Source organism: Streptomyces sp. NPDC021115 (genome assembly GCF_044333065.1).
Lineage (GTDB): Bacteria > Actinomycetota > Actinomycetes > Streptomycetales > Streptomycetaceae > Streptomyces.
This window is the reverse complement of record NZ_JBIRQF010000006.1, coordinates 454004-559345: the sequence shown is the minus strand read 5'-3', so window position 1 is coordinate 559345 and position 105342 is coordinate 454004. Positions and strand designations below refer to the sequence as shown.

Sequence of the window (105342 nt, the reverse complement as noted above, 5' to 3'; positions counted from 1 at the left end):
CGCTACGAGAAGACCGCGACCATCTACCTGGCCGGACTCCACATCGCGGGCATCTTCCTTTGGTCAGCACGCTGATCCAAACGAAACTGCCTAGCTCCGGAAAGGCACGGCTGCTAGGGCGGCCCGCATCCATCCTCACGGGCTTGTAGTTCAGCCATGACCATGCATCGATCACGAGTTGGCGCAGGCTCACGTCCACTCCAGGAAGCTCAGCCCCCACGCCACCGCTCAGCGTAGCTCCCAGCCGAACGAGAATGCCCGACGCCCGCACCCGCTTCACAGCAGGCCGAACGACAAGCGAATTCTGTAACTCCCCGGTCAACATGCGGACCTTGGAGTACCATGACCGGCATGTCCGGCGAGCCCGCTCCGACACGATTGGTTAGCCTCTGCGCCGATCGTAGAGTGACCATGGCCATCTCGGGTGAGCGATACGCATACTCAGAGCGGCTCCTCCTGGACTCCCCCCTCGACATCAAGATCAACGTGAGAGTCGGCGGCGAATTTCAGGTCTTCCCCACCTCAGCGGGCTTGAGCACCGCTGAGGATATCGAAGGCTTCCACGTGACCGCGGCCACCGGATTGGGGAAGACACAGGCCGCTGGCCACGTGGTTCGACAACTGCTTTACACCAGCCGAAAGCTCAGCTGGATCGCGGCCCAGATCGAGATGGAGCGAGTCCGCAGAGCAGTTCTGGGCAAGATCGCTGAGCGTTTGCTGGCCAGCCGTAAGAAGGACTCAGGGCCACCCGATGTCGCTTCCGTCCTCAAGGCTCTTCGACCAGCAGCCAATGCGGATCACTGCATCAAGCTACGGCTGCTGCGTGCACGGGAAGCCGCCTTCAGCAGGAAGATCGTCCGTCTACGCGATCTGCTGAACGTGATCCTGGGCACGGTCCACTACGAGTTCACCGACATCATCCCCCGCGTAGAGACATCACCATGCGGAGTGATCCGCCTCGCGGCCCCGCGGGTTCCTCGTGCCCCCACAGCGGCCAACGATCTTCTGGCCCCACTCCGCATGCGTGCGTCTGCTGCCTGACCTCACCGAGCAAAAGGCGGCAGCGCCGCCCATCACTCGACGAGGTAACCAAGAAGTGCATTTGCCGCTTCCCCCGCATTGGCTTCTCCTGCTAGCGATCTTGCTGGGCATCGTGGTGCTCATCCCGATCGCCGACTGGTACAGAAGGCGCTACGTCCGCAAGATGCGGATCGTACGGCGAGCCCTGAAACGGCGCGTACGCGTGCACCTCCACCGCACCCTGCATCACCTGATGCGCGACCCTGACGACCCCACCTCCGTCTGAGCCGCAATGCTGGGGCCCGACACCTCCGGGTCGGGCCCCAGATGACGGACGCCCCGCCAGACCACCACCCAGACACCAATTCCACCAGCAGCGGGTCGCGCGCTCGGCAAACCACCACACCCGCTACCTCAAACCCCACAATCAGCCCATGCACCCATTGATCAGCGGCATCCTCCTCCCGGCCGCCACAACCCTGTTCGTCGGCCTCGTCATCACCCCTCGCCTCGAAGCCCGCAACCGGCGGATCAGCGCCGTCCACCAAGCGCGAGACGAGTTCAGCCGTCGCGTCCTGCGCATCCTTTCCGCCTGCGCCCGCCTCCGCGACACCCCGGTCCCCCACACCCTCACCGAGGAGCGGCCCGTCCTCTCGCAGAGGCTGACCGCCGAGCGCCAACGGTGGATAGACCAGCTCGACGAAGCTACCCGCTACCTCGTGGACGACCTCGAAGCATTCGTCCTGAGCTACGCCACACCTCGTGGGCGCGACATCGCTGGTCGGTTCGCCGTCTACGCCCGCGCAGTTGTGCTTTCCGATCGTCCCCTGGGCACCAAGGTCGAGCGCCTGACAGCACTTACCGGGCCGGTCCAGGACATCTTCTTCACCCGCCGCTGGCGGCTCATCACCATCGTCAGCAGCTTCCAGGCATTCGAGCAGGCCGTAGCCGCCATAGAAGAAGAGCAGCCCAGCACGTAGTTGCGGACTACTCGCCCGCTCTTTGCATCTCCTCGGAAGAATGCGGGAGACCGCTTTCGCTGCCGTACTTCCATTGGCTCGATGGCAGCGTGTATCCCAAGATGCTGGAGGACTCCGGGAGCACGTAGGCATCCTCACCGAACACCCAGTGGGCCAGATTCATGAGCGAGTTGGGGTTGTGCAGGGTGCTGGGCGCGAACTTCACCCCCGCACCACAGGTCAGGTCGCGGAAGTTCTTCGCCAGCAGCCGGTAGAGCTGTTCACGGTACCGCTCCGACCGCCGCGCGCCTGCGATGAGAGCCGTGGCACAGGAGGCGACGAGGTCCGCGAGTTGGAGATGATCTACGTGGTCGGATCTCGTCGTGATGATGGGCAGGAGGACCTGCTTGTCCTCCGGACGCACGTACTGAGTGCCGTCGACATCGAGCGCCAGCGCATCAGCGAGCCAGCGCGTTTCGTCTGGCCGACCGCCACCCGGCTGATCGGCGATCATGACGCCCTGCCCACCCCTTCCCAACACGTACGTCACCCGCTCGTACAGGTACCGAAGCATCATGCTCTTCAGCTCGGTCTCCGTCATGGCGGCGGGCATCAGGTCCGGTGCGCACACGACCACGGTCGCTCTCACCTTCAACTTGGCGGCGCTCTCCAGCATGCGCAACCGAGCCGTGTGCAAGTCATTCCACCTCTTGTGGAGTGGCCCTCCGTCAGGCGACCACTTGAACTCGGTCCCGGCGGGAACACCGAGATCAGCCCGGAGCGCGGCCAGGTCCTGGCGGAACGGCTGAAGCGCCTCCGCAGGGAACACGACAGCCCCGTAGGCGTGGAGGGAGCCAAGTCCCGCCCTCGGCACCAGGTCCCGCTCCCGAGCACTGTCGTCAACGAACGCGAAGTACATACGTGTTGCCCCCCTCCGAACGAATTGTCTGATGTATATAGCACAATCGAGGAGGAAAGCCGTAGCATATCTGTTCCGGGCAATGGCCCCCGGGCGGGAGTCACGACGCCGGTGGCGAATTGATGGTGCTCACGGAGGTTGGCAGTCAGTAGGTTTGCGCCGTCAAAGTCTCAACGGCTGACTCGGAGAGGTGACGGTGGATGGAGCGCAGGACACCCCCCGCTTGGAGGGGTGTAACCGGGTTCCGCGACTGGGGTGACCCGCCCGTTCCGAGTACCGATCCCAGGGCCTGCCAGGTCGCCTGGTGTGCCGCAGCGCGGGCTGCGGGTGGGCAAGTTGAGGACTTCGCGAAGCAGGAGTACCCGCAGAACTTCCACAGCGCCACGATCAGCGACCGGGGCGGCAAGCACATCGCTCTGTTCCACGCTCACTACCCGCTGGTTGCCTTCGTGGGCCGTCGGCGCTATTGGTACACCGACGAATTCCAGGAACCTCCCACCTGGGCCACTGTCCTCAGCGACGTTGGTTTCGTTGTCTTGAGCGCAGCACGGCTCCTGTCGCCACTGGAGGAGTCGGACACCTCTGCTCTGTCTGCGGCGGAGCGGCGTCAGATCAAGCACTGGCGGCCGGAGAACCTTGGTGCGGCCCTCTTCAACTCGTGGGACTGACGGCCAGCACGTCGTGGACGCGGCCTGCCCTGGGCAGGTGGATCACAACCCCTCGGCGAGCCTTATAAAACTCGTGCCTCATTTGAGGTAGAGTCCTTATAAGTTTGCTGTCGACTCCCGGAGGTTGCCTTGGCCCTGTCCCTCGTGAAGCCGTCCCCTGAACCCGATGACATACGGGCCCAGTTGGGCGGCATGGGGACCAGGTTGGAGTTCCTGCACCAAGTACTCCGCGCGGGCGAGGCGGCGAGGCGCACTGCCGTCCCCAATGACCCAACGGGAACGGCGGGCCGACGGGCCTACGAAGCGCATGTGCGGACCATCCGCGAGCTGCACATCGAGCAGGAGAAGTGGGCCCGGCTCATACACGGTCGCCTTGAGCTTGTCTGCAACCTGGACCGGACGGTCGCGATGGGCGTAATGGTCGGCGACGCCGCCACGGGACAGGCAAGCCTGTTCCCGAAGAACGCACGCCGACGCGGACCCGCTACCGGCATGGTCACTCGTGCCAACGCCGGCCAGGGCACCCCCTACGTACAGACGGCTCTGTTCGTAGCCGGTGCCGGTCCCGACGGGGTCGCCTTGAGCGAAGAAGAAGCGCAGGCGCTGAAGACGTGGTTCCTGCTGTCCTGCCGCAACAAGATCGGCGACGCTGTGCGGATCGACTGCGAGCTGTCGCGGCCAAAGATGTTCGAGGACGGCTTCGTGGTCGAATGGGACAGGCGGATTCCGCTTCCCGCCCTTGTGATGGACGGAATCGAACCTACGAACGATGATGGGCCTGGAGAGATCGACATCCCCGTCGACTTCCGCTGAGGTCCATTGGTGGGGCGGCGGACCTGTCGCCCCACCGTGCACCACCGATAACTGAGGCAGCCCCCATGGTGACCCCGTCCCGTATCACACTGGCCCGCAAGCGCAGGGGCCTCACCCTCGCTGAGCTATCGGACCGAGCCGGGGTGTCACTGCAGAGCCTGTCGAACTACGAGACAGGGCGCACCGCACCACGTTCCGACACCCTCGACAAGATCGCCTCAGCGCTGGACTTTCCCGCCGCCTTCTTCGAAGGCCGTGCGCTGGACGAGCTCCCCGCCGAAGGCATCTCCTGGCGGGCGCGCAGCAAGACGTCGGCGAGGGTTCTCGAAGCCGCTCGGGCCGCCGGCACGCTCGGCGCGATGCTGTATGACTGGATCGACGAAAGATTCCGCCTTCCAGCAGCGAACGTGCCCTCACTGGGCAAACCGGACCCGGAGACAGCCGCCGGCATGATTCGCACTCGCTGGGGCATGGGAGAAGCGCCAGCACCCAACATGGTGCACCTTCTGGAGGCACACGGGGTTCGGGTGTTCTCACTGGATCCCGACCACGCTGAGGTCGACGCATTCGCGGTGTGGCGCGACGGCGTTCCGTTCGTGTTCCTCAACACGCTCAAGTCCGCCGAGCGGGGCCGCTTCGACGCAGCTCACGAACTGGGCCATCTCGTCATGCACGGCAGCGAGCAAGCCTGTTCAGGGCCCGAGGCCGAACGGCAGGCCAACGAGTTCGCCTCCGCGTTCCTGATGCCCCGATCGAGCGTTCTGGGGCACATGCCATCGGGCGCTCACGTCGATCAGATCCTTCGCGGCAAGCAGATCTGGAACGTCTCAGCCATGGCCCTGACCTACCGCATGCACGACCTGGGCCTGCTCTCCGACTGGCAGTACCGGTCCACATGCGCCGAGCTGAGCCGTTTGGGGTATCGGTCCGACGAGCCGCAGGGCATGGGCCAGCGCGAAACGTCGCAGGTCCTGACCAAGGTCTTCACCGCGCTGCGTTCAAAACGTGTCCGCCCCTCATCCGTCGCGGCCGAGCTCGGGCTCACCAGCGAGGAGATGAACCGACTCCTGTTCGGGCTCACCCTCACCACCTTCGATGGTGAGGGCCGACATGTGGCGGCTCCTGCGAAGCGCAGCCTGTCCGTCATCTCCTGAGGGGACACATCCACGCATACCGCGTGGCCGTGCCGTGGCTCGGGCCTGAGCAGCTGCGTTCTCAGCTCAGCGAGGCACTCGCGGGGATGGTCCCGACCCCAACAGTCCGACCCGTTGGGGCGGTCTCTGCTCCCCGCACCCGCGGGGATGAACCTCAGCTCCTCACACACGCAGGAGAATCACGAATCGTAGGTCTTGGTTACTCAGCGGAGCGAAAGCTGTGATGCGGACGAGGATCTCTTGGTATCCGTGGAGCGGCAGGCAGAGGCGGCGGACGTCGCCGTCTGGATGCGCCCGGGTCTGGTTCGCCTCCCACAGCTCGCGGGCTTCCGAGTTGCCCATCAGGATGTCGTCGCGTAGCTGGAGCAGTTCTTCGCAGTCCGGGTGTGTGGCGATGGCATAGCGGATCTGAGCGAGGGCTGGGGCTGCCCAGTCCGCGCGCCAGTTGACGAACTGCCGGCGCGCCTCGGGATGGAGGAAGGAGAAGCGCATCAGGTTCGGCTGGTCCAGGAGCCTGGGGAACCACTCCTCCACGGCCTGGTTGTACGCGATGAGGTCCCACCACAGATTCGACAGGTACGCCGGATGCGGTGCCATCTGGTCGAGGATGACCTGCATGCCCTCATCCGCGGACGCGACGGAAGAGGGACTTAGCGAGGGCGGTGGGTGACCAGCGGCCAGCCGGAAGAGCACCACGCGCTCGGCTTCACCCAGGCGAAGCACCGTCGCCAAGCGCTGAAGGAACTGCCCGTCGAAACGGCGAAGCTGGCCCCGTTCCAGCTCCCGGTACCACGCGAGGCTGACCCCGGTCAGCTGCGCGACTTCCTGTTGGGTTAGCCCTGGCTTCAACCGTCTGCGCGAACGGTCGATTCCACGGATGCGGGTGTGATCCAAGCGTTCGCGCCAGTGCCTGAGAAGCGATGTCAGGTCACCCGAGACCGGTCGATCCGGGCTATGGGGTTCATCACCCACGCCTCTGCCCTCCATCTCAACCGAGGGCGACGACTTGCCCCGCTATGCCCCATTATCGAGTCACACGCCTTGTATACGGAGCGCAACATTCCGCCATCTCGGGACAGGCCAGGGCAAGCACCACAGGGACCATCGCCACGCTGAGTGGCGGTGGTCCCTGTGCAAGATGGCTAAGGCAACCGAAGGTGAGCAAAGGGTCGATTCAGTCATGTGGTGGCGCACCAAAGATTCCGACCACGCGCGCGTCGCGTCCGAGGAACCGTGGAGCAGCTGGCGCGGAAGCGAGCGTGAGCTAGCGCGGCGCATCCGCCGAACGCTACGCGCGCTGGAAGTCCAACCCCCGTTGAGCGTGCATCAACTGTGCGAAGCGCTCTCAACCCACCGGGGTCGGCATATCGAACTGCGCCCTTTCCCCCTACCGACGCCCGGCCCTATCGGCCTCTGGCTCGATACCCCCCGCGCCGACCTGATTATCTTTCAAGCTGCGACGACCGCTGGTCACCAGAACCACATCATCTTGCACGAGATCGGCCACATCCTGGCCGATCATCCCGGTGCGAGCCTCACTGCGCAGTGGGAGAGCCTCCTGCCCGGCCTCAAACCGGGCGCGATCCGGCGGGCGCTTCAACGCTGCTCCTACGACACCGAGCAGGAGCGGGAAGCTGAACTGGTCGCGACGATCATCGGGGCGTGGGCGGCCATCCTGGATGAGGTAACAGATCCCCCGTCCACGGATCCTGCTGTCCGCCGCATCCACTCTGCCCTCGGGGACCGTATGGGGTGGCTGTGATGGAGACCCTCGCGATCGCCCTTTTCCTCACCGGTCTGGCGGCGACTGTGGTGTGGAAGCTGTACCAGCTGTACCGGGCCCCGCATGACGCTTCTCTGCGCTCGTTGGCACTGTGTCTGGTCTGTATTGCCTGCTCCTACCTGCCCGCCATGCCCGACGGCAGGCCCGGGTTCGACCACATCGCCTCCCACAACATGGCCAAGGTGATACAGAACCTGCTGCTCCTGGCGACGTCGTACTTCCTGATGTGCTTCTATCTGCACTCTGTCGCCGACGAGCACATCGGCCGCCGACGAGCACGCCGCGAAGCAGCCGTCATGGTCGTCGTCATGGTCATCATCACGGTCGCGGCCAAAACGGCTCCGGGCGAGGCCATCGCAGTCGGCTTCAGGGCGGCAGACATGACGAACCCCCCTGTCGTCGTGTTCTACCTCGGCGCCGGGTTGTACATGCTGTACACGCTGGCGGCGGCCAGTTGGTGGACCCGCCGGTACGCGCGCCTGTCCGGGCGCCCTCACGCCACCGGCCTATGGCTCGCCGCAGCGGGCCTGGCAGGGATGTCCTTCGCCTGCGCAACTCGCGCGATCTTCATCATCATCCGGGCGTTCGGTGGCGCCGTACCGGATACCGTCACGTCCAGCGTCTCGCTGATCCTGATGTTCTCGATTCTGGCGTTCATCGTCGGTGTCACCTATTCCAGCGCCCGATCCCGGCTCGACGCCTTCCGGATGTGGCGTCGGCACCGGCGCGTGCACCGCGAGCTGCAACCGCTCTGGGAGCTGCTGTCCGAGGCTTTCCCCGAGTACGTGATGAAACCCTCCTCCTCGTCGTGGCGTGACCGCTGGTCGGCGCGTAGCGTGCACCGCCGGTACACCCGGCGGTGGGCCGAGTGCCGGGACTGCCTGGTGCGTCTCAGCCCCTATCTACTCGATCACGCTCCCGACGGCGCCACCCTGGACACCGCTCCCCCGGACGTGCTGGCCGCCCGCCTTCGTAAGGCCGCTGACGCCGCCCGCCGGGGCACCCCCGTGCAGACCCGAGCAATGCCGGTAGCCACGCCACACCATGAGCACCGTGACGATGACGTCCGAGAACTCGTGGCGCTCTCGAACGCGCTGCGTAGACAGCCTGATTGATCACAAAGGAGCGACATGCTGATCACCGCTGGACGAGTACTCACCGATCCCGCATCGGGCACCTACGTACCGGACGGCGCCGTACTCATCGACGGCGACACCATCGTGGCCGCCGGGCCGCGCCCGCAGGTCGAGGCGCAGGCACGCCCCGATGAGGAACGGCTCGCCTACCCCGACGCCACCCTCCTCCCTGGCTTGGTCGATGCGCATGTGCACCTGCTGTTCGACGCCTCCCCGGACCCGAAGGCGGTCCTGGAGCACGATGACGAGAAGCTCTTGGACGATATGCAGGGGCGGGCGGAGACGCTCTTGCGCAGCGGTGTCACCACCGTGCGCGATCTTGGAGACCGCAACGGGCTGGCGCTGCGGCTCGCGGACGCGATCGACAACGGCTCGGCCACCGGGGCGCGCATCGTCTCCGCGGCGACCCCCCTCACCCCGGTCGGCGGCCACTGCTGGTTCCTCGGCGGGGAGGTATCCGGAGCATCCGAGATCCGGCACCTGATCGAGCGCAACGTCGCATCAGGTGCTCAGGTCATCAAGGTGATGGCGACCGGGGGCGGTCTCACCAAGGACGGACCCGCCAGTTGGGAGCCCCAGTTCACCCCCGAGGAGCTCGCTGTCGTAGTCGATGAGGCTCATCAGGCAGGGCTCCCCGTCGCGGCTCACGCCCACGGTGTGGACGGCATCGCGGCTGCGGCGGACGCCGGGGTCGACACGATCGAACACTGCACCTGGATGACTCCCGACCGCAACTTCGAACTCCGCGAAAACGTCCTCGCCCAGATCGTCAGCAAGGGCATCTACGTCTGCCCGACAATCACCCCGAAGTGGAAGATGCTGCCGCAGGTCTTCAGCGCCGAGCGCTTCGAGACCATTTCCAGCAACGTGAAGCGAATGGCCGAAGCCGGGGCACGGCTGATCGCCGGTACGGACGCGGGGGTCCAGCGCGCTCAGTTCGGCGGCCTGGCCACGAGCCTCGGGTTCTACGAGCGCCTTGAACTTCCGGCCAGCTACATCATCGACATGGCCACCGGCCAAGCCGCGCAAGCATTGGGCCTGGGCAAGGAGATCGGCCGACTGGCTGCTGGCTACCGGGCCGATCTACTCATCGTCGACGGCGACCCTCTAAAGGGTTTGGGCGCACTGCAGAGGCTCAAGACAATCTTCGCGGGCGGAGATCAATACGAACCCGAGAACGGTGCCTGCTAGGCCCGAGAGCAGGGTCGCGGCAAACGGTGACGGTGCCTTAAAACTGCCCCCGCCCTCCGGAGTTTGCTTCCAGCCCGACCGCTGTTCCCCGCAGCTCCGGCACGTTGTCACAGTTCCGGTAGCAGCTCTAATTGCTCACTCCGCAGCGGCCTGCTGGGACTGGCTTCGTTCACTTCAAGCAGCAGCGTTTGTCTGCCGGTTTGGGCAGCAGTTGGCGATCTTGAGAGTCGTGAATGTTCACGAGAAGTAGCAGCAGTGCATGGGTAGGCCCGACCGCGTCTGAGCGAAGCTAGCCGACCAGGCTCGTTGAGCTGCGCGGGCTGGATTGAGTGAGACGGAGAAGCCATTTAGCGGCGATGCCATACGAGCGTGTAGCGCCAGAACAGCCGACGGCGCAGTCGTGCGCCGGGCAGGACCATATGCGCCTCGCGGACGATATCGGGGAAGCTCATGTCCGCTGGTCGGGTCAGGGCCGTCATCGAGGCCGGACGAGGTGCTGTGCGGCCCCTGTTTTTGAGCCAGCCCGTGGCGGCGTTGAGCGGACTGGCCACGGATCCAAGCAGGTAGTCGCCTGGAGTCGTCGGGCGCGACAGCCCAAGGATCACGAGGGTCCCGCCAGGCGCCAGGTGCCGACGGAAGACGGTGAGAGCATCGGTGAACGGCAGATGGTGGATCGCTGCGACGCACGTGATGACGTCGTAGGAGTCTGCGGGGATCCCGGTCAGCGCGTCTGCGGTGGTGAAGGTGACAGAAGTTGCCGGAGGGGTCAGCTCCTGTGCCTGGGCGATGATCTCCGGGTCGGAGTCGATGCCATGCACCGTGCTGGCGCGCCCAGCCAAAAGCCTGGCCAGGTCGCCGCTGCCGGCGCCGACGTCCAGGGCACTGTCGAAGCGTCGGGGCAGCTGCCGCAGGATCCAGGGGTGGTAGTGGGCGTTGTGGTCCCAAGGGTGGGCGCCATTGAACTGGTCAAGAGCCCGGAGGATGCGGTGCGACAGTGTCGTCATGCCGCCACTCCATCAAGATCCTGGTGACTGCGTCACTTCAATGGCCAAACGACTGGGTTCGTTGCGTAAACGCCTCGATTGGGCGAGAGCGGTCACCCGCCGCCCGTGAGGGCGGCGGTCGCCCAGCAGGCCGGGGCAGTTTCAGCTGGCCGTCGCGGGCTGTTCGGCTCGTGCCCTTGTGCTGGCGAGCCGGTAGGAGTCGGTGCCGGTTTCGATGATGGTGCCGTTGAAGGTGAGGCGGTCGACGATGGCTGCGCAAAGGCGGGGGTCGGTGAAGGTCTTGGTCCAGCCGCCGAACGATTCGTTGGAGGCGATGGCGACGCTGTTCTTCTCCTCGCGCTCGGTCAGGACCTGGAACAGCAGCTCAGCGCCGTGCCGGTCCAGCTCCATGTAGCCCAGCTCGTCGATGCAGAGGAGGTCGACGCGGCCGTAGCGGGCGATGGTCTTGTTCAATTGCTTCTCGTCGGCGGCCTCGACCAGCTCGTTCACGAGTTTGGTGGCGAGGGTGTAGCGGACGCGGTAGCCCTTCATCGCGGCCTCGGTGCCCAGTGCGATGAGCATGTGGGACTTTCCGGTGCCGGAGTCGCCGATCAGGCAGAGCGGCTGGCTCTTCTTGATCCACTCGCAGCTGGCGAGGGTGTTGATGGTGGCCGGATCGATGTTGGGGTTGGCGTCGAAGTCGAAGGTCCGCAGCGACTTCTCCCGAGGGAAGCCGGCTGCCTTGATCCGTCGTTCCGAGCGGCGGCGGGCCCGGTCGTCGCACTCGGCCATCAGCAGTTCGGCGAGGAAGCCGCGGTAGGTCATCTGGTCCTTGGCGGCCCGGTCGGCGATGTCGGCGAATTCGCTGCGGATCGACGGAAGCCGCAGCAGACGGCAGGCGGTGTCGATGGCCGTGGTGGCGGCCTGCTCGGTCAAGCCTCGCTGGCGGGGCAGGGTCACTGTGCTTCTCCCTCTTGGTGGTCACCGCCGCTGATGCGGCGGCGTCGGAGCAACTGGTCATAGGGCGTCACCGAGGGCAGCGGCCTGGTGTCCGGCGGAAGGTGGTGCAGCTTCCACTCGTGCAGGAACGTCACGGTCGCCGAGCCCGAGCCGGCGGCCGCCCGGGGCAACGGGACGTCGGCTGTCGGTTCGTCCTCGGTCTGGGCGGCCTTGCGGGCCTCCAGGGCGACAGCGTCTGCGGTCAGTGCCCCGGCCCGCAGGGCGGTGGCGAGGCCGGCGACGAGGTGTTCGTGCGCGATGTGCCGACCCAGCAGCAGCACCTCAATCAGGGCCCGGGTGCCTTCGGTGTCGCCGTGGGCCCTGACCGCCGCGGTCCACCAGGCGTCGTGGACCGGGGTGAACTTTCCTGCGGATCGGGCCTGTTCCAGAGCGGTCGCGCCGGGGAAGGCGCCCGGCTTGCGGACCAGGGCTTCGAGGTAGTGGTCCAGATCCAGGCGGCAACTGCTCTTGGCGATCAGTCTTTCGTGTCGGGCCACTTCCACGTTCTTGTCGTAAACCACCAGGTGAGAGGCGTGCAGCATCACTCTGACCCGTTTGCCGATCAGCCGGACGGGCACCGAGTAGCGGTTGGTGCGGATCGTGATCTGGCTGTAGCGGTCGACCCGGGGGGTGAACACCCGTCCCGTCTCGAACCGCTCTTCGGGCAGCGGCATCAGCAGCGGCCGCTCGTCCTCGAAGTACTCATCGATGGTCCGGGCCCGTGAGCCGATCCGGCGGCGGCCGTCGTGCCGGTCCCACTGTTCGACCAGCTCGTTCAGCTCCGCCAGCGACTCGACCTCGGGGACGGGAGTGAAGTGGTTGCGGCGGAAGTAGCCGATCTGGCCCTCGACTCCGCCCTTCTCGTGGGCGCCCTCGATGCCGGGGCGGCAGTAGAAGCTCTCGATGGCGAAGTGCGATTTGAAGGCGATCCACCGGTCGGTCTCCACCCTCGCCCGGCTCAAGCCCAGCACCTGGGCGACGGCGGCCTTCAGGTTGTCGTAGCGGACCTTGCTCCGAGGGACGCCGCCCAGCGTCTGCAACGCGTGCACGTGCCCTTCGAAGAAGGCTTCCTGACCGCAGGAGGCGAACACGCGATGGACGGCCTTGCCCGAATAGGAGAGGCGGAAGGAGAACAGGTAGCAGGTCACCAGCTCGCCTGCGAGCCGCACGGTGACGTCGCCGAAGTCGACTTCGGCCTCCATGCCGGGGTGGTGGGTCTGCGGGACGAACGCCTCCAGCGGGGCTTTGCCCGACTCCACCAGGATCTGCGGCTTCCGGTCCGCGACATAACGCCGAACTTGCTGGTAGGAGACGTCAGCACCGTGTTCCTCGACCAGGCGGTGGAAGATCCGCGTGACGGTGTGGCGCTGCTTGCGCGGCGCGTCCAAGTCCGCCAACAGGATGCCGTCGATGACCGGCTTGTACGGGTCCAGCGTGGTTGCCCGCGGGGGCAGTTTCTTCCGCGGTTCGGGCCAGACCGAGTCCACGGCCTTCCTGACCGTCCGCCACGACACGTTGTACTTGCGTTCGATCTCCCGCAGCTTCATGCCGCTGCGGTGGTCACGCCGGATCGCGGCGTACAGCTCAACCTTCGACATCTGCGGCATGACCAGGGCCTTTCACCAGGAGCACCCCGATGCTGCCCTGGCAAGTACCCCGGTGCTGTCGAAACTCGGGTTCTGGCACAGCTTCTGTGACGCGGCCACGCTGTGTGACGGACGGGCTTCCCCGGGCAGTAGGTGAAGTCGCCCGAAAATGAGCCGTAGCCAGGGTTGTTGGGATGACAGTTCGGGGCCGTGGAAGAGATCGCGCTCCGGTTGCAAGGGCTGTTGTTCCCGTCGATCGTGGACGTCGCGGTGCTGTCGGTGGACGTGAGCATCGCGATAGTGCGGGTCGACGTGGAATGCACTGCGAACGGTGCCGTTTGCCCGCTGTGCGGGGTCTGGTCGAACCGGGTTCATGGTTCCTACCTGCGGTTTCCTGCTGATGTGCCCAGCGCGGGACGAAGCGTTGTTCTCCGGCTGAAGGTCCGCCGGTTCGCCTGCGGCAACTCGGAGTGCGCACGCCGGACCTTCGTCGAGCAGATATCCGGCCTGACTCGTCGACACGGTCAGCGGACCGAGCGGCTGCGCGCGACGCTGGCCTCGGTCGGTCTCGCTCTAGCGGGCCGTGCCGGCGCCCGCCTGAGCTCCGCGCTCGGGGTCTGCGTCAGTCGGAGCACCGTCCTGCGCCTGGTCGATGCCCTTCCCGAGCCGGAAGTGCCCGCCCCGCGTGTGGTCGGCGTTGACGAGTACGCCACCCGCAAGGGCCGCCACTACGGCACCGTTCTCGTCGATGTCGAAACCCGCCGCCCTGTCGACCTGCTGCCCGACCGGGAGGCATCGAGCCTGGCGGCCTGGCTCGCCGATCGGCCCGGCGTCGAGGTCGTGTGCCGGGACCGGGCGCCGTTCTTCGCCGAGGGCGCCACCACCGGTGCACCGCAGGCCGTCCAGGTCGCGGACCGGTGGCATCTCTGGCACAACCTCAGCGAGGCCACCGAGCGGAGCGTCGCCCAGCACCGTCGCTGCCTCCGTGCTCTGGCCCCCACGGCTCCTGAACCTGGGCCCGAACCCGAGGCTGTTCCGGCTGCGGACTCGTCCGGTTCTCCCTGGCCGCGCGGACACCGATTCGCCGACCGGACCCGGGCTCGGCATGCTGCCGTCCACGCACTGCTGACGGCGGGACACAGCCGGCGCTCGGTGCAGCGGCAGCTCGGGATGACCTACCGCACCGTCAAGCAGTTCGCCGACGTCGCGACGCCGGAAGAGCTGTTCACCGGTCAGTGGCAGAACCGGCCCTCCGTCCTCAACGACTACAAGCCCTACCTGGACGACCGCTGGAACGAGGGCTGCACCAACGCCTGGAAGCTGTGGGAGGAGATCGTGCCACTCGGCTACAAGGGCAGCTACCAGCGCGTTCGCGCCTACCTGCACGACAAGCGCATCTCACCGCGGCCGGTGACCGCCCGGCCGCCCTCGCCCCGGACCGTCGCCGGATGGATCCTCCGCCGTTCGGACACCCTGACCGAGACCGAGCAACTCCAGCTCAAGGCCGTCCGGGCGCACTGCTCCGAACTCGACGCCCTCACCGGCCACGTCCGCTCCTTCGCGACCATGCTCACCGAGCGTCGGGGCGCGCGCCTGCCCGTGTGGCTCGACGCCGTCCGGCGGGACGACCTGCCCAGCCTCCACACCCTCGCGGCGGGCATCGACCGCGACCGCGACGCGGTCACCGCCGGCCTGACTCTGCCCTGGAGCTCGGGCGTCGTCGAAGGCCATGTCAATCGGATCAAGATGCTCAAGCGCCAGATGTTCGGTCGCGCAGGCTTCGCCCTCCTGCGGAAGCGCGTCCTCATGTCCTGATCATCGACGACGGAAGCAACGCGATGGCAGCGGCGGCGGCAGATGTGCAAGCCTTCCCCTTCCAGATGCCGACGGAGAAGACCTCGATGACCAGCGACGACGCCCTCGATCAGTTCAGACACATCGCGCGTGAGAGGGCGTTTGGCAGGCATGTCGGATCGGACAGGCTCATTCAGGCAGGTCTGGACGCGCTGATTGCTGGGGTCGAGAGCCCGTCCCTGGCCATGCTGGCTGGACTCCTCCGGAGCGAAGAGTCCGACGCGCCGGAACTCTTCGACCAAGTACTGGAGGAGCTGGGACTGCTCTTCCACCCGCCCGCAGACCCCCGGGCCGCAAAGTGGGCGATGGCCTACTGGATCGCCGGTCAGATCGCCGACGGATCCCTGGATCCCGCCGCCGGCACTCACCTCATCTGGGCAGACATCGCCTATGACCTCGGCTACCCCGAAGAGCTAGAACCCCTTGTGCACTGCGCGCACAACCTAGACGGCTGGGAGGAGAGCTGGGGAGTGTCCGTCGAGGAACTCAACGGGGAAGCGGTCGAGGCAGCGAAGCAGTTCCTTAGCAAGAGGTCTGCAGCCGAGGCGCGGAACTAGACCCGGGGTTCGTTCTCGCCATCGGGATCGGTCAACCGCGAGGTGACCCGCTCACTCAACGTGGCCGCACCACAGAACTTGAGCCAGAACCACGACTCGTGAATAGAGCCATGGGACCATCCCCGCGGGCAGGGAGCAGGCCGGCGGCCTGGTTCTCGCCCCATCGGCCGAGGGGACCACCCCCGCGGGTGCGGGGAGCAGCATCCCTCCTCGTAGTCGAGAGTGCAGTTGCAGGGACCATCCCCGCGGGCGCAGGGAGCAGGCCAGACCGGTGTACTGCTGAACGCCGGGGGTGGGACCATCCCCGCGGGCGCGGGCAGCAGAGCTGCCGGTCGTTCGGCTCGGCCAGCGCGTTGGGACCATCCCCGCGGATGCGGGGAGCAGGACCTGTGACGGCGGGCCGCACCCCGGCAGCCCGATCACCGTCACGGGACCATCCCCGCCGCGGGTGCGGGGAGCAGTAGTAGGACTCACGATTCCTGAGCATCCGCGTGGGGCCATCCCCGCGGGTGCGAGGAACAAGAGTCCGACCAGTGGAACACCACCTCGTACTCGGGGCCATCCCGCGGGTGCGGGGAGCAGGGTTTGTCATGGTTCCGGGTGTCCCATGTGGAGGGACTATCCCCGCGGTGCGGGGAGCAGGCCGGGCCGATCGCCCACGAGGCCGGGCTCAAGGGACCATCCCTGCGGATGCGGGGAGCAGTTGACCGGGATCGGCCCTTGTCAGGGTTCGGGGGACCATCCCCGCGGGTGCAGGGAGCAGGGGCGGGACCAACCCGCGCACCGGGCTGGACTGGGATCATCCCCGCGGGTGCGGGGAGCAGCGCCGCGGCATCCGGGACCATCCCCGCGGGTGCGGGGAGCAGCTGCTCAAGATCGAGGCCGAGGACGCGTACGAGGGACCATCCCCGCGGTGCGGGGAGCAGCTCCACCATCATCCCGCTGGAGGTGGACGCCTGGGACCATCCCCGCGGGTGCGGGGAGCAGGCGCGGTGGGCGCAGGCCGAGGCGCAGGCCAGGGGACCATCCCCGCAGGTGCGGGGAGCAGTGGCTGCTGCGCACCACACTGGACGCGGGCGTGGGACCATCCCCGCGGGTGCGGGGAGCAGGGTCCGTCCGAATCCGCGGGTGTTGGTGTGCAGGGACCATCCCCGCGGGTGCGGGGAGCAGATCCCGGCTCCCGTCACCGCCATTCCGACCGGGGGACCATCCCCGCGGGTGCGGGGAGCAGGCTGGCACGTCGGATCTGGTCCAGTTCGGTCCGGGACCATCCCCGCGGGTGCGGGGAGCAGTTGACGTCGATCAGGTGCCAATCCCCGTGTGGGGGACCATCCCCGCGGGTGCGGGGAGCAGCGTCTTCTTGACGACCCTGATCAGTCCTTCGCGGGACCATCCCCGCGGGTGCGGGGAGCAGGGACCAGGCGGAGCACGGGGGTTCGGGGCGTCGGGACCATCCCTGCGGGTGCGGGGAGCAGGCCTACCTGGACGAACTCCTGGCTTCCCCACCGGGACCATCCCCGCGGGTGCGGGGAGCAGTAGGACTCGGCCTGATCGGTGTCCAGCAGCCGGGGACCATCCCCGCGGGTGCGGGGAGCAGCATCGAGGGCATGGTGCTCCTGGACACCGTCCGGGACCATCCCCGCGGGTGCGGGGAGCAGGAGACTCCGGTGCCAACGACGGCAAGCGCGATGGGACCATCCCCGCGGGTGCGGGGAGCAGGTGGATGACCTGGAGGGTCCGGATCCGGGGTCGGGACCATCCCCGCGGGTGCGGGGAGCAGTTCAGCAGGCCGATGTTCTGTTGCACTTCGGCGGGACCATCCCCGCGGGTGCGGGGAGCAGGACCGCGACAACCCGCAGCCACCGAAGCGCGAGGGACCATCCCCGCGGGTGCGGGGAGCAGTGGTTGACGGTGTAGTCGTGCCCCCAGCTCCGGGGACCATCCCCGCGGGTGCGGGGAGCAGATCCCCTTCGGCTCGCCAGACGTGCCGAGGCCGGGACCATCCCCGCGGGTGCGGGGAGCAGCCAGCACATCGTCCGCGCTGCACTGAGCGAGCGGGACCATCCCCGCGGGTGCGGGGAGCAGTTGCCCCTCATGGCCATATCGGGGCGGTCGGTGGGACCATCCCCGCGGGTGCGGGGAGCAGCGGCAGACCAAGACGCTGTTCACCACGAGCGTGGGACCATCCCCGCGGGTGCGGGGAGCAGGAGGTGGGCGGCGTCGCGCAGCTCGGCGGCGCGGGACCATCCCCGCGGGTGCGGGGAGCAGTTCGTCCGGACTGGCCAGCCGCGCGCCGCGCCGGGACCATCCCCGCGGGTGCGGGGAGCAGCCGTCGCCGGAGTCCCCGTCCCCATGCTCATCGGGACCATCCCCGCGGGTGCGGGGAGCAGTCGCCGCCGGGAAACGGACCGAACGCGTAGTAGGGACCATCCCCGCGGGTGCGGGGAGCAGACTGGGTGACCTGGAGCTTTAGTGCGAGGACAGACTCGTTTCCCACACTTTCACCGATACCGACAATTCGGTCACATGGCTCATTATTGGGCGCGCTTGCCGAAGCGACGGCGCTTGGATGCCTTACTCCAGCCTGGCTTCGGAGCACCGGCGGCCTGCTGTGCTTCGGGGTGGGGACGTCGGATGAGGGTCAAGCCCTCGTGATCGACGGGGTGCCAAGCGTGGTCGTGGGTGCGGAAGGTGAAGCCTTGCTCGTTGTTGGTGGTGTGGGCGAGCAGGGAGCGGCCTTGTCCCGCGTGCTGGCGTACCTCTTCCCACAGGGCGTCGCGGATGCGGGCGGAGGGGTTGCCGATGAAGACGCCAGCGGATATTTCCAGGAGCCAGCGGGTGAGGAAGCCACGAAGGCCCGGAGGGCAGTTGGTCAGGACGATGACGGTCACCAGAGCACCGCCTCACTCTCCGGGCCGGCATCTTCGGCGTAGTTGCGGCCAGCGGACACCTGTCGTCCTCCGTCGGTGTGAAGGACAACGCGGTCCGCTTCGGGATCGACGGCCGCGCTCCCTGCTGTGGCGTTTGGCAGAAGCAGGGACTTGATGTCGTCAACGCAGCGGTCGAGCAGGGACGTCTGGTTGATTCGGTCCCTCAGAGCCCGGCGCGTACGAGCACCGACGTCCTGGTCGTCCTCGGCTGCGGCGTCGAAGGCGACGGGGATACCGATCTCGGTCTTGTACAGGTCGGCGATGTCGAGGACGAAGGACACTTCGTGCCCGGAGTGAACGAAGCCCAGTGCCGGGCTGCAGGCGAGGGAAGCTACAACGGCATGGGCGATGCCGTACATGCACTGTGCGGCGGCGGTGATGGCCTGGTTGACAGCGTCCCCGCTGGTGAAGTCGCCCGGGGTGTAACGGCGTCCGCGCCAAGGGACGCCGGTGCGGGCGGCTTGCTCGCGGTAGCAGTCCTTCACCCGGCGCCCCTCCCGGCCAAGGAGTTCCTGCCGAGTGAGGCCGGCCGGGTCCTCATCCGGGAAGCGCAGCCGGTACATCGCGCGTGCGACGGCAAGTCGCGTGCGGGGATTGGCCCACTTGGCGGCCTGGGCCTCGGCGAGGGCGGCGGAGCGGGTCAGTGCTCGGCCGCCGGCGTAGTAGCGCACGCCGTGCTCGCCGACCCAAGCGACTCCCGCTCCGGTCTCGCCGAGGACGCTCATCGCCTGGTGGGTGATGCGGGTGCCGGGGCCGAGGAGGAGTGTGCCGATGGTGGCGGACGGGATGTGGGTCGTGCCGTCCGCGTCCTCGGCGGTGATGGCGTTGGCGTCGCGGTGGACGAGGCACCGTTCCAGATACACAAAGGACAGGCGCTCGCCGGTGCGGGTGAGATGCCGGGGAGTGAGCGCAGGACGCCGGCCGACGGTGGTCAACGGTTCACCCGGCTGTCGTGGGAAGCGGAACGAGGGTCATCAGCCCGCAGCCGTATGCCTTGGCCTTGCCGAGCCCCTGGGTGAGGGTGGCGCGGAGCCGGTCGGGGTCGGTGACGGTGAGCCGGCCGTCGTAGGTGACAGTGACCAAGGTGACGCGGTTCCGAGTGGAGGCGTTACCCGCCCCCTGCTTCGGGAAGGACAGGTTGCGATGGTCGCGGACTATCAGTTCGTACCGGTCGCCGTGCTGCGGCCGCTTGTGATGGGTCGTGCCACCGGGCAGGAGGCGATTCTCTGCGGGCTTCTCGCAGATGAGGAATCCGCTGCGCTCCTGACGTCGCGCGTCCAGCAGCCACTCCATCTGATGGGTCGGGGTCAGGTGTGCGGTCCGCTTGGTCGGCTCGCCTTCCTTCCTGCGGATCTGGTGGACCGGGTTGGCCGTGAGGCGGAACGCCCACACACTTCCCTCGGCCAGCCGGTCGAGGAACGGGGCGTAGGGGCGGCTCTGCCAGCCGGGGGCTTCTGCGGTGGCTGCCGCCGGCCAGCCGGCCTGTTCCACGAGGTGGGTCATGTCAGGACGGTCGGGACTGACGACGTACAGCAGGACCTCGGCGGCCGCGTTGCGGTCCAGCCGCCACAGCACCCGCGACCCGTCGGCTGTGCCGCTCTCGGTGGGGAGCAGATGAGGGAACGACGACATCACCGCCGCGTGGAGCGATTGGGGGGAGGAGAGCAGACGCCGGGCCCCGGGGCGCGCGGTGTTGAACCGGAAACGGGACAGGTACATCAGTTGCTCTCCTCCAGGGCGGCGAGAGGATCGTGCATGGGCACCCTGGCCGTCGCGGCGGCCCGGACATCAGGGTGGAGTACTTCCACGGTCTCCGTGACCACAGGGCGCAGGGCGTGGCGGCGGCGCTCGGCCGCGTAGCTGAGTGGCTGGTCTCGCAATAGGTCCGCGCCGTCCTCGTCAGCGGCGGCCTCGCGCAGCACCGTCAGGGGGATGGTGGGCTGTCGGCCATGCCCTTTGCGGTACCAGGGTGCTGCCTGCCACGGCTCGTCCCGCAGCGCCCGGGCGAGGTCGGCCCCGCGATGCACACCGAGCCGCACGGGGCGGGCAGGCGGGCAGGAGCGACGACCAAGGAAGGGAGCGTGGACAGGAGCGTGCAGTGCGGCATCCAGGACGTCGACGAGTTCGTCCTCGCCTTCGACGGCTGCGACGAACACGGCGTCGGCCAGGTAGTAGCGCTCCGAGACGGGCATGGACACCTGCGTGATCTGATGCCGCGCGGTCTGGTAGTCACGTACCCGGGTGCCAGGCTGGTCGATACGGACTCCGAAGCGGAGCGCGGCCAGACGGGCCAGTTCGGCGTCGTCACCGCGCTCCATCCCGCGGGCGGCGGCGAGCATGCCGATGACGCCGCTCTTGGTGGGAGCGGACTCGGTGATACGTCGGGCGAAGCGGGCCGAGGCCCCCCACGCCTGGAGGGGGCCGTCGAGCCGGAGGGTGAGCACGCTCATGCGGGCTTCTCCATGCGCTCGGCGACGGCGGTGCCGACGGCCTCGACGAGCGCGGACAAAGAAGGCGTCTTCTCGCCGACATCGGCCAGCTTGTCGGTGGTCGAGCCGACACGCAGGACCCAGGCGCGGGTGGACTCCTCGTCGCCGTAGGCCTGTTCGACCTCGGGGATGTATGCGGCGAGTCGGGCGGAGGCCTCACGCAGGTGCCCGCTGCCGGCCGCGGCCGTGACGGGCTCTTCGAAGGCGGCCACGAAGCTGATCGGGCGGGTGGTGCGCAGCGTGACGACGACGGCGTCGGGCAGCGTGTGGTTTCCGAAAGTGTTGATCTTCCCCGTGGGCAGTGAGGCGATGAACGCGTGCACGAACGCCTCCACGGCGCGCCGCACGGGCGTGGTGACCGACTGATCCTCGCGCATTCCTTCGCCGAGGTTGGCGGCGAGCTGGTGGATGCTGACGGAGGCGTAGCGGTACAGGGTGGCGGAGTTGAAGTCGACGGTGCCGATCATGCCGGCGCCGCTCTCGGCCTCAGTGTTCTCGTCGTCGACGGCGGTGTAGTAGTCGGACTCGTTCTCCACTCGGTGCACGCTGATCGCATGGGCGACTTGGCACGCCGCGTCGACATTGAAGTCGGTGGAGTCGGCGACCATACGGCCGAACAGTGCGATGTCGACGGAGTGGTCGGTGTCGGCGATCTGCTTGGCGCGTGCCTTGTTGTCCTTGTCCTTCAGGTACGCGGTGATGTCGGCGGCGCCGTCGACGGCCAGAGCGGCAAGGCCGTCGACCTGCCGGGTGCTGAGGAACATCAGGTACTTCGACCTGGGTGCCTCGTCGACCGGTTCCTCGTCCGCCGCAGCCTTCGCTTTTGCGCCGCGTGTCTTGCGCTCGGGAGCCTCCAGCTTCTTTCCGGTGGCAGCCTCGATGACGGCGGCGGCCAGGCGCAGGGCGTCGGCCTCGGCGATCGAGGTGTCGAGCTCGATGATGCGGGTGGCGAGGAGTTCGGCGACCTTCTTCGTACGTACGCCCAGGTCGGCCGGGTCGAGCAGCTGTGCGTCCTTGAAGTAGCCGCGGGTGGCGCGCTTCCACGCCTGGCTGGAGACCCGTGCCCGCGGGACCCCGCCGTACACCGCCGATTTCGGCGCGCCGGTGTCGTCCCGGTTGAGGTTGCTGGGGGGCACGGTCTGCAGGGCATGCACGTCGAGGAAGATGCGGTTCACGAGTCGTCCTTGGATGTCGTGTCGGAGTTGGACGGGGCGTCGGTGCTGGGCCCGTCGGCCTCGGTGGTGGGGTCGCCTTTGGGATCGCGGTAGGCGTGGAAGGATCGGCCCCAGGCTCGGCGTACGGTCTCGGGGCCTTGCGGCCACTGCCACTGGTAGAGCTGCCGGGCCAGGAGCGCATAGTCGAGGGGGATGCCCTCGTCGCGCAGCAGCACGACGATTTCGCGCAGACGCTGGGCGAGGATCGAGAACTCCGATGCGGTGCCAATACGGACGAACCGCTTCCGTACGGCGTCCTCCGCGTCTCTTTCCGCCATCAGCCGGCGTACGGCGGCTCCCAGCCCGCCGGGCGCTTCCGTACGGTGGGGCCGGTGCATCCCGCTGCTGCGGGACTGCTGGTGCACCGCCCACAGGGTCATCGCGACGTGTACGGCATCCTCGGCGCGGGTCAGCGACTCCTCACCCGGCGTCCGTCCGTCCGGGGTTTTGTCGTACAGCGGCCCTGTGTCGATCAGCCCGAGCAGGTCGGGAACCTGCTGCGGCTGCTTCCCCGCTCCGCGGCGGAGTCTGGCGAGAGTCGCCACGGCCTTGGGACCGTCGCGGAGAAGCTCGTGCTGCAGCGGACCGATCGTGTCGGCGACAAGATCCTTGACACGGTCGGGCATGGGCTTCGCGTAGGTGGCGGTGGTCATGCCAGGGCCCCTTTCTGCTTATGCTGCGGGGGTTTCAGGACCAGGGTCCGCAAAACCATCGCTGGGAGAATCCGGTGCGGCTGTGTCGATCTTGAGACTTTCTGGACCGCCGAGGACCCTGGCGAGCCGGTACCGGAACGATCGCTCGGCGTAGGCGGAGTTGAGCCACAAGTCGCCCTTGCCAGTGGTGATGATGCGGCCCTGCCATGCGGCGTCTCCCGCCCCCGCGATCAGCTGCTCGCCGATGCCGCGGATGATGCGGTGGGCCTCGGTCCTCCACCGCGCGCGGTGTTCCTCAGGGTCGGTGGCACCGACGCCACCCAGCTTGTGGAGCCAGGACCGGTACGGGGCGTCCAGCGCGTCGTACCCCTGCTCGCGAGCCCTGCTACGAGGCCCCTCGGTGGCCGCACCACTGGCACGAGCCAGGTCGACGGCGAGATCGCCGAGAACGGCCACTGCCTGGTCCGCGTCGGACACCGCACTGATCGCCTGCTGCGCGTACCTGCGGTCCTGACGGTTCAGCAGGATGACGGCCATGGACAGCCGGTCATCGACGACCTCGTCGATCACGGACTGCTGGGTGCCGTACACAGCGCCCACGATCCGGGCCCGAAAGCGGGTTCCGCGCGGCAGATACCCTTCGGCCGTCGCGAGCTGGGCGATCCACTCCAGGACTCCGGCACCGAGTTCAGGTGCGGCCTCGGTGGTCTGTGACGCCGTCGGACGCTCGGCGAGCAGCGAGGACAAGCCGCGCCACACCGCACGCTCGGGATTGTGCGTCTTTGGCATGTAGACCAGCGACTCACCGAGTTTCTTCTCCTGGGTCTCGCTGCGTCGCCACACGGTCATCGGCTCGCGCTCGTGGAGGTTGTGCAGGGGCAACGGATCGCCATAGGAGAGCACGACTCCGTAGACGCCTCCGTTGTCAAAATGCAGTCGCAGCCTGCGCCCCTGCCAGGTGTACAGGTCCCGCATACCTGTCGGACGCCGATTGGGGACAGCGCCTGGGCCGCAGGGTTCCCGCCGCCAAGCCGGCCGGTCATCCGGATCGGAACGATGCCTGTTGGTACGGCGGGCGACCAGATTCAGCAACAGCGTCTCGCGCAGCGTGTCCCCTTCTGCGAACACCCCGCCCAGATTGCCCGACCAGCCCACGCCCTGCGGGTACGCCTTGCCGTTCTTGGCTCGGCTGTCGCCCACCACGCCGGTCTTGATGCCGGAGGTGTCGTAGGCGTGGGTATGCACCACCCAGCGTGCTGCCTCGGCGAAGCCGAGCCGCTCGACGGACGGCATGCGGGCGGTGAAGAAAGGTTCTCCGTTGGGGACATCGGCGACGATCCGGTTCAGCGAGAACACCTCGTCGCGGGTCGTGCGCAGACCGGCCACCTGAAAGAACGGCACGACCGGGTGAAGTAGGTCGAACCGCTCCCGGTGGGCGTCCAGATAGGAGGGCACCGAGGCGAAGCAGTCCTCGTCCTCCCACCAATCGACCCATTGATCGGCGTCCTGCGGCCCGTCGAGGGCGTCGTGCGCGACTGCCAGCAGCAGTCGCAGCAGCGCGAACTCCTGCGTGGGCACATCGCCGACGATCCGGACCAAGTCCGATGCTTGCGCGAAGACCTCGCGCAGGGACAGCTCGTCCTGCCGACCGTCCCGGCGCATCACCGGAATCCACGGCTGGGAGGTCAGGTCGAACGACGGCAAGTCGCCGCCGGTGCTTCCGGGTTCAGACACGCGTCACCTCAAGTCCGTCCACGTCGCTGTAGCGGAGTTGGAACCCTGCCAGACGGGTCTGACAATCGGCGTCGAGGACGAGAATCAGCTCGCCCGCCAGCCAGTGGCTCTCTTTGCCCTGCCAGGCTTGCGGGCAGAACTGCTCCAGTTCCGCGATGGCGCGATCCAGGACCTCGGGGAAGGAAAACTGGTACGGAAGACGCAGCCCGCAGGCCGCCGCGGCCTTCGACGCCCGCGCATCGGGTGCCCGGTCCTCGGGCAGCTCCAGCCCGGCCTTGCCCGGCTCGATCCAGTCGACAGTCGCCAGCGCGCCGTCGGCACGCCGCTGCACCACGACAACCTCCAGGCTCTCCCGGCCATCGCGGACCTGAGCGCGCCCGGCACGGGTGTCGTCAGCGTCGCCCACCCCCGCGCTGATCCAGCCGATCAGTGGCCGCCCGGGCCGTCCCACCGGGTCCAGCCGGAACACATCGGCCCGCTCGGCCTGGTCCTGGCGGAAGTCCTCATGCCGCTGCCATGCACGAGCCATGGTCTCCGCCCAACTCGCCGGTGCGGATGATTCTTTCGCGTACGCGCCCTGGACGAGCAGGCTGATGTCCCGCGGCAGTCGAACCGGCCGCGCGTCGCCATCCAGGTGGTCCAGCAAGACAGCGGCCGAGCGCAGCAGCGGGTACTCCCCGTAGACGGCGACCGAGCCGCGCACCGGCACCGGCACCGGTCCTGCCCAGTCCACACCGGTGAGCAAGCAGCGTGCCGTGCGCAGCCGCGGCGGGCGATCTGCTTGGCCATCGCCACGGTGGTGCCGGTGCAGGCGCCCCATCCGCTGCAGCAGCAGGTCCACCGGGCACAGATCACTGACCAGCAGGTCGAAATCGACGTCCAAGGACTGCTCGGCGACCTGGCTGGCGACCACAATGTGCCCTTGCGTCGGTCGCTCCTTCGACTTGCCCGGCGGACCGAACCGCGACAGCAGCGCCTGGTCCTTGGCAGCCCGGTCCACGTCGATGAAGCTTGAGTGGGCAACCGTGACCGCGCCCTCGCCGAACCGTTCGCTCAGCACCCGGGCCGTCTCCAGCACCCGTCGGACGGTGTTGCGCACCACCAGCGCGCACCCACCCTCCACCAGCTCGGTCTCCAGCCGGTCCGCGAGCACGCCCAGGTCGTCCTCCAGGCGTTCGAGCACTACCTCACCACTGCGACTGGAGGCGGAAGGCGCCTCCAGCACGGGCACCGAACCCGGAACCACAGCGGTCAGCAGCGGATACGCCTCCGCTTGCTCCACCGCCTCGAACCCGTCGACGTCACCCGCCGCGCCCTCACCCGCGTACGCCTCAGCGAGCTGCCGCCGCCGCGCCGCGGGCAGCGTCGCCGACAGCACCACCACCGGCACCCGATAGGCACCCAGCCACGAAAGTACTCGGTCCAGATACGTACTCATGTACGTGTCGTAGGCGTGCGCCTCGTCGATGATCACGACCTTGCCCGCAACCGCCAGATGCCGCAGCGCCAAGTGCCGACTCTTCAGACCAGCGAACAGCAGCTGATCCACGGTGCCCGCGACGAACGACGAGAGCATCGCCTTCTTCCGGCCGCGCAGCCAGGAGTGCGCCACCAGCTCCGCCGGCGCCGCACTCCCCTCGCGCCCCGGCCGCACCGGTCCGGCGTCCTCGTCGAGCTCCACTGCCGCGATCTGCTGCGAACCCGCGCGCAGCAGATCGGCGTAGTCCTCGTTCAACGCGGCCTTGGAGTGCGCCAAGAGCACCGACAACCGCACGCCGCCCTCGGTCGGCAGCCGCTCCAACCAGTCCAGCAGCCGTGGGAACATCGCGTTACCCGTGGCCATCGTCGGCAGGGCGAAGAACACTCCGCCCGCCCCCGAACGGGCCGCCAGGATCTCCGCCGCCGCCAGTGCGGCCTCCGTCTTGCCCTCGCCCATCGGCGCCTCGATCACCAGCAGCCCCGGCTCCGGCATGGTGCGCGCCAGTCGTACCGCCGCCTCCTGCACCGGCCGGACCTGGGCGCCGGAAGGCAAGTCGAACCGCGACGCGAACAGCTCCGGTATGTCCTCGACCGGCTCCTGAGCCCGCCAGCGAGGCGGCAGCCGAAGCCCCCGCCAGGCCGCCGTCACCCGCTCCTCGCCCGTCTGGTGAGCGGACTGCGGAAAGTACGGGAACAGGTCAGGGTTGCTGGCGATCCAGTCGGCGACGATCACCAGCGCCGACAACAGCACCTGCACCGGCTGCGGCAACTTCACCGACTGCCAGTCGCCGAGCCGCTCTGCAACTCCGAACTCCTCAGCGCACGCCTCCAACAGCTCCTTCTGGACCCTCAGCCACCGTGACCGGCTCTCCCCCGGCGTACGCAGGAGATCCTCACGGTCGTCGAGCCCCTTGATCTGGCCGTGTTCCGGCGGCACTCCGTGGTGCCCGCCCACTACGACCGCGAACTGCCCCGACTGCCGCACAGTGAACCCGTACCAGTCCTCCAGCCACTCGGCCAGCAGCAGTTGTCCAGCCAGACCGTGCGGAGCCATCCGACGGTCGGTCCCCCACTGCCGCTGAGTCTTCATCTCCAGGCCCTGCTCGTGCATCGCATACGCGAGCTGTTCGACCTGACAAGCGAACGCCGGGGTTGCCTTCCCGATGTCGTGTACCCCAGCCAGCCACACCGCCAGACGACGCCCATCGTCCAGCCCGCCTGGCAGCATCCTCGCAATCAGGGTCCTCACGTTGTCCGGAAGCCACTGATCCCAGAGCAGCCCCGCCACAGCGGCGCTGTCCTCCATGTGCCGCCACAGCGGAAGCCAGCCACCACCATCCCGGTCATGCTTGGCCCACACCGTCCGCGCCGGCCCACTGAGCCGATCTTTCAACCCAGGCCTCAACTCGCCCCCACGTGTCATGTCTGATAAGTACCGGAAGAGCCAGACGAAGAAGTCCTTTTTGGACGAAAACCTCGCCATCGACGCATGACACACGTCGGGGTTGTCACCCCGCGGCTCCGGCCGAGGACTCTGCCAACCCACCCACCTCCCCACGCCTGGGCCACGGTCTACCAGCAGCCACCAGGGAGGATTGAGCGACCAAGCCACGCTCCAGCACAACTACCCGGAGCGGCGGCTAAGCTGCCGCCTCACCCCGCTGCACTCTCATGGAAGAACCATCCCCGCAGGTGCGGGGAGCAGAAGAAGCCGGTGCAGCCGTTTGGCAACCCCAAGGGACCATCCCCGCGGGTGCGGGGAGCAGGTCTCCGTGGCCGTGCTCGTTACGAACGTGACGGGACCATCCTCGCGGGTGCGAGGAGCAGTCGTTCTCCTGGCTGCTCCAGGTCCCGGTCCAGGGACCATCCCCGCGGTGCGGGGAGCAGCACCCTCACCCGCGGCCCGTCCCGCGCGGTGTGGGACCATCCCGGCGGGTGCGGGGAGCAGTATGTCAAGGCCGACCGGTTCATCGTGGCCGCGGGACCATCCTCGCGGGTGCGGGGAGCAGTTGGTGGGATGGGCCACCGGCACACTCATCCCGGGACCATCCCCGCGGGTGCGGGGAGCAGAGGTCCGCGCGGTGGATGTCGCGGTAGGTGCCGGGACCAGGGCCACCGACGAAATTCGCTGACCTGCGGTTATGACAGTTACTTTGGTACTGAGGTCCCGTGGTGAAGTCGCAGGCTCCCCAAGAGGCTCAACCGCCGACCGGACGTCGGACAGGTCAGCGCCAGCGCTGTGAGAGAAAACGCGGCGGGCAACCGCACGGCTGGCGGTCATCATCCTAGGAGCATGACGTCTGCAAGTTCCGAGCCATCCCACACCTCACCCAACTGGCCCCACTGCGGCCTGGGCGCGACCCCGGAGAATCCGATCGGCTGCCCTGGCATCCACGTTGCCGGATACACGGCGTGCCTGGCCCACCTCAACGAGACCGACCGCGCTGCCTACCTGACGACCTTGGCCCCTGGCGCCGAGGTCGACCACCGCGGCACCCCCTTCACCGAAGACCTGCTGCGGCAGCTCCTCGACGCACTACACGACCCCCTCACAAGCCACCCCCACCTCGGCAAAGCCCTCTTCAACGGAGCAACCTTCTCAGGCGCGGGCGCCACCGACGGGTTCGACAGCGCGTCGTTCTTCGGCGAAGCCTGCTTCGTGGGAGCGTCCTTCTTCAGCAAGGCCGACTTCCACAGGGCGTCCTTCTTCGGCAAAGCCAGCTTCGGAGCTGCCTCCTTCTCCAGCATCGCCGACTTCGCCGGGGCGTCCTTCTCCGGCGAAGCCAGCTTCCACGAGGCATCCTTCTTCAACCCCACTCTCTTTTATGAAGCGTCCTTCTCCAGCGAAGCCAGCTTCGTGGGGGCATCCTTCTCCACCTACACCTGGTTCGATAGGGCGTCCTTCTCCAGCAAAGCCGAGTTCAGCAGGGCGTCTTTCTCCTACCCTGCCTTCTTCCTCAAGACCTCCTTCTTCGGCGAAGCCAGCTTCACCATGGCGTCCTTCTCCGGCAGCGCCCACTTCGATGGGGCATCCTTCTCCGGCGATGCCGTGTTCGCCGGAGTGCGGTTCGAGACCACGCAATGGTTGGGGCCGCTGGTGTGCGGTGGGCACGTCATGCTGAACCGCGCGGTGTTCGGTGCGCCGGTGACGGTGGAGATCGCGGCCCGCAAGGTCACCTGCGTGCGAACACAGTGGGAATCGATCGCGACAATGCGCCTGCGCTACGCCGACCTCGATTTGAGTGATGCGGCCTTGGAGTACCCGCTGACGGTCGCTGCCCGACCCGCCCCGTTCCCAGACAACTCCTCCGGCAGATTGCCAGAGACAGAGCTACGTGGCCATGAGCCTGGCGTGCGTCTGACATCCGTGGACGGCGTTGACGCCGCGCACCTGGTGCTGCACAACATCGCCCTCGATGCCTGCCGGTTTGCTGGCGCTATCCACCTCGACCAACTCCGTGTCGACGGCTGGTGCACCTTCGCCGAAACCCCCTCCGGTAACAGGTACCAGCGCCTGCTTTGGCGGTGGAGCCCGCGGCGTACCCTGGTCGAGGAACACCACTGGCGTGCGCAGGCCGTCCGCTCCGCCCGCAGCCGCGGCTGGTTATCCCCGCCCGAGAACGTGGCTGTCTTACAGCCGGCCGCGCTGGCCGCACTGTACCGGCAGGTGCGCAAGTCGCTGGAGGACGGCAAGAACGAGCCGGACGCCGCCGACTTCTATTTCGGCGAGATGGAGATGCGCCGCCACGATGTCACCCGACCGGCTGGCGAACGCGTGCTGCTGACCGCCTACTGGGCCCTCTCCGGATACGGGCTGCGCGCCATCCGCGCCCTGGCCTGGCTCGGCGCCGCCATGACGGCCACCCTGCTGGCACTGACCCTGTGGGGCCTGCCCGCCTCAGAGCCGAAGCCGGGCATCACCGGCCGCCAGGTCGCAGTAGGACGGGACATCACCCTCACCACCCACACACCCGACCCGGCCAACCCCACCGGGCCGTGGGCCGAGCGCCTCACCACCGAGCGGTTCGAGAAAGCCCTGCGTGTAGTCATCAACTCCGTAGCCTTCCGCTCCTCCGGCCAGGACCTCACCACAACGGGCACCTACACCGAGATGGCCTCCCGCATCACCGAACCCGTCCTACTCGGTCTTGCGGCCCTGGCCATCCGCAGCCGCGTCAAACGCTGACCCCATCCCACAGCAACCCCAGAGCCGTTGGAGACCCACCCTGTGACCACGTTTCCCCATTCCGTCACCGGGCGGGCCGCCTTTCGTCGGTTCCCCGACCATCCCCGCGGGTGCGGGGAGCAGGTCAGTGCCTTGTTGGCCTTCTTCGCGGCGTCGGGACCATCCCCGCGGGTGCGGGGAGCAGTCGGTGAGCTGGTCACGCAGGTCGGCGTACAGGGGACCATCCCCGCGGGTGCGGGGAGCAGCTGTCGCGATGACCCGCGCCCTTGGCTACCGCGGGACCATCCCCGCGGGTGCGGGGAGCAGATCAGCGGCTTCATCGGCAGCGCCGTCTCCTGGGGACCATCCCCGCGGGTGCGGGGAGCAGTCGCCCTCGTGCTCGATGCTGAGCCAGGTGCGAGGACCATCCCCGCGGGTGCGGGGAGCAGGGCGGCTTCGACGGCGTGGTCGGCAACGTGCCGGGACCATCCCCGCGGGTGCGGGGAGCAGACCTCGACAGCCGTCAGGCATGAATGGGCATAGGGACCATCCCCGCGGGTGCGGGGAGCAGTCAACCCTGCGCAGGGTGCTGTCCGATTCCGCGGGACCATCCCCGCGGGTGCGGGGAGCAGACTGCGTGACCTGCACGTCTACCTGCCAGTAGGTAGCTCGCAGAGCACTATCTGAAACTCCGGCATCCCGGACATAAACGTTCCATTCCTTCCCCGATCCCCACCGTGGAACCGGCCCGACACCAGCCCGCCACTCCAGCCCAGTTGGCCGCCGCAGCTCTGTCAACCGACGCATTGAGGCCGCATGCAACGCTAGACAGCCGAGCGCATCCGTCGCCTTCTTCACCCCACGTCGAAAGAAACGGAGTTCGCTCTACGTTCCCCCGCCGTCAGGCAAATCCTTCTCCTCCAACTCCTCAACAACCTTGTTGATATAGGCCAAGACGTCTGCCGAGAGCCCCTCTGACCCCAGCCCACGTGCCGCGCTCCGGCCGACAGCTCCCCTACGGACAGATTGGAGAAGTCGCAGACCCTCGTAGACCTGCCGCGCCACGGCCTCGTCCGGCTGGAAGTACATAGGGGACACATCGAAGACGTGGGCCAGCCCCTCCTGAACCAGGGGGGAGGCTGCCTTCTGGGCACCGGTACGCAGATCACGTACGCCGTCCTCGGTGATTACCGGTCCTCCCGCGTACGCGTTGACCGAATGTGCGATCTCTGCGTCCGAGGGTGGCGCCTGCCCTGGATATGAGTGGTCGAGCAGGTAGGTGATCTTCTCGGCCAGCGAGCCCGGGATCTCCTGACCGGAGCCGGTTGCGCCAGCCTCGGGAGCATGAACATCGCGCCCGAAAGATCGCTCCTGGGCGGCCAGCAGCTCGTCAACGGTGACCCCGTACCCATCGGCCAGGAGATGAACGAACTTCTCACTCAGGCGGCGCTTCCCTCGTTCGGCGTTCGCCACAGGGCCGGCGCTCTTCGTCCCAGTCAGGTCCTTCGTTTGGTACTGGGAAAAGCCCGCGTCACAGCGAAGGTCGGCCAGATCCGGCAGGCCGGTCCGCGGGAACATGTGGTCCAGATCCTGACCGAGCACCCGCGCAAGAGCAGGAAGCCGCTCGGCGTCTGGTGACGAGTGACCGGTCTCCCAACTCGCTACCGCTGGGTCGGAGACACCAACCGCTTTTGCTACATCACTCTGCGTGAGATCTCGTGCGCGACGAACTTCGCGCAGGCGGCGTCTGTCGAACCGACGAGCAGCCATCGAGACCTACCCTCAGGGCATGGTTTCCGAAACAAAGGAAACATTAGCTAGTTGACTCGTTTCTCAAATCAGGATAGCTTCAGTTTAGCGAACCCGGGGTCGCGACGCACGCTCGCCCTGGGCGCACCCAGCAAGACAGACCGGCGCCCGAGAGTGTGACCTCTCGGGCGCCGGACAACGCGACCTTGTGCCCCGGCAAGGGCATTGAGACCGCCGCGAACCGCTCCGAACCTTTGCACGGGCTCTACCGGAGCGGCTGCACACAGGAGATTTTCGCATGTCCTCAGCCATGCGCGGACCTTCGGTCCGCACTACGTACCCCACTCTTCATACCCGACGCTTGGCCGAGCATCTGTCCGGGATGCTCCCTCAGGCCGCGACGGTGAAGGTCCGACTCCAGGGCCCTCAGACCGTTCGGCCTCACATAGGGCTGACGGCCCGCGATGCGGCCGGTGCCCGCATTCGCGTCAGTCGAACGCAGGCACTGACTGCCGCCCGCTGGATCATTCGGGCCCACCCGAACGCGGGGTGGCAGCGCCCTCGCACCTTCGACCTGCGTACCGCGCAACTCGACGTCCAGGCAGCGCGGTGACCGTGGCCCTGACCGCCGAGACAGCGACTGCTGGCTTCCTCGGGCCAAGCCACCCCGGACTGCATGAGCTCGCCGAAGCCTTGAAGCTGCTTGCCGGTGGTGAAGACGCAGAACCACCGATCCATGTTGGGTACGACGAGGCTGCTCGGCGGCTGAACATTCCTGAGGGCTGGCTCCGTGAGCGGATCGCCTCCCTGCCGCACCGCAAGCTGGGTAGATACGTCCAGTTCACAGATGGCGACCTGAGGGCGATTTCGGAAATGCATTTCGTGCAGCCGTGCGCTCCTTCCGGCAACGAAAAGGAAGCGCCGATTTTGCCGCTTCAGCCTTCCAAACGGTCACGCAAGTACTCCTGATCCCTATTGCACTCGCGCGACCAAAGTGACGAGTGTCGCATGCATCGCGAGACGAAATGCACACAGACATATACAGCCTCATCGAGGCTGCGCACCAGGGGGATTGGTCTCCCCTTCTCAGAGCAGCGGAACAGGTTCCTGGAAAGGATTGGGCGGAACACGCCCGATGTGCTGGCCATGATACGGAAATGTTCGTCCCGTTGGGGGATGGCCCGCACGAGGAACCTGATGAGGTGAAGGCCAAGCTGACCAAAGCGGGTATTTCACTGACTCGTCCACTCAGCCTGTGCGCGTCCTGCCCTTCGACGGTGGCTGCTCGGTGCCTAACCGAGTCACTTCGGCACGACGATGAGTTTGGTATTCGCGCAGGTTTGCTTGCCTCTGAGCGTTCTCCACTGCGTGTCGCGTGGCAGCAGCGCGTAGATGAGGAGGCCATTTCTGCCGCCCTGCGCGGATCAACCGTAGCCCTTAGCAAGGGTGAGCGGGACGCGGTCGTAGCACGCTATGCAGCTGATCCGTCCTCGGATCCCGCCGCCACAGCTCGGGGACTCGGAGTGACACGCGAATACCTCCGGAAGCTCGTCTGGCGGCACAGGAAGCGCTCAGTCGCGAAATCTTCCTCGTCTGCACCCAACACGGATGCCGCCTGAAAACCTTCACCTTCATGAGATCGGCTGATGAGCGAGATAGCAACAGCTCGGGTCTGGTCAGCATCGAGGTCCCGCAGGGGGTCTCGCCTAGTGATGCTTGCCCTTGCCCGAGAGGCGGACGATCAGGGAAAGGCAGCAGTGACTTTGGATGCGATATCCAAGCTCACCGGCCTTACTACACGAGGAATAACCAAATGCCTCGGAGACTTGGCGGCGCTTGGCGAACTCACCCATCAGAGTGGTGGTGGCGCTTCCAATCCCAACAGCTACAGGATTCTTCTCCTCGATCGCACTGAAGTTCCTACTACTGTGCCCAGAGAGAGCGAAGTGGGAACTTCGTTCCAGGACGTCTCTTCCCAGAACGCCCCAGCAAGTAGGAACTTGGTGCACGCAGAGTCGGAACTTTCTTCTTCAGGCGCGCGTGGTGGTAGTACTCCCTACGGGAGTACTACCACCACCCAAAAGCAAGCTAGCTTGCCGAGGTCCAGCCGCAAGCATCACGGCACTCCGCAAGACTCGGTAACAGTTCCCGAGGAAGCGAAGGAACTTGTTGCTGCGATGAGCGGCGCGGGAATGCTCGTTGGATGGCGACTCACCGAATCCGAATGGAGCCGGGTAACAGAACTTGTGGGTCGATGGGGCCACGAACGTCTGATGGACATGGTCGCTGGGCGCTGGAATGCAGAACGTCCGCCCCAGTCAGCCCGCTACCTACTCCGCATCTGGGCAGATCTACCGGCTGAATCCCCTGTCACGGCGTCACCCGGCAACGTCGTCCCGCTGCATCGACGGCCCGGCGGATGGATGCCTTTCCAGAACGCGGCGAACACCAGCGCCTACGAGAACGGATTTTGATCATGGCGGAGCCAAAGCGCGCGGGCAGCGCCAGGTCAATGCGCGCCCTCGAACGCATACTTGCGGCGAAAGGAATTGAACTCGTGCCCGGAGGCCTTGACGACGAGGAGGAGAACCCCGGCGACCGGGCGTGGCACCGTCGCCAACGGGCCGAGTACGCCTTGACCCGCTGGCGGACCGCCACCCCGCCTCGGTTCCGCGACGCCGAGGCGACGCTGCCGGAGGTTGCAGCTTGGGCCGATCACGCCCTGTCGGACAACGCTTCCGCGGGGGCTCTGCTCCTCGCCGGCCCCACGGGAACGGGGAAGACCCACCAGGCGTACGGAGCCCTACGGAGGGTCGCCGCCGGTGCACCGGAGAAGTTCGAGCTGATCGCCGTGAACAGCGCGGACATGTACGGAAGTCTACGGCCTTCGCAGGTGGCGGGCGCTGCGGAACGGGAACTGCGGCGGCTCAGTGAAGTGCAATTCCTGCTGCTCGATGACCTGGGCACGGCGAAGACCACGGAGTGGACCGAGGAGATCACGTACCGACTCATCAACTACCGGTACAACCGCTGCCTTCCGACGGTCATCACCTCCAATCTGCCTGCACGCGACGACCAGGGCCCTGACCTGACCGACTTCGTCGGCGGCCGGGTCGCCTCCCGCCTCGCCGAGATGGTGACGACGCTCGTGCCCATGGTCGGCATCGACCGGCGGCGCGGCGGGAGGGCGGCCTGATGCCCATCCGACTTCACTGTGCAGGCCGCGACACCTGCGGCAGCGCTGCTGCCCGCGTGTACGTCGGGCCCGGCAGCCCATACGCCAACCCCTTCGCCGCCGGGGATCGCGGCCCCTCGCCTCTCGGTCTGCCGATGGACTCGGCGGAGGCCGTCGACCTCTTCACCGCCACCCTCCGGGGACCGGTTGGACGGCGCTATGCCGCCCGGTTCGCGCGCGAGCTGCGCGGCCGCGACCTGATGTGCACCTGCCCCCTCCATATTCCCTGTCACGCCGATGTCCTGCTGCGCGTTGCCAACGGCCCCGGCTGCGCTGATGCGCCTTGCCCCCCGTACTACCTGGAAGGTCCCTGATGAGTCACCCGATCATGGTCGCGGCGGCCAAGCGCCTAACGACGGCCGAGGAACGGCGCACGGCTGCGCGGGAGAACGCCTTCCGGACGTGGGGCACCCGGTCGGTCACGGCAGCGTCGAAGTATGCGCGCCGCCTCCTGGGGGACGAGGCTGTCACCCTCGACTGGGAAGTCCTGGGGCTCCTCTCCTTCGAGGAGGACCTTCAAGCCTTCACGTCCCTCGACACCACCGGGGGCCAGCACCTTGAGCTGTACTACACCGATCAAGGCGGTACCGAGCGCATCCTGCTGCGCGTGTCCTGCGTGAGCTGCCCCAGTCAGCACGTGCATGAAGTGGCATCTCTGGAACAACTCGGGCAGCTTCTCTCACAGACCCCGGCCTGGCAGTCCATCGACCCGCGCAGCGGGGGCTCGTGCTGATGGATCGCGTCCACGTACGCCCGGCGGACACCGAAGCTCGGTCCGCAAGCAACCTCCGCGGGATGACGGCTTGGGATGGGACCGCGATCGTTCTGCTCGGCTCGGCTGGTTTCGCCTTCTCCTACGACGCGTTGCGGCAGATCGCCGTCGCGATTCACGCGCGGGAAACCCTCTCCTACCTCTTCCCGGTGTTCATCGACGGGTTCATTGCGTACGGCGTGCGGGCCATCGTGCTCCTCCGCAACCGCCACTTCGGCGCCCGGCTGTACGCCTGGGCCCTCTTCCTCGTGGCCACCGGGGCGAGCCTCGGCGCGAACGCGCTGCATGCCGTCACACTGAACCACGGTCCGCGCACCGAACGGTCCGCGCTGCACCTCACGGACAGCGTGGTCGGTGTCCTCTCGATGCTCGCGCCGCTGGCCTTGGCCGGGTCCGTTCACCTCTACATCCTGATGGCGCGGACCGCCGAACGAGCAGTCCGGGACCAAGCGGACAGCAGTTCCGGACCGTCCACCGAAACGTTCGATCACACCACGACATTGCCCTTCGGGCGCCGGCAGTCTCTCCTCCGTGGCCGGTGGGGACGGCAGGGGCCTCAGCGCGATGAAGTCCGTCCGTCCGCTGCGGACGACGCTGCCGGAACTGGGGTTGACCTGTGTAAACACAACGGCGGGCCGACAGGCACAGGGATCGTTGCACCGAGCCAAGAGCCCGGCGCCGCTCCGTCTCCGAGTGGCGCGGACCGCTCCGACGAGCGAGACGACCAGCCGGACGGACAGCTTGCCCCCGCCGCGGACCATGAGGCGGCAGCATCTCTTTCCACAGGGACGACCGCCACGACCACGGACCTGGCACGCACTCCTGCGGACGAGGAGAAGCCGTCCGTCCCGGACGGGGTCGAATCCACAGGGGCCCGGGAAGCCGACGTCGCGTGGCTGGACGAACTCCTGCCAATCGCGCGAGCCGCGTCCCGGCGTGCCGGACGGATCAGTCGTGACACGGTCAAAGCGGCCGTCCGGGCGCACCAGCCGATCGGAAACGACCGGCTCGGCATCTTGCTCGCTCGGCTCAAGGACGAAGAGGACACCGCGGCCCAAGAGCCCTCTGGTGCTTCCGGGGGCCTCCAGTGATCTCATCTCTCAGGTGGCGCACATCCGCTCCCCGCTCGCGCACCACCGGCGGTGGACGACCATGGAACCAGGAAGGACAGAACATGTGGCGAGGCCACCGGAATCCGGTGGAGAACTCCGCCCGTCACGAAGCTGAGACGCCCGCAGCGGCCCTCGTGCGCCACCTCCAAAGCGGTGGTGCCCTCGCACCAGTCCAGGTGTCAGACCTCCCTCTGGCCGCTGACGAGATGGCGCTTGCCGACGTCTCGTGCGAGACAGGACGGTTTTACGGCACGGAAGTTGTCTATCCGCGGGCACGTGCCGGCTACTACGAGGACCACCCGGCGTTCGGCCGACGCTGGATGTCGAATCCGCGGCTCGACGGCCGACGGCGACGAGAGGCGGAAGCCGCCGCCGAACCGTGCTGGCGCGACCGTGCCCCTGCCCGAGTCGTGCTGACTTCCACTGGCCTGCGGCTCCGCCCCGCCTACGCGCCCCAGACCTGGCTGCCGTTCGACCACTGCCTACTCACCGGGGTGACGGTGAGGGACAACGAGGTCGTGCTCTCCTACAGCGTGTGCGCTCCGCTGCTTCTTTCCGGTCCGGCCTCTTCCTGGCTCGGCGTCGCCATCGAGCACCTTCGTCGTGCCGCCTCGTAGCGATCTGCTGCATAAGTCCCCTCCACCGCAGAAGTCGGAACCTAATTCCTGGAATTAGGTTCCGACTTTTTCGCTGATTCGAGTTGTCCGCAGACCCCCTGCAAGAATTCAGGCACGAGCCAACGCCGCAAGGCGCTTGGCGAGCGTCGGAGACTCCGCGTCTCCGTGTCTTGTCTTTCCGAGAGGGACTGATCACCTTGATATGAGCAGCGGCTTCCCGCCGTACAAACCCGCTTACCCACGCCGCCATGTGCAGAGGAAGCGGACAGAAATATTGATCGCACGAATATCCACTCGACACCATAGAAGGGGACGCACCGGGTCCCGCTCCCTCCGGCATGCGCCGGTAACGATCCGCAGGAGAAGATTCCCCTCCTCTTCTCCTGCGAAGGGTGTTGCGGTCTCTGAGAAGGACCGCAACACCCTCTCTCCTCGCACGCTGCACCAAGGTTGTGGTTTCTCCATGCCTCGATCCATCCGATTCACACCTATACCTGCTGCTATCGGAGTCGTCGGGACGCTCGCCGCGCTGTCGGTTGGATGCTCCAGCTCGACGGATGACACCTCGAAGGAAGCGGTTGCGCAGTCGCACTCCGTCTCCGCAGGCAGCACCGAAACACCCACCCCGAAAGCAGGTCGACCCTCTTCTCCACCAAGTTCCTCTGTACCGCTGGAGGTTGAACGCACGGCCGGTGCGTTCACGACGGCCTACGCCGAGCACGATGCTCGCGACGGCCACGACGAGTCGTATGCCGACGCCGGCACCCGGGCGGCCAAGCTCGCTTCCGGGGAGCTGGTGGGCATCCTGAGCCAGAAGCGGCCGAGTCAGGACGGTCCGTGGGCGGCCCTGCGAGCCGAGAAGGCACGGCAGACGGTGAAGGTCACCTCTGTCGTCGTCCCTGACGGCGCGCCTGGCTTCCGCAAGTCCTCCGGCCTTGTCCGGGTCACGTACACCATCACGACGACTCCGAAGTTCGGGCAGGCCCGGCACAGCGACGAACACCTCGTTCTGCGCCTGGAGCACGCCTCCCAGGGCTGGCGCGTCGCCGCCCTGCCGTGGGTGTGACGGGACCGCGATGAACAAGGGCACACAAGCCGGTCTGGGTCTCCTGGCAGCCATGGTCGTCTCGGGCACCGCCCTGCTGACCACCTTCGGCGGAGCTGACAGCGCCTCTGCGAAGGAGACCGGTCCGGGCGGCGGCATCACCACGGACGCTCCCGTACCGGGCTGGGTCCGTGAACTGATCAACAAGCACGCACACGAGTGCTCGCAGGTCACGGCCTCGCTCCTGGCGGCCCAGCTCTACACGGAGTCCAAGTTCGATCCCGACGCGAAGTCCCGCGCCGGTGCACGCGGCATCGCGCAGTTCACACCCGGGACCTGGTCGCAACACGGGGTCGACGGGGACAGGGACGGGGTCAAGGACATCCGTAACCCGGCCGACGCCATCGCGGCGCAGGCGAAGTACGACTGCACGCTGGCCGAAGACGTCAAGAAGGTGCCCGGCGACTCGACCGAGAACATGCTCGCCGCGTACAACGCCGGCGATGGCGCCGTGACTCAGTACGGCGGTATCCCGCCGTACCCCGAGACTCGCGACTACGTACGGAACATCCGTCAGCTGGCGTCGAAGTGGGCAGCTGCGGTCCAGCCCGACACTTCGGCCGGTAAGGGCGCCGCTCGCGCGATCGCCGCCGCGAAGACGGCTTTGGGGACCCGGTACCGGTGGGGCGGCAACTGCGTCAAGCCGTATAAGGGCATGAACGGTTGCGACTGCTCCTCGCTGACGAAAATGGCCTGGTCCGCGGCTGGCGTGAACCTCCCTCGTGTCACGTACGACCAAGTCCACGCAGGGGCCGCAGTGAAAAGCATTTCTCAACTCCGCCCTGGTGACCTGCTGTTCAGCAATTCCGGAAGCGCGGGCCCCGAACACGTCGGAATGTACATCGGCAACAGCCAGGTCATCGAAGCCCCGTACACCGGGGCCCGGGTGCGGATCTCGCAGCTCAGCTACTGGAAGCCGCAGATCATCGCGATGCGGCACGTCGGCTAATCGCCCTTGTAGGTTCCGAATGGAGATGTCGTTGTCCAAGTGCCTTGTCATCAACTTGTCGTTCGGTCCAGCCGCTACTGGGCGGCGAGGATCGCCTCAAGAACGAACGATGCATCCGTCGGCAGGCCGTCGCCATCGCGAACCGCTCCGGCGCAGACGACCAGGGCTTTCCAGAGCGCCCAGCCTTGTCCACGCTCCCAGGTCGCTTTGTCTACCCCTAGCCGATCGCGGAACGCGGCCCGGCTCTTGCCGGTCAGCATCGTCCAGGCGATCGACAGATCGCAGGCCGGGTCTCCGACTCCGCAGGTGCCGAAGTCGATGACGGCCGCGAGCGCACCGTCCTTCACCAGAAGGTTCCCCGAGGCCATGTCACCGTGGAACCAGACTGGCTTACCGTCCCACGAGGCTCGCAACGCCCGTTCCCAGATCTCCTCGGCGGTCTCGGTCCGGATCAGGCCGTCCAACGTCTCCAGGGCTGCCCGGGCCCACCCGTCGTAGGTTGTCAGTGGTCCGCCTCGGAACCAATTGTGCAGTCCCGGGCCCGGTCCGCCTGTCGGGTCGATCCGCTGCAGGGACACGAGGAACTTCGCAAGGTGGATGGCGAACGCCGTCATGTCCTCGACGACGGCACGGGCCGCAGGCTCGCCACCGATCCACCGATAGACCGACCAGTTGTGCGGAAAGCTCTCATCGGGCACGCCTCGGGCCAGCGGAACCGGGACCTCCAACGGCAACGCGGGTGCGAGCACCGGCAGCCATCGGTGCTCCTTCTCCACCGCCAGCGCGTACTCCTCGGCAGTCGGTAGCCGCACCAGCATCTCGTCACCGAGGCGAAAGGTGCAGTTGTCCCAACCCTGTGCATCGACCGGCCGGACCTCAAGATCGGACCACTGCGGGAACTGCGTGGCGATCAACTTGCTCGCCACCGCGGCGTCGACTGGTTTCCGGTCCGGCAACGGCAAAACCTCGGGCGTCTCGTTCATCGGAGGCGACCGTACGACGCCTCATCAGATCACCACAAGCGATTTCCGATCGCCCCCAACTCAGACCGGGAACTGTCCGCCCTCCCGGCCCAAGCGGCTCGAAGCAATACACCACGGCCTGAGGAAAACGACAGATCTGTCGCACGAATCCTCGACAAGATGCCTGGACAGCACCACAAAACACCGGGTCACGTTCCCACCGACCGACAAGTCAAGCCGGAACCTACAGCCACCAAAATCGGATTCCTTTTCTCAAGCACCAAGGGAATGACTATGCACAATCTCCCATTTGCCGCCGATCCCGGTCTGCATTGGGCTTTCGCTTCAGGGGCCGACGTCGTGTCTGGAGTGAAGCCGGACTGGGGTCCCTTCGGGAAGCTGGGGACGACCGCCACCGTGATCCTGAGTGTTATGGCGGCCGTCGTGCTCGTCATCGGCGCCGGCGCGTTCCTCGCTGGCATCGGGAAGTCGAAGGGGTGGTTTGGAGAGGGCCATTCCATGATGGACAGTTCGCGGGGCAAGGGCATGATGGTCGGCGGCCTGGTGTGCGTCTTCCTCGTGGCGTCTTTCGGCACGATCTTCGCCATCACGTACGGCATGGGTGTGTGACCCATGGCTTCCGGATTCCGAAGGAAGAACGGTTCCTCCGCAAAGGAGGCCGGAGCAACCAGTCCGTCCGCGAGGCTCTGGGGTATCGCCGCCGGTGGAGCAGCTGCTGTCACCGCAGCCGGGGTGCTCGTCAGCCTTGCCACGGGCAGCCCGCCCGCTCCCGCACCCACTGCGCCATCACCCGCCCGCTCGGCCCCGCAGGCGAGCGGGGAGCGTGGGCGCGTGGTGCACGGCGTACCCGTGGGCTACCCGCACACGCAGGCCGGCGCCAAGGGAGCGGCAGCCAACTACACCACCGTCAGCGGCAGTGCCGCGTTCCTCACGGACACGGACGTGCGCCACCGAGCGGTGTCGGTGATGGCGGCCGACGGCGCGGACAGGACCGTGGCGGAGAAGGCCGACCAGGACGCTCGCCGTGCCGCCACCGCACTGCGCGGGGATAACGCCAGGCTCCACCCGAAGCAGGCCATCACCCGTACCGGCGTGCTCTCCGCTCACGTCCTCAACTCGAACTCGCATGGGGCGATGGTCCGGCTGTGGACCACGACGGTGCGCGGCAGCGCCGCCGGACATGCGACCCCGAAGTCCGCGTTCCGATCGGTAACAGTCACCCTCACCTGGGAGTCCGGCGACTGGAAGCTGAAGAGCACGTCCAGCACCAGCGGGCTCGTCGCCCCGACCGACGCGCAGCAGGCGTCCAACGTCACGAGCGACTTCTCCGGCTACATCCCATCCGCCGCTGCCGACCCGGTACTGAGCGGCACCACCGGGGCGAACGGCTTCCCGAGCAACTACGCCCGAAGCGAGCACGGCGCGCACGCCGCAGCCGTCAGTGCCACGGCGCTCTACGGCGACCCGCGGTTCTTCACCGATGAAGGTTGGCGGCACAGGATGCTGGCCGCTACCGCCGCTCCAAGCGTGCTGGACGCGGTCACGTCGGATACGGACTCGACGGCGAGCCTGGTCATGGAGAACCGCGGGGTCGGTGCCGACGGCAAGACGGCGGACGGCAGCGAGCTGGTCACGCGGACGGCGGTGCTCGCCACCCGGTCCGTCTCCTACTCGAACGATGCCGCGAGCGTCGAGCTGTGGACCGCGTCGGTGGGCGGCGTCGCGGGCAGAGACGAGACCGAGCGTCCGCAGATCGCGTACCTGCGGATGACCGTCGACCTCACCTGGAGCGGCGGCACGTGGAAGACGACGGCCGTCACGCCCTCCGCCCCCCTCGTTCCCTCACCCCCCACCACCATGGAAGCCTCACCGGCCGACGACTTCGCTGTCGTGGGAGGTGCCAGCAATGCGCCTCCGCTTGCGTGACGACGCCCCTGGCCTCCTCACCATCGAGCACCGCACACCGAGCCGATGGGGGCGCCGTCTGCAGACGGTGGCCATGGTCAACGTGATCATCGGGTTCGCCTTCGTCCCGTCCGCGGTCGCCAATCCCCTCTGCTACATCCCGCTGGTGTGCAAGGCGAAGGCCGCCATCGACTTCGCCACAGACCCGCTCGGCTTCCTGCTCCAGAAGCTCACCGAGGCGAACATCTGGTTCTTGCGCAAGATGCTGGAGCTGATCCAGAACACCACAAAGATCGACCTCACGAGCAGCGGCTTCCTGAAGCAGTACGCGATCATCTTCGCCGCCTCCAGCCTGCTCACCGTGGCGCTGTGGCTAATCGCCGTGGCCAAACGAGCGGTCCGCGGCGTCAGCGTTACCACCGCCGTCTCCGAGGCCGTCGGCTTCCTGCTCCTCCAGTTCGTGGTCAACGCGATGACGCCAGGTGCCATCGCTCTGCTGATGAAGGCGATTGACGAGGTCACTGCCGTTTTCGAGCCGTACGCGACCTCAAACTTCAGACCCTTTTTGGAGAACATCCTCAAGGTCATGGTGGCGAAGCCGAAGCAGGGCGTTGGTCAGCTTCTGGTCGTCAACCTGATCATGCTCTGCGGCGCCCTGCTGATGTGGGTCGAGCTGCTGATCCGCAGTGCGGCGATCTACGTCGCCGTCGCGCTCGGCCCCATCGTGAACGCTGGGCTCGTCGACCGGGACCTATGGGGCAAGAGCAAGAAGTGGGCCGGGGCGATCGTCGCGATCGGCCTGAGCAAACCGGTGCTCTTCGCCCTGCTCGGCCTGGGCGGCGCGATCCTCAGCGACTCCTCGGGCAACATGGCGGATGCGGTCTCCAAGACGCTGGTGGGCGCGCTGATCCTGCTGCTGGCGGTGTTCGCCTCCAGCACGCTCTACAAGTGGGTCCCCGCCTTCGGCGACGAGATGGCGCAGCTCCACCACGGCCGGAAGAACGCCCAGTCCTCGGGCCCGGCCGCCGCGATCGACGGTCCCGGCCAGCACGCGAACCGGGCCATGGCCACCCACGTCCAGGACTCCTTGGTCGGCGGCGGTTCGACGGCCACCGCAGCCAAGAAGCAAGCGGCCACAATCACCGGACGCGGCGGCACGGCCGCTGCCGGGCCGGTCGGCGGTGTGGCCGCTGCGGCCAAGGCCGGCGTCGACATGGCGAAGGCCAAGGCCGCGAGTTCTCCCGGCGTGCAGGGTGCCAACGGCGGTTCCGAGCAGAGCCAGGGACGGCAACGCGACGACGCCCGTCCCGGACCGTCCGGCGCACCGGTCGTCGGCTCGACTCCGGACTGGTCCTCCGCAGGGAGTCACGCCGCCTCCGGTCGCCCCGCCGCATCGGCTTCCTCTCAACCCGGGGCTCCTTCTCCCCCTTCGTCCGCCTCAGGAACCGCTTCGGGCTCCGGGCCCTCGGTGACGCCCACACCGCCTTCACGGCCGTCCGGTGGCCAGACCCCTGGTGGGCCGAACCCCAGCAAGGACCAGTGAAATGCCTCGTACCTATCAGTTCGGAAAGCACCGCCCGACGGGTCTGGTGGGCCGCCGCAACCTCGGCGAACAGGTCGTCCTGGGCGGGGGCGCTGCCACCGGCCTCATGCTCGGCTACCTCTTCAACGGCGCGACGGCCATCGCCGCGATCAGCCTCGTGATGCCCATCCTGCTCGCGCTCGTCGTCGTCTACGCCCCGTACCGGCCGAAGGGCACGTCCCAGCGGCGGACGCTGTACCGGTGGTGGAGGATCAACCGCTACTACCGCCGTGCGCTGCGCCGTACGGGCGGCGTGTGGGTGTCCCCCGCGATCGAGGCCGGCGTGGGCCGCGACGGCACGCCGCCGGACGCCGCGCTGGCGGAACCGGAGGGCATCGCGGGGATGTCCTGGGTGCCGGTCACGGTCCGCGGCCGGCAAGCGGTCGCTGTCCTCCAGCCGGAGGCCCGTTGCGTCACGGCCACCCTGGAGATCGCCTCCCCCGGCCTGGGCGGCAAGGAGGTCGGAGAGCAGGTCGTCGCTCTGGAGCGCTGGGGCGAACTGCTCGACGCCTTCGGCAACGTCGAGGAGCACCCGGTTAAGCGGGTTCAGGTGCTCGCTCGGCAGATGAAGTCCGATCCGTACGCCCATCAGCGGTTCGTCGCCCGGCGCGACGAGTCCGCGGCGACGGCCGCCGCTCCGCAGTGGCTGAAGGACTCGTACGACGTGCTGTCCACCGCGGTCTCGACCTCGGCGGAAGAGCACCGGTACTACATCACCATCCACGCGAAGTTCACCCGCGACCTGGCGGCCGACGGCGCCGCCCGCGGCACCGGTGACGAGGGGATCGCGGCGGCGATGGCCGCATACCTGGAAGAGCTGTGGTCCCGCGCGGAAGATGCCGATCTCTCGGTGATCGCACCGCTGGACGAGGGACGGATGACCGCGTTCATCCGCAACAGCTACGACCCGGACCACCCCATCTGGGACACGGACCTCCCACGGCCGCATGCCTTCCCCCGCAACATCGACGTCCGCCAGGGCACGCACCTGGCCACCCGAGCAGCAGGGTCCACGGACCGTTGGTTCCACGCCACGGCGGCCGTCGTCGGCTGGCCCACCACACCGGTCGGACCCGACTTCCTCTCTCCCCTGCTGATCGGGATGCCCGACGTGGTCCGAACCATCTCGATCACCCAGCAGCTGGAGCCGAACGACAAGGCAGTGGAACGCATGCTCGCCGAGGACACCAACAACCAGGCGGAGATGCACCGCGACCGGATGCGCGGGAAGAACATCGACCCGCGCGACCAGATCGCGGCCAGCGCCACCGGCTCCCGGGGCATGGCCCTGGCCTCCTCAGGTGCGGCCGGTTCCGCGGTCGTCGGCTACATCACCATCTCCTCGCGCAGCGCCGAAGAGCTGGAACGCACGAAGCGCACCACAGCCTCTCGCGCCCGCAACTCCCACCTGCGGGTGGAGTGGCTGGATTTGGAGCACGCCCGCGCCTTCGCCACCACTCTGCCCTTCGCCGGAGGCATCAAGTGACCGACCTGCTCGACCTCGCCCCGCTGTCCCCGATGTACGAGACGGTGCGCCGTCCGCTCTACACGGAGACGACCACCAGCCAGGCCCTGTACCTGCCCATCGCGCCGCCGACGCTGGGCACCGCGGGCGCGATCATCGGCCGGGAACTGTACTCGGGGAAGGCGTTCATCTATTGCCCGTTCTCCGCGTTCGGTGACGGCCTGCCGGGCGGGAACATGATCGTGATGGGCGATACGGGCCGGGGCAAGTCGGCGCTCACCAAGACCTACGCCGCCCGGCAGATCCGGCTCGGACGTCAGGTGGTTGTGCTGGACACCAAGGAGCAGAAGGAGCGGGAGGAAGGCGAGTGGGCCGCGCTGGGCCGCTCGCTGACCGGGAAGGCTCCGGTCAAGTTCGCACCCGGCGGCGGGCGCGGCGCTTCCTGCATCAACCCGATGGACCCCGCGATCGCGGGCAAACGGCAGCTCGAACTGGTCCGGACGATCGTGGAACTCGGGCTCGGCGCGCCGCTGGACGAGTTCGCCGGTTCGGCCCTGCGCCTGGCCATCCGCCGGGCTCACCAGCGCGCAGGCGCTGCCGGGCGCACGCCCGTCCTTGCCGACGTCGCTGCCGCGCTCCGGTCACCGGAGGAGGCCGATGCGGCGGCCAAGCAGCGGACACGGGACGAACTCCTCGCAGACGGCCTGGAGGTGTCGTACGTCCTGGACCGGCTCTGCGGCAGAGAGCAGGACGGCGCCACCGGTGACCTCACCGGCATGCTGGACGGGCCGACGAGCCTCGGCGTGGACCTTGACGCCGACATGATCGTCTTCGACCTCACGAAGGTGCCCAGCGGCGGTGTCGCCATGACGATCCTCGTCGCAGTGATCTCCGTCTTCCTCGAAGAGGTCTGGCTGCGCCCGCAGTGCGAATGCGGCACCGGACCGGGCCAGCACGAGCGCGTTGTGGTGGACGCGGACTCCGGAGCGTGGGAACTCGGGCCGAACCCGGAGTCGGGCTGCCGCCGCTACACCCAGCGCAAACGCATCCTCGTCTGCGAAGAGGCGTGGCACATCCTCGGCACTCCCCAACTCGCTTCGTTGTTGGAGAAGTTCCTCAAATTCGCTCGCGGCTACGGACTGAGCTGCATCTTCATCGTCCACCACCTCTCGGACATCGACGACAGCCCGGAGACGCAGGCAGCCCTGAAGATGGCGGACACGATCGTCATCTACGCGCAGAAGAAGTCCGAGGCCGAAGCGACGGTGTCCCGGCTCGGCCTTCCGACCTGGACAGCCGAGCACATCATGCGCCTGCGCAGGGGCATCGCGCTCTGGAAGGTCGGAGAGGTCATCTACCCCGGCGTCCAGCACCTCCTGGTCGAAGCAGAGCAGCACCTGTGCTTCTCCTCCGGCTCCATGACGGACCTCACCAGCACCTCGCCCGACACCGAATGACCACGCCCCCACCACCGACGCCGTCCACGCAGATGCGGAGCACACCTCCTCCATGACCATCAACACCGACGAGACCACACTCCCGGCCGACGGGCACGCAGCGCGGCAGGACATCGACCAGCTGCACGCCGATGCCCTCGAACTCGCCCAACGCACGAACGCGCTCGCCACGACGCTGGACCGCGGCGCCTACTCCGCCGCCGGTGGCCGCGTCCGCACGGCCGTCACCCATATCTGGCGAGCCGCGGAAGACCTCCACAGCGCCTTCCACACAGCTCCTCCGCGCTGCGCCGGACCCTACGCACCCCTCTCCCGGCTCTGCGGCCGGCGCATGCGCTACCTCGCAGCACGGGTCGCACGGAGGACCGCGTAGTGGAGGAGTTCACGCCGAGCGGCATCTCACTGATCCTCTACACCGTCACCGCCGTGGGCGCGCTGGGCCTGCTGGCGCTCTGGGTCCGGATGAACCGGGCCCAGCGCAACGCCGGGCTCGCCACCAAGGCCCACCTCAAGCGCCACCTGTCGGCCAAGACGGTCCTGAAGGCCACCGAGATCCGCCCCTCTCTCACCGGCGGAGAAGACCCCCGCGCCCGCACATCAGCGCTGAGCCTCACGAAGAACCGCTCCGCCGGTTCCTGACAGCGCCTCCTTCGTCCCTCTCCGGAGCACGTCATGCACGACCTCGATCCTCACGACTTCGGCTATCCGCTGGGGACCTCACGCCGCCCCAAGGGCGTACAGCTGTGGTCCCGCGCCGACAAGGCATGCCGGGTCATCGGCCCCATGGGCAGCGGTAAGACCATGCGGTTCTTCGCCCCGACCATCCGCCACTGGACCGGTCCGGTCCTCGCCACCTCGACCAAGCCCGACCTCGTGGAACTCACCCTCGACGCACGGCGGCGTGATGGCCGACCGGTCATGGTCTTCGACCCGCAGAACATCGCCCCCGCCCTCCCCAGGTTCCGATGGACGCCGATCACGGGCGCCTCGGAAACGGAGATCGCGATGATGCGAGCCAAGGCATTCGTCGCCGGGTCCCGCATCCCCGGATCGGCGGCCCAGTCCAGCGAAGGCAGCGCCTTCTACAAAGGGCAAGCGTCCAAGGTCCTCGCGGCGTTCCTCCACGCCGCCGCCCTGGATGGCGCCGCCCTCGACTGGGTGCTGAAATGGGCCAGGAAGCTGACCGACCCCGTGCCGCTCGGCATCCTCAATGCCCACCCCGGCGCCGGCCCCGGCTGGGCGGACATGCTCCGGACGGCCGCCACCGGTGACAGCCGTACCGTCGGCAACACGGCCGCAACCCTCGACGCGGCTCTCGAACCGCTCATGCACCAGTCCGTTCTCCAGGCCCTCCAAGGAGACGGCGAGGACCCGACAGACTTCCGCGAATTCCTCGACGCGGGAGGCACCCTCTACCTATTGGGCAAAGACTCGGAGGTCAGCTCCGTCGCACCCTTGACCACCGCGGTGACCGAAGACCTCCTGGACATCGCCGAAGCCCACGCCATCGCCTCTCCAGCAGGGCGGCTCGACCCCCCTCTCCTGGCTGCCCTGGACGAGGTAGCCAACGTCGCGCCCATCCCCTCGTTGCGCCAACGCGTCGCCGACGGCCGGGGCCGCGGCATCACGGTGCTCTACGGCCTCCAGGGCTGGGCCTCCGCCCGCGCTCGCTTCGGTGAGGACACCGCGAACGAGCTGGCGTCGTTCACCAACCACATCATCGCGTTCGGCGGTGCGAAGGACCCCGCGTTCCTCAAGGACATGTCCGACCTCTGCGGCCAGGTCGAGCGCGTGCGCACGACGAAGACCACGACCGGCGGAGACCGAGACGGACGCTCGACCGCCACACACATGGCCCTGGAGCCGGTTCTCCGTAGCGACGAGATCAAGGCCCTCCCCGAAGGCCACGCCCTGGTGCTCGCGGACAACCTCCCTCCCGTCATCACCCACCTCGACGGAATATGGGCCTGGGACTACTGGCCCGACATCGAGGACCACGTCCGCGACCTTCGAGCAGCCAACGAAGCAGAGCGTTCACGGCAGGACGCTGCCAAGCGGCGCCAGGCCGAGGCGCACGCCGCCGCGTGGAGCGACCGCCAGGAGGCGACTGCCGCATGACCACGAATCCGGTCGCCCGACTCGCTCCCTTCCCCGAGCCGCCCGCGCTCATCGCGGACTACATCGCGGCCCGGAGCGCTGAGGAGTCGGTGGTCGACGGGCCCACGCCGTGGGATGTTGGCGCCCTACCCCCAGAACTGATCGCCCCAATGCCCATCTGGCTGGACGCGGTCTGCCGGTGGCTCAACCAGACGTACGCCTGGCAGCCGCAGGACGTGATCCCGCCCTGCTGGAGAGAGCACGACCACCTCGTATACGAGATCGCCGCCCTGGCCTTCGCGAGGACCGACGCGATCCAGGACGCCGGCTCGGCGGTGATCTGGCACGAGCAATACGACCGCTTCCTCACCCGGATGAACAAGGCCCTCGGCAAGGCTGGCGACGAATGCCGAGTCGGGCGGCACGACGACCGTCCCGCACGCTTCCAGCTCGCCGCCTGGCCCGCAGAGCCCGCCAACGGCTCGGGCAAGCCGAAGTCACCCGACATGGTTGAGGAGACAGCGTGATGATGACGAACCCGGACGTCGTCTTCGCCATGGAGTCACGCCGCCGCTTGGTCGCGCGAAGCGGCTGGGAACAGGAAGAGGCTCGAACCGTACTCCGCGACCTCGGCTGGGAGTGGGAGGAGGAGCTGCACGCGTTGGTTCCGCCGGACGACGTAGCCGAACCCGACTCTGGCGTACAGGCCGTTAAGGAACTGCACCTGCATGGGTATCGCACCGGATTTGCAGTGGGACCGTATGGTGCAATGCGGCTGGATCTGGAACGCGCGGAACAAGTCTTCACCAAGATCGCGGCGGGGCAGTCACCCGACATGCAGAACGGTGAGACGGCACGCGAAGATCACTCCACGGAGACGACACGGCGTGATGAGCCTGTGGGCTCGAAACCGCAGCAGCGGTCGCCGTACAGGTGCAGAGCGGCGTCCGAGCAGGTCGCCTCATATGTCAGCCACGAATCCCCGCCTGTTTGACCGCAACAGCAGGCCCCACTCTGACACGGACAGTAGGACCATCGGTGAACGTGACGGTGAGGCCGTCTGGACGGCGTCCCCGAGCCAGGCCGATGAGGCTATCCAGAGTCCAGAAACCGCTTCGCGGGCTAGACAGACCTGCGTCAACCCAATGACCTCACTGGTGTGATGGACAACACACACCCAAACTGCGGAAACTTTGCCGGATATCGGCCAGGCCACGACCGTAAGGAGAAAAGGTCACCAACCGCCGAGGAGCCTGTAGCCCATGACCTCCCACTGCACCCCAAGCCTCAAGGCCGACGTGCCCTCATGGGTAGACGAGTTGAGCATGGCCACGGCTCAACTATTGAACGCTGCAGATAGGGCGACCCCTCCGCGGATCCCGGGAGTACGTGCAACCCTAAGGGTCACTGACGATGTCAGGGGCTCAGCCATCATCGACGTCCACGCCGACGGTACCGTCGCGGCGCGTAGCGGAGGCCCACACTCCACACGGGCATTGCAACACTGGTCCCAGGCGCCTGGGCCTTATCTTCAAATCGTTTCGTACGACGTCGCTGGCTCCAACTCGGGTTACCCGAACGTCGCGGCGCTATTGGGAAGTCGTGTCATTCATGCAGATGCGGACGTGCCTCATACGCTGACGGCACTCGGCCTCCGCCGGGCACTGTTGTCCGACCAACGCTCCGTGTCTGATAAGGACGACATGGTGGACTCCTTCGCCACAACAGTGCTCGGCCGACGTGGCGCACGGTGGCGCGAAGCCGTTTCGACCGCGCTTCTGAGTGACTGGGCGGCTCCCTTCTTCGATGGCGCTCCCCTCGGGCCAGCGGCCTTGGACCGACTCAAGGTGGAGGCCGAAAGGGTGCATCGCCAGTTACTGCCATTGTGGCGGCGCCGTACTCACGGCTCGCGCCTGCTACTGCTCGACACCCCGCTGGGCGATGGACTCTGCCTCTTCGACTTGCTGGCCAGTCGGCCCGACCAGCAGACTTTGGCCAACACAGAGCCCGACGACGCCCGACTCGCCGCCCTGCTGCAAGCACTGCACCCGCTCGAAAAGGCGGTCGCCCTCTCCTGGGCCCACCCCCGGGTCGTCACCTGGGCCGAAGCCGCCTGGCTCGCTGGGGCTCCCGACCCAGCCACCACCGGAGAGCGCGTACGCCGTAAGGTCCGGCGCCTTGCCGCCGAGCAGCAACGGCGTCGCGCCCAACAGCAAACGGTCCATCACCGGGCGAAGCCATCCTGACGGCACCCTCCCTCGCCCCGGCGGTCAGCGCTGACCGCCCCTCCGCCCTAGCTTGCGTCGGCATCGACCGTTGGACCACATCACCAGGGGGATGAGCGCCGATAGCGCTAACCGCGCCATCAAGCGGATCTCAATGCATGCCAGCACACAGCGGGGAACAGCTACAGAGCTCGTCGCTGGTGGGGTCAGGTTTCGTATGGGTCCTCCCCTGCCAGAAAGGAGCGCCACCTGGCTACGGGCAGTTGTTGCAAGACTTGCAAGTTCGTTCTGTCGCAGGTCAAGCAGCGATTTTGAAGCCTGGCGCATCCGTAACGGGCCCCAGCTACATGCAATACGTCCTGCGATGGGAGAGGTGGTTCCTTGTGGACTGTTATCCAAGGCGTTTCCGCTGACGTGGGGTGGCCACCTGTGCTGTGGGTTTTCCCAGGTCAGGAGCCAGTGAGCTGCGGTGTGGATCGCGTCGCGTTGGCCGGGAACGGTGTGTCCCGCTCGGTGGGCTGTGGCCAGGAGCGCGAGGGGGCCGGCAATGCCGTGAGCGAGGCCGGTGGTAGCGGCGCCGGAGGGCGGGATGCGGACGGTGGGTGGATGAAGGGCTGCGGGGAGCCACCAGCCCGGCCGGGTTCCGATAGGCGTGAGGATCATGTGCGTGAGGGCTGTCAGCGCGGCGTGGAGTCCGGGTTCGGCGTCGGCGCGGTGGCCGCGGTTGTGGGCGGCGAGAAGGACGCGTCCGATGCCGGTGAGCCCCTTAATTGCGTCGTAGACCGCCCACGGGGTGGCTTCCGCGCGAGCGGCGCGTTGGTAGTGATGGCGGGCGAGTGCGGCGGCCCGGGCGGAGAGCCACGCAGTGGCCCGGGACAGTAGGGCCTGGTGCGGGTCGTGGGACGGCAGGTAGCCGGTGCCGATGATCAGGGAAGCGGCCAGGGATCCGGGCCCGGTGTGGATGCCTTCTGGAGGCGCCTTGCCCAGCGATCGGGCGGCGGCATCCCAGTGGGCCGCGGCCGTTTTGGCCGCGCCGGGTTCGGTCTCGGCGAGGCAGGCGTGCAAGAGCGCGGTGCCGGCGAGTCCGTAACACAGGGTGTGGGCGGCTCGGTCCGATACGGAAGCCGCGACATCGGCGGGGTTGCGCAGGTCGCAGGCGATGTCCAGGGCGCGTGCGGCGGCTTGGGCGTGGGCAGTGGTGTTCATGGGCGGTGCAGGAGGTCGGTGGCCAGCGTCCGCATTACCTGCTCGGTTCCTGGGCCGAGGGTGAGCATGCGGTTGGCGTGCATGTGGATGACGTCGCTGGCGCATCGGACGGCGAACTGCTGGGGAACGGCGTCGCGGTAGACGGTCAGCGCAGCGCGGCGATCTGCCCACGCGGCAGTCAGATCAGCGGGGATGAGTGCGTCGGGGCCTATGTTGGCGAGGCGGGGGCGTAGGACGTCGCGGTGGCGGCGCTGGTCGCGGGTGAGGTGGCCTGGATTCAGAGCGGAGTGGGGTTGGTCGGGAGCCAGAGTGCGGGCGACTTCAGCTGCGCCGACGGCGGCGATGAGGAGACGTTGGTCCTCGGTGAGGGGGAGGACGGCTAGGGCAAGGCGGCTGTCGGAGAAGAAGAGGTTTTCGACGGCGGTGATGGCCTGCGGCCCGCCGTAGCGCTCGATCTCCTCCTCGTACGGCTCCAGGCGCAGAGCGCCGGGTCCGAGGAGGCCGCGGTGATGCATCCGGTCGGCGAGGCGGGCCAGTTCGGGCTGGATGCGGGTGGCGAGAACGTGGGGACCGGCGTGGAACCGCAGGCGCAGGTGGGGTCCGAGGGCTGGTGTGGTGTAGCGCAACCAGAACCAGCGGTCGACGCCGTCGGGGAGGCCGGTCAGCAGCGAGGCGAGTTCGGCCAGGACGGTGTTGTGGAGGTGGCCGGGTGCGCGGAAGGCGGCGGAGAGCCAACTGCTGCCCGGCAGGTGGATGCCGGTTCCCGCGGCGCGCAGCGTCCGCCGCGGGTCCGAGGGGGCGGGCTGGGGATTGTTACGCCGGGTGAGGGGAACGACAAGGTCGATCAAGTGGCGGGCACCGCTCGGGCCGTCGATCACGGCCAGTTCCTCGGGTGTGGCGAGGGGTTCGGCCAGGGTGCGGGTGCCGCGGTGGATGCTGCGGCGCAGCAGCTCGCGGTGGTCGGCCTGGCGCAGGTCGAGGGGAAGACGGCGGTCGGCTTCCTCGGCGACCAGCACGGGCGGGGGCGCGGGACGGACGGTAGTGCGCCAGGCCGCCAGGTGGGTTTCGAAGGTGGCGCGGTGATTCGCGGTCGTGGTGAGAGAGTTGGGCAGGCGCCAGCGGGCGGGGGCGATGAGGATGTCGCGGTAGCGCACGCGGGGGGTGTAGGGCCAGTAGGACAGCGGGCCCCAGTTCCAGGGGTGCCAGGGTCGGGTTCCGGTGTGGCCTAAGAGGTGGAGGAAATAGGCGGCCGGGGGCAGGAGCCGGGGAGCGAGCCGGTTGTAGAGCATGGGTATCACCGGCCTGTCGTGGCGGATGGACCACAGCTGTAGATGGGTTCCCGTGGTTGTCACAGCGAGGTCGTGGGGGAGGAGATCGCCGGGGCGAGCGGGGACGTCGAGCGGGATACGCCAGGGCGCTGTGCCGGTCTCGGCCGCCAGCGCGCCCGCAGATGTTCGGGGTCGGCAGACGATTTCCGCGATCATGGGGCCGTTGCCGGTATCGGGCTCTTCGCGGTACGCGAGGCCGGGGAGCCACCGTATCCAGCGGCCGGGTGCGGCTCCGGCGGTCTGGGAGCCCGTGCCAGGACAGACCGCGATCCGCAGTCCGTTCTCGTCGCGCAGCAGTTGGATGTGGATCTCGGCGGTGCGTGGCGGCGGCAGGGGTGAGGGGTTGGTGAGCTGGTCGACGTGCTGGTCGATGAGGTTGATTTCGTCCTTGCCGTCGGACAGGGCATCGGCAAGCAGGCTGGCCAGCGCGGCGGTGTGGCGTGCGTCGCGGGCCTCGTCGGTGCCGATCGCGTCGTCGGGGCCGGGTGGGCCCAGGCCGGTGACGGGGTCGAGGACCTCCAGCAGCGGCACGAGCCGGTGGCGGCCATACGCGGCGCAAAAGCGCCGGTGATAGCCGTTCAGCGGACCGGCCCGGTGGCCGATTCGCCACAACAGGGAGGCAGCTTCCGCCGCTTGCTCGCCCACTGCGGGCGGCAAAGCGATCTCGGCGTCGGCGAGGGTATCGACGGCCAGCGGCCGACTCGTGTGGTGCAGCGCGTCGGCCAGGTCACGGGCCTCCTCCAGCAGCTTTCGTCGGCGCGGGCTGCCGGGCGGGTGCGCATCGCACTCGTCCAGCAGCTCATCCAGGCGGGCCAGGTGAGCCCGTGCTGACACCGTGGTCGGAAGCTTGTTCAGGAGGTGCTTCAGCGGGTCAGCGCGCAGGTCGGCGGGGAACAGGTCGGTCCGCAGCAACCCGGTGCCGATCATGTCGAGCACGGCTCGCCTGGCCTGATCGGGGGTGGCGCCGGGATGGCGACGGAGAAGTTCCGCGAGCAGGTCAGCGGCCGACGCACCGGCGCGGCTGGCTTCCAGCAGCCAGCGCGAGACCCCTGTTGCGCGCACGCTGGAGAACTGCGCCCCTGCGGAGGCAGGCCGCTCGACCTCCAGCCGGTCCCCTCGGGCAGTGGCTGAAGACGCGGCGGTCAGGGTGAGCGCAGTCAGCAGATCCCGCTCGTCACGCAACAGCCGGTCGGCCATCGCCGTCAGCCAGCCCGGGCTGAGGGTCGTGACGGTCCGGTGGCCATCCCCCAGCCGCATGGTGGGCGCCGGGGCGGTGAGCGTCGCGGGGGCGACCCCGGCGAACACCCCATGCGGGGTGGTACGCGCACGCGAGCGCAGATCGTAGGCGCAACGCGTCGCCCGTCCGCGCTCCGTCCCCTCGACGACGGCCTGCGCAGCGCTCCGGCTGGCCAGGAACACGCCCTCGTCCAGCAGGCCGTCGCGGTCGCCATCAGCGGGATCGACGGAGTACGGGCGCAGCGGGATTCGGGCCATCGCCACATGGTGGGGGTCGAAGAACCGGCGCATCACACCATCCGTCGAAGAGGCCGATCGGGAGTGGGCCGGGCGCGTGCCGCGCCCGGCCCCGAGCGCATGTATCAGCAGCCGGTCGTCGGACCCTGCGGCGGTGACTCCCCGCAGCCGTCCCCCGTGGTGTCGCCCTCGTCGCCGTCCTCGTCGCCGCCGAGCCAGACCCCCAGCCTTCCGATCTCCTCCTCAGCAGGGTCCAGGTCGAAGGCGTCGACCAGTTCGTCGGGCAGTTCCTCCATCGGTACCTGCTGTGTCGGTGGTGCCATCTCTACTCCCTCCACTCGGGCCTCCCGGGCTTCAGCGCCAGGAGGCGTGGACCCGGACCGCCCCAGCAGGGGCCATCCGGAGCTTCAGGTGATCACCAAACGCACGCTGGGCTTGTCAACGGTCACCGTCCCGAGCTTGGGCTCGTCCTCACCACGACGGTAGGCACGCACGACGGGCTCACCCGCGTCCCTGGCCTCACGATCGAAACGGCCGACAGCATCGGCCAGGCGGGCGGCCAATCGCTCGCGGCCCGGGCCATGGGCGATCACGCCCAGCTCGTAACGCTCCTGCGCGGCCCGCGGGGCTCGGCGCAGCGTGACGTAAGCCAACGAGTCGTTGCTCCACGCGGCGGGTGCGCCGCTGCCCAGCACCCAGCCGACCAAGCCGCGCTCGGCCGCGGCCGGCGTGGCCCGCAGCCTGCCGTATGGGGCGACTGCGCCCGCGAGCCACACGTCCAACCGCGGCAGTAGTCCTTCCGAACCGCTCAGCTCCACCCCGGTCCACTGCTCATGCCGGGGGCCAGCGAATGCCTCGGCCAGTGCTTCGGCGTCGGCGGGCTGGTCCTCGTCGACGACCAGCCGCACGTCCTGCCCGGCCAGGCGAACGACGTGGGGCGCGTGCGTGCTGTCGCCCTGCATCGCGACGAAGCCGGAGACGATCAGCGTGTCGCTGCGCAGACGCTCCTCCTCGCGGGCGAAGGCGATGGTGCGGGAGAGACCGCGGAACCGCAGCGGTACCACCAACCGCCCCGCCGGGGCGAGTTGGTCCAGCCATGCTGACGCGAGGTCTGCGGCGCCGACGGTGACGATGATGCGATCGAACCCTTGAGCCGGAGCGTCCTGGAGCGGCCGGGCGCCGTCTGCTTCCCGGACCCGCACCTGTCCGTATCCAGCCTCGGCGAGCAGCCTGCGGGCCCGTTCGGTGATGTCGGAATCGATGTCGATAGTGGTCACCGTCCCCTGATCGCCGACCAGCTCAGCCAGCAGCGCGGCGTTGCACCCTCCGGAGCCGATCTCCAGCACGTTCATGCCGGGACTCAATTGGGCCGCTTCCAGCATCCGGGCATGTAACCACGGTGCCGAGACCGAACTGACCGGCTTCCCCCGCTCGTTGTGCTTGGTGAACACAGCTTCGGGAGCCCCGTAGACCTCTTCCGGTGACACTTCGGGGACGAAGAGATGTCGTGGCACCTTGCGGAAAGCGGCCTCCACCTCAGAAGAGGTGAGTGCCCCTCGTTCCCGCAGGCCCTTCACCATCCGCTCGCGTAGAACGTCAGGGGTCTCGGTCACGCAGAACTTCCTTTCCGGTCGTCCTCGCAGGCCCCCCGTCACCGTACTGGCGAGGACCCGGACGAGAAAGCAGCCATCAAATCATGCGCGGAGCGCGCATTCCGGACACACTGGACCCACTCGCTATCCGCTGACCGCTTGTACCTGTTGCAGTCGGCCACGCAACCGCTTCACGTCCCGAGGGTTGATCTGCTCGTACTGCTGCATGGCCTGGGTGTACAGGCGCCGCGCTTCTTGCAGATGGCCTTGCTCTTCGGCGATTTGGCCGCGCATCTCCAGGGTGCGGGCGATCCAGCGGGGGGACTCAGCGCTGTGGAACTCCCGGTGGGCTCGGCGGAGCATGCGGTTGGCTGCGGGGAAGTCGCCGAGGCGTGCGTGACAGCGGCCTTTCCAGGCCAGGGCACGTGCGGCGTCGAAGGGGTCGTTCTCGTTGAGGAGGGTGTTCCGGGCCGCGGTGAAGTAGGCGAGGGCTTCGGTGGGGTCGCCGGTGTCGTAGGCGACTTGGCCGAGACAGATGTCGGTCAGGGCGACTCCGCGTGGGTAGCGGATGGTCGTGCGCAGGTCGCGGGCCCGGTGGAGGAACGGTTGGGCCTTGGTCGGGTGGCCGTCTGCTTGGTGTGTGGAGCCCAGCTCGTGGAGGGCTTGGGATTCCGCGCGCAGGTCTGCGGCGCGTTGGGCCATGTCGAGTACCTGGTGGAAGGCGGTGATGGCGTCGTGGTGTCGGCCTGCGCTGCGCAGGCCGACACCCAAGGCGCCCAGGATTTCCCGCTGGGCGGTGGTGTCGTGTGTTTGCTCGGCCGCGTCGTAGGCGATCTTGTGTGCTTCGAACCACGCGTCGTAGTGGTGGTACCGGTGCCACCACGGCCACATGGCGTGCACCAGTTGCCAGGCCGGCCCGTACAGCTCGGCGTCGTACGCGGTGCGGACTGCGGCCATGAGGTTGGCGTGCTCGGCGTCCAACCAGATCAGAGCCGATGGATCGTCGTTGAAGGGGGCGGGGATCGCGGGCTCGAAGAGGATGTCGCGGGCCAGTACGCGGTGGGTGGGCGCGAGACGGCGTTCGGCGGCCGTGGCCGTGGTGAGCAGCCAGTCGATCGCCCGGCGTCGTGTCTCCGTGTCCTCGGCTTCGGTGTTTTCCAGCTGGGCCCGGTAGAGGGCGTGGGCGAGGATGTCGTCGTGGAAGCCGTAGACGTCACCGCGAACACCACCCCGTCCGCGGTGTTCTAGAAAGCGCGCGGAGACCAGATTCGTCAGCGCTTCGGCGGCCTGGCTGAGTGTGAGGGCACAGGCGGCTGCGGTGAGGTGGGTATCGAAGTCGGTGCCGAAGAGCGAGCCCATGCACCGGTATACGCGGGCGGTTTCGGGACCGAGGCCGAAGTAGGCCGGTTCCAGGGCTGAGGTCACGGCGATTCTCCCGCTGTCATAGTCGTCTCGGTGGTGCTGAGTCAGGGCCTGGCGCCGACTGCCGGATACTGCGGTGACCACGTCGGCAATCGACCGGGCCGGGCTGGCGGCCAGCTGTGCAGCGGCCACGGTCAAGGCCAGAGGGAGGCCCCTGGCCAGGGCGGTCAGGTGCTGGACCGAGTGATGTTCCCGCCCCACTCGGTCCGCTCCGATGTAGCGGACGAGCAGTTCCCTGCTGGCTGCCTCCGGCAGGGGACCCAGCGGGTGGAAGGCGGCGTCTTCGTGAACGAGATCGGGCAAGGGGTGGCGGCTGGTGACGACGACCAGGTGTCCGGCGCCGCCGGGCAGCAGGGCACGGACCTGTTGCTCGTGGACGGCGTTGTCCAAGAGTACTGCGACGGGCCCTTCATGCTCGCCTCGTTCAGCGGTGGTCGAGCGCCACCAGTCGGCCAGCTCGTCCGTGTCCGCAGGCAAGGGACCATGCCGGAAGGAGCGGAGGAGCCGGCCGAGCACATCGGCGATGCGGGCAGGTCCCTGCGGGGTGTAGCCACGGAGATCGGCGTGGAGGTGTCCGCCGGGGAACTGGTCCGCTACCTCATGCAGCAGCCGGGTGGCCAGGGCCGTCTTGCCAACTCCTCCGGCTCCGTAGATCACCACGATCCGGACGGCGGGCGAGGAGGTCGCGTTGAGGTGGCGGGTCAGCGTGTGGAGGTCATCGAGGCGGTCGGTGAAGTGTGGCGGTACAGGGCGGAGTTGGCGTGGCGGCGGGGGCGGCAGGTGCGTCTCGTGGACGTGGATGGTGCGGATCGTTCTGGCCTGCACGCTCACCCCGACGTGAGCGTGTGCACTGAGGTGGTTCTCCGTCGTGCTGCGATCGTCACGCATGCGCAGGCTCCGCCTCGTTGCGGTGGGGGTGCCGGAGCCTTCTGGTCTCCGTCTGGGACGGGACGTCGCGCGCCATGGTGCTTTGCCTTCCTCGTGGGCAGTCGGGATGACGGGGTGCGAGACCGAGGTGGTCCATCCGCAGGAGTGCGGGGTGAGTGCGCCGGGCCTGGCCGCCGCCGCACCTCCCCAGGAAGGCGAGGCGGCGGCCAGGGTGCTGCCGTCGACCGGGCATCGGCCCAGCCGTACGGGGGCGGCAGCAACTCCCCCTCCACCCCTCGGGAGGAGGACCCGGCCGGAAGGCCATCTCCGAACACCAGACCGCGGGGGCGCCCGGGTCGGGGATGACCGGGGCTAGGCGGCCGGCGGGGGCGGCGGCACCTCGGAGCGGCCGGAGAAGCCGCGTCGTGTCGGCTCCTCCACGTGCCGACATGCCTCTTCGGTCGGCACCACGTGAAGGGCAGGGGCGGCCTCCGTCCGGGGGCTCTGGGCGGCGGATGCGGAGGGGCAGGCCATGCTGACCGGGCGCAGGTAACTGATCACGAAATTCTCCAAGTCGTGGGGCTGGCGGCGGCCGGGGACGATCAGAAGAGGGATGGGATGATGGGGAAAATGACGAGTAGATCGAAAGTCAGGTGGTTCAGGACGAGTGGTTGAATTCGACCCCACCGGCGATAGAGGAAGATGCTCGCAGCACCCAATATCGCGAGGGCGATAGCAGGGAGCCCAAGATACAAATGGGTCATGACCCGGAAGGCGATGCCGATAGCGTATATCTGCCACACCGGGCGACGGGCTGCCTGAGACAGCACGCACAACGCACCCACCATCAGTATTTCCTCGATGGCAGAGGTGTAGATGACGTTGGAGACGGCGAATGCCTTAGCGCCCTCCCAGCCGAGAGCCGCGCCCTGGTCCTCACGCATTACTGGCAATGACGCGGGCAGGCCGTATGCCAGCCACGCCATACCTACAGTGGTAACCCAGGTGGCTGCGCGATGAGCGCAAAAGATCAGGCCAGGGAGCAGGGCACCGGCTTCACGACGCGCAGCGGACCGCCCAAACCCGAAATCCCTCATGGTCACGCCGTGGTGGACGACCACTTCCAAGCCGAGCCAAGTCATCACGGCCGTCGTCGCCAGGGTTTCAATGATCTTCGACAGCTCCGTGTCCATTAGCAAGGCTGCCACGGTTGCGAAGGTAAGTGCCGACGAGGCAGCGATTGCGATCCGGGGCGCCGCGTAGCGGGCCCTCACCAGGGTCACCAACCATCGCCCCGCCACCAATGCGCTGAGAACGGCGACACATTCGGCAAAAATATCGCGCTCGGGGATGGAAATACCGCAGAGCACTGCAAATTCGGTGACGGAAATGCACATCGGCTCCGCGCATGCGAGCAGCAGAAGAATCCACACATGAGCACGGGCACTCTGCGGCGACGGGCCTCCTGCCGGAGCGAAAGCCCGGGAGACCAGTCCCACATGGGGTCCAGGATCCGGTAGACTCTTCGGCGGGTTGGCGGTTTTCGCTCGGTAAGACATCGAACCTTCGAGGATGAATGGATCTGGAAATGGACCGGTTGATTGCGAGGCGCTACGCCACATGAGCTCCCAGCGGTCGATGAGAGTGAATGACCTGCCCATCCGGCAGCAGCCCACCGGTGTCGTCGAATAGCAGCACCCCGTTGCACAGCAGGCTCCAGCCCTGCTCGGGGTGGAAAGCCGTGAGATGGGCGGCTTCCCTGTCGGCCGCGTCGGCGGACGGGCAGGGCGGCTGGTGTCGGCACATCTGCGTTCCTCCTCACATCATTTCGCCGGAGTTGGGGCGGGCCTCGTACCTCGGAGCAGGGGTCGGGCCCGCCCCCGCCGCCGCCAGTTGGGGCCTGGGGGCGGCTGCTTCACCTCGACAGCGGGTTGGTCTCCACCGCGGTCGAGGGGTCGATGCGGTTAGGGCGCGTTCGCCCGGCTGGGCAACAGGTCAATGACGGCAGGCAGCGGCTGTCCGAGAGCCGCAACCCTTAGTTCTCTGTCGAGAACTTCCGGATCCACCAGATCGTGCTGACGCATTGGGCGCGCCCAGTGAGTCCGTGAGGAGGGAGCGGTGCATGCCAGAGGCGGAACCGCGATCTCACCGTTCCCCATGCAGAGACCGTGATCGTTTCGCCAAACTCGCATGGTTCCCAGCGGCGCCAGCCACATCAGCAGCCGGTGCTGCGGGTCAGCGATCACCGAAGCGCAGCGATCGGGGCGAGCATGGTGATCCATACTCCGCAGGAGCGCCGCACCGCAGGCTCCAGCGCCCGTCACCACCACGTCCCATGACCGGCCTACCGGAAGCACTCCTCCGCGGTCCGCGACCTCCAACTGCCGAAGCGCACGGGCCAGCCTTCGGTTCAGAGCCACATCGCGCGCGTCCCCGCGGCCTCGGTACTCAGCGGCGGTGTGCATGATGCCCGTACTCATCAACACCTCTCGGCAGAAGCGGTGGGGATCGTGCACCAGGTGCTGGTGCCATCGGGCCTGATGCCCCAGGCGCCCCCGTGCTGCTGGGTGATGCACTGAACGAGCTGTAGGCCCCGGCCGCATTCGGCCTCGTGATTCGGTTGCTGGATCTCTGGGAATCGGCCGGTCTCGTCGCTGACACCGAGCCGCAGTACGCCGTCGTTCAGCTCCAGCGTCATGGTGATCTCGGTGCCACGGCTGTGCACGATGGCGTTGGTGACGAGCTCGGAGACGAGCAGTTCCACATCGTCGGCCAGCCCGGCGAGCCCCCAATACGCGAGGCGTGCCTTGGCCAGGCGGCGCATCTGGCGGACGCGCTGCGCGTCCTGCCTGGGGATCTCGTCGTCCTCGTCGCGCAGGCTGATGGTGAAGCTCACGGTCATGACGTCCCGCTCGCGGGTCAGGGCGAGCGATGGGGAGGTGGACAGGGCCGTCGTAGTCGCTCTCATGATTCGCCGCCTGGTCCGAAGTCTGCTGTCTACCCATCCGCCGGAGCACCCGCTGCGCGAGGGCCGTAGTGGAGGGCCGCGTGGGGCAGTTGCCGCCCGTCCCCGCTCTTGCCAGGGCTGCATATGAGGGTTGGGCTGAGGGCACTCATGTCCGCCATGGCCGGTCCTCCCGTCGGGTTCGTTGCGCATCGCCGCGCCTTGCCGCTGGGTTGGATCAGAGTGGAGCGGGCCAGGATGGCTCCGCCATGTCCGGCGAGGTGGCCTGTGACGCTCGTTCGAGCGATGAAAGTGGCTCGGAGGTGGCTTCCAAGTGGCATGCCTCCGTACGGTGTTGCATGCCATGCGTACGCGGTATTCCCTCGATGAGGGATCAAGCGGCGAAGGTGGGAGGAGCCGTGCCACAACCGGCCACGATGCTGAAAGTGCTGGTAGACCAGCGAAAGTGGCGCTACGTCGACTTCGCCCGAGCGTTCGCCGCTGCGGCCGATGAAGTTCTGGGCTTGGGCCCTGGGAATCCGACGGTGGGCGAATCCGCGTTCCGCCGCTGGACTGGCGGCAAGCTACGCGGTCTGCCGGGTGCTGACACCTGCCGCGTGCTGGAAGCCATGTTCGGGATGCCGGCCGAGACGCTGTTCAGCCCTCCGCCCAGTACCAACGATCCCGCGTTGCCCACGTTCGACCTGGAAGCCGAGATCGCTATGACCGCACGAAACGCCCAGGAAGATGCCAACGCCGCCGCATCGGCATCCATCTCTGACACCACGATCGACCAGCTCCGCGACGACATCGTCGCTCTGGCCGGGGCCTATAACCTCAAGTCCTCCTCCGAGGTGTGGACCGAGGCTCGCCGGCTGAGGGAGGAAGCGGAAACTCAGCGCGACCGCACCAGGATTCCTGGCCAGCAGCAAGACCTGTTGATTCTGGCCGGGCAGGCATCCGCCCTCCTGGCAACCGCCGCCTTCGATATGGGATCGCTGGCGGGTGCGAAACGATTGGCGCGTACGGCTGCGCTCTACGGGGAGAGCGCCCGCTTCGGCCCCCTGCAAGCATTCGCCGCGGGCGCCCTCGCGTACATCTCATACTTCAGTGCGACGCCCAGCGAATCGGTTCGTCTGGTGCAGCGGGGCTTGATGTGCGACGGATTGGGAGACACCGCCGTTCGCAGGCTCCGGGCGATCGAGGCTCGGGCGTACGGGCACCTCGGCGACACGGCGTCCGCACAGCGCGCGGTTGAGCTGTCCGAAGGCGTCAGGTCGGGCCGGACCGACGAACTGCACGAAGTCGTCGGAGGTGAGTTCGGCTTCAGCGACGAGCGGCTCGCGATGTCGAACAGCAGCACGGCGCTCCTCGTCGGCAACGGTGAGCAGGCCGAGGCCAGCGCGCTGCGCGCTCTGGACCTTCTCCGCGGCAAGCCGGCGAGCGCTCGCTCCGCGCGGGTTATGGGAGGTGCCGCGGCTGATCTGGCCATGGCCCGGCTGCTGCACAACGATCTCGAAGGGGCCGCCGAAGCGCTCGCAAAGGTGTGGGACGTCCCGGTGGACCAGCGGGCCACTGGTCTGCTGCGCCGGGTAAGCCAACTGCGGAGCGCGCTGACCTTGCCGCGCTACCAAGGCGCGGCCGCGGCCGGTGACCTGGCCGAGCGCATCGAGGGCTTCGTCCTGGCGTCATCGGCGCGGTCGCTCGACGGTCCGTACGGGCCAATAGCACTGGAGCCCTGATCACAAGCCTGATGACAAGGAGGCCAGCACCTTGGCCTCCTTGTCGCGGTCGATGCCGTGCTCGGCCGACCGGGGATGGTCCACTGGGCGGCCGTCAGCAGCCATCCACTCCCAGGTGTCCCGGATCGTCTCGCTGAGCGGGCGGCACCGCAGCCCTGCGGCAACGGCGCGACCGGCGTCGACCGCCCACACCCCGGCATGCGTGCGCCACAGCGGCAGCTCCGTCCACTGCCGCACTCCCTGGGCGGTCAGTTCCTCCGGCGAGGCCCACATGGGCTTGCCCGCTCCTCCGGTGACCGCCAGGCACTCGGCGAGGAAGCCCTGCATCGTCAGCCCGTCGGGGTGCGCGATGTTGAACCCGCCATGGCCCTCTCCTTGCACTTGATCGAGCGCGAAGGTCGCCACGTCGCGCACGTCAACGGGCTGGATGCGGCGATCGGCGGGGGCGGGCGCGAGGACGGCCCCGCCCTGCCGGGCTCGGTTCAGCCACCAGGGCAGCCGGCCCACGTACTCCCCGGGGCCCAGAATGACACCGGGCCGAAGGAGAACCACCCGATCCTCACCGAGGGTCTGGCCCACTGCCCTCTCCCCGCCGACCTTCTGAAAGCCGTAGATGGTGGGGCTGCCGTCCTCGCCGGTGTACCCGTACGTCTCGTCCGCGTCCGCCGGGCACTCCAGCAGTGGAGAATCTTCAGTCAACGGCAGATGAGGCCAACCCTCATACACCGAGACGGTCGAGAGGTGGACCCACCGTCCGACGGCATCCTTCAACGCGACTGCCGACAGGAGGACATCGCGCGGAGCCAGTTCCGAGCTGGACGTATCGATGACCGCGTCCCAGGGTCCTTGCCCGGCGAGACGCTGCAGATCCTCCTCGACGGTCCTGTCCCCGTGGATGGGCACCACACCCGGCACGTCCGCGCCGGACCGACCACGGTTGAAGGTCGTCACCTCCCACCCGCGCTCCAGCGCGTCCTCCGCGATCTGCTTTCCGAGGAACCACGTGCCGCCGATCACCAGAATCTTCATGGTGCTGATCCTGCCCGCGTTGCGACCTGGCTGCACAGTCGGGTCAGCGTCGCCACGCGATCTGCCGGGCCCCGCCAGGGCCGGCCCGCGGTCGGCCGTGAGCCGTGCAGGCGTTGGCTCGCTGCCGACCGCGGCGCAGCCAGATCTGGTGCCGGCCGTGGAGGCTGGCAGGCTGGCGAAGCACAGGCGGCTCTTCCTCCGACGCTCGCGTGCCGCAGCGCGGCGTGACCTTGACCCAGCAGGAACGGAAGCAGCAGGCCACCCTCCTGGTACGGCCGCCCGCCCTGCGCCCGCTCCCTCTACACGGATCGGAAGCGAGGGTTGGGGGTTTCGGAAGGATGGCGTACCCGACGTTCATGGTTGGGACGCGGTAAACGGGAATCCTGAGGTGCGGAATCTTGCCACCCCAGTTCCAGGACCCGCCGATGAAGTCGCCGGAACTTGTCCCGCGCCGCTCACGAAGCCACGTGATCCGTAGTCCGAGGTTGAACAACTGTCCGTCATTCGCCGTGGGTTGATCATTCATCGTCGTGGGCAGGGCACACTCGCGACGGGCGTATGCGCCTACAAGAGGGGAGAGCCTTCCCCCCTCCCCCGGGACTGTGCCTACGGCCCCTCTCAGAGCAGCAGGCGCCCCGCTTCCAGACCACGCGCATCACAAGGAGTCCCATTGACCACCCCATACCGTGGCCTGATCCTCGACTTCGGCGGCGTCCTGACCACACAGATGAAACTCAACAGCCAGGCGTTTGAAAGGTCCCTCGGGCTCCCCTCGGGCGCCTACGCCCACGCGTTGGAGAAGCACCCCGACGGCGTGCGCGTCTACACCGATCTCGAAATTGGCCGAGCCACGCAGGAGGACTGGAACCGCGTCATCGGCGGCATTCTCGGCATCGACCCGACCGACCTGATGCGGCGCGCGTTGGCGAACCTGCGTCCAGAGCCGGCCATCGTTGCGGCCGCACAGCGTGCCCGCGAGGCGGGCGTGAAGGTTGCCATGCTCTCGAACAGCTTCGGCCTGACGCCCTACAACCCATACGAAGCCCTCGGGCTGTACGACTGCTTCGACGCAGTGATCCTCTCCGAGGCCGAAAAGGTGCGGAAGCCCTCGCCGGTCATCTACCAGCGGACGCTGGACGCCCTTGAGCTCACAGGCTCCGAGTGCGTGTTCGTAGACGACCATGCCCGCAACCTCCCGCCAGCGGAGGCCCTCGGGATCCGCACCATCCACCACACGACAGACCCCGAGGTCACCGCAGCCCAACTCAACGCGTTACTCGTTCAGACGACCGCCTGACAGGCCTCTCCCACCACCGGACTGGAGTGCCGTTCACCGGTATACAGCGACCACCCTGATAATCAAATCCAACCCGAGAGCCCGAAAAAACGGAGATACCCATAATGATCGATATACACGTAATGCAACGAAGGATCATTTCGTCGGGTTCTGCAGAAGTAAGTAAAATCGAGCACTCAACCGTATAAATCCCCAGGTCACGCAGTCTGCTCCCCGCACCCGCGGGGATGGTCCGCGGGCGGACTCGGTCGCGGCCGACCTGGACGCCTGCTCCCCGCACCCGCGGGGATGGTCCCGCGGCCGGTACCACGCGATCGTGGCCAACCCGCTGCTCCCCGCACCCGCGGGGATGGTCCCGGTGCAGGAGGTCGTCTCGGTCGGTTATACGGCTGCTCCCCGCACCCGCGGGGATGGTCCCCGCCACGGCGACCCCGTCATCACCGCGGTGGCCTGCTCCCCGCACCCGCGGGGATGGTCCCTGCGCGCCCCGCTGCTGGGCGCCGTGGGGTGCCCTGCTCCCCGCACCCGCGGGGATGGTCCCCGTCTCGTTCAGCGACTCCGGCCGGGGCTGCTCTGCTCCCCGCACCCGCGGGGATGGTCCCGCGCGTACCGGGATCACCACGAGATTCCCGACCTGCTCCCCGCACCCGCGGGGATGGTCCCATCGAACTCGTGAGCGATTCTATGCCGGGCGACTGCTCCCCGCACCCGCGGGGATGGTCCCACCGCGCTGGACCTGGTCCAGCAGGCCGTCGCCTGCTCCCCGCACCCGCGGGGATGGTCCCGAAGCGTGGCTGAAGGATCCGGGTGAGCCTCACTGCTCCCCGCACCCGCGGGGATGGTCCCACCGGTATGGCCATGCAGTGACAGCCGTCATGCTGCTCCCCGCACCCGCGGGGATGGTCCCCCGCCCTTGTCGACCCGCTCCACGCTCCACCCCTGCTCCCCGCACCCGCGGGGATGGTCCCTTGTCGCCCTTACCGGGCTGGTTGAATGATGGCTGCTCCCTGCACCCGCGGGGATGGTCCCACGTTGGCGTTGTGGTTCATACGGCCGGCCGGCTGCTCCCCGCACCCGCGGGGATGGCCCCACCTGCCGGTAGGCGGTCCCGTCCGCCCGGGCCTGCTCCCCGCACCTGCGGGGATGGCCCCTCGCCCGACATGCGGCCCCGGGCAGTTTCCACACATGCTCATCAGCAAATCCGACCAGCCGAGCCCTCCTGCCTGACATCAGTTCCTCTTCGACGGACCTCGCATCCTTCGGCTACTCCGCCGGATCCGTGTCCCGTACGTCGGGGGGCTCGTGTGCTTGACGGATTGGGTTGTCCATCCGGTAGCTCTGGGCGTACGCGCCCGCGGCATGCGGCGAAATCCTCTGCTCTTCTTCCTGCGGCGATCGGTCCGGCTGATGACGACGGCTGAGTTCACGACGCAGACCGGATTCCCGATGGGCGGCGCCCTGGGCAGTGCTGCGGGCGCTGGTAGCTTCCGCTCGTCGTCACTTGGTCAGCTCGTTGTCCTGGTCCAAGGCGTGGCGCAGCAGTCCGGGCTTGTTGGACTCCAGGGTCGCGAGGTGGGCGTCCGCCTTAGCGTGCTCGTCATTCGGGCCCGCGGCTGCACGAAGCTCATCGATCCGCTCGTAGAGCGCGTCCAGCTCGTCACCGGTCTCGTTGCGAGCCTGGAGCAGCTCTGCCCGATCTGCCTCAGCATGGGCTCGGTCATCGCCGCGCAGCACGGGGCGGCCGAATCGGCCGACGGCGCTGAGCCTCTGTTCAAGGTGCTCGATGCGCTCGACCACGCGGTGCTGTGCATCCGTACGATCACTGGCGGAGATGGAGAGTTCGCGCAGCTCGGAGATACATTCGGTTCGCGCCGTCAGGTCCTGGTAGCGACGGTTGAGTGCGAGGACGTTGGGGCCGTTCCCGCTCGACGCTTCCTGCTCGGCCCGGTCCGCGTCCGCCTCGGCGGCTTCGGCTGCTCGTTGCGTGGCCCGGGTGGCAGTGGCTGCCTTCCGAATGGCGTCGCGGAGACCGGTGTGGCTGAGGTATTTGTACGGGCGAGGCTCCTCCGGCGGAGTCGTGTCGGAGTGCCCGCTGATAGCGGGCGCGCCGTGCGAGAGGTGGGTGCCTCGGTCGTCCGTGGCCAACGGGGGCGTGGTGTTCTCGGAGGAGTCGCTACTGCGGGGCGCCCCGTGGGTGGGCAGGCCATCCACCACCTCGCGTAGGTCGGCTGGTACCGCGTTCGTCGGCAGTTCGGTGAGGATCATGCGTTCCTCGGTGCCGTTCTCGATCTCGCGAATGAGACCCGCAACGGCGCGGTCCAGCTTCTCCTGGTCGGTCTCCGGTTCGCCTGCTCGGGCCCGGTCGGCGTCGGTCTCGTAGACGGCCAAGGGAAGGAAGAGGTGCGACTCCTTCTTGTCTCGGCTCAGCATGGTGTAGAGCGCGTTCGCCTGCGCTCCGGGGCCGTAGACCAGGGCTTCTTGGACGGTGAGGCCCTGGCTCTTGTGGCCGGTGATCGCGTATCCGAGGCTCAGTCCACCCTGGGCGATGTAGTCGGCGTCGACCCATTCCGCATGGTCACGATGGCCATCAGCGGCCTTCTCCCTCCACTCGACCAGGACCCGGCGGCAGTCGTCCACCGCCCGGACGATGCCGCGGTAGCCGTTGAGCACGTCTTCGTTTTCGCCACGGCTCTTCCTGTCGCGGTAGTCATTGGTGCGAAGGAGGACCTGGTCGCCGACGGCGATGGTGAGTTCGTGGCCACCGGCGAGCGCGTACGTGTACTCGGGCCCGGTGAGGTTGCCGTTCGCCTTGCGTAGTGCGCGGGCGCCCAGGTTGAGTTCCTCGACGATCTCGTTGGTGGCGGCGAGCATCAGGAGCTGCTGCACGGCGGTGTGGTCGTCGGTGTGTACGGCGCGCTTGTCGGCCCAGACGGTGAGCATGACGGCGAGCGTCTCGTCCTTGTCGGCGAGCGCGTGGACGCGGCCGGTGCCGGCGAAGGTACGGAGTGAGTCCACGCGGTGGTCATCGCGCCACAGCTGGAGCGCGCGGCGCTCGATCGCATCCTTCTGCCGGAAGTTCTCCGTCAGTTCCAGGCCTCCCACCAGGTGGTGGACGGCGGCGAAGTGGCCGCCGACTCCGGGGCTGTGTAGCTGCTTGGGGTCACCGATGCCGACGACCTTCGTTCCGGTCGTCGCGACGTGTGCGAGGAGTTCGGCGATGTCGCGGTCATCGCACATGGCGGCTTCGTCCACGACCAAGACGTCCACACCGGTCAGCCCCTGCCCGCCGGTACGGATGCTCGTGAGCCAGGAGACGATGGTGCGGGAGCTGATGCCTGCTTCGGCCTTGAGATTGGCGGCGGCAACGGCGGCCGTACTCGCGCCCGCGACGACGAGTCCCTGGGCGTCCCATGCCTGCCGCGCAGCGTCCATGATCGTGGTCTTGCCCGCGCCCGCGACTCCGATCACGGCGTCCACGCCGTGTCCGACGGTGAGCAGCCGATCCAGTACGGCGCGTTGTTCGCCGGAGAACGCGAAGCCCTGCTGGGCTTCGACGGTGGACAGGGTCATCGCGACCGTGTCACTGCTGACGACAGCAGCCTGTTCGACGAGGCGCCGCGTGGTCTCGGAGACGATCAGCGTCTCGGCGGCGACGATGTCCGCGGTGGTGTACCGGTCGGCGTGGGTGTAGTGCTGGGCGCCCTTCGGGTTGAGCTTGACCGCGTACCCGGCGTGCCGGAGTGCGGAGGTGGTGAGCTTCTCGGCTTCCTCGGCGGTGGCGACGCCGTACGGGAGAGCGTCCAATACGGCGGAGATGGCGGCAGCGTGGGTGAACTCCTTGCTGTGGCTGGTCAGCCCCGTCTTGGGGTCGAAGACGACGCGGCACAGCTCGTCCAGATCCGGGTTCGGCTCCGGCGCCTGGTCCTGAAGGGCGCTGGCGGCGATGGCGTCCGGGTCATCGCCGACGGCACGTCCTTCGGCCTGCCAGTACGCGCGCAGGACATCGTCCGTGGCCCCTGCGGCGTCGCCGTTCTTGGCGGCCTTGGAAGCGGCGGATGCGGCGGTGCGCTCGCGCACGGTGGCGTTGTCGTAGTCGAGTCCGAGCTTGCTGAGCAGTTCCCGGACCTGACCGTCGCGCTTGCTGAACAGCTTGATCGTGGCCTCGGGGATGGCGGCGATCTCCCACGCTCCGGTGCGTGCTTCGCGGCGGAAGGCGATGCCGTAGCGGTCGGTGAGTTCGCGGCGGATGCGGGCGTTCATCAAGGACTGCGTCGCGCGGGCGTGGCGGTGGAGGTCACGGCCGCCCGCGGCCATCGTGGACCACTTCCCGTCGGTGCCCTTGACCATGTTGGCCAGGGTGAAGTGCAGGTGGAAGTGGGGGTCACCGTACGGGGCGCCGCCGACCGGCCGGGCCGCGCGGTGGATCATCATCCAGCCGGAGAAGCCGCTCGTGTCGAGCGTGCGCGCTTGTTCACCATCGCCGTGTCGGCCACGCATCCCGTACGCGGTCCAGCGCTCCAAGGCGTCGACCGATTCGCGCCCGCATGAGGTGTAGATCGACTCGACCTCGCGGGCGATCTCCGGCGGTGCGTAGGCCAGGAAGACGCTCTTGGACTTGCCCAAGTCCAACGTGGTGTCGGCGCCCCGGTTGCCGACCTCGACGCGGCCTTCCCGCATCGCGGCCTTGACCTCTTCCGCGTCCCAGATCTGGTCCGGTGCGAGCCCCGCGGCCTTGGCCGTAGCGACCGCTTCACGCACGGCCATGGGCAGATCGCGCAGCCGCCGACCGGCTTCGGCCTCGGTCTGGCGGTAGCGCCGCTTCATGGACGCGGAGTCGAACAGCTCCGAGGGCTCCTGTCCGGTCTCGCCCGCCTTGGTCTCGACGGCGTGCAGGAGCGCGCGGGCGTCGAGTCGGCCACCGGCCTCGGCGGTGAGGGCCTTCTCCAATGCGTCTTCGCCGTACAGCTCGGTGGCGTCGATGCCGACGCCGTCGGCGAGCTTGAGCAGGGTGGAGACCGGCGCCTTGTGGGCTTCGCCGAACCGGACGAGCTGACGCTCCATGCGGCCGAAGGCGTCCTTCTTACGCTTAGAGTCGAGCAGTGACTGTGGTTGTACGCCCTGCTCAGCGGCGGTGCGGCGGATGGCTCGTACCAGCGGCGCGGCGTGCAGCTTGGCCGTGGGCGCGATGGCCAGCTTCGGTTCGACCAGCGTTTCGCCGGTGCGCGGGTGCTCACCGCGCATGAGGCGGCGGGCGGCCTGGAACTGCTCGGGGGCGAGCACCGAGCCGGGGGTGATGCCGAACTCGTGGAGGCCCTGGCCGATCCACACCAGCGGACGTTCGCTGGCATCGAGGTGGTAGTCCACCTGACCGTCAGCGGAAGGGGTGGGGAGGACGGCCTCCCCGTACAGGGTGCGGGCGTCGAGTCCGGCTGCCGCGGCGACCTCGACGGCGTCGAATCCGGTGAACCGGGCCTTCTTGTCGCTGCGGAGCTGGGTACGGGCCCGATAGAACGCCTTCTTCGCCTCGGTGGCTCCGAGCAGCGAGGCGACGGTCGTACCGGCTTCCGCGGCCTTGGCCTCGACGGCGGCGACGAGCGGAGCGGCATCGACCACGGTGACCTTGCCGCAGCCGTGGCCCCCGGTCAGGCGGTATTCGACCTGTTCGTCCGACGGGCCGATCCCCGTTACCCACCCCACCGGCCCGCCCACCTCCTCGGGTCAGGTTCGATCAGATCCGGCCATCTTGGCTGATTGTATCGTCACGAAGTGACGATACCTTGGTCCTCATTTCTTATGACGGGTCAGCTCAGCTGACGGCGTAGCTCTGGCGAAATGGTTCGCTGAGATGGGCGTTCGGGGCAGCATGAGGAGACTCGGGACGAGACTGTTACCTCTCAGGCGGAGGTCGTCCTACGGACGAGCCCCGGTGCGACCACCGACCCGCATCCGCCCGACCGGACCCGGCCACAACGGACCCTGGGCGGGGTTCCCTCCTCGGTCGGACAGCTCCGCCGGACCAGGGTTCCGGGCACGGTGTCCAAGCTCGCGAAGCGACCGCGAAGCGGCCCGGCCTGGACGCCGTGACCGGGTTCCTGGTACGCCCCCTGGTGTCCGACCGAGGAGGGAACCCCGCCCCACCACCCGCACCACAACGACGCGACAGCCGTACGACAAGCCCCCTCCCCCTCCGAGAGAGGACCCGCCGGAGGCATGAGGTTGAAGGCCAGCCCCAGTTGCACGCCTGCATCGGCCGCCCTGGCGGATGGTGGATAACCGTTGATTGGGGGTACACACAGCGGCTGGCCCCGATACTGGGCCCATGGATGAACAACAGGAGCTGATGACGACCGAGGAAGCCCGCGCGCTCGTCGTCGCCACGCTCGCAGACCTCACAGTCGACCTTGCCGTTCCCCTGGGCATGTCGCTCGCGCTCCGCGAGGGTCTGCGCTCGTCGGCCCTCGCCGGGCTGTCCCGTTGGGACTACCACCCGGCCGTCGGCGACGTACCGGGAAGCCTGACCTACCGCGACGACGAACAGGTCCGTATCGTCTCGCTCTCCCCGGAGTCCGAACTTCTTCTGTCCGCCTACCTGGCATGAGCCCCACAGCGGTGGCGGAACCGCGGACCACCTCCGGGGAGATGGCCTGCTGCCGCCCTTGAACAGCGCCATCCGCTGGTTCGATATGTCCCGCAGACCTGTGCTTACGGTGCCCTCGCCATGAGCAGGTTTCCAAACAGGACTGGGGCACGGGTGAGCACGAATTCGACAGCGTCGGTGAGCGCGGCCGAGCTGCGGCGCAGGGTTCGCGCCGTCGAGGCGCTTCAGGCGAAGACTCGCGAGATGGCCGCCGCGAACGTGCTAGCTACACGCGAGGCCGCAGTGAAGGCGACGCTCGCGAAAGAGAAAGCTGATCTCGTAGCGCGTGAAGCAGCTGCGGTTGCTCTGCGCCTGTTCGACAACGATGCCGAGCTGGTCTCCGGGCTACTGGGCGTACCGGCGGAGGAACTGGAGCGCGAGGCGAAGCCGGTTACCGCTGCTCGTGCCAAAGAGATCATCGAGACCCTTCGATCCCGTGCTGAACGGCCTCGCACCCGCCGAAACCGATCGGCCCGGCCGAACACGGCTTCCTCTTCGCCATCAACCCCCGCTCAGGCCCTGGTCGGCACGCCGGACGACAGCCCGGCTGATGACCTCTGAGAACGACCTCGGGCCCGGACTGTTCCCGCTCACGGCGGTGAACCAGTCCGGGCCCGTCTCCGTTGACGAACAGCTCGCCTTGGTCGGAGAGCCGACGCCCGTACGCATTCCAGCCGTGGAATGGGCTGCCTGGCTGGCCAAGGAGTCGGTCCGGGCCCGCTACTGGGCCAAGGTCCATCACACCTCTTCACGAACGGACTGCTGGTTCTTCTTCGGCGGGATCTCCAGCACGGGCCACGCCAGCTTCCGTGCAGCCTCCCGCCCCGGGAGAACGCGTCGGGGCACCGTGCCCGGCCATCTGTACGGCTACCAGCTCGCGCACGGCGTGATCCCCCGCCTGGGATGGGACAACGACAGCCCCACCGTCTGTCACACCTGCGACAACCACTCCTGCCAGCAACCGGCACATCTACGACTCGGCACACCTGCGGAGAACCGGGCCGAATGGCTGGCACGGCGCCGAGATCCTGGCAGCCCTCTGGCGGACCTCCGCGGGCCAGCTGGTCGCTCCCGGGCGATCGGCGCCGCCATTCGTGCCGGCAGGGCGAACCGCGAGTCCGACCAGGAAATCGCAGTTCGCATTGGAGTTGCGGTCTCGATCGGTCGGCCACTCAGCCTCTGGTAACTGGACCTGGTAACGAGAGCGAATGAGGTTCTGGCGCAGATCTTGGGGAGCGGTCGTGGGGGTCACCGCGGCGTTCGATTGCGAGGTTTCGGATCGAGTGAGGCGACGGCCGGGCCCGGCATCACCCGGTGCGGGAGTAACCGGCTGATGGTAGGCGTGGGTCAGTTGGCGGTGGTCACCGTAATGGGGGCGTTGGGACAGTTGTCGGCGAGGCCGGTCAGGCTCTGCCGTTCGGCCGGGTCCACGGTGAGTGCCCAGCGGAGTTTGATTGCGCGACGTCGGCCAGGCTGCACTCGCACTCCCCAGCCCCAACTAAGCTGTTTGAGTCGTTACTACACACAGAGCACTTTGACAAAGAAATGGCAAAGCACCTGAAGCGCCGCAGGTCGCGAAGTGTGCGTCCCGCCCACGCGGGGGTGAACCGGCGCTCACGCTGACCGGCTTCCACTACGCCTCGTGCGTCCCGCCCACGCGGGGGTGAACCGTATCTCGGCGACATGATGGACCAGTTCGGGATGTGCGTCCCGCCCACGCGGGGGTGAACCGTGGATCTTGGGGGTGGGGTCTCCGCCCCGCCAGTGCGTCCCGCCCACGCGGGGGTGAACCGCCGATGGTGAGCGGTGCGCCGGTCGCGGTGTCGTTCGTCCCGCCCACGCGGGGATAAACCGACCCCGTTGAAACCAATCCAGGGTGGTTTCGTGTGCGTCCCGCCCACGCGGGGATAACCCGTAGCCGACGGTCGCGGCCCTCTTCTCTCCCGTGTGCGTCCCGCCCGCGCGGGGGTGAACCGGCCATAGCGCATCGCGTCAACCATCTGGCCGCGTGCGTCCCGCCCACGCGGGGGTAGCCCGGCATGCGCCTTCCCTGTTGTTCGTCGTGTGCCGCCTCCATGCACGGCCCGCCTCCCGGCGGTGTGGGCTGCGAATCGCGTCACGTGATTCTGATCCGCTACGTCCCCGACCTGCGCATTGCCGTCTATAGCGCCCATTGTCAGTGGGTGGCGCTAGCGTTCCTAATGACGCAAAGATGCTGCGATGAAGGGTCGCTGATGCTGTCTATGAACGTCGCAGATGGTGCCTGGTTGCCCGTCCGCGCCTTGCCCGGGGCACAGGGTGTCGATGCCGCCTTCGGGCCGCCCCCCGACTGGTTTCCCGGCAGCGTGGTGGGCGGCTACGCCCAGGCGTTGATAGCCGCTCACCTCATCGATCACGTTGATCTTCCGTACGAGGCAACGGAGTCGGTGGTGCTGCGGAACCTGGTGGCGATGGCGTTGCGGGTCACCGGGTTGGACCGGGCGCGCGGCCAGGAGTGGAAGCGGCTGCGGGCCGGCGTGCTGGCGGAGGGGCGGTTCGACGAGACAGCGGTGAAGGCGTACTTCGCTGAGCATCGTGAGCGGATGTGGCTGTTCGATCCTGTTCGCCCCTACCGGCAGCTTCCCGCGTTGCGGGAGGAGTGCGAGGAGTGGTCGCCGCCGGGCAAGCTGGTGTACGGGTTGCCGTCGGGCAACAACCACGTGTGGTTCGACAAACGCGATCAGGACGCCCCGGTACCGGTGCACATGGCCGTGTGGTCGCTGGAAGCGGTCCTCGGGATCGGTGCCGGTGGTGGATGCGGAAGTCGTCAAGTACCGGGACGTGCAGCACGGTCGAAGACCGCGGCAGGCCCGTACCGGAACACGGTGTCGTACTTCGTAAGAGGGCGGAGTCTGTTCGAGACCCTGGTCTTGAACTGCCCTGCCGGTATGCCCAACGGCCCCGGGGAAGATCTCGCACCTTGGGAAACCGACACACTGTCTGACCCCCTCGCCCCCGGGGCCGCTGCCCCCTCAGGACGGGTATCGCTGCTCACCGGACGTTCCCGCCACGCCGTTCTCCTCCAGCCCGACTCCAAGGGGCAGTTCGTCCAGCGCCTCAAGCTGACGTGGGCTTTCGATGCGGCGGGCGACAAGATGGCCCCTGCTGTCGACCCGTTCGTCATGCACACCCATGTCACGGACAAGACCGGACGGGAGCAGATCAAGCCGGTACCGGCTGACGCCGACCGCGCTTTGTGGCGGGACATCGACTCACTGCTCGCTCATACCCGCCCGTCTGCGTCTCGGGCAGCCGATCCAGACTCACCGAGTAAGAGCAAGCAGAAGGCTACGACGGCGCCACCCCAGGTGTTCAAAGACCTGTCCACTGGTATCGGCGCCGGCCCTGGGGCCGACGTATTGCGCTCAGCGCGGGTGCGTGCCGTGTCATGCGCTTCGAAACAGGCCAGCGATGTCCTGTGGTGGGCGGCCGATTCCCCCTTCCCTCTGTTCCGACCTGCGGGCGAGAGCACCCTCGTGCACGCCACTGTCAGGGCCGCCCATACCGACGCGGAGAGCACGTACGCCTTGCTCGACCGGGCCAGTAAGCAGATGGCGCTGACCATGTGCGCCGGGAACCGGAAGAAGGCGGCCAGCATGCGCTGGCCAGTGGATGCTCGCCGCCTGTTCTGGGACAAAGCAGAGCAGGTCTTCTGGCAGGCCGTAGCCGATGCCCTCGACGGGACCCCGTACGAACCAGGCCGGTTCCTCACGGTCGCCTTGGTCGCGTACGACGAGGCAACTGCTGCAGCGGCGATGTCGCCGCGCGGGATGCAGGCCGTGACGAGCGGCCGCGTGATTCTCACCCGCTCCCGGAAGAACGCCACAAGGAGCCCTCACCCTCATGACTGAGCCCGCTGTCACGACGAGCCCACTCGCCAGATACGACACGTTCCTCGATGAGGTGGGCCGTCAATGCGCCACACCAGCCGGACGTGCCAAGCTGCGACGTGCCGTCGCAGCCGCGACTCGCCCGGAGAGTCCGACCGGACGCCGGGGCACCGGTGACGCGCTGCAGCTGCTGCGCCGTCTTGCTGCCGAGCGCATGCACCCCGAGCGCAAGATCAATTATCTGTTGGTCGCTGGGATCCTGGCCCAACACCCCGATGCCGGAGCGGACGCCGAGAGCACGGCCGGAAAGCCGGCCACCCGCTATACGGAGGGAAATCTCGGTGCCGCTGTCGGCCGGGCTGTCCGCGGAGGCGATGTGACGGCGGGCCGCGCAGATCAGACGATGCGGTTGCTGACGCGGAAGACCCCGGCGGGGCTGCGCCGGGCCCTTCCCCGGGTCGTCCACCACCTCGATCCCGCGCTGTCGGGCCTCGACCTCGCTGTCCTGCTGTCGGACCTCAACGGCTGGCCGTTCCGAGCGGCCGACATCTCCCGCCGCTGGTGGGAGTCCTACACGATCGCTCTGCCCACTGCTTCAAAGGAGAAGTAGCTCCATGTCTCGCACCGCGCCGCTGCACGTCACCATCACCACCTTGCACGAGCTCCCGCCGTCCAACGTCAACAGGGACGACACCGGAGCACCGAAGATGACGGTCTTCGGAGGGCAGTCGCGTATTTCTCCTTCCTCTCAGTCGCAGAAACGGCCAGTGCGCCTCCAGTTGCAGGACGTCTTCGACGACCCGGCGCTCCGGACGCGGCGCATGCCCGAACTCATCGGTGAGCGGCTTGTCAAGGAGCATGGCTGGGAGGACGCGTGGACCGCGACCCGGGCAGGACTCCTGGTGATTCTCGCGGCCGGTTTCAAGGGGCTGAAGGCTTCGACCACAGGGAAGGGGGCGAACACCAAGTACACGGGGGAGACGAACACCGCCCTCTTTCTCGTCGGTGATGCTCCCGCCCTGCTGGCCGCAATCGCCGCACGGCACAGCGGTGTGCTGCAAGCAGCCACCGACAAGGACCTGACCGCAGCCGCGAAGAAGGCCGACGATGACGGTGACCCTGCCGAGGCCAAGGGGGTGATCAGCACGATCGCCGCCGCTGATCGGGACGAGATCCGCCGGATCGTGAACCGGTCCAACAAGGTCATCTCACTCTTCGGCCGCATGCTGGCTGATGACCCCGGTTCCCGCGTGGACGGTGCGGTACAGGTGGCCTTCGGGCTCGGCACCCATGCCGCGGACGAGCAAGAGGACTACTACACAGCGGTCGACGACATCACCGCGCAGCGCCAGGACCAGCCGGGGGCCGGGTTCCTCGATGTCTCCCTCCACACGGCCGGAGTCGTACGCCGCTGGGCATCGGTCGACCTCAACGAACTCGCCAGCAACCTCGCGAAGCCCGGCGTGGAGGTCGCCGACCCGTATGAGACCGCGTTGGAGTTGACGGCCGCGTTCCTGCGCACGTTTGCGCTCACCCTGCCTCGCGCCAAGCGGCGAACGCACGCAGCGGAAGTCGGACCCGACCTCGTTCATGTTTCCATGCGCACCGATCAGCCAGTGGACTACGCCGGAGCCTGGTCGAAGCCCGTCGCCGACTCCGGCGAGGGGTGGATGGGCCCCTCCATCGAGCGCTACAACGCGTACGTCCCGAAAATGAACAAGGTGTTCGGGCTCACCGGGCTCGCATCCCATGGGCACGTCACCACCGCCGACCAGGACCTGGACAACCTCGGCCAGCGACACGAGGGCGTCGACGCTCTCATCAGCAAAATCCTCAATGACGCCCGCGCCGAACAGGCCACCCGTCGCGAAGCCACCAACTGATGCCTGGATTCCTCCTCCATCTTGCCGCCCCGTGGCAGGCATGGCCGGCATCCGCCCTGTTCACCGATCAGCGGCCCACCATGCGCTTCCCGACGCGGTCCGCGCTCACGGGCATGATAGGAGCCGCCCTGGGCATCCGGCACGATCCCGCCACCGGATCCGCGGACCTGTCGGAACTCGACCCGCTTCAGTACGCGGTACGCATCGACCAGCCCGGATCGCAGCGCCGTGACTTCCACACGGCTGGCGGCGGACACGTCGACACCATCCACACCGGCGATGGCGGCCCCCGGTCCGGCGCCCATGGGACTCTGGTCTCGCATCGCTGGTTCCTCGCCAATGCCGCGTTCACCGTCGCCGTCACCTCGCCCGACGCAGACCTCGCCACCCGGTGCGCCCGAGCCCTGCGCGCCCCCGTTTTCCCTCTCTATCTGGGGCGCCGAGGTTTCCCTCCGTCGTATCCGCCTCTTCTACGAGACGGCCTTGATGACCCCACGGAGGAGTTGCACAACCTGCCGCTCCACCGCCAAAGCGAACACGGCGAGGACGACAGCCAGGTTGTAGTGCGCTATGTCCTGGACGCCGACCCGCAGGACGGCGGGCCTCCGCCCTCGCGGATCAAGGACGTTCCTAAGCCCGGCCGTGTCTTCGGCACCCGCGACGTGTGGCACCGCGACCGTCGGCACCCTGTCAGCCAGTGCCTTCAGACCGGGGAAGACTGGCTCGACCGCCTCGACGCCTATCTCAACCCGAAAGCGACGACGCCCTCATGACCGTGACCGACAACACCGCGAGCACCCAGCCGAGCACGGTCTCGCTACTTCTCGCTCGCCTCCAGCTCAACGCCCAGCACCCGGATTTCAGGCGAGACCTGCGCGATGCCCATGCTCTGCATCGGCGCGTGATGTCTCTGTTCCCTGACGCCCAAGGCGACCTCGCCACTCCCCGCGCGGCCTTCGGGATCCTCTTCCGGATCGAAGCCAGTCGCAGTGGGCCCGTCATGCTCGTGCAGTCTGCGCTCCCCGCTCACCTGGACAACTTGCCCATCGGCTACGCGACGGCAGGCGACCAGCGATCCCTGGCTCCCATCCTCGACTGGATCGACACCGGAATCGAGGTGAAGTACAGGATCGCCGCGCACCCGACCTCCGCCCGTCGCATCCCCGGCCAACGCCGCTCCACGACCATCAGCCTCGAAGGGGAAGAAGCCGCCGACTGGTGGATCCGCAAGGCGGATGCAGCCGGGCTCGAACTGCACGGCGGCGGAACCGGCCACCTCGCTCCGGCGATCACCGGCCGCAACATCCGCCACCACCCCATCCAGTTCGAGGGGACAGCCACCATCGAGGATCCGGTCGCTGTCCGGACCGCCCTGCTCCAGGGCATCGGCAAGGGCAAGTCCTACGGCTGCGGCCTGCTGACCCTCGCACCCGCCCGACCGCGCGTGAGCGTTTAAAGCGTCAAACGGTGCTCGCGGGCCGCACAGCGGCGCGCGAGCATCCCGAGAGGAGCACATTGCGCAACCCCGATCCTCGGCTTGCTGGGAAACGGAGAGGGCTGTTCCCCACAGGGACGACATACCCGCTCGGCTGCCATCTGGCCGACACCGCCGCGATAGCCGGGGCCTTGTGGGACTCGTTCCTCACCGCCGCACAACGCCAATTGATCGCCAGGTCATGGGGCGTGGACCAGACACACGCCCGGAGGCTGGTGATGCTCGCGGCGGGACTCCACGACCTCGGAAAGGCCCTCGCCTGCTTCCAGTACGACCGGCTCGGGCTCCCCAACTTGGGCGACGGCTTCGAGCCTTCCGCTGACCGTGGAAACCTCGCACACGAATACGCGTCCGGGATCACCGTCCCTGAACTCCTCGCCCGTCTCGGCTGGGCCTTGGAGGACGCAACAGTGCAGATGGGACAGATAGTCGCCGGCCACCACGGCGCCTTCCCCTCCATGCCCCCGGCATTCGAACTCGAAGACCCCCATGGCCTCGACACTCGCCTGGGCACCGGACGGTGGGACGCCGAGCGTGAAGCCCTCGCCCACCTGGTTCATGACCTCGTCGGTCACCCCAGTCCGGTCACCCGCGAACTGGACGTCCTCCCGGCCGCTCTCGTCGCCGCCGTAGTGGTGATCGCAGACCGGCTGGCTTCGCCGACCCACTCCGGCGGGTGGGTACGTGCCCGGCTCGCCGAATGGCAGCAAGACCCCGACTGGCAACGGCACTACCAGCGCGCGACAGCCAACGCCTCCCAAGCCGTGGCCGCCGAAAACCTCGCTCCAGCCCAATGGACGCCGCTTCGCCCCTTCTCCGAGACATTCGGTGTCTCACCCCGCCCACTGCAAGCAGACGTGGCAGAGCGCCTGCCCAACCTCGCACAAGGCCCCGGTCTGCTCCTGATCACCGACGTCACGGGAAACGGAAAGACCGAGACCTCGTTCTACGCAGGCCGTGTCATGGCCGAAGCCACAGGCACCTCTGGCCTGGCGGTTCTGCTGCCGACCCGCGCCACCGCCGAGGCGATGTACAAGCGGCTCAGGGAATTCATCAAGCGCCACACCGATCCACCCGCACCCGTCACCCTGGTGCACGGCACCGCGTGGCTCAACACCGACTACAACCCCGACCACGGCACAGAGGGCCACAGCACCTACCCCACGGAATGGCTGCGACAGCGCCTCCTGGCCCTCCTGGCCACCGGCGGCATGACCGCCACCTGGGACCAAGCAGCCTTCGCAGCCCTGCCGACCGCCCACAACGCCGTACGACTCCTCGGGCTGTCCAACAAGACCGTAATCATCGACGAGGCACACTCGTACGACGCGTACGGACAGACCATCACCCGTGCCCTGCTCGCGCTTTTGGGCAGCCTCCAGGTCCCCGTCGTCCTGATGTCCGCCACCCTCACCACAGCAATCGCGACCAGCCTCGCGAATGCCTACCTCAGCGGAGCCGCACAGCCCGAACTCGAAAGCCTCCAGCTCCCCTACCCCGGCTGGGCCTACATCGACGCCACAAACGGAAAGGCGCACGTCTCCGACCGGATCGTGAACCGCGAGCGCGCACGCACGATCACTGTCACCACCCGACGCGTCCGATACACCCACGATCTGACCGTGCCCGATGGCAGAGCCGACCACCTTCTCCACCAGTTGCGGCCCGCCGCCGAACACGGCGACGGAACCGTGATGATCGTGTGCAACACCGTCGACGACGCCCAGCGCACCCATCAGCTCCTCGCTCCCACCATCGGTGTCGGGCTGGAACTGCTGCACGCCCGCATGCCGCGTTGGCAACGCGACCACATCACACGACAACTTCAAGAACGACTCGGACGAGACAGCCCACGACCGTCAGCGCCTTTCGTACTCGTCGCCACACAGATCGCCGAGCAGTCCCTCGACGTCGACTTCGATCTCGTCATCAGCGATCTCGCCCCGATCGACTACCTCATCCAGCGAGCCGGACGCTGCTGGCGCCACCGCCGCCCCCGTCCCACGTGGGCCCGCGCGCCACGCCTGCACATCATCGTCCCGGCTGGCACTCTCCCTCCCCCGCACTGGGGCACCGACCCCGGCGTCTACTACGGGCACCTGCTCCACCAAACCGCAACCGCCCTCGGCCGTCTCAAGGCAGGCCAACTGCACGAGCCCGGCGACGTGCAGCACCTGATCGAGGCCGTCTACACCCACAGCCCCCACAGCCAGGCCAGCCAGGCCCGTCTGGCTGATGAACAACTGCAGACCCAACTGGCAGACCTCGCCACCGTCCCCCACCCCGCGGACCTACAGACCCTCTACGACCTCTCCGACTCCACCGGGCTCAACACCCGGACCGCAGCAACCCGGCTCGGTGCCGATGCGACCTTGGCCCTGCCCGTCTGGCCCGACGCCATAGGCCACCTCTCACTCCATCCCAACCAGAGCGAGAACCCCTGCGGCTGCCACACAGAGAACCGTCACATTCCGACCACCATCACCCGCCATGACCGCCGCGCCATCCGCCACCTCCTCAACCACACCGTCCCCCTCCCAACCAAATGGCTCGACGTCACAGACCCCGCCACCCAACCTCCCGCTGCATGGCAAGACATCGGCCCTCTCGCGGACATCCGCCTACTGCCCCACACCGGCACCCCAGCCTCCTATAGCGCTCAACGCGGCGCCCTGAGCCTTGATCCCGTCCTGGGAATCCAACGTCGACGCTCAACCGGAACCAGCTAGGCTGGCCGACCAATTCAGATGAACACATGCAGCTTGACAAAGAAACAGCAAAGCCTCCAGAACGCCGCAGGTCACGAAGGGTGCTTCCCGCCCACGCGGGGGTGATCCGGCCACCCGCCGGAAGAACAAACAGAGCGGCGAGTGCTTCCCGCCCACGCGGGGGTGATCCGTAATGGCTGCTGCTATACCCGGCTGTTCCGGCGTGCTTCCCGCCCACGCGGGGGTGATCCGCTCGCACGCGCCTCACGCCGCTGGGCACCGCAGGGCTTCCCGCCCACGCGGGGGTGATCCGGGCAAGATCCTCACCAGGTGGATGCTCGACTCGTGCTTCCCGCCCACGCGGGGGTGGTCCGTTGTCGACCCGGGCTGCACGGCCCAGCTGGCTGTGCTTCCCGCCCACACGGGGGTGATCCGTCGCCGATCGTCGCCGCCATGCACGACCGGCTGTGCTGCCCGCCCACGCGAGGGTGATCCGGTGCGAGTCAAGAGCAAGAACGGCAAGTACACGTGCTTCCCGCCCACGCGGGGGTGATCTGGCGTGGGGCGAGGTCGGCATGGACGCCCTGTGGTGCTTCCCGCCCACGCGGGGGTGATCCGACGACGCGAATGCCCGGATTGCTCATGCTCGTGTGCAGATACATGATCCCCCTCCGGAGCGCGCAGGAGTGCCACACTCGGGTGACAGCCGGTTCGCCAAATGCCAGAACGTGGACCTTGTAGACGGCGAAGCACATGCCTCGGAGTGCGTGTGGACACGTCCACACCACCCCCGGACACAACCGGATTGAGCAGCATTCAGGAGCATCGAAGAGGCATGCTTTGTCCAGATCTCCAGAAAAACCGCAGGTGAAACGGGTCACGTGGATGGGTTCAAATCCCACCGCTACCGCTCTCAGACGATCCGGATCCTCAAGCTGTTCCTCCACCGCGAACGCCGGGCGCCGGCTCCCCGAGAAGAGATCATTGTCGACGGGCAGCACGACAGGATCTGTGCCTGTCCAGCCAGGGCCGTGGCGGAGAGTTGCCCCGCTGATCACGGCCACAGTGTTCGACTGCGGCTGGACCAGCGGCTCGGGCGCAACCACTGCTCTGGGCTGACCAGTATTGTGCCAAGTCGCCTTCGTGTGTTCGCCCTTCAGCTCCCTTGGCAAAGACGCTCACTGGTCGAGTGAGGGCATCCGGTAGGTCAGTCCGTTATCGCTCAGGTCAACGGTGAGCATCGAGCGGAAAGGATTGGCAAGGTTCCTCTCCCGCCGCCCGATGTCCCAGTACCCCAGAGCGACGACGGCCAGGATGGAAAGCACGCCGATCCATGTAGTCCACGCGCCGAGCAGCACAGTGAGCAACTCCACAGCGAGAAAGAGAAAACACGGCGCCCACAGAAGCACAGACAAGTCCCGAAGGATCTCTACCGACTCCGACGCATGGTTCGTCCATTCGTTGACCGTGAACAGGATGATCACCACCACGGAAAGGATGAGGAAAATCGAGCCCGCCGGGGCAGAGAGATCCGACCACGGTTCATGCCCGCGGGGAACCCACGAGGGACGCGATATGATCACTGTGGTCACCGCACGTAAGCAGGCCGTCAAAAAGAACGCGGCGGCTGCACTCCAGACGGTCCACCGCATGACGGCTTTCAACAGCACGGGCGACCGGGGGGGTGCCATGCAAGCGGCCTGCCAGGTGGTCTTGGTCAGCGTCGGGCTTGCCTTCTGTCCCCCTAGACGCGCAAGCAGGAGCGTCTCGACCTCTTGCGGAAGCAGCCCGGACAAGTGGCGGTAGATGGGTGGCAGGAGCCGGTGCCTACGGAAGATCTCGGCGAACTCATTGCGGCGCTGCTGACCGGCCAGAGAACTGACCCAGTTGTAGATCTGCTGGCTGTCCGGGCTACTTCTGCCCTGCCGCAGATGTGCCGGAACGGTGCTCTGGTTGTACCGGTACCGCTCGATCCCCAGGGCAGCTATGGGGGTTCCGATCCTGCGGTCGATTTCCCGCACCTCGATCGGTTCGTCCGGCATAGGTGGGACGGAAACATGATGGTCCAGATGCCCATTGTCGATGAGAAACCCTACGCGTCCTCCAATACAGCGCAGTGCAGGAGAAGACTCCTGAGCATTCCACAGCCAGTGGTAGGCGGCATCCGTCTGCGGAGTCTCGCACTCCCGCAGGGCTTCTTCCACGTCTGATACTCGGATGAGTGAGGCCAGCCACCAGGCCGCGCGGCGTGTCGTGGTCGTGTGTGCCCACAGGAGCGCGGCAAGTTCCGTTGCCGCCGCTGGCGTGCCGATAGTGCCCAGGGCATCGACGGCCCAGATCTCCTGTCGGCCGGATGCCGCCAGCGCAAGCTGAGGAATGGCGATTTCCCCCATGGTGCGAAGGGCTGCCCGGGCTCCTGCACGATGCTCGTCGTCCGCCTCCAGCTCGCCGAGGCAAGCTGCGGCTTCCTGCCGCTCGGACGCCGCCAGAGCATGCAGCGTCGCCGCCTGTCGCTCGGAGACAGGCTCCCAGGCGATGCGGCGGAGGAACTCGAACGTCTCGTTGCCACGGGGGGTGTTGTTGGATGCGAGAGCGCCGAGCGCATTGACGACGGCCACGCCCTCGCCCCCGGTGATCTCCAGGCGCTCGAGGAAGTAGGCGATGATCTCCTCGGCCAGACCTGCGCTGACCGAGGTCGCGTCCGCGAGGCTTTCCAAGGCGAGGATCTTGCTGTCATCCCGGGTGTCCGTGAAGAGTTCGGAGACGACCGGAGTGCAGTCGACGCTGGCGACGGCACACCACAGCTTGACGACCTCCCGCCAGGCACCGGGGTCACTGCGGTAGTTGCCCAGAAGCCTGCCGGGAGCGTCATGGAGAGCCTGCGCGGCGAGGAACTCCTGGAGGGTGAGGTGTGCGAATCCGTACTGGCTCCTCAGAGCATCCAGTGGCCGCAGCAACTGGCTGCGCTCCACGATCTCGTCCCGCAGCGGCAGTACGTGCTCGGCATCCAAGTCGAAGTCGGGCAGCAAAGCGCGGACGACGGATTCCAGGTTCGTACCCGAGATGGCAAGACGGTCATCACGTTCCGTGGATGCCTCATGCATCGTGAGCGCAATGCGCTGGAGTACGAGCAACTTGCGGTTTGCGTGGTATTGGGCGATGGCCCGGGTGCGCCCCAGCTGTCGGTCACGGTCGAGGAGATGCGCAATCGCTGCCTTGTAGAAGCCAGCACGACTCTTGGGGAGCGGGCCGAACTCCTCCGCCCGGTCGCCTGACTGAAGGTAGGCGATGATGGTGAGCAGGAGCGGCCTCCTGGCAATCCGCATCAGCTCGCGGTTACTCCGAAGGGATGCGATGACGCGGTTGACGTCCAGCGTGGCTTCCGCTTTGTTCCAATTGTTGAGGAAACGCCGCATTGATGCATCATCAAACTCTGCAAGGCGCACAACGTGGGCGAATTCCGGACTGAGCTGACCGTCATACACAGCAGTCCGGCAGGTGACGATCATAGGGCAGTCCGCGTGGGTCCGGGCGAACTCGCGCAGCTCTCCCTCCACCCGTTCGCGGTCTTCACGGCCCACCTCGTCAAGCCCGTCAAAGAAGACGCGCAGACGCCCAGTGTCCAGCATCCTGTCCACCAGCGAGGAGGCACCGAGTACTTTCGCCTGACTGAATTCGGCGACAATGAAATCCCGGAAGCTCTTCCGGGAAGCATTGCAATTGTGCAGGTTGATGATGACAGGAACCTGAGTGTCATCATCTTTTTCTGCCCAGCGAAGAATCTCAGTCTTCAAAAGCAGCGACTTCCCTGCACCGGGTTCCCCTAACACCACGATCCGGGAACTTCCACTCAACGTCTCGCTCATGTCAGCTCGTTCCGTGCCGACAGCAGACTGGAGGGGGACGTAGATGCGCCGGATGTCGATGTTGGATGTGTCGAAGCCTAACGGATGCCGGCCATGCCAGTCCTCTGCGCGCTGCCGGTATCGCCGAAGCTGCCTACCGCCGACCCGGCGCATGGAGGTTCTCTTGCGAAAAACTAAGTCGACGGTGCGTGAGGCAAACCCTTTCATCAGCTCGCTGAAGTACGCAGCGAGAAGAAAGATCGCAACAAAAACGACTGCCGCAACACCCGCCCCGTAGGGCAAGACCTTGTCGAATTGATCACCCACGAGGTCATCATAGAGAAGGCACAAGCATACCGGGGCCTCTACTCAGGATCTGCCCCAACAGGTCCGCGCCCGCGGCATCGCGCCCGCCATCCGCCAGTGGGCACAGCCGCACCTTGGCCGGGGCTGGGCGCTCGGCGTGATGCTGCAGAGCCACGGTGTAGTACGCGAGGGCATCGGGGACTACCTGTCGACGAGGACGACTTGGCGCCCGGGGGCGCAGGTGATCCCGCCGACACTTCCCTGCGCGACGATCCAGTCACTGGACATCTCGGCAAGGCGCTGCGTCTTGGGCAACGCGATGCTGGGGGTCATTTTGCCAGGCACCGGTGCGCGCCCACGGTCACGCTGCAGCCGCTCAGGGGCCCATCTGAGCGCTTTCGACTCTGAGCGCCTTCGGCGCACTCACCTCAGAGACTGCGCCGTTCATCCGGCGCCACACATTCCACTGACTTCAGGACAATCGCCCACTGTCTCATTTTGGCCAAAGCTGTGCCCCAACTGAGCACGCGACTATGCACCCGTACGACTTCCGTCACTCGCCTCAACTTGCGTCACAGGATGCACACCAGGAATGACACATTCCGCATAATTGACAATTGCGCATTACATTATATAGCAAATATTTTCGATTGCCATGCTCCCTGACGCCGTCCACCCTGATGTGCCGAATATGCAGCCGATTTCTGCATGTCACAACGCACAGGAGAAATGCTCATGGGGGGCACAGTGGACATCATGCAGGTGGCTGGCATGGGAGCCGCCGCTCTCGTCACCGAGATGGTCAAAAGCACTTGGGAATCCGCACGCGACGCGGTGACCCGATTCTTTCGGAGAGGCGGTGAGGAGACCGCTGGGCAGGAGCTGCGTCTGATCGACGCGGCGCGCCTGCAACTCATCGAAAGCGCGGAGAGTGAGCGCGGCCCAGTAGAGGAGCGGCTGCGCGGAGAGTTGATGATCCAGTTGGCCGCGTTCCTGCAGAAGCATCCCGATGCCGCCACAGAACTTCAGGAGTTGGCAGACCGGATTCAGCAGGCAGACGGGGGATCCGGTGCACGGATGAGCGCGCACCACAACACCAACAGCCAGGTCGTCATCTCCGGCGGCCCCATCAACGCCGCCGGCGGCTTCCATTACCGGGCGCCGGAGGGAGGTCGGTGAGCGAGGAGACCGTTCCCGGGGGTGTCCCACCTCGGCTTCCGGCCGCATCTGTAGCCCCACCCGCGGCCGGCATGTGGGTGGGGGTACATGGCAACCAGAACTCGAGAATCATCGTGGCCGCGGGGCCGGTAACGATGACGAGCAAACCGCAGTTGCCCGTAGCCGACATCCCGCAGGCGGATCTCAACGTCGTCCGTCTGGCCTGGGTGGACCTGGATTCTCGCGATGAGAAGGTCTCGACAGCGGCTGGCTCCATCGCTCTGCTTACCGGAGAGGGGCCAGCGCTAGCGGTCATCGCCGGGCCTTCCGGCTACGGCAAACGCACGGCCGGTATCAGAGCCCTGTGGGAGGTCTCGCGGGCGCAACAGACCACCCACGGCAAGCCGCTGATTCTCCAAGAGATCCGCCCGGACTGGGAGAGGCCGGGGTTCCCGGACATCTCCGTGCTGCCCGACGAGCCGGGCACGGGCTATCTCTTGGACGTCGCCGCGGAGATCGTCTCCTGGCAGAGCCCCGGCAAGGTCGCGGACCAGTTGGTGAGCTACGCGGAGAACCTGCGCCAGCAGGGGTCGTTCCTGGTCGTCATCGCCGACGAATACGGGTGGCCCGAGGCGGGCTCCGGCACGCTGGCCCGTGTCCTCGTCCGCGCCAAAACGCGGCCGTACGCACACCGTGTGGCAAAGATGCATCTGGAGTACGCCCACCATAAGCCAGACCGGATCCGCTGGCTCAACACTGCCTCGTCGGGAACAGGGCTGATCGGCGAAGCCGCGCACCTGCTGACCGACAGCAGCAGTCCGGCTGACGCAGCCCGCCTGGCCGCCGCGCTGGCTTCCATCGACGGCTCACCGGAGAGCCTGCACACAGCGCTCGGCGCCTTCCAACAGTGGCACTCCCAAGTCCAGGAGGTCTTCAAGGAAACCGAAGACAAACCGGACGACCGTGCCCTGCTCATCGCCGCCTTGTTCCTCGATGGCAAGGACGCGCTTACCGTCCAGGACGCAGCCCGTTCCCTGCTGGGCGTGCCCCGCGAGACGGACGTACGAACGATCCTGACCGGACCCGACTTGACCACCCGCCTCAAGAGCATGGGGGCGAACGTCACGGGCCGGACCGTCACACTCGAACACCAACCCGGGTATGCCCGCGCTGTGCTGCTCCACCTATGGCAGCAACGAGCCGACATCCACCCGCCACTGTTGGCCTGGCTTGACGCCATCACCGCGCCGAAGGAGCCCGGCGCCGATCGGATGGCGGCCATCAGTGATCTCCTGGTCGAGCTAGCTGTCGCGGAGAGCGACATCCGCGTCATCGAGCAAATACACGCCTGGATCGACAACGGCGACAACAGCGCCGAGCACCGCCAACTGATCGCCCGAGTCCTCACAGTAGCCGCAGAGGCGGACACGCTGGGTTCAGAGGTGCGGTCCCGGCTGCTCGATTGGGCCCAGACAGGAACCGAGGCCGTGACCACTGTCGTGGCCCTGGTCTGCCAGAGCGAGTTCGCCGACCACTATCCGCGCCAAGCCCTGGTGCGCCTGCGGCACATCCTCGACCGGGGCGGCGAGCCGGATGACGCCGTACGGACGGCACAGGCCGCGTTGCGCGATATCGCCGGCCGAGACGGGCATCTGCCGCGGGTGTGGAGCGCGGTCATCAAGTGGGCCACCGAGAAAAGACATCTGGCCGGGCACCGAGCTTTTCTCTCACTCCTGGATCCGCGCGTCGACGCTTACGTTCTGCAGGTCATGCTGGCTGCCGCCGATCAGAAACCGGATGTCAAAGCGGCGTTGATCGAGGGCTGGAACGCGGCGTTGGCGGACACACGCGTCGACGCCGAATGCAGAGAGTTGCTGTCTGCCTGGGCTCAGGCGCGGAAGGCGGGGTTAGTGCCGCATGAGCAGGTTACGGACATCCTCAACCAGGTCGTCGTCCAGCACCTGTACTCCACACCGATCTCAGCTCTCATCTTCGGCGAGCCCGGCGTCCCCAACGATGAGGCTGTCATCGAGCTGCGCAAAGACCTCAGATTGCCCGCCGCATTGTCAACCGCACGCCTCAATCACAAGCCCGTGGAGTCCTGATCCGTGGCCTTTACACGATGGTCACGTCGCCGTTCGCGCAGAGCATTGCGACGCGGTCTAACTCGCTTCGAGGTCCGGCTGCGCAGCAGCTGTCGCGGGATCGGCTTCATCGCCCGCATCACGGCCACGGTCATCACTGAGCCGCCATACCCGGGCACGGACGAGGAGATCGTGGTTTCTGTTCGCACCATGCTGAGACAAGCGGCGGCCGACGTCTCCGAGACCTGCGACCCAACCGACCTCGACGCGGCGCGAGATGTCTGTAGACAACACCTCGGCCGCCTTCGCTTTCTGCCAACCGATCCTCCCGTCGAGTTCCAGGCCAAGCTCACGCTTGATCTATCGCCCGCCGACCGGGCTGCCATGGAGGCTCTGCTCGCCGCGCAGCGCCGACAAGCCGTGACTGATGTCCTGCGACGGCAAAAGACCGAGGCGCTCGCTGCGGAGCTGGCCGACCCCGCGGCTGTATGGATGCGGTGGATGGAGCAGGAAGACGCCGACTGGACTAAGCCCCCCAACGCCGACACCGTCACGGAGATCGCGGAAGCCTTCGGCCGGTATCGCACCGATCGTGAGCGAACCATCGAGCACGAGGCACTCGAAGTACTGCGCGACTTCCTCAGCAGCTTCCCCGACCCCGCTCAGAAGCGCATGTTGTACACGCTCTTGGCTGCGGGCATGCACGGTGCACAACGACCGCAGCACGCCGCCAAGGCAGAAGCACTGCTCAACGGCAGCACGCCGCATGCCCCGGAAAGCAGCTCATGACGCCAAGGACAGGGGCTCGTTCCGCATGCGCGATCCGGCGCCGCCGATGAGTAGCGGCATCCTGCGGTGGCTCTTGTCACCGCGTACGAGCTGGCGTGCATGGCATCTGGTACGAGCCAGCCACGGCAACGTCTCCTTCGACGCGGCGTGGCGGCACACCAGGGTTGTCCACCGCCCTGAGGAGCAGCCCTACCAGAGGCATGGGCATCTCCCCAGCGGGCACCGGACGGAGGATGGCCACCCCCCTCACGGCCCCGGTCCGACTACTGAGCGGTCTCGACGACGGTTCCATCGGCCCAACGGGCAAGGAGGAGACTGAGAGCGCGCCGCAGCCGCAACAGGCTGGCCACGCAGCGTCTGGTGGCCAGCCTCCGACAACCGCTCAGCAGTCGGCGTCCATACTGCGGCCGATAAGGCAACTCCGGAACCACACCGGAGAAAGACAGCGAGTTGAGGCCTTGACACGCTCAAGGAGATCGCGGAAGAAGGCTTGGCAGGCCAGCCCATGGCTCATGCCACGCTCGTCAGGTCCTCGGCAGTCGGCGACATTCCCACGGGGCTCATGGCCCACTCCACGGCTGCTACCACCTCGTCGTCCGCGGAGTCCAGAAGATGGCCGTATCGGTCGACCGTGGTGGTGATCGACTCGTGCCCGAGCCTCCCTTGGATCACGGGCAGCGGGACCTTCCCGGCGATCAGCCACGAGGCGTGCGTGTGGCGGAGGTCGTGGACGCGCGGCCGCTTCGTCAGGCCGGCGGCGTTGGCAGCGTCGAGGGCGGGCTTCCACCGGTGGGCGAAGAAGTAGCCCGAGTGCCAGGACTGTCCGCCGGGAGCGGTGAAGATCAGGTCCTGGGGGTGCTTGCCCAGGCATACGCGCTTGAACAGCGCCACCTGGTCAGGGGTGAGGACAAGCGTGCGGCGGGACTTCTTCGTCTTGGGAGCACCGAGGTACGTGCCACCCTCAGCTCGACGCTTCCAGGCGCGTTGTACGCGGAGCGTGGACCGCTTGCCCGTGAAGGTGAAGTCGCGCGGCTGGAGCGCCGTTACTTCGCCCCACCGTAGGCCGGTGCCGATCAAGGCATCGACCAAGTCGACGGCGTCAGGCTTCAGGTGCGCGCGGAGGAGTGCGTACTCTTCCGGTTCGAGGAAGACCTCTTCGTCTTCAGCCTCGTCCCTCTTCGGCAGACGCGTGTACGCGCACGGGTTGGAGTCGCGCAGAGGCGGGTCGGCGGTCACCGCGGCCTGGAGGACGCTGAAGAGCAGTCCGTGGAGGTTGGCGATGGTCTTCGGCGCGTAGGCCCGTCGCTCGGTACCGGGCTCGTGATGCGGGCCCGGGCGCCCGTGTTTGAGGTCGTTGATCCACTGGCTGACGTGGTCGCGTGTGATCTTGTTCGAGCGGTCTGAAACGGCCAGGTCCCGGAACCACGGGATCATGTGGTTCTCGATGAATCTCTGGTAGTTGGTGCTCGTGTGCTCGGATATGTCCGTGAGCAGCTCGACGTACCGGTGAGCGTAGGCGGGGAACATCTCCTCGGCGGGGCACTCCGACTCGTCCGGCTCGACGAATCCCTCGCCCTTGACCCAGCCGGGCGGCCATTGCTGTCCGTGGCCGTTCACCAGATCGCGGAAACGTTTCGCCGCAGCCAGGTCGTCGAAGCTCTCGCGCTGCCACTTGCCCTCACGGGCCCCGCTGGCGCGCCAGACGACCCCGTGGACCGCGGCGCCAGACTGCCGCTTGTAGGTCTTGATGTGCGCCATGCCAGGCACCGTAAAAGGAGGGCGCGGGACAACGCGTGAGGCAAATGTGAGGCAAGAAACCCGGGCGAGACAGCGCCCGGGCTCCGTTTTCGCACGTCAGAAGGTTTTTCCTCAGGTGGGGCGGGTGGGACTCGAACCCACGGCCGACGGATTATGAGTCCGCTGCTCTAACCGGCTGAGCTACCGCCCCGTAACGGCGCGTCGTGCACATCTGTGCGCGCCGTCTGCCGCAGCATAGCCGCTCATACGATCTGTTGCTTCGGCGGGCCGATGTTGGGCGCCCGCATGCCGTGGATCAGCCCTTGGTCAGGGGGTGAGCGCGGCGTGAACAGGGGATGAGGGCATGAAAAAGGACCCCGCGAGGGGTCCTCTCCCGTGCTGCTCCCCCGACTGGACTCGAACCAGTAACCCTCCGGTTAACAGCCGAATGCTCTGCCAATTGAGCTACAGGGGACCGAGCTCCCCCGACTGGACTCGAACCAGTAACCTGCCGGTTAACAGCCGGCTGCTCTGCCAATTGAGCTACAGGGGATTGCTCCGTGTGCCTCGACCGCGCCCCCGTCCGGGGTTCCCGGAGGGCGTGCGTTCGCTGCGACACATACATTAGCGCAAGCAGGGGGGTGCTCCGCCAATCGGTAGGGCCGCGGATGATCGGAGGGTGATCTGCGGCGCGTGCGGGTAGACGTGCGGCACGACTCCGGGGTCCGATTCGAAGGACAACCAGAAGGGCAGGTCGATGCGCTACCGGCTGACGTTCATGAGCGGGTTGGCTGTGGGTTACGTGTTCGGCACGCGGGCCGGCCGCGAGAGGTATGAGCAGTTGCGTGCGTGCGCGCAGCGGTTCGTGCAGAACCCGGCCGTCCGCAACACCGCCGAGTCGGCCGCGCTGGGCGGCCGGGAGGCCGCCACGAAGGCGCTCGGCAAGGTGCGGCCGCTGCGGGACAAGATCGCGCAGCGGGAGTCGCGCTCCGCGGCGCAGGAGGACGACTGGGGCACCAGCAACACCTAGCCGCCGCGGTGGCATGATCTGGTCCATGGGGATAGTCGCCGGGTTGGACAGTTCGTCCGAGAGCACACGGATCGTCGTCTGCGATACGGATACGGGTGCCGTACTCAAGCAGGGGTACGCGCCGCACCCGGCACCGTCCTCCGGCGGTTCACCCAATGACGTGGACCCGCAAGCGTGGCTGCTCTCCCTCGGGGAGGCCGCCGAGGGCGGGTTGCTGGAGGGGGTGCAGGCCATCGGCGTCTCGGCGCAGCAGCACGGGCTGCTGGCGCTGGACGGGAGCGGGGCGCTGGTGCGCCCCGCCCAGATGGGCAACGACCGGCGGGTGCAGTCCGCGGCCGCCGATGTGATCGAGTCGCTGGGCGGGCGGGCGGCGTGGGCCCAGGCCGTGGGCGCGGTGCCGACCGCCGCCCAGGCGGTGGCGAAGCTGCGCTGGTTGGCGCGGTCGGAGCCGGACGCGGCGGGCCGGGTGGCCGAGGTGCTCCAGCCGCACGACTGGCTGGTGTGGCAGCTGCTCGGGCGGCCGCTGCGGCGGACGACGGACCGCGGTACGGCCTCCGGCACCGGCTACTGGTCGGCGGCGACCGGCGCCTGGCGGCCGGATCTGGTCGAGCTGGCGCTCGGGCACCAGGTGCGGCTGCCGGAGGTCATCGGACCGGCCCAGGCCGCCGGGCAGACGCCGGAGGGGCTGCTGATATCGGCCGGTACGGGCGAGACCATGGCCGCGGCCTTCGGTCTTGGCGTGGGGGTCGGCGACGCGGTGATCTCGCTGGGGGCCTCGGGTTCGGTCTTCTCCGTCCACCACGAGGCGCTGGCCGACCACACCGGCACGATCCTGTCGTACGCGGACGCGACCGGGATGCATCTGCCCGTCGTGCACACGCTCAACGCGGTGCGGGCGCTGCGCGGTACGGCGGAGCTGCTGGGCACGGACCTGGAGGGGCTTTCGGCGCTCGCGCTGAAGTCCACGCCCGGGTCGTACGGGATGGTGATGCTGCCGTATCTGGAGGGCGAGCGGACCCCGCACCTGCCGCACACCGCCGGGACGCTGACCGGGCTGCGACGCGAGTCCATGAAGCCGGAGCATCTGGCGCGGGCCGCGTTCGAGGGCATGCTGTGCGGGCTCGCCGACGCGCTCGACATCCTGCGCGGGCGCGGGGTCGGGGTGCGCCGGGTGTTCCTGCTGGGCCCGGCGGCCGATCTCCAGGCGGTACGGGCCATCGCGCCCGCGCTGCTGGGCGCGCAGGTCGTTGTGCCGCAGCCCGCCGACTACGCCGCGCTGGGCGCCGCCCGGCAGGCCGCGTGGGCGCTGGGCGCGGCGCAGGGGACGCTGTCCCCGCACGAGCCGCCGCGCTGGCCCGCGGCCGCCAGCCAGGTGTTCGAGCCGGGCGACGACCTGGCGGTGGGGCAGGCGGTGCGGCAGCAGTACGTGGCGGTACGGGAGCAGACGCATCCGGGGGCGTTCGAGGCGTAGGCGTAGCCGTGGCCGTGGCTAGTCGAGGTAGCCGCGGAGCTGGTCGGCGAAGGCGTGGTCGCGGAGCTTGTTGAGGGTCTTGGACTCGATCTGGCGGATGCGTTCCCGGGTCACCCCGAAGATCCGGCCGATCTCCTCCAGGGTGCGGGGGCGGCCGTCGGCCAGTCCGTACCGCAGCTGGACGACCTTCCGCTCGCGCTCGCCGAGCGTCGACAGCACGGCCTCCAGGTGCTCGCGGAGCAGCAGGAACGCCGCGGACTCGACCGGTGAGGCGGCGTCGCCGTCCTCGATGAGGTCGCCGAACGCGACGTCGTCCTCCTCTCCGACCGGCGCGTGCAGCGACACCGGCTCCTGGGCGAGCCGCAGCACCTCGCTCACCCGCTCCGGGGTGAGGTCGAGCTGGACCGCGACCTCCTCGGGGGTGGGTTCGTAGCCGCGTTCCTGGAGCATCCGGCGCTGGACGCGGACGACCCGGTTGATCAGCTCGACGACATGGACCGGCACCCGGATGGTCCGGGCCTGGTCGGCGAGGGCGCGGGACATGGCCTGGCGGATCCACCAGGTCGCGTACGTCGAGAACTTGTACCCGCGGGCGTAGTCGAACTTCTCGACCGCTCGGATCAGGCCGAGATTGCCCTCCTGGACGAGGTCCAGCATCGTCAGGCCGCGGCCCACGTAGCGCTTGGCGACGGAGACGACGAGGCGCAGGTTGGCCTCGATCAGGCGGCGCTTGGCCATCCGGCCGAGGACCACCAACCGGTCCAGGTCTAGGGCGAGTTGGCTGTCGAGGTCGGGTGCGGAGGCCAGCTTCTCCTCGGCGAACAGGCCCGCCTCGACCCGGCGGGCCAGCTCGACCTCCTCGGCTGCGGAGAGCAGCGGAATCCGGCCGATTTCGCGCAGGTATTGGCGGAAGAGGTCGGAGGAGGGGCCGGTGGCCTCGGGGCGAGTGGCGCGCTCGGCGGGGCCGTCTTCAGGGCCGCCCTCGGGGCCGCCCTCGGGTTCGGTGTCCGGCTCGGTCTCGGGTTCGGCTTCGGCTTCGGCTTCGGGGACTGGTTCGGCGGCTGGTGCGGTGTGCTGCGCGGGTGGTTCCGGGGGCTCCATGCCCGACGGTGCCAGGGACTGCGGCGGCGCGGGGGTGGCGTCGGCGAGGGTCTGGGTCTGCACGGGGGCGACCTCCAGGGTGATCGCTGCTGAGGCGGCAGAACGATCGGGTACGGATGCGCCGGCCACGCCGCCGTCCGTCCCGTACATCATGAGCGGATCTGCGGGGGATCCCGGCCTACCCGGCCAACACCGCCGCGCTCCGAGGACTCAGGCACCGCAACCAGTGTGGAGTACGACACACGCCCGCCACGAGGGGCGTGCGGGCACTTTTTACGCAGCGGCCGGTGACCGCGCGGTTACGCGACGTCCGCGACGCCCGGCGGTGGCCCCGGCCAGAGCCAGGCCGGATCCCGGCTACGGCCTGGCTAGAGCGCCGCCGCGCCCTGGGTCTGGAGGGACTGGGCGTACTGCTGGAGGACCCACAGCTCGTTCTGGACGGCGGCCAGATGGGCCGGATCGGCGCGCTGGCCCAGCCGCTGAAGGGTGCCCTGGACCTCGGTGATGCGGTGGTTGACGGCGGCCTGCCGGACCCGGACCAGCTGCTCGCCCGCGTACGCCTCGTCTGCCTCGCGGCGGGTGTGCAGGGGCTCCACGGCCAGCTCGGTGACCATGGCGCGGACCGTGTCGTCGGGGGCGGCCTCGCGGACCCGGCGCAGATAGTCGGCGTCGGCGGCCTCCGCGCCGCCCGCGGCCTCGATGGCGCGGCGCACGGCCGCGTAGGGCGGGGCGGTGAACTCGTCCTCGCCGTAGGCGTCGAAGGCCGGGGAGACCAGCTCGGGGCGCTGGAGGGCCAGCTTCAGCAGCTCGCGCTCGACCCGGCGGGCCGGGCTGCGGAGGTTCAGCGCCGGGCCCCGGGGGCCGGGCGGAGCCCCGGGGCCCTGGGGCTGGCCGGGCCCACCTGGGCCGCCCGGGCCGCCGGGCGGGCCGGTCCGGCGGGCGCGCTGGTCGGGGCGCTGGTCGCCGCCGCGGCCGCGGTCCCGCGCCCATCGGGCGAGCTGGCTGACACGCTGGACGACGAACTGGGTGTCGAGGATGCCCAGCAGCCCCGCGAGGTGGACGGCCGACTCGTGCTGGATAGAGCTGTTCTTGATACCCGCGACGACCGGTGCGGCCTCGTCGAGGGCGGCGGCGCGGCCAACGGCCGTGTCGAGGTTGTGGCGGGCGACGATCTGCCGGATGGCGAACTCGAAGAGCTGGGTGCGGCTCTCGACCAGCGCCTTGACCGCGTCGTCGCCCTGCGCGAGCCGCAGCTCACAGGGGTCCATACCGCCCGGGGTGATCGCGATGTACGTCTCGGCGGCGAACTTCTGGTCGTCCTCGAAGGCGCGCAGGGCGGCCTTCTGGCCCGCCGCGTCGCCGTCGAAGGTGAAGACGACCTCGGCGCCGGAGTTGTCCATCAGCAGCCGCCGCAGGATCTTGATGTGGTCGCCGCCGAAGGAGGTGCCGCAGGTGGCGATGGCGGTCGTCTCACCTGCCAGATGGCAGGCCATGACGTCCGTGTACCCCTCGACGACGACGGCCCGGCTGGTCTTGGCGATGTCCTTCTTGGCGAGGTCGATCCCGTAAAGGACGTGGGACTTCTTGTAGAGCGGAGTTTCGGGGGTGTTGAGGTACTTGGGGCCGTTGTCGTCGTCGCGGAGCTTGCGGGCGCCGAAGCCGACGACCTCGCCGGTGATGTCGCGGATGGGCCACATCAGGCGGCCGCGGAAGCGGTCGATGGGGTTGCGGCGGCTCTCCTGGGCGAGGCCGGAGAGAAGGAGCTCCTGGTCGGTGAAGCCGCGGCCGCGCAGGAAGCGGACGAGGTGGTCCCAGCCCGCCGGGCTGTAGCCGACGCCGAAGTGCTGGGCGGCGGCCTGGTCGAAGCCGCGCTCGGCGAGGAACTTTCGGCCGATCTCCGCCTCGGGGCTGTCCAGCTGCTCGACGTAGAACTGCGCGGCCGCCCGGTGCGCCTCGACCAAGCGGATGCGCTCGCCCTGCTGGCGGCCGGGCGTCGCGCTGCCCTGCTCGTACCGCAGGGTGATCCCGGCCTGGGAGGCGAGTCGCTCGATCGTCTCGGCGAAGGAGAGGTGGTCGATCTTCATGACGAAGTCGACGGTGTCGCCGCCCTCCTGGCAGCCGAAGCAGTAGTACAGCCCCTTGCTGGGGCTGATCTGGAAGGACGGTGACTTCTCGTCGTGGAAGGGGCAGAGCCCCTTGAGATTGCCACCGCCCGCGTTCCGCAGCTGGAGGTATTCGGATACGACGGCGTCGATCGGGACCGCGTCCCGCACCGCCTTTACGTCGTCATCGTTGATCCGGCCTGCCACGCGTGAATTCTACGGCCGGGGTCCGACACCGATGTCCGGCCCGGTCGGACCCCGGCCCATAGGTGGCCTACGGCACCAGGGAACTCAGCGGGACGGACGGGTCGGCGAGGGCGCCCGGGTCGGGCTGGGCGCCGCTGCGGATGAGCTGCTGGATGGGCCCGGTGACGTCCCACACGTTCACGTTCATCCCCGCCAGCAGCCTGCCGTCGCTCAGCCAGAAGGCGATGAACTGCCGCTTGCCGACGTCGCCGCGGATCAGGACCTGGTCGTACGAACCGGGCGGCGCGTAACCGGAGTACTCCAGACCGACGTCGTACTGGTCGGAGAAGAAGTACGGCACCCGGTCGTACGAGATGTCCTGGCCGAGCATGGCGCGGGCGGCGGCCGGGCCGCCGTTCAGCGCGTTCGCCCAGTGCTCGACGCGCAGCCGGGCGCCGGGCGGGAGGGCGGCGCGCACCGGCGTGTCTTCGAGGAAGGCGAGCGGGGCGGAGGCGGCGTCGCCGGTCGCGAAGATGTCCGGGTCGCTGGTGCGCAGCGCCGCGTCGACGGCGATGCCGCCGCCCACCGCCCGGTCCACCACGTCCAGCCCGGCGGCCTCGGCGAGGGCGGTGCGCGGGGCGGCGCCGATGGCGGCCAGCACGCTGTGACAGGGGTGCTCCTCGCCGTCGTCGGTGAGGGCGGCGAGCACCATGCCGTCCTGGCCGGTGATCCCGGTGAGCTTGGCGCCGAAGTGGAAGCGGACGCCGTGCTCGCTGTGGAGGTCGGCGAAGAGGGCGCCCAGTTCGGGGCCGACGACGGAGTGGAGCGGCGTCGGCTCGGGCTCGACGATGGTCACCTCGGCGCCGTAGCCGCGGGCCGCGGCCGCGACCTCCAGGCCGATCCAGCCAGCGCCCGCGATGACCAGCTGCCCGTTGTCGCGGCCGAGGCTGGTGAGGACGCCCTTCAGCCGCTCGGCGTGGGCGAGGCGGCGCAGATGGTGGACGCCCACCAGGTCGGTGCCCGGGATGTCGAGGCGGCGCGGCTCGGCGCCGGTGGCCAGCAGCAGCCGGTCGTAGTGGATCCGGGTGCCGTCGCCGAGGGTCACGGCCTTGGCGACGCGGTCCAGGTGGGTGGCGGGCTGGCCGAGGTGGAGCTCGATGTCGGCCTGCGCGTACCAGGCGGGTTCGTGGACGAAGACGCTGTCGCGCTCCTGGCTGCCGGTGAGGAAGCCCTTGGACAGCGGCGGACGCTCATAGGGGTGGTCGCGCTCGTCACAGATCAGGATCACCCGGCCGGTGAAACCCTCTGAACGAAGGGTTTCCGCGGCTTTCGCCCCGGCCAGACCCCCTCCGACGATGACGAACGTCTGGTGTGCGTCGACCACTTGTTTTCCTCCTCGCTGCCGGGCGGTGCCTCTGCGTTTGCTTCTACCCCGGTCGCGTCGACCAGTCGCATCAGCCGGAGCTTTGGCCATAGGGAGCCACCGGGGAGCCTCCCGCACCAAGCGGAGCGGGGGAAGGGGGCCGTGCGGAGTGGCGGGAACGGGTCGCGGGCGGGCCGGGTGCGATCACTTGGTGATCGCGGGCGGTCGGGTGCGGTCGCTTCCGTGCGGAGTGTGGGGGCGGGCTTGGGTGCCGTGCCGGGTGTGGGTGCTGTGCGGCATGCGGGGTTGGGTGCGGGGGCGGGGGTTGGGCGGGGGTGCTGTGCCGCGTCATACGTGGCGTGCCGAGCGCGGCGCCGTGAGGCGGGCGTGGAGGGCGCGGGCCGAGACGTCCGTCAAGGCGGCGATCTGGTCCACGATCGCGCGCAGCCGCCCCGCCTCGTCGCCCGCCTGGTCGGCCGCGTCGAACAGGGCGTGGAACTGCGGGTCGAGCCCGTCGGGGGCGCGGGCGATCAGCGCCTCGCCCAGCTCGGCGATCACGACGCGCTGATCGGCGCGGACCAGCTCCTGGTCGGCGCGCTGGATGACGTAACGGTCCGCGACCGCCTTGAGCACCGCGCACTCCAGCCGGGCGTCACGCGGCACCACCAGCTCGGCGCGGTAGCGGGTGAACCGGCCCGTACCGTACGCCGCCCTGGTGGCGGCCTCCGCGGCGAGGCAGAACCGGCCGATCAGCTGGCTCGTGGCGTCCTTGAGGCGGGCTTGGGCGACGGACGTGCCGTCGTAGCCGTGCGGCCACCACTCCTGGTCGAGCAGCCGGTCCAGCGCCTCGGCCAGTTCCTCCGGCTCGGCGCCCGGCGCGTAACGGGCGGCGGCGACGGCGAACACCTCGCGCCGCTCGGGCTCGGCGAGCAGGCTGTTCGGGTCGAGGTGGCCCGCGTGGAGACCGTCCTCGACGTCGTGCACCGAATACGCCACGTCGTCCGCCCAGTCCATGACCTGGGCCTCGAACGGGGTGCGCTGGTCGGGCGCGCCGCGCCGGAACCAGGCGAAGACCGGCAGGTCGTCCTCGTACACCCCGAACTTCGGCGAATCCGGGTCGCGGGGGTGACCGCCTCGTGGCCAGGGGTATTTGGTCGCCGCGTCCAGGGCCGCCCGGGTGAGGTTGAGGCCGACGCTGACCGGTTCACCGGTCTCCGCGTCGGGGACGAACCGCTTCGGTTCGAGCCGGGCCAGCAGGCGCAGCGACTGGGCGTTCCCCTCGAAGCCGCCGCAGTCGCGGGCCACCTCGTTGAGGGCCTGCTCGCCGTTGTGGCCGAAGGGCGGGTGGCCGAGGTCATGGGCGAGGCAGGCCATCTCCACCAGATCCGGATCGCAGCCGAGGGCCGCCCCCAGTTCCCGGCCCACCTGGGCGCATTCGAGGGAGTGGGTCAGCCGCGTGCGGGGCGTGGCGTCCCAGGCCGGGGTGCGGGCACTGGCGCCGAGGTCCGCGTCGGTGGCCGGGGCGGCGGGCACGACCTGCGTCTTTCCGGCCAGTCGGCGCAGCGCGGCCGAGTGCAGCACGCGGGCCCGGTCGCGCTGGAACGCGGTCCGGCCGGGCCGCTTGTCCGGCTCCTGGACCCAGCGCTCCAGGTCGGCCGCGTCATAGCCGGGGGTCGTCGGCGTGGTGCCGCGGTCCGCGGGGCTCTGTCCGGTGCGGTCCGGGGTGCGCTGTCCGGGGCGGTCCGGGGTGCCGTCCGGGGTGCGATCTGTCGTACGACCTGCTCTGCGGCTCATACACCGACAGTAACCGCCCGGTACGACAGCGGAGCACCGGCGAGGGCCTGTTCGTAGCGGTGGAGCACCAGCCGGGCGACGGCCGGATGCGCGCCGAGCGGGGCGGCGGCGATGCCGGGAGCGGCGTCCGCGCACTGGGTGGCGAAGCGGCCGGGGGCGGTGAAGTACGAGGCCACGGCGATGTCGCGGTGATGCGGGGCGGGCGCGATGGCGCGTACCGCTTCGGCCACGGTGGGGGCGGCGGCGGAGGCGTACGCCGGGACGACGGGGGTGCCGCCGAGCCGGGCGCTGAGCAGGGTGGCGGTGGCGTCGGCGTCGACGGCCGCGTCGGGGTCGCGGGAACCGGCGGCGGCGAGGACGACGGTCTGTTGCCGAGTGCGTGGCCGCCACCCGGCCTGCGTCAGGCGCGCGTGCAGGGCCTCGGCGAGGAGCGGATGGGGGCCGAGGGGTGCGGCGATGCGCGTGGTCAGGTGGGCGGCGTGTGCGGCCGCCGCGGGAAGGTCCTCCTTGACGTGGTAGCCGCGGCCGAGCAGCAGCGGTACGAGGACGGCCTCGCCGCGGAGCGCGGCGAGGGTGTCCGCGAGCAGTGGCCGGTTCAGCTCGATGTGGCCGAGCGTCACGGGGATGTCGGGCCGCAGGGCCCGGACGGCGTTCACGAGTGCCGTCACGCTGCGCAGTGCCGCCGGGTCGCGGCTGCCGTGTGCCACGGCGACCAGCGTCGGGGGACGCCTGCCGGAGGAAAGGGGTGAACGCAACGCTGTCATGGCGTGACTGTCGCAGGGGCGTGTTGCCTCGCCGTTGCGCGGCCGTGACGGGTGATTGCGCGGACTTCACGGTGGGGGGTGCGGGGTGCTGAGGTGCGGTGGTCGGTGGGTGCGCGGTCGGTTCGGTGGTGGGTGCCGGGTGCGGGGCCTCCGGGGCAGGGCCCTGGACTCGTATATTTCTGGCGCCGGTGCCCGGAGACGTGGAGTGGGCCGGAAGTAGGCGCCACAAATACACGTCATCGTCCAGGATCCCACCCCTGCGACCCCGCCCCCTCCCACCGGATGGCGGCCACCCGCCGGTTCCGCTTCCGGTCCGCCCGGCGAGGCGACCCCGCCCGCCTCACGTTTCGTCGGCGGCCACCCGGCGGGGGTCAGTGGTGCCAGGCGTGGCCGCCGGTGTTGTGGATCATGCGCTGGAGGACCTTGAGGGTGGTCACGTAGTCCTCGTCGGGGATGCCGTCGTGGATGCGCTTCCGCGACGCCGCCTGGCGTTCGGCCGCCCGGGCGTAGAGCGCGCGGCCCTCGGGGGTGAGGTGGAGGCGTTCGTCGGTGGTGGTCAGCAGGCCGCGGTCGAGGAGGGCGTCGATCTCGGGCTCCAGGTCGGCGCCGACGTCCAGATAGCCCTCGAGAACGGCGCGCACCTCGACGCGGGTGCGGCCGTCCTCGCCGCCGTCGTGGGCCTGGTTCAGCACCCACCACTGGGGCTGGCTGAGGCCGAATTCCGAGAGCCCCGCGCGGATGTAGGTGACGACCGCCTTGGAGGCGGCCCAGCTCCAGTAGCCGATGGGCTGGCGGATCAGTTCGGTGTCGCTGTGTGAGTACTCCATGGCGACGAACGTAGAAGTTGAACCAAAGTTGAGGTCAAGACGCGTCGAGTTCCTTCAGGTACGCGACCCGTGTTTCGTCGTCCAGGAAGGAGGCGCGGAAGGAGTTGCGGGCCAGGGTGCGCAGCGTCGCCTGGTCGAGCCCGAGGGCGTCCCGTACGGCGGTGCAATTGTCCTCCACGTAGCCGCCGAAGTAGGAGGGGTCGTCGGAGTTGACGGTCACCAGCAGGCCGGCGTCCAGCATCGCGGGGAGGGGGTGGTCGGCGAGGTGGTCGACGACGCGGAGGCGGACGTTGGAGAGGGGGCAGACGGTCAGCGGCACCTGGTCCGCGACCAGCCGCGCCACCAGGGAGTCGTCCTCCAGGCAGCGGACGCCGTGGTCGACGCGGTCCACGCCGAGGATGTCCAGCGCCTCCCAGACGTACGCGGGCGGCCCCTCCTCGCCCGCGTGCGCGACGCACTTCAGCCCGGCCTCCCGCGCCAGCGCGTACACCTCGCGGAACTTCGACGGCGGGTGGCCGACCTCGGCCGAGTCGAGGCCGACGGCGGTGATGCGGTCGAGGTAGGGGCGGGCGGATTCGAAGGTGGCGAGGGCCGATTCGGCGGTCTCGTCCCGCAGGAAGCACATGATCAGGCGGGTGGTGATGCCGTGGGTGAGCGGTGCGGCGTCGAGGGCGCGGGTGAGGCCGCGGATGACGGTGCCGATGTCGACGCCGCGGGCGGTGTGCGCCTGCGGGTCGAAGAAGATCTCGGCGTGCCGGACGCCCTGCTCGCGGGCGCGGGCGAGGTAGGCGTTGGTGAGGTCGGCGAAGTCGTCCTCGGTGCGCAGAACCGCCATCAGCGCGTAGTAGAGGTTGAGGAAGTCCTGGAGGTCGGTGAAGGAGTACGCGGCGCGCAGCTCGTCCTGGGTGGCGTAGGGAAGCTCGACGCCGTTGCGCTCGGCGAGCGCGAAGGCGAGTTCGGGCTCCAGGGTGCCCTCGATGTGGAGGTGGAGTTCGGCTTTGGGGAGCGGCGGCACGGCTGGGATCACCTGCTGGTTTCGCTGGTAGGGGACGACTCCCCAAGGCTATGCGGACTGGGGCGCATCGCTCGTTCGGGGTAATGCGAACGGATAACGGATGCGGGTCACGGACCGTCGCTACGGTGAGGCCAAGAGTACGCTCCGTAGCAGATGGAGGATGAAGTGACCGCGATATTGGAGCGGCCGATGACCACAGACACGCCGGACGCCGAGGAGCCCCTGAAGGGGTTCGACGACCTGCTCCGGGCCACGGAGGAACTGGATACACCGGACGGCTTCAAGGCCGAGCTCATCAGGGGGAAGATCGTCGTGTCGCCGTGGTCGAGGCCGTATTACAAGCTGCACATGAGGTCGCTGCGCCTCCAGCTTGCGGCCCATGTCCCCGAGGGGCATGACGCGGACACCTCGCCGTTCCTCTTCAGCTTCGCCTCCTCCGAGCGTGCCTACGGACCGGACCTGCACGTCGCGGACTTGGCGGCCTTCCGCGGCACCGCGCGCCACGTGGACGGCGATGCACTGTCCCTCGTCGCCGAATTGACCTCGGTCTCCACTCGTGACGTCGACTGGCGGGAGAAGCTCGAGGTCTACGGTCGCCATGTGCCGGTGTATCTCGTGCTCGACATGCAGGCCGAGGAGATCACCGCTTTCTGGGACCCGTCGGACCACGGCTACCGGGCCCATATGACCGTCCCCTTCGGCAAGCCGCTGCCCGTCCCCGCTCCGTTCGGTTTCGATC

The 105342-nt window shown here is 68.0% G+C and carries 83 protein-coding genes, 3 tRNA genes and 4 CRISPR repeat arrays (1 of these 90 running past the window's edge); of the genes, 49 read left to right on the top strand and 37 right to left on the bottom strand.

The window, feature by feature from the left end:
• Positions 1–351 precede the first annotated feature (351 nt).
• The 3 genes from ACH4TL_RS22375 to ACH4TL_RS22365 all read left to right on the top strand — a co-directional run bounded on the left by ACH4TL_RS22375 (position 352) and on the right by ACH4TL_RS22365 (position 2000).
• Positions 352–1041 carry a hypothetical protein gene (locus ACH4TL_RS22375; RefSeq protein WP_398316081.1) on the top strand — a complete coding sequence of 230 codons (690 nt, stop codon included), beginning with the start codon at positions 352–354 and terminating at the stop codon, positions 1039–1041.
• Between the two features lie 100 nt (positions 1042–1141).
• Positions 1142–1306 (top strand): hypothetical protein, encoded by a 165-nt coding sequence (locus ACH4TL_RS22370; protein ID WP_398316083.1) that lies wholly within the window; start codon positions 1142–1144, stop codon positions 1304–1306.
• Between the two features lie 148 nt (positions 1307–1454).
• Entirely contained in the window at positions 1455–2000 is a 546-nt protein-coding gene (locus ACH4TL_RS22365; protein ID WP_398316085.1) for a hypothetical protein, read from the top strand.
• Positions 2001–2007: 7 nt separating this feature from the next.
• Here ACH4TL_RS22365 and ACH4TL_RS22360 read toward each other — a convergent pair whose 3' ends face one another.
• On the bottom strand, positions 2008–2898 hold the full coding sequence (locus ACH4TL_RS22360) for a hypothetical protein (RefSeq protein ID WP_398316087.1): 891 nt from the start codon (positions 2896–2898) through the stop codon (positions 2008–2010).
• Between the two features lie 200 nt (positions 2899–3098).
• Between ACH4TL_RS22360 and ACH4TL_RS22355 the strand changes: the two genes are divergently transcribed.
• The 3 genes from ACH4TL_RS22355 (at position 3099) to ACH4TL_RS22345 (ending at position 5533) form a co-directional block, all read left to right on the top strand.
• The gene (locus ACH4TL_RS22355) at positions 3099–3566 is read left to right on the top strand and encodes a hypothetical protein (RefSeq protein WP_398316089.1); all 468 of its coding nucleotides are present in this window, start codon (positions 3099–3101) and stop codon (positions 3564–3566) included.
• 309 nt (positions 3567–3875) lie between these two features.
• Positions 3876–4379 carry a hypothetical protein gene (locus ACH4TL_RS22350; RefSeq protein WP_398316091.1) on the top strand — a complete coding sequence of 168 codons (504 nt, stop codon included), beginning with the start codon at positions 3876–3878 and terminating at the stop codon, positions 4377–4379.
• Positions 4380–4444: 65 nt separating this feature from the next.
• Positions 4445–5533 carry a helix-turn-helix domain-containing protein gene (locus tag ACH4TL_RS22345; RefSeq protein WP_398316093.1) on the top strand — a complete coding sequence of 363 codons (1089 nt, stop codon included), beginning with the start codon at positions 4445–4447 and terminating at the stop codon, positions 5531–5533.
• Between the two features lie 162 nt (positions 5534–5695).
• Here ACH4TL_RS22345 and ACH4TL_RS22340 read toward each other — a convergent pair whose 3' ends face one another.
• The gene (locus ACH4TL_RS22340; RefSeq protein ID WP_398316095.1) at positions 5696–6505 is read right to left on the bottom strand and encodes a helix-turn-helix transcriptional regulator; all 810 of its coding nucleotides are present in this window, start codon (positions 6503–6505) and stop codon (positions 5696–5698) included.
• 166 nt (positions 6506–6671) lie between these two features.
• Here ACH4TL_RS22340 and ACH4TL_RS22335 point away from each other — a divergent pair, with 166 nt between their 5' ends.
• The 3 genes from ACH4TL_RS22335 to ACH4TL_RS22325 are packed head-to-tail and all read left to right on the top strand — an operon-like array spanning position 6672 to position 9643.
• Positions 6672–7295: a hypothetical protein gene (locus tag ACH4TL_RS22335; RefSeq protein WP_358618313.1), complete on the top strand. Its 624-nt coding sequence runs from the start codon at positions 6672–6674 to the stop codon at positions 7293–7295.
• A complete protein-coding gene (locus ACH4TL_RS22330; RefSeq protein WP_398316098.1) occupies positions 7295–8431 on the top strand; it encodes an MAB_1171c family putative transporter in 1137 nt (378 codons plus the stop codon). Before ACH4TL_RS22335 ends, ACH4TL_RS22330 begins: the two co-directional genes overlap by 1 nt.
• A gap of 15 nt (positions 8432–8446) precedes the next feature.
• Positions 8447–9643, top strand: coding sequence for an amidohydrolase family protein (locus tag ACH4TL_RS22325; protein WP_398316100.1), 1197 nt, complete (start codon positions 8447–8449; stop codon positions 9641–9643).
• Between the two features lie 347 nt (positions 9644–9990).
• Here the strand turns inward: ACH4TL_RS22325 and ACH4TL_RS22320 are convergent, their stop codons facing one another.
• The 3 genes from ACH4TL_RS22320 to istA form a co-directional block, all read right to left on the bottom strand.
• The gene (locus ACH4TL_RS22320) at positions 9991–10647 is read right to left on the bottom strand and encodes a class I SAM-dependent methyltransferase (RefSeq protein ID WP_398316102.1); all 657 of its coding nucleotides are present in this window, start codon (positions 10645–10647) and stop codon (positions 9991–9993) included.
• A 141-nt stretch (positions 10648–10788) separates the two neighbouring features.
• On the bottom strand, positions 10789–11586 hold the full coding sequence (gene istB, locus ACH4TL_RS22315; RefSeq protein ID WP_362064646.1) for an IS21-like element helper ATPase IstB: 798 nt from the start codon (positions 11584–11586) through the stop codon (positions 10789–10791).
• Positions 11583–13223, bottom strand: coding sequence for an IS21 family transposase (istA, locus tag ACH4TL_RS22310; protein ID WP_398316105.1), 1641 nt, complete (start codon positions 13221–13223; stop codon positions 11583–11585). The genes istB and istA overlap by 4 nt, the downstream gene beginning before the upstream one ends.
• Positions 13224–13421: 198 nt before the next feature.
• Here istA and ACH4TL_RS22305 point away from each other — a divergent pair, with 198 nt between their 5' ends.
• Together ACH4TL_RS22305 and ACH4TL_RS22300 are read left to right on the top strand one after the other, a co-directional pair.
• Positions 13422–15026, top strand: coding sequence for an ISL3 family transposase (locus ACH4TL_RS22305; protein WP_398316107.1), 1605 nt, complete (start codon positions 13422–13424; stop codon positions 15024–15026).
• A 23-nt stretch (positions 15027–15049) separates the two neighbouring features.
• Positions 15050–15622 (top strand): hypothetical protein, encoded by a 573-nt coding sequence (locus ACH4TL_RS22300; RefSeq protein ID WP_398316109.1) that lies wholly within the window; start codon positions 15050–15052, stop codon positions 15620–15622.
• An 837-nt stretch (positions 15623–16459) separates the two neighbouring features.
• Positions 16460–18073: direct repeats of the CRISPR family, unit length 29 nt; unit sequence GGGACCATCCCCGCGGGTGCGGGGAGCAG.
• Positions 18074–18156: 83 nt separating this feature from the next.
• On the opposite strand, the gene cas2e is transcribed toward ACH4TL_RS22300, so the two are convergent.
• From cas2e to cas3 (ACH4TL_RS22260), 8 genes are all read right to left on the bottom strand, one after another.
• A complete protein-coding gene (gene cas2e, locus ACH4TL_RS22295) occupies positions 18157–18513 on the bottom strand; it encodes a type I-E CRISPR-associated endoribonuclease Cas2e (RefSeq protein WP_398316111.1) in 357 nt (118 codons plus the stop codon).
• Positions 18510–19487: a type I-E CRISPR-associated endonuclease Cas1e gene (cas1e, locus tag ACH4TL_RS22290; protein WP_398316113.1), complete on the bottom strand. Its 978-nt coding sequence runs from the start codon at positions 19485–19487 to the stop codon at positions 18510–18512. The genes cas2e and cas1e overlap by 4 nt, the downstream gene beginning before the upstream one ends.
• A 4-nt stretch (positions 19488–19491) precedes the next feature.
• Positions 19492–20271 (bottom strand): type I-E CRISPR-associated protein Cas6/Cse3/CasE, encoded by a 780-nt coding sequence (cas6e, locus tag ACH4TL_RS22285; RefSeq protein WP_398316115.1) that lies wholly within the window; start codon positions 20269–20271, stop codon positions 19492–19494.
• Complete coding sequence (cas5e, locus tag ACH4TL_RS22280; RefSeq protein ID WP_398316117.1) at positions 20271–21002, bottom strand: type I-E CRISPR-associated protein Cas5/CasD; 732 nt, start codon at positions 21000–21002, stop codon at positions 20271–20273. Before cas5e (ACH4TL_RS22280) ends, cas6e (ACH4TL_RS22285) begins: the two co-directional genes overlap by 1 nt.
• Positions 20999–22216, bottom strand: coding sequence for a type I-E CRISPR-associated protein Cas7/Cse4/CasC (gene cas7e, locus ACH4TL_RS22275; RefSeq protein ID WP_398316119.1), 1218 nt, complete (start codon positions 22214–22216; stop codon positions 20999–21001). Before cas7e (ACH4TL_RS22275) ends, cas5e (ACH4TL_RS22280) begins: the two co-directional genes overlap by 4 nt.
• Positions 22213–22908, bottom strand: coding sequence for a type I-E CRISPR-associated protein Cse2/CasB (gene casB, locus ACH4TL_RS22270; protein ID WP_398316121.1), 696 nt, complete (start codon positions 22906–22908; stop codon positions 22213–22215). The genes cas7e (ACH4TL_RS22275) and casB overlap by 4 nt, the downstream gene beginning before the upstream one ends.
• Positions 22909–22926: 18 nt before the next feature.
• Entirely contained in the window at positions 22927–24570 is a 1644-nt protein-coding gene (gene casA / locus ACH4TL_RS22265) for a type I-E CRISPR-associated protein Cse1/CasA (protein WP_398316747.1), read from the bottom strand.
• Between the two features lie 64 nt (positions 24571–24634).
• Entirely contained in the window at positions 24635–27544 is a 2910-nt protein-coding gene (gene cas3, locus ACH4TL_RS22260) for a CRISPR-associated helicase Cas3' (protein ID WP_398316750.1), read from the bottom strand.
• A gap of 870 nt (positions 27545–28414) precedes the next feature.
• Between cas3 (ACH4TL_RS22260) and ACH4TL_RS22255 the strand changes: the two genes are divergently transcribed.
• The gene (locus tag ACH4TL_RS22255) at positions 28415–30307 is read left to right on the top strand and encodes a pentapeptide repeat-containing protein (protein ID WP_398316123.1); all 1893 of its coding nucleotides are present in this window, start codon (positions 28415–28417) and stop codon (positions 30305–30307) included.
• Between the two features lie 94 nt (positions 30308–30401).
• Positions 30402–30918: a CRISPR direct-repeat array (repeat unit 28 nt; unit sequence GGACCATCCCCGCGGGTGCGGGGAGCAG).
• A 253-nt stretch (positions 30919–31171) separates the two neighbouring features.
• Here ACH4TL_RS22255 and ACH4TL_RS22250 read toward each other — a convergent pair.
• Entirely contained in the window at positions 31172–32056 is an 885-nt protein-coding gene (locus tag ACH4TL_RS22250) for a helix-turn-helix domain-containing protein (protein WP_398316125.1), read from the bottom strand.
• A gap of 588 nt (positions 32057–32644) precedes the next feature.
• Here ACH4TL_RS22250 and ACH4TL_RS22245 point away from each other — a divergent pair.
• From ACH4TL_RS22245 to ACH4TL_RS22205, 9 genes are all read left to right on the top strand, one after another.
• Positions 32645–33004: a hypothetical protein gene (locus ACH4TL_RS22245; protein WP_398316127.1), complete on the top strand. Its 360-nt coding sequence runs from the start codon at positions 32645–32647 to the stop codon at positions 33002–33004.
• 56 nt (positions 33005–33060) lie between these two features.
• Positions 33061–33654, top strand: coding sequence for a WhiB family transcriptional regulator (locus ACH4TL_RS22240; protein WP_398316129.1), 594 nt, complete (start codon positions 33061–33063; stop codon positions 33652–33654).
• A gap of 857 nt (positions 33655–34511) precedes the next feature.
• Positions 34512–35231 (top strand): ATP-binding protein, encoded by a 720-nt coding sequence (locus ACH4TL_RS22235; protein ID WP_398316131.1) that lies wholly within the window; start codon positions 34512–34514, stop codon positions 35229–35231.
• A complete protein-coding gene (locus ACH4TL_RS22230; RefSeq protein ID WP_398316133.1) occupies positions 35231–35584 on the top strand; it encodes a DUF4326 domain-containing protein in 354 nt (117 codons plus the stop codon). Before ACH4TL_RS22235 ends, ACH4TL_RS22230 begins: the two co-directional genes overlap by 1 nt.
• The gene (locus ACH4TL_RS22225) at positions 35584–36003 is read left to right on the top strand and encodes a DUF6195 family protein (RefSeq protein ID WP_398316135.1); all 420 of its coding nucleotides are present in this window, start codon (positions 35584–35586) and stop codon (positions 36001–36003) included. Before ACH4TL_RS22230 ends, ACH4TL_RS22225 begins: the two co-directional genes overlap by 1 nt.
• 62 nt (positions 36004–36065) lie before the next feature.
• The gene (locus ACH4TL_RS22220; RefSeq protein WP_398316137.1) at positions 36066–37133 is read left to right on the top strand and encodes a DUF2637 domain-containing protein; all 1068 of its coding nucleotides are present in this window, start codon (positions 36066–36068) and stop codon (positions 37131–37133) included.
• A gap of 227 nt (positions 37134–37360) precedes the next feature.
• On the top strand, positions 37361–37771 hold the full coding sequence (locus ACH4TL_RS22215; protein ID WP_398316139.1) for a hypothetical protein: 411 nt from the start codon (positions 37361–37363) through the stop codon (positions 37769–37771).
• 796 nt (positions 37772–38567) lie between these two features.
• Positions 38568–38837, top strand: a complete 270-nt coding sequence (locus ACH4TL_RS22210; protein WP_398316141.1) for a hypothetical protein — start codon at positions 38568–38570, stop codon at positions 38835–38837.
• Positions 38838–38847: 10 nt separating this feature from the next.
• Complete coding sequence (locus ACH4TL_RS22205; protein ID WP_398316143.1) at positions 38848–39825, top strand: NlpC/P60 family protein; 978 nt, start codon at positions 38848–38850, stop codon at positions 39823–39825.
• 74 nt (positions 39826–39899) lie between these two features.
• Here the strand turns inward: ACH4TL_RS22205 and ACH4TL_RS22200 are convergent, their stop codons facing one another.
• Positions 39900–40808: an aminoglycoside phosphotransferase family protein gene (locus ACH4TL_RS22200; RefSeq protein WP_398316145.1), complete on the bottom strand. Its 909-nt coding sequence runs from the start codon at positions 40806–40808 to the stop codon at positions 39900–39902.
• Between the two features lie 159 nt (positions 40809–40967).
• On the opposite strand from ACH4TL_RS22200, the gene ACH4TL_RS22195 reads away from it, so the two are divergent.
• The 11 genes from ACH4TL_RS22195 to ACH4TL_RS22145 all read left to right on the top strand — a co-directional run bounded on the left by ACH4TL_RS22195 (position 40968) and on the right by ACH4TL_RS22145 (position 51560).
• Entirely contained in the window at positions 40968–41417 is a 450-nt protein-coding gene (locus ACH4TL_RS22195; protein WP_398425308.1) for a hypothetical protein, read from the top strand.
• 222 nt (positions 41418–41639) lie between these two features.
• A complete protein-coding gene (locus ACH4TL_RS22190; protein ID WP_398316149.1) occupies positions 41640–42734 on the top strand; it encodes a hypothetical protein in 1095 nt (364 codons plus the stop codon).
• On the top strand, positions 42715–44256 hold the full coding sequence (locus ACH4TL_RS22185; protein ID WP_398316151.1) for a hypothetical protein: 1542 nt from the start codon (positions 42715–42717) through the stop codon (positions 44254–44256). Before ACH4TL_RS22190 ends, ACH4TL_RS22185 begins: the two co-directional genes overlap by 20 nt.
• 1 nt (position 44257) lies before the next feature.
• Complete coding sequence (locus ACH4TL_RS22180; RefSeq protein WP_398316153.1) at positions 44258–45781, top strand: SCO6880 family protein; 1524 nt, start codon at positions 44258–44260, stop codon at positions 45779–45781.
• Entirely contained in the window at positions 45778–47217 is a 1440-nt protein-coding gene (locus ACH4TL_RS22175; RefSeq protein WP_398316155.1) for an ATP/GTP-binding protein, read from the top strand. The genes ACH4TL_RS22180 and ACH4TL_RS22175 overlap by 4 nt, the downstream gene beginning before the upstream one ends.
• A 52-nt stretch (positions 47218–47269) precedes the next feature.
• Positions 47270–47590, top strand: a complete 321-nt coding sequence (locus ACH4TL_RS22170; RefSeq protein WP_398316157.1) for a DUF6238 family protein — start codon at positions 47270–47272, stop codon at positions 47588–47590.
• Positions 47590–47856 carry a hypothetical protein gene (locus ACH4TL_RS22165; RefSeq protein WP_398316159.1) on the top strand — a complete coding sequence of 89 codons (267 nt, stop codon included), beginning with the start codon at positions 47590–47592 and terminating at the stop codon, positions 47854–47856. The genes ACH4TL_RS22170 and ACH4TL_RS22165 overlap by 1 nt, the downstream gene beginning before the upstream one ends.
• A gap of 33 nt (positions 47857–47889) precedes the next feature.
• Positions 47890–49335: a type IV secretory system conjugative DNA transfer family protein gene (locus tag ACH4TL_RS22160; RefSeq protein ID WP_398316161.1), complete on the top strand. Its 1446-nt coding sequence runs from the start codon at positions 47890–47892 to the stop codon at positions 49333–49335.
• Positions 49332–49841 (top strand): hypothetical protein, encoded by a 510-nt coding sequence (locus ACH4TL_RS22155; protein ID WP_398316163.1) that lies wholly within the window; start codon positions 49332–49334, stop codon positions 49839–49841. Before ACH4TL_RS22160 ends, ACH4TL_RS22155 begins: the two co-directional genes overlap by 4 nt.
• Positions 49841–50308, top strand: a complete 468-nt coding sequence (locus ACH4TL_RS22150) for a hypothetical protein (protein ID WP_398316753.1) — start codon at positions 49841–49843, stop codon at positions 50306–50308. Before ACH4TL_RS22155 ends, ACH4TL_RS22150 begins: the two co-directional genes overlap by 1 nt.
• Positions 50309–50999: 691 nt before the next feature.
• Entirely contained in the window at positions 51000–51560 is a 561-nt protein-coding gene (locus tag ACH4TL_RS22145) for a hypothetical protein (RefSeq protein WP_398316165.1), read from the top strand.
• A 24-nt stretch (positions 51561–51584) separates the two neighbouring features.
• Here ACH4TL_RS22145 and ACH4TL_RS22140 read toward each other — a convergent pair whose 3' ends face one another.
• The 8 genes from ACH4TL_RS22140 to ACH4TL_RS22105 form a co-directional block, all read right to left on the bottom strand.
• Positions 51585–52745, bottom strand: coding sequence for a lanthionine synthetase LanC family protein (locus tag ACH4TL_RS22140; protein WP_398425306.1), 1161 nt, complete (start codon positions 52743–52745; stop codon positions 51585–51587).
• Positions 52742–55567, bottom strand: a complete 2826-nt coding sequence (locus ACH4TL_RS22135; RefSeq protein WP_398316168.1) for a lantibiotic dehydratase — start codon at positions 55565–55567, stop codon at positions 52742–52744. Before ACH4TL_RS22135 ends, ACH4TL_RS22140 begins: the two co-directional genes overlap by 4 nt.
• Before the next feature lie 104 nt (positions 55568–55671).
• Positions 55672–55869 carry a hypothetical protein gene (locus tag ACH4TL_RS22130; protein ID WP_398316170.1) on the bottom strand — a complete coding sequence of 66 codons (198 nt, stop codon included), beginning with the start codon at positions 55867–55869 and terminating at the stop codon, positions 55672–55674.
• A gap of 84 nt (positions 55870–55953) precedes the next feature.
• Entirely contained in the window at positions 55954–57159 is a 1206-nt protein-coding gene (gene fxlM / locus ACH4TL_RS22125) for a methyltransferase, FxLD system (RefSeq protein ID WP_398425304.1), read from the bottom strand.
• A gap of 123 nt (positions 57160–57282) precedes the next feature.
• On the bottom strand, positions 57283–59448 hold the full coding sequence (locus tag ACH4TL_RS22120) for a tetratricopeptide repeat protein (protein WP_398316175.1): 2166 nt from the start codon (positions 59446–59448) through the stop codon (positions 57283–57285).
• Between the two features lie 581 nt (positions 59449–60029).
• Positions 60030–60860, bottom strand: a complete 831-nt coding sequence (locus ACH4TL_RS22115) for a type II CAAX prenyl endopeptidase Rce1 family protein (RefSeq protein ID WP_398316177.1) — start codon at positions 60858–60860, stop codon at positions 60030–60032.
• Positions 60861–61038: 178 nt separating this feature from the next.
• Positions 61039–61233, bottom strand: coding sequence for a DUF5999 family protein (locus ACH4TL_RS22110; protein ID WP_398316179.1), 195 nt, complete (start codon positions 61231–61233; stop codon positions 61039–61041).
• Positions 61234–61906: 673 nt separating this feature from the next.
• A complete protein-coding gene (locus ACH4TL_RS22105) occupies positions 61907–62395 on the bottom strand; it encodes an ATP-binding protein (protein WP_398316181.1) in 489 nt (162 codons plus the stop codon).
• A 413-nt stretch (positions 62396–62808) separates the two neighbouring features.
• On the opposite strand from ACH4TL_RS22105, the gene ACH4TL_RS22100 reads away from it, so the two are divergent.
• Entirely contained in the window at positions 62809–64113 is a 1305-nt protein-coding gene (locus ACH4TL_RS22100; protein ID WP_398316183.1) for a DNA-binding protein, read from the top strand.
• On the opposite strand, the gene ACH4TL_RS22095 is transcribed toward ACH4TL_RS22100, so the two are convergent.
• On the bottom strand, positions 64114–65142 hold the full coding sequence (locus ACH4TL_RS22095) for an NAD-dependent epimerase/dehydratase family protein (RefSeq protein WP_398316185.1): 1029 nt from the start codon (positions 65140–65142) through the stop codon (positions 64114–64116).
• 670 nt (positions 65143–65812) lie between these two features.
• On the opposite strand from ACH4TL_RS22095, the gene ACH4TL_RS22090 reads away from it, so the two are divergent.
• Entirely contained in the window at positions 65813–66439 is a 627-nt protein-coding gene (locus tag ACH4TL_RS22090; RefSeq protein WP_398316187.1) for an HAD family hydrolase, read from the top strand.
• 206 nt (positions 66440–66645) lie between these two features.
• A CRISPR array of direct repeats spans positions 66646–67590; the repeat unit is 29 nt; unit sequence CTGCTCCCCGCACCCGCGGGGATGGTCCC.
• A gap of 346 nt (positions 67591–67936) precedes the next feature.
• On the opposite strand, the gene mobF is transcribed toward ACH4TL_RS22090, so the two are convergent.
• The gene (mobF, locus tag ACH4TL_RS22085; protein WP_398316189.1) at positions 67937–72136 is read right to left on the bottom strand and encodes a MobF family relaxase; all 4200 of its coding nucleotides are present in this window, start codon (positions 72134–72136) and stop codon (positions 67937–67939) included.
• Between the two features lie 622 nt (positions 72137–72758).
• Here mobF and ACH4TL_RS22080 point away from each other — a divergent pair.
• The 9 genes from ACH4TL_RS22080 (at position 72759) to cas3 (ACH4TL_RS22040) (ending at position 83052) form a co-directional block, all read left to right on the top strand.
• Positions 72759–73037, top strand: a complete 279-nt coding sequence (locus ACH4TL_RS22080; protein ID WP_398316191.1) for a hypothetical protein — start codon at positions 72759–72761, stop codon at positions 73035–73037.
• A 153-nt stretch (positions 73038–73190) separates the two neighbouring features.
• Positions 73191–73637: a hypothetical protein gene (locus ACH4TL_RS22075; RefSeq protein ID WP_398316193.1), complete on the top strand. Its 447-nt coding sequence runs from the start codon at positions 73191–73193 to the stop codon at positions 73635–73637.
• Positions 73627–74262, top strand: a complete 636-nt coding sequence (locus tag ACH4TL_RS22070) for a hypothetical protein (protein WP_398316195.1) — start codon at positions 73627–73629, stop codon at positions 74260–74262. The genes ACH4TL_RS22075 and ACH4TL_RS22070 overlap by 11 nt, the downstream gene beginning before the upstream one ends.
• A 934-nt stretch (positions 74263–75196) precedes the next feature.
• Positions 75197–76966 (top strand): type I-E CRISPR-associated protein Cse1/CasA, encoded by a 1770-nt coding sequence (gene casA, locus ACH4TL_RS22065; protein ID WP_398316197.1) that lies wholly within the window; start codon positions 75197–75199, stop codon positions 76964–76966.
• Positions 76959–77555 (top strand): type I-E CRISPR-associated protein Cse2/CasB, encoded by a 597-nt coding sequence (locus tag ACH4TL_RS22060; RefSeq protein WP_398316199.1) that lies wholly within the window; start codon positions 76959–76961, stop codon positions 77553–77555. The genes casA (ACH4TL_RS22065) and ACH4TL_RS22060 overlap by 8 nt, the downstream gene beginning before the upstream one ends.
• Positions 77556–77559: 4 nt before the next feature.
• Positions 77560–78828 (top strand): type I-E CRISPR-associated protein Cas7/Cse4/CasC, encoded by a 1269-nt coding sequence (gene cas7e / locus ACH4TL_RS22055; RefSeq protein ID WP_398316201.1) that lies wholly within the window; start codon positions 77560–77562, stop codon positions 78826–78828.
• The gene (gene cas5e / locus ACH4TL_RS22050) at positions 78828–79601 is read left to right on the top strand and encodes a type I-E CRISPR-associated protein Cas5/CasD (RefSeq protein WP_398316203.1); all 774 of its coding nucleotides are present in this window, start codon (positions 78828–78830) and stop codon (positions 79599–79601) included. Before cas7e (ACH4TL_RS22055) ends, cas5e (ACH4TL_RS22050) begins: the two co-directional genes overlap by 1 nt.
• Entirely contained in the window at positions 79598–80284 is a 687-nt protein-coding gene (cas6e, locus tag ACH4TL_RS22045) for a type I-E CRISPR-associated protein Cas6/Cse3/CasE (protein WP_398316205.1), read from the top strand. Before cas5e (ACH4TL_RS22050) ends, cas6e (ACH4TL_RS22045) begins: the two co-directional genes overlap by 4 nt.
• Positions 80285–80295: 11 nt before the next feature.
• Entirely contained in the window at positions 80296–83052 is a 2757-nt protein-coding gene (cas3, locus tag ACH4TL_RS22040; protein ID WP_398316207.1) for a CRISPR-associated helicase Cas3', read from the top strand.
• Between the two features lie 80 nt (positions 83053–83132).
• Positions 83133–83649: a CRISPR direct-repeat array (repeat unit 29 nt; unit sequence GTGCTTCCCGCCCACGCGGGGGTGATCCG).
• A gap of 560 nt (positions 83650–84209) precedes the next feature.
• Here cas3 (ACH4TL_RS22040) and ACH4TL_RS22035 read toward each other — a convergent pair.
• Positions 84210–87203 carry an NACHT domain-containing protein gene (locus ACH4TL_RS22035; protein ID WP_398316209.1) on the bottom strand — a complete coding sequence of 998 codons (2994 nt, stop codon included), beginning with the start codon at positions 87201–87203 and terminating at the stop codon, positions 84210–84212.
• A gap of 726 nt (positions 87204–87929) precedes the next feature.
• Here ACH4TL_RS22035 and ACH4TL_RS22030 point away from each other — a divergent pair.
• The 3 genes from ACH4TL_RS22030 to ACH4TL_RS22020 all read left to right on the top strand — a co-directional run bounded on the left by ACH4TL_RS22030 (position 87930) and on the right by ACH4TL_RS22020 (position 91213).
• The gene (locus ACH4TL_RS22030) at positions 87930–88361 is read left to right on the top strand and encodes a hypothetical protein (protein ID WP_398316211.1); all 432 of its coding nucleotides are present in this window, start codon (positions 87930–87932) and stop codon (positions 88359–88361) included.
• Between the two features lie 134 nt (positions 88362–88495).
• Positions 88496–90445, top strand: a complete 1950-nt coding sequence (locus ACH4TL_RS22025; RefSeq protein ID WP_398316213.1) for a hypothetical protein — start codon at positions 88496–88498, stop codon at positions 90443–90445.
• 171 nt (positions 90446–90616) lie between these two features.
• Complete coding sequence (locus ACH4TL_RS22020) at positions 90617–91213, top strand: hypothetical protein (protein ID WP_398316215.1); 597 nt, start codon at positions 90617–90619, stop codon at positions 91211–91213.
• Positions 91214–91723: 510 nt separating this feature from the next.
• Here the strand turns inward: ACH4TL_RS22020 and ACH4TL_RS22015 are convergent.
• From ACH4TL_RS22015 to ACH4TL_RS22000, 4 genes are all read right to left on the bottom strand, one after another.
• Entirely contained in the window at positions 91724–92971 is a 1248-nt protein-coding gene (locus tag ACH4TL_RS22015) for a tyrosine-type recombinase/integrase (RefSeq protein WP_398316217.1), read from the bottom strand.
• Between the two features lie 116 nt (positions 92972–93087).
• Positions 93088–93161, bottom strand: a tRNA-Ile gene (locus ACH4TL_RS22010).
• A gap of 191 nt (positions 93162–93352) precedes the next feature.
• Positions 93353–93425 (bottom strand) — tRNA-Asn (locus ACH4TL_RS22005).
• A gap of 5 nt (positions 93426–93430) precedes the next feature.
• A tRNA-Asn gene (locus tag ACH4TL_RS22000) sits at positions 93431–93503 on the bottom strand.
• A gap of 204 nt (positions 93504–93707) precedes the next feature.
• Here ACH4TL_RS22000 and ACH4TL_RS21995 point away from each other — a divergent pair.
• A complete protein-coding gene (locus ACH4TL_RS21995) occupies positions 93708–93980 on the top strand; it encodes a YtxH domain-containing protein (RefSeq protein WP_398316219.1) in 273 nt (90 codons plus the stop codon).
• Positions 93981–94005: 25 nt separating this feature from the next.
• Positions 94006–95451 (top strand): FGGY family carbohydrate kinase, encoded by a 1446-nt coding sequence (locus ACH4TL_RS21990; RefSeq protein ID WP_398316221.1) that lies wholly within the window; start codon positions 94006–94008, stop codon positions 95449–95451.
• Between the two features lie 18 nt (positions 95452–95469).
• Here the strand turns inward: ACH4TL_RS21990 and ACH4TL_RS21985 are convergent, their stop codons facing one another.
• From ACH4TL_RS21985 to ACH4TL_RS21955, 7 genes are all read right to left on the bottom strand, one after another.
• Positions 95470–96705 (bottom strand): RNA polymerase sigma factor, encoded by a 1236-nt coding sequence (locus ACH4TL_RS21985; RefSeq protein WP_398316223.1) that lies wholly within the window; start codon positions 96703–96705, stop codon positions 95470–95472.
• A 215-nt stretch (positions 96706–96920) separates the two neighbouring features.
• Entirely contained in the window at positions 96921–98861 is a 1941-nt protein-coding gene (gene dnaG / locus ACH4TL_RS21980; RefSeq protein WP_398316227.1) for a DNA primase, read from the bottom strand.
• A gap of 67 nt (positions 98862–98928) precedes the next feature.
• A complete protein-coding gene (locus ACH4TL_RS21975) occupies positions 98929–100224 on the bottom strand; it encodes an NAD(P)/FAD-dependent oxidoreductase (protein WP_398316229.1) in 1296 nt (431 codons plus the stop codon).
• 327 nt (positions 100225–100551) lie between these two features.
• Positions 100552–101997, bottom strand: coding sequence for a deoxyguanosinetriphosphate triphosphohydrolase (locus tag ACH4TL_RS21970; RefSeq protein ID WP_398316231.1), 1446 nt, complete (start codon positions 101995–101997; stop codon positions 100552–100554).
• The gene (locus ACH4TL_RS21965) at positions 101994–102761 is read right to left on the bottom strand and encodes a sirohydrochlorin chelatase (RefSeq protein WP_398316233.1); all 768 of its coding nucleotides are present in this window, start codon (positions 102759–102761) and stop codon (positions 101994–101996) included. The genes ACH4TL_RS21970 and ACH4TL_RS21965 overlap by 4 nt, the downstream gene beginning before the upstream one ends.
• Positions 102762–103132: 371 nt before the next feature.
• On the bottom strand, positions 103133–103588 hold the full coding sequence (locus tag ACH4TL_RS21960; protein WP_398316235.1) for a MarR family winged helix-turn-helix transcriptional regulator: 456 nt from the start codon (positions 103586–103588) through the stop codon (positions 103133–103135).
• A gap of 34 nt (positions 103589–103622) precedes the next feature.
• Positions 103623–104603: an adenosine deaminase gene (locus tag ACH4TL_RS21955; protein WP_398316237.1), complete on the bottom strand. Its 981-nt coding sequence runs from the start codon at positions 104601–104603 to the stop codon at positions 103623–103625.
• Positions 104604–104792: 189 nt separating this feature from the next.
• On the opposite strand from ACH4TL_RS21955, the gene ACH4TL_RS21950 reads away from it, so the two are divergent.
• Positions 104793–105342, top strand: partial view of a Uma2 family endonuclease gene (locus ACH4TL_RS21950; protein ID WP_398316239.1) — the 5' portion only. It continues 59 nt past the right edge of the window; only the first 550 of its 609 coding nucleotides appear in the window; its start codon is at positions 104793–104795; its stop codon lies beyond the right edge, outside the window.

Coding starts and splice junctions, on each gene's coding strand:
- ACH4TL_RS22375 (WP_398316081.1), top strand. CDS start 352: ATGTCCGGCGAGCCCGCTCCGACACGATTGGTTAGCCTCTGCGCCGAT.
- ACH4TL_RS22365 (WP_398316085.1), top strand. CDS start 1,455: ATGCACCCATTGATCAGCGGCATCCTCCTCCCGGCCGCCACAACCCTG.
- ACH4TL_RS22360 (WP_398316087.1), bottom strand. CDS start 2,898: ATGTACTTCGCGTTCGTTGACGACAGTGCTCGGGAGCGGGACCTGGTG.
- ACH4TL_RS22355 (WP_398316089.1), top strand. CDS start 3,099: ATGGAGCGCAGGACACCCCCCGCTTGGAGGGGTGTAACCGGGTTCCGC.
- ACH4TL_RS22345 (WP_398316093.1), top strand. CDS start 4,445: ATGGTGACCCCGTCCCGTATCACACTGGCCCGCAAGCGCAGGGGCCTC.
- ACH4TL_RS22335 (WP_358618313.1), top strand. CDS start 6,672: ATGGCTAAGGCAACCGAAGGTGAGCAAAGGGTCGATTCAGTCATGTGG.
- ACH4TL_RS22330 (WP_398316098.1), top strand. CDS start 7,295: ATGGAGACCCTCGCGATCGCCCTTTTCCTCACCGGTCTGGCGGCGACT.
- ACH4TL_RS22325 (WP_398316100.1), top strand. CDS start 8,447: ATGCTGATCACCGCTGGACGAGTACTCACCGATCCCGCATCGGGCACC.
- ACH4TL_RS22320 (WP_398316102.1), bottom strand. CDS start 10,647: ATGACGACACTGTCGCACCGCATCCTCCGGGCTCTTGACCAGTTCAAT.
- istA (WP_398316105.1), bottom strand. CDS start 13,223: ATGTCGAAGGTTGAGCTGTACGCCGCGATCCGGCGTGACCACCGCAGC.
- ACH4TL_RS22300 (WP_398316109.1), top strand. CDS start 15,050: ATGGCAGCGGCGGCGGCAGATGTGCAAGCCTTCCCCTTCCAGATGCCG.
- cas6e (WP_398316115.1), bottom strand. CDS start 20,271: ATGTACCTGTCCCGTTTCCGGTTCAACACCGCGCGCCCCGGGGCCCGG.
- cas5e (WP_398316117.1), bottom strand. CDS start 21,002: ATGAGCGTGCTCACCCTCCGGCTCGACGGCCCCCTCCAGGCGTGGGGG.
- casB (WP_398316121.1), bottom strand. CDS start 22,908: ATGACCACCGCCACCTACGCGAAGCCCATGCCCGACCGTGTCAAGGAT.
- casA (WP_398316747.1), bottom strand. CDS start 24,570: ATGCGCCGGGACGGTCGGCAGGACGAGCTGTCCCTGCGCGAGGTCTTC.
- cas3 (WP_398316750.1), bottom strand. CDS start 27,544: ATGACACGTGGGGGCGAGTTGAGGCCTGGGTTGAAAGATCGGCTCAGT.
- ACH4TL_RS22255 (WP_398316123.1), top strand. CDS start 28,415: ATGACGTCTGCAAGTTCCGAGCCATCCCACACCTCACCCAACTGGCCC.
- ACH4TL_RS22250 (WP_398316125.1), bottom strand. CDS start 32,056: ATGGCTGCTCGTCGGTTCGACAGACGCCGCCTGCGCGAAGTTCGTCGC.
- ACH4TL_RS22240 (WP_398316129.1), top strand. CDS start 33,061: ATGCACACAGACATATACAGCCTCATCGAGGCTGCGCACCAGGGGGAT.
- ACH4TL_RS22235 (WP_398316131.1), top strand. CDS start 34,512: ATGGCGGAGCCAAAGCGCGCGGGCAGCGCCAGGTCAATGCGCGCCCTC.
- ACH4TL_RS22230 (WP_398316133.1), top strand. CDS start 35,231: ATGCCCATCCGACTTCACTGTGCAGGCCGCGACACCTGCGGCAGCGCT.
- ACH4TL_RS22225 (WP_398316135.1), top strand. CDS start 35,584: ATGAGTCACCCGATCATGGTCGCGGCGGCCAAGCGCCTAACGACGGCC.
- ACH4TL_RS22220 (WP_398316137.1), top strand. CDS start 36,066: ATGACGGCTTGGGATGGGACCGCGATCGTTCTGCTCGGCTCGGCTGGT.
- ACH4TL_RS22215 (WP_398316139.1), top strand. CDS start 37,361: ATGGCGCTTGCCGACGTCTCGTGCGAGACAGGACGGTTTTACGGCACG.
- ACH4TL_RS22205 (WP_398316143.1), top strand. CDS start 38,848: ATGAACAAGGGCACACAAGCCGGTCTGGGTCTCCTGGCAGCCATGGTC.
- ACH4TL_RS22200 (WP_398316145.1), bottom strand. CDS start 40,808: ATGAACGAGACGCCCGAGGTTTTGCCGTTGCCGGACCGGAAACCAGTC.
- ACH4TL_RS22195 (WP_398425308.1), top strand. CDS start 40,968: ATGCCTGGACAGCACCACAAAACACCGGGTCACGTTCCCACCGACCGA.
- ACH4TL_RS22185 (WP_398316151.1), top strand. CDS start 42,715: ATGCGCCTCCGCTTGCGTGACGACGCCCCTGGCCTCCTCACCATCGAG.
- ACH4TL_RS22180 (WP_398316153.1), top strand. CDS start 44,258: ATGCCTCGTACCTATCAGTTCGGAAAGCACCGCCCGACGGGTCTGGTG.
- ACH4TL_RS22170 (WP_398316157.1), top strand. CDS start 47,270: ATGACCATCAACACCGACGAGACCACACTCCCGGCCGACGGGCACGCA.
- ACH4TL_RS22160 (WP_398316161.1), top strand. CDS start 47,890: ATGCACGACCTCGATCCTCACGACTTCGGCTATCCGCTGGGGACCTCA.
- ACH4TL_RS22155 (WP_398316163.1), top strand. CDS start 49,332: ATGACCACGAATCCGGTCGCCCGACTCGCTCCCTTCCCCGAGCCGCCC.
- ACH4TL_RS22150 (WP_398316753.1), top strand. CDS start 49,841: ATGATGACGAACCCGGACGTCGTCTTCGCCATGGAGTCACGCCGCCGC.
- ACH4TL_RS22140 (WP_398425306.1), bottom strand. CDS start 52,745: ATGAACACCACTGCCCACGCCCAAGCCGCCGCACGCGCCCTGGACATC.
- ACH4TL_RS22135 (WP_398316168.1), bottom strand. CDS start 55,567: ATGGCCCGAATCCCGCTGCGCCCGTACTCCGTCGATCCCGCTGATGGC.
- ACH4TL_RS22130 (WP_398316170.1), bottom strand. CDS start 55,869: ATGGCACCACCGACACAGCAGGTACCGATGGAGGAACTGCCCGACGAA.
- ACH4TL_RS22120 (WP_398316175.1), bottom strand. CDS start 59,448: ATGCGTGACGATCGCAGCACGACGGAGAACCACCTCAGTGCACACGCT.
- ACH4TL_RS22110 (WP_398316179.1), bottom strand. CDS start 61,233: ATGTGCCGACACCAGCCGCCCTGCCCGTCCGCCGACGCGGCCGACAGG.
- ACH4TL_RS22105 (WP_398316181.1), bottom strand. CDS start 62,395: ATGAGAGCGACTACGACGGCCCTGTCCACCTCCCCATCGCTCGCCCTG.
- ACH4TL_RS22100 (WP_398316183.1), top strand. CDS start 62,809: ATGCTGAAAGTGCTGGTAGACCAGCGAAAGTGGCGCTACGTCGACTTC.
- ACH4TL_RS22095 (WP_398316185.1), bottom strand. CDS start 65,142: ATGAAGATTCTGGTGATCGGCGGCACGTGGTTCCTCGGAAAGCAGATC.
- ACH4TL_RS22080 (WP_398316191.1), top strand. CDS start 72,759: ATGGATGAACAACAGGAGCTGATGACGACCGAGGAAGCCCGCGCGCTC.
- ACH4TL_RS22070 (WP_398316195.1), top strand. CDS start 73,627: ATGACCTCTGAGAACGACCTCGGGCCCGGACTGTTCCCGCTCACGGCG.
- ACH4TL_RS22060 (WP_398316199.1), top strand. CDS start 76,959: ATGACTGAGCCCGCTGTCACGACGAGCCCACTCGCCAGATACGACACG.
- cas7e (WP_398316201.1), top strand. CDS start 77,560: ATGTCTCGCACCGCGCCGCTGCACGTCACCATCACCACCTTGCACGAG.
- cas5e (WP_398316203.1), top strand. CDS start 78,828: ATGCCTGGATTCCTCCTCCATCTTGCCGCCCCGTGGCAGGCATGGCCG.
- cas6e (WP_398316205.1), top strand. CDS start 79,598: ATGACCGTGACCGACAACACCGCGAGCACCCAGCCGAGCACGGTCTCG.
- ACH4TL_RS22025 (WP_398316213.1), top strand. CDS start 88,496: ATGACGAGCAAACCGCAGTTGCCCGTAGCCGACATCCCGCAGGCGGAT.
- ACH4TL_RS22015 (WP_398316217.1), bottom strand. CDS start 92,971: ATGGCGCACATCAAGACCTACAAGCGGCAGTCTGGCGCCGCGGTCCAC.
- ACH4TL_RS21995 (WP_398316219.1), top strand. CDS start 93,708: ATGCGCTACCGGCTGACGTTCATGAGCGGGTTGGCTGTGGGTTACGTG.
- ACH4TL_RS21990 (WP_398316221.1), top strand. CDS start 94,006: ATGGGGATAGTCGCCGGGTTGGACAGTTCGTCCGAGAGCACACGGATC.
- ACH4TL_RS21985 (WP_398316223.1), bottom strand. CDS start 96,705: ATGATGTACGGGACGGACGGCGGCGTGGCCGGCGCATCCGTACCCGAT.
- ACH4TL_RS21970 (WP_398316231.1), bottom strand. CDS start 101,997: ATGAGCCGCAGAGCAGGTCGTACGACAGATCGCACCCCGGACGGCACC.
- ACH4TL_RS21965 (WP_398316233.1), bottom strand. CDS start 102,761: ATGACAGCGTTGCGTTCACCCCTTTCCTCCGGCAGGCGTCCCCCGACG.
- ACH4TL_RS21960 (WP_398316235.1), bottom strand. CDS start 103,588: ATGGAGTACTCACACAGCGACACCGAACTGATCCGCCAGCCCATCGGC.